Annotated in this window: 104 protein-coding genes, 2 tRNA genes, 1 other RNA gene, 2 pseudogenes and 1 riboswitch (1 of these 110 running past the window's edge); of the genes and pseudogenes, 61 read left to right on the top strand and 48 right to left on the bottom strand. The window is 46.5% G+C overall.

The annotated features are described in order from the left end of the window. Positions 1–298 carry the 5' portion of a tRNA (adenosine(37)-N6)-threonylcarbamoyltransferase complex ATPase subunit type 1 TsaE gene (gene tsaE / locus ICN37_RS06440; RefSeq protein ID WP_216155778.1) on the bottom strand. It extends 245 nt beyond the left edge of the window, so only the first 298 of its 543 coding nucleotides appear in the window; the start codon lies at positions 296–298; its stop codon lies off the left edge, out of view. Between the two features lie 43 nt (positions 299–341). Between tsaE and queG the strand changes: the two genes are divergently transcribed. Genes queG through ICN37_RS06425 form a run of 3 tightly spaced genes read left to right on the top strand, consistent with a single transcriptional unit; the run spans position 342 to position 2,608 of the window. Continuing rightward, positions 342–1,436: a tRNA epoxyqueuosine(34) reductase QueG gene (gene queG, locus ICN37_RS06435; RefSeq protein WP_216155777.1), complete on the top strand. Its 1,095-nt coding sequence runs from the start codon at positions 342–344 to the stop codon at positions 1,434–1,436. 27 nt (positions 1,437–1,463) lie between these two features. Next, positions 1,464–2,249, top strand: a complete 786-nt coding sequence (locus ICN37_RS06430) for an AzlC family ABC transporter permease (RefSeq protein WP_215320462.1) — start codon at positions 1,464–1,466, stop codon at positions 2,247–2,249. Between the two features lie 17 nt (positions 2,250–2,266). Then, complete coding sequence (locus ICN37_RS06425) at positions 2,267–2,608, top strand: AzlD domain-containing protein (protein ID WP_251368449.1); 342 nt, start codon at positions 2,267–2,269, stop codon at positions 2,606–2,608. Between the two features lie 33 nt (positions 2,609–2,641). On the opposite strand, the gene ICN37_RS06420 is transcribed toward ICN37_RS06425, so the two are convergent. Both ICN37_RS06420 and ICN37_RS06415 read right to left on the bottom strand, forming a co-directional pair. Further along, positions 2,642–5,719 carry an FAD-binding and (Fe-S)-binding domain-containing protein gene (locus tag ICN37_RS06420; protein ID WP_216155775.1) on the bottom strand — a complete coding sequence of 1,026 codons (3,078 nt, stop codon included), beginning with the start codon at positions 5,717–5,719 and terminating at the stop codon, positions 2,642–2,644. Continuing rightward, the gene (locus ICN37_RS06415) at positions 5,716–6,402 is read right to left on the bottom strand and encodes a GntR family transcriptional regulator (protein WP_216155774.1); all 687 of its coding nucleotides are present in this window, start codon (positions 6,400–6,402) and stop codon (positions 5,716–5,718) included. Before ICN37_RS06415 ends, ICN37_RS06420 begins: the two co-directional genes overlap by 4 nt. 216 nt (positions 6,403–6,618) lie before the next feature. Here ICN37_RS06415 and ICN37_RS06410 point away from each other — a divergent pair, with 216 nt between their 5' ends. From ICN37_RS06410 to ICN37_RS06400, 3 genes are all read left to right on the top strand, one after another. Next, entirely contained in the window at positions 6,619–7,803 is a 1,185-nt protein-coding gene (locus tag ICN37_RS06410) for an alanine--glyoxylate aminotransferase family protein (protein WP_216155772.1), read from the top strand. A 144-nt stretch (positions 7,804–7,947) separates the two neighbouring features. Continuing rightward, a complete protein-coding gene (locus ICN37_RS06405; RefSeq protein ID WP_215320454.1) occupies positions 7,948–8,355 on the top strand; it encodes a heme-binding protein in 408 nt (135 codons plus the stop codon). A 6-nt stretch (positions 8,356–8,361) separates the two neighbouring features. Next, positions 8,362–9,840: a DEAD/DEAH box helicase gene (locus ICN37_RS06400; RefSeq protein WP_216155770.1), complete on the top strand. Its 1,479-nt coding sequence runs from the start codon at positions 8,362–8,364 to the stop codon at positions 9,838–9,840. Here the strand turns inward: ICN37_RS06400 and gluQRS are convergent. Next, entirely contained in the window at positions 9,827–10,771 is a 945-nt protein-coding gene (gluQRS, locus tag ICN37_RS06395; protein WP_370623820.1) for a tRNA glutamyl-Q(34) synthetase GluQRS, read from the bottom strand. The genes ICN37_RS06400 and gluQRS overlap by 14 nt on opposite strands. A 15-nt stretch (positions 10,772–10,786) precedes the next feature. On the opposite strand from gluQRS, the gene dnaE reads away from it, so the two are divergent. Beyond that, entirely contained in the window at positions 10,787–14,404 is a 3,618-nt protein-coding gene (gene dnaE, locus ICN37_RS06390; RefSeq protein WP_215320449.1) for a DNA polymerase III subunit alpha, read from the top strand. Between the two features lie 14 nt (positions 14,405–14,418). Here dnaE and ICN37_RS06385 read toward each other — a convergent pair whose 3' ends face one another. Genes ICN37_RS06385 through ICN37_RS06375 form a run of 3 tightly spaced genes read right to left on the bottom strand, consistent with a single transcriptional unit; the run spans position 14,419 to position 17,128 of the window. Continuing rightward, the gene (locus tag ICN37_RS06385) at positions 14,419–15,588 is read right to left on the bottom strand and encodes a glycosyltransferase family 9 protein (protein ID WP_255538477.1); all 1,170 of its coding nucleotides are present in this window, start codon (positions 15,586–15,588) and stop codon (positions 14,419–14,421) included. Between the two features lie 2 nt (positions 15,589–15,590). Then, complete coding sequence (locus ICN37_RS06380; protein WP_216155764.1) at positions 15,591–16,370, bottom strand: glycosyltransferase family 2 protein; 780 nt, start codon at positions 16,368–16,370, stop codon at positions 15,591–15,593. Continuing rightward, positions 16,367–17,128 (bottom strand): glycosyltransferase family 2 protein, encoded by a 762-nt coding sequence (locus ICN37_RS06375; RefSeq protein WP_216155761.1) that lies wholly within the window; start codon positions 17,126–17,128, stop codon positions 16,367–16,369. The genes ICN37_RS06380 and ICN37_RS06375 overlap by 4 nt, the downstream gene beginning before the upstream one ends. Before the next feature lie 10 nt (positions 17,129–17,138). On the opposite strand from ICN37_RS06375, the gene msbA reads away from it, so the two are divergent. Continuing rightward, complete coding sequence (msbA, locus tag ICN37_RS06370; protein ID WP_215320443.1) at positions 17,139–18,902, top strand: lipid A export permease/ATP-binding protein MsbA; 1,764 nt, start codon at positions 17,139–17,141, stop codon at positions 18,900–18,902. 10 nt (positions 18,903–18,912) lie between these two features. Here the strand turns inward: msbA and rng are convergent, their stop codons facing one another. From rng to ICN37_RS06330, 8 genes and pseudogenes are all read right to left on the bottom strand, one after another. Next, positions 18,913–20,376 carry a ribonuclease G gene (gene rng, locus ICN37_RS06365; protein ID WP_215320441.1) on the bottom strand — a complete coding sequence of 488 codons (1,464 nt, stop codon included), beginning with the start codon at positions 20,374–20,376 and terminating at the stop codon, positions 18,913–18,915. Continuing rightward, the gene (locus ICN37_RS06360; protein ID WP_216155758.1) at positions 20,373–20,996 is read right to left on the bottom strand and encodes a nucleoside triphosphate pyrophosphatase; all 624 of its coding nucleotides are present in this window, start codon (positions 20,994–20,996) and stop codon (positions 20,373–20,375) included. The genes rng and ICN37_RS06360 overlap by 4 nt, the downstream gene beginning before the upstream one ends. A gap of 4 nt (positions 20,997–21,000) precedes the next feature. Further along, positions 21,001–21,444 (bottom strand): 23S rRNA (pseudouridine(1915)-N(3))-methyltransferase RlmH, encoded by a 444-nt coding sequence (gene rlmH / locus ICN37_RS06355; protein WP_216155755.1) that lies wholly within the window; start codon positions 21,442–21,444, stop codon positions 21,001–21,003. 23 nt (positions 21,445–21,467) lie between these two features. Continuing rightward, positions 21,468–21,854 (bottom strand): annotated as a pseudogene (rsfS, locus tag ICN37_RS06350) (ribosome silencing factor); the annotation flags it as partial. A 45-nt stretch (positions 21,855–21,899) separates the two neighbouring features. Beyond that, positions 21,900–22,589 (bottom strand): nicotinate (nicotinamide) nucleotide adenylyltransferase, encoded by a 690-nt coding sequence (nadD, locus tag ICN37_RS06345; protein WP_216155753.1) that lies wholly within the window; start codon positions 22,587–22,589, stop codon positions 21,900–21,902. After that, the gene (hemF, locus tag ICN37_RS06340) at positions 22,586–23,437 is read right to left on the bottom strand and encodes an oxygen-dependent coproporphyrinogen oxidase (protein ID WP_255538478.1); all 852 of its coding nucleotides are present in this window, start codon (positions 23,435–23,437) and stop codon (positions 22,586–22,588) included. The genes nadD and hemF overlap by 4 nt, the downstream gene beginning before the upstream one ends. A 102-nt stretch (positions 23,438–23,539) precedes the next feature. Further along, a complete protein-coding gene (gene purD, locus ICN37_RS06335; RefSeq protein ID WP_215320433.1) occupies positions 23,540–24,817 on the bottom strand; it encodes a phosphoribosylamine--glycine ligase in 1,278 nt (425 codons plus the stop codon). A gap of 64 nt (positions 24,818–24,881) precedes the next feature. Then, on the bottom strand, positions 24,882–25,601 hold the full coding sequence (locus ICN37_RS06330) for a YebC/PmpR family DNA-binding transcriptional regulator (protein WP_215320431.1): 720 nt from the start codon (positions 25,599–25,601) through the stop codon (positions 24,882–24,884). A gap of 152 nt (positions 25,602–25,753) precedes the next feature. On the opposite strand from ICN37_RS06330, the gene ICN37_RS06325 reads away from it, so the two are divergent. Further along, positions 25,754–25,838 (top strand) — tRNA-Leu (locus tag ICN37_RS06325). Between the two features lie 38 nt (positions 25,839–25,876). Here ICN37_RS06325 and ICN37_RS06320 read toward each other — a convergent pair. From ICN37_RS06320 to lptF, 3 genes are all read right to left on the bottom strand, one after another. Continuing rightward, positions 25,877–26,818 (bottom strand): CysB family HTH-type transcriptional regulator, encoded by a 942-nt coding sequence (locus ICN37_RS06320; RefSeq protein WP_215320429.1) that lies wholly within the window; start codon positions 26,816–26,818, stop codon positions 25,877–25,879. A gap of 62 nt (positions 26,819–26,880) precedes the next feature. Further along, the gene (lptG, locus tag ICN37_RS06315) at positions 26,881–28,035 is read right to left on the bottom strand and encodes an LPS export ABC transporter permease LptG (RefSeq protein ID WP_215320427.1); all 1,155 of its coding nucleotides are present in this window, start codon (positions 28,033–28,035) and stop codon (positions 26,881–26,883) included. Continuing rightward, a complete protein-coding gene (gene lptF / locus ICN37_RS06310; protein WP_216155750.1) occupies positions 28,032–29,147 on the bottom strand; it encodes an LPS export ABC transporter permease LptF in 1,116 nt (371 codons plus the stop codon). Before lptF ends, lptG begins: the two co-directional genes overlap by 4 nt. A gap of 164 nt (positions 29,148–29,311) precedes the next feature. Here lptF and ICN37_RS06305 point away from each other — a divergent pair, with 164 nt between their 5' ends. The 9 genes from ICN37_RS06305 to ICN37_RS06265 all read left to right on the top strand — a co-directional run bounded on the left by ICN37_RS06305 (position 29,312) and on the right by ICN37_RS06265 (position 39,158). After that, positions 29,312–30,916: a leucyl aminopeptidase gene (locus tag ICN37_RS06305; protein WP_370623821.1), complete on the top strand. Its 1,605-nt coding sequence runs from the start codon at positions 29,312–29,314 to the stop codon at positions 30,914–30,916. A 27-nt stretch (positions 30,917–30,943) separates the two neighbouring features. After that, the gene (locus ICN37_RS06300) at positions 30,944–31,408 is read left to right on the top strand and encodes a DNA polymerase III subunit chi (RefSeq protein WP_215320420.1); all 465 of its coding nucleotides are present in this window, start codon (positions 30,944–30,946) and stop codon (positions 31,406–31,408) included. A 5-nt stretch (positions 31,409–31,413) separates the two neighbouring features. Beyond that, positions 31,414–32,202 (top strand): prolipoprotein diacylglyceryl transferase, encoded by a 789-nt coding sequence (gene lgt, locus ICN37_RS06295; protein WP_215320418.1) that lies wholly within the window; start codon positions 31,414–31,416, stop codon positions 32,200–32,202. A 7-nt stretch (positions 32,203–32,209) separates the two neighbouring features. Beyond that, positions 32,210–33,118, top strand: coding sequence for a LysR substrate-binding domain-containing protein (locus tag ICN37_RS06290; protein WP_216155744.1), 909 nt, complete (start codon positions 32,210–32,212; stop codon positions 33,116–33,118). 138 nt (positions 33,119–33,256) lie between these two features. Then, positions 33,257–34,561: a malonyl-CoA decarboxylase domain-containing protein gene (locus tag ICN37_RS06285; RefSeq protein WP_216155741.1), complete on the top strand. Its 1,305-nt coding sequence runs from the start codon at positions 33,257–33,259 to the stop codon at positions 34,559–34,561. Between the two features lie 142 nt (positions 34,562–34,703). Further along, the gene (gene dctP, locus ICN37_RS06280; protein WP_215320412.1) at positions 34,704–35,738 is read left to right on the top strand and encodes a TRAP transporter substrate-binding protein DctP; all 1,035 of its coding nucleotides are present in this window, start codon (positions 34,704–34,706) and stop codon (positions 35,736–35,738) included. 1 nt (position 35,739) lies between these two features. Then, entirely contained in the window at positions 35,740–36,258 is a 519-nt protein-coding gene (locus ICN37_RS06275; protein ID WP_251368446.1) for a TRAP transporter small permease, read from the top strand. A 1-nt stretch (position 36,259) separates the two neighbouring features. Beyond that, entirely contained in the window at positions 36,260–37,615 is a 1,356-nt protein-coding gene (locus tag ICN37_RS06270) for a TRAP transporter large permease (RefSeq protein WP_215320410.1), read from the top strand. Between the two features lie 13 nt (positions 37,616–37,628). Beyond that, on the top strand, positions 37,629–39,158 hold the full coding sequence (locus ICN37_RS06265) for an AMP-binding protein (protein ID WP_216155788.1): 1,530 nt from the start codon (positions 37,629–37,631) through the stop codon (positions 39,156–39,158). Here the strand turns inward: ICN37_RS06265 and ICN37_RS06260 are convergent, their stop codons facing one another. From ICN37_RS06260 to ICN37_RS06240, 5 genes and pseudogenes are all read right to left on the bottom strand, one after another. Then, positions 39,159–39,977, bottom strand: coding sequence for a sulfite exporter TauE/SafE family protein (locus tag ICN37_RS06260; protein WP_216155738.1), 819 nt, complete (start codon positions 39,975–39,977; stop codon positions 39,159–39,161). Further along, positions 39,978–40,196, bottom strand: a non-coding RNA gene (ssrS, locus tag ICN37_RS06255) — 6S RNA. A 99-nt stretch (positions 40,197–40,295) separates the two neighbouring features. Continuing rightward, positions 40,296–40,511: pseudogene (locus tag ICN37_RS11685) on the bottom strand (cell division protein ZapA); the annotation flags it as partial. After that, the gene (locus ICN37_RS06245; RefSeq protein ID WP_215320406.1) at positions 40,492–40,779 is read right to left on the bottom strand and encodes a hypothetical protein; all 288 of its coding nucleotides are present in this window, start codon (positions 40,777–40,779) and stop codon (positions 40,492–40,494) included. The gene ICN37_RS06245 and the pseudogene ICN37_RS11685, both read right to left, overlap by 20 nt. Positions 40,780–40,873: 94 nt before the next feature. Next, on the bottom strand, positions 40,874–43,015 hold the full coding sequence (locus ICN37_RS06240) for a TonB-dependent receptor (protein ID WP_216155735.1): 2,142 nt from the start codon (positions 43,013–43,015) through the stop codon (positions 40,874–40,876). 143 nt (positions 43,016–43,158) lie between these two features. After that, a riboswitch (cobalamin riboswitch) is annotated at positions 43,159–43,375 on the bottom strand. Positions 43,376–43,457: 82 nt separating this feature from the next. Between ICN37_RS06240 and ICN37_RS06235 the strand changes: the two genes are divergently transcribed. The 13 genes from ICN37_RS06235 to ICN37_RS06175 all read left to right on the top strand — a co-directional run bounded on the left by ICN37_RS06235 (position 43,458) and on the right by ICN37_RS06175 (position 55,163). Beyond that, positions 43,458–44,075, top strand: coding sequence for a Crp/Fnr family transcriptional regulator (locus ICN37_RS06235; protein WP_072583791.1), 618 nt, complete (start codon positions 43,458–43,460; stop codon positions 44,073–44,075). A gap of 204 nt (positions 44,076–44,279) precedes the next feature. Further along, entirely contained in the window at positions 44,280–45,989 is a 1,710-nt protein-coding gene (gene oxc, locus ICN37_RS06230; protein WP_216155731.1) for an oxalyl-CoA decarboxylase, read from the top strand. Positions 45,990–46,069: 80 nt separating this feature from the next. Further along, on the top strand, positions 46,070–47,320 hold the full coding sequence (frc, locus tag ICN37_RS06225) for a formyl-CoA transferase (protein WP_215357501.1): 1,251 nt from the start codon (positions 46,070–46,072) through the stop codon (positions 47,318–47,320). A gap of 82 nt (positions 47,321–47,402) precedes the next feature. Further along, the gene (locus ICN37_RS06220) at positions 47,403–47,831 is read left to right on the top strand and encodes a PAS domain S-box protein (RefSeq protein ID WP_216155728.1); all 429 of its coding nucleotides are present in this window, start codon (positions 47,403–47,405) and stop codon (positions 47,829–47,831) included. A gap of 138 nt (positions 47,832–47,969) precedes the next feature. Next, complete coding sequence (gene frc, locus ICN37_RS06215) at positions 47,970–49,217, top strand: formyl-CoA transferase (protein ID WP_215320395.1); 1,248 nt, start codon at positions 47,970–47,972, stop codon at positions 49,215–49,217. A 1-nt stretch (position 49,218) separates the two neighbouring features. Next, positions 49,219–50,151 (top strand): methionyl-tRNA formyltransferase, encoded by a 933-nt coding sequence (locus ICN37_RS06210; RefSeq protein WP_216155725.1) that lies wholly within the window; start codon positions 49,219–49,221, stop codon positions 50,149–50,151. 209 nt (positions 50,152–50,360) lie between these two features. Continuing rightward, positions 50,361–51,113, top strand: coding sequence for a transporter substrate-binding domain-containing protein (locus tag ICN37_RS06205; RefSeq protein ID WP_215320391.1), 753 nt, complete (start codon positions 50,361–50,363; stop codon positions 51,111–51,113). 20 nt (positions 51,114–51,133) lie between these two features. Then, a complete protein-coding gene (locus ICN37_RS06200) occupies positions 51,134–51,793 on the top strand; it encodes an amino acid ABC transporter permease (RefSeq protein ID WP_215320389.1) in 660 nt (219 codons plus the stop codon). Beyond that, a complete protein-coding gene (locus ICN37_RS06195; protein ID WP_216155722.1) occupies positions 51,790–52,518 on the top strand; it encodes an amino acid ABC transporter ATP-binding protein in 729 nt (242 codons plus the stop codon). Before ICN37_RS06200 ends, ICN37_RS06195 begins: the two co-directional genes overlap by 4 nt. A gap of 2 nt (positions 52,519–52,520) precedes the next feature. Continuing rightward, positions 52,521–52,808, top strand: coding sequence for an ABC transporter permease subunit (locus ICN37_RS06190; protein WP_216155719.1), 288 nt, complete (start codon positions 52,521–52,523; stop codon positions 52,806–52,808). After that, on the top strand, positions 52,772–53,191 hold the full coding sequence (locus ICN37_RS06185; RefSeq protein WP_216155716.1) for an ABC transporter permease subunit: 420 nt from the start codon (positions 52,772–52,774) through the stop codon (positions 53,189–53,191). The genes ICN37_RS06190 and ICN37_RS06185 overlap by 37 nt, the downstream gene beginning before the upstream one ends. A gap of 37 nt (positions 53,192–53,228) precedes the next feature. Then, positions 53,229–54,668, top strand: coding sequence for an amino acid permease (locus tag ICN37_RS06180; protein WP_216155713.1), 1,440 nt, complete (start codon positions 53,229–53,231; stop codon positions 54,666–54,668). A gap of 6 nt (positions 54,669–54,674) precedes the next feature. After that, positions 54,675–55,163 (top strand): cupin domain-containing protein, encoded by a 489-nt coding sequence (locus ICN37_RS06175; protein ID WP_215320381.1) that lies wholly within the window; start codon positions 54,675–54,677, stop codon positions 55,161–55,163. Between the two features lie 25 nt (positions 55,164–55,188). On the opposite strand, the gene panC is transcribed toward ICN37_RS06175, so the two are convergent. From panC to metG, 4 genes are all read right to left on the bottom strand, one after another. Then, positions 55,189–56,040: a pantoate--beta-alanine ligase gene (gene panC, locus ICN37_RS06170; RefSeq protein ID WP_216155709.1), complete on the bottom strand. Its 852-nt coding sequence runs from the start codon at positions 56,038–56,040 to the stop codon at positions 55,189–55,191. Further along, positions 56,037–56,900 (bottom strand): ScpA family protein, encoded by an 864-nt coding sequence (locus ICN37_RS06165; protein ID WP_215320375.1) that lies wholly within the window; start codon positions 56,898–56,900, stop codon positions 56,037–56,039. The genes panC and ICN37_RS06165 overlap by 4 nt, the downstream gene beginning before the upstream one ends. Then, a complete protein-coding gene (locus ICN37_RS06160; protein ID WP_215320373.1) occupies positions 56,893–57,081 on the bottom strand; it encodes a DUF3460 family protein in 189 nt (62 codons plus the stop codon). Before ICN37_RS06160 ends, ICN37_RS06165 begins: the two co-directional genes overlap by 8 nt. A gap of 103 nt (positions 57,082–57,184) precedes the next feature. Then, the gene (metG, locus tag ICN37_RS06155) at positions 57,185–58,855 is read right to left on the bottom strand and encodes a methionine--tRNA ligase (RefSeq protein ID WP_216155706.1); all 1,671 of its coding nucleotides are present in this window, start codon (positions 58,853–58,855) and stop codon (positions 57,185–57,187) included. A 162-nt stretch (positions 58,856–59,017) separates the two neighbouring features. On the opposite strand from metG, the gene ICN37_RS06150 reads away from it, so the two are divergent. The 4 genes from ICN37_RS06150 to ICN37_RS06135 are packed head-to-tail and all read left to right on the top strand — an operon-like array spanning position 59,018 to position 63,658. Beyond that, on the top strand, positions 59,018–59,860 hold the full coding sequence (locus tag ICN37_RS06150; protein ID WP_216155704.1) for a formate dehydrogenase accessory sulfurtransferase FdhD: 843 nt from the start codon (positions 59,018–59,020) through the stop codon (positions 59,858–59,860). A gap of 40 nt (positions 59,861–59,900) precedes the next feature. After that, entirely contained in the window at positions 59,901–60,467 is a 567-nt protein-coding gene (gene dcd, locus ICN37_RS06145) for a dCTP deaminase (RefSeq protein WP_216155701.1), read from the top strand. Between the two features lie 12 nt (positions 60,468–60,479). Continuing rightward, complete coding sequence (locus ICN37_RS06140; RefSeq protein WP_216155698.1) at positions 60,480–61,394, top strand: ion channel; 915 nt, start codon at positions 60,480–60,482, stop codon at positions 61,392–61,394. Then, positions 61,391–63,658 carry an arginine/lysine/ornithine decarboxylase gene (locus ICN37_RS06135; protein WP_216155695.1) on the top strand — a complete coding sequence of 756 codons (2,268 nt, stop codon included), beginning with the start codon at positions 61,391–61,393 and terminating at the stop codon, positions 63,656–63,658. The genes ICN37_RS06140 and ICN37_RS06135 overlap by 4 nt, the downstream gene beginning before the upstream one ends. Before the next feature lie 45 nt (positions 63,659–63,703). Here the strand turns inward: ICN37_RS06135 and ICN37_RS06130 are convergent, their stop codons facing one another. The 3 genes from ICN37_RS06130 to argH are packed head-to-tail and all read right to left on the bottom strand — an operon-like array spanning position 63,704 to position 67,205. Continuing rightward, a complete protein-coding gene (locus ICN37_RS06130; RefSeq protein ID WP_216155692.1) occupies positions 63,704–65,233 on the bottom strand; it encodes a TRAP transporter large permease subunit in 1,530 nt (509 codons plus the stop codon). Beyond that, positions 65,230–65,781 carry a TRAP transporter small permease subunit gene (locus tag ICN37_RS06125; protein WP_215320358.1) on the bottom strand — a complete coding sequence of 184 codons (552 nt, stop codon included), beginning with the start codon at positions 65,779–65,781 and terminating at the stop codon, positions 65,230–65,232. The genes ICN37_RS06130 and ICN37_RS06125 overlap by 4 nt, the downstream gene beginning before the upstream one ends. A gap of 5 nt (positions 65,782–65,786) precedes the next feature. After that, on the bottom strand, positions 65,787–67,205 hold the full coding sequence (argH, locus tag ICN37_RS06120) for an argininosuccinate lyase (RefSeq protein ID WP_216155689.1): 1,419 nt from the start codon (positions 67,203–67,205) through the stop codon (positions 65,787–65,789). 43 nt (positions 67,206–67,248) lie between these two features. Between argH and hemC the strand changes: the two genes are divergently transcribed. After that, entirely contained in the window at positions 67,249–68,214 is a 966-nt protein-coding gene (hemC, locus tag ICN37_RS06115) for a hydroxymethylbilane synthase (RefSeq protein WP_216155686.1), read from the top strand. A gap of 34 nt (positions 68,215–68,248) precedes the next feature. Continuing rightward, entirely contained in the window at positions 68,249–69,073 is an 825-nt protein-coding gene (locus ICN37_RS06110) for a uroporphyrinogen-III synthase (protein WP_216155683.1), read from the top strand. A gap of 16 nt (positions 69,074–69,089) precedes the next feature. Here the strand turns inward: ICN37_RS06110 and ICN37_RS06105 are convergent, their stop codons facing one another. Next, positions 69,090–69,662 carry a chorismate lyase gene (locus tag ICN37_RS06105; RefSeq protein WP_216155680.1) on the bottom strand — a complete coding sequence of 191 codons (573 nt, stop codon included), beginning with the start codon at positions 69,660–69,662 and terminating at the stop codon, positions 69,090–69,092. A gap of 2 nt (positions 69,663–69,664) precedes the next feature. Continuing rightward, entirely contained in the window at positions 69,665–71,215 is a 1,551-nt protein-coding gene (locus ICN37_RS06100; RefSeq protein ID WP_216155677.1) for a DEAD/DEAH box helicase, read from the bottom strand. A gap of 64 nt (positions 71,216–71,279) precedes the next feature. Here ICN37_RS06100 and ICN37_RS06095 point away from each other — a divergent pair, with 64 nt between their 5' ends. Then, entirely contained in the window at positions 71,280–71,474 is a 195-nt protein-coding gene (locus ICN37_RS06095; protein WP_216155674.1) for a hypothetical protein, read from the top strand. A 36-nt stretch (positions 71,475–71,510) separates the two neighbouring features. Here the strand turns inward: ICN37_RS06095 and ICN37_RS06090 are convergent, their stop codons facing one another. Next, on the bottom strand, positions 71,511–72,908 hold the full coding sequence (locus tag ICN37_RS06090) for a coniferyl aldehyde dehydrogenase (protein WP_216155671.1): 1,398 nt from the start codon (positions 72,906–72,908) through the stop codon (positions 71,511–71,513). A gap of 49 nt (positions 72,909–72,957) precedes the next feature. Between ICN37_RS06090 and msrA the strand changes: the two genes are divergently transcribed. Continuing rightward, on the top strand, positions 72,958–73,530 hold the full coding sequence (gene msrA, locus ICN37_RS06085; protein WP_216155669.1) for a peptide-methionine (S)-S-oxide reductase MsrA: 573 nt from the start codon (positions 72,958–72,960) through the stop codon (positions 73,528–73,530). Positions 73,531–73,543: 13 nt separating this feature from the next. Here the strand turns inward: msrA and pdxH are convergent, their stop codons facing one another. Then, positions 73,544–74,179 carry a pyridoxamine 5'-phosphate oxidase gene (gene pdxH, locus ICN37_RS06080; protein ID WP_216155666.1) on the bottom strand — a complete coding sequence of 212 codons (636 nt, stop codon included), beginning with the start codon at positions 74,177–74,179 and terminating at the stop codon, positions 73,544–73,546. Positions 74,180–74,201: 22 nt separating this feature from the next. Here pdxH and ICN37_RS06075 point away from each other — a divergent pair, with 22 nt between their 5' ends. The 5 genes from ICN37_RS06075 to pepN all read left to right on the top strand — a co-directional run bounded on the left by ICN37_RS06075 (position 74,202) and on the right by pepN (position 81,027). Beyond that, positions 74,202–74,951, top strand: coding sequence for a ThiF family adenylyltransferase (locus ICN37_RS06075; RefSeq protein ID WP_215320332.1), 750 nt, complete (start codon positions 74,202–74,204; stop codon positions 74,949–74,951). A 302-nt stretch (positions 74,952–75,253) separates the two neighbouring features. Beyond that, positions 75,254–76,579: an amino acid permease gene (locus ICN37_RS06070; RefSeq protein ID WP_304609646.1), complete on the top strand. Its 1,326-nt coding sequence runs from the start codon at positions 75,254–75,256 to the stop codon at positions 76,577–76,579. Between the two features lie 12 nt (positions 76,580–76,591). Continuing rightward, positions 76,592–77,710, top strand: coding sequence for an alanine dehydrogenase (gene ald / locus ICN37_RS06065; RefSeq protein ID WP_215320327.1), 1,119 nt, complete (start codon positions 76,592–76,594; stop codon positions 77,708–77,710). 86 nt (positions 77,711–77,796) lie between these two features. After that, complete coding sequence (locus ICN37_RS06060; protein WP_216155660.1) at positions 77,797–78,372, top strand: TMEM165/GDT1 family protein; 576 nt, start codon at positions 77,797–77,799, stop codon at positions 78,370–78,372. A 45-nt stretch (positions 78,373–78,417) separates the two neighbouring features. After that, complete coding sequence (gene pepN, locus ICN37_RS06055; RefSeq protein ID WP_216155657.1) at positions 78,418–81,027, top strand: aminopeptidase N; 2,610 nt, start codon at positions 78,418–78,420, stop codon at positions 81,025–81,027. Positions 81,028–81,031: 4 nt separating this feature from the next. Here pepN and ICN37_RS06050 read toward each other — a convergent pair whose 3' ends face one another. Beyond that, positions 81,032–81,415: a type II toxin-antitoxin system VapC family toxin gene (locus tag ICN37_RS06050; RefSeq protein WP_216155655.1), complete on the bottom strand. Its 384-nt coding sequence runs from the start codon at positions 81,413–81,415 to the stop codon at positions 81,032–81,034. 2 nt (positions 81,416–81,417) lie between these two features. After that, positions 81,418–81,621 (bottom strand): DUF2191 domain-containing protein, encoded by a 204-nt coding sequence (locus ICN37_RS06045; protein ID WP_072583756.1) that lies wholly within the window; start codon positions 81,619–81,621, stop codon positions 81,418–81,420. A 169-nt stretch (positions 81,622–81,790) separates the two neighbouring features. Between ICN37_RS06045 and ICN37_RS06040 the strand changes: the two genes are divergently transcribed. Continuing rightward, entirely contained in the window at positions 81,791–82,789 is a 999-nt protein-coding gene (locus tag ICN37_RS06040; RefSeq protein ID WP_255538476.1) for a class 1 fructose-bisphosphatase, read from the top strand. Positions 82,790–82,860: 71 nt separating this feature from the next. On the opposite strand, the gene cphA (ICN37_RS06035) is transcribed toward ICN37_RS06040, so the two are convergent. Continuing rightward, positions 82,861–85,431 carry a cyanophycin synthetase gene (cphA, locus tag ICN37_RS06035; protein ID WP_216155651.1) on the bottom strand — a complete coding sequence of 857 codons (2,571 nt, stop codon included), beginning with the start codon at positions 85,429–85,431 and terminating at the stop codon, positions 82,861–82,863. Continuing rightward, the gene (cphA, locus tag ICN37_RS06030; RefSeq protein WP_216155648.1) at positions 85,432–87,624 is read right to left on the bottom strand and encodes a cyanophycin synthetase; all 2,193 of its coding nucleotides are present in this window, start codon (positions 87,622–87,624) and stop codon (positions 85,432–85,434) included. It lies immediately after the preceding gene. 204 nt (positions 87,625–87,828) lie between these two features. Here cphA (ICN37_RS06030) and ICN37_RS06025 point away from each other — a divergent pair, with 204 nt between their 5' ends. From ICN37_RS06025 to ICN37_RS05990, 8 genes are all read left to right on the top strand, one after another. After that, positions 87,829–90,162, top strand: a complete 2,334-nt coding sequence (locus ICN37_RS06025) for an ABC transporter ATP-binding protein (RefSeq protein ID WP_216155645.1) — start codon at positions 87,829–87,831, stop codon at positions 90,160–90,162. Then, entirely contained in the window at positions 90,159–90,626 is a 468-nt protein-coding gene (locus tag ICN37_RS06020) for a DUF1854 domain-containing protein (protein WP_216155642.1), read from the top strand. The genes ICN37_RS06025 and ICN37_RS06020 overlap by 4 nt, the downstream gene beginning before the upstream one ends. 585 nt (positions 90,627–91,211) lie before the next feature. Further along, complete coding sequence (gene oxlT / locus ICN37_RS06015; RefSeq protein WP_237767790.1) at positions 91,212–92,411, top strand: oxalate/formate MFS antiporter; 1,200 nt, start codon at positions 91,212–91,214, stop codon at positions 92,409–92,411. 114 nt (positions 92,412–92,525) lie between these two features. Next, positions 92,526–92,897 carry a DUF2946 domain-containing protein gene (locus tag ICN37_RS06010; RefSeq protein WP_216155635.1) on the top strand — a complete coding sequence of 124 codons (372 nt, stop codon included), beginning with the start codon at positions 92,526–92,528 and terminating at the stop codon, positions 92,895–92,897. Between the two features lie 79 nt (positions 92,898–92,976). Then, a complete protein-coding gene (locus ICN37_RS06005) occupies positions 92,977–95,169 on the top strand; it encodes a TonB-dependent receptor (protein WP_216155633.1) in 2,193 nt (730 codons plus the stop codon). Between the two features lie 2 nt (positions 95,170–95,171). Then, a complete protein-coding gene (locus ICN37_RS06000) occupies positions 95,172–96,419 on the top strand; it encodes a sialidase family protein (RefSeq protein WP_216155630.1) in 1,248 nt (415 codons plus the stop codon). Further along, a complete protein-coding gene (locus tag ICN37_RS05995; RefSeq protein WP_216155627.1) occupies positions 96,416–96,892 on the top strand; it encodes a TlpA disulfide reductase family protein in 477 nt (158 codons plus the stop codon). Before ICN37_RS06000 ends, ICN37_RS05995 begins: the two co-directional genes overlap by 4 nt. Positions 96,893–96,929: 37 nt before the next feature. Further along, a complete protein-coding gene (locus ICN37_RS05990) occupies positions 96,930–97,406 on the top strand; it encodes a copper chaperone PCu(A)C (RefSeq protein ID WP_216155624.1) in 477 nt (158 codons plus the stop codon). Positions 97,407–97,491: 85 nt separating this feature from the next. On the opposite strand, the gene ilvD is transcribed toward ICN37_RS05990, so the two are convergent. Further along, a complete protein-coding gene (ilvD, locus tag ICN37_RS05985) occupies positions 97,492–99,183 on the bottom strand; it encodes a dihydroxy-acid dehydratase (RefSeq protein WP_215320294.1) in 1,692 nt (563 codons plus the stop codon). 229 nt (positions 99,184–99,412) lie between these two features. Between ilvD and ICN37_RS05980 the strand changes: the two genes are divergently transcribed. Continuing rightward, positions 99,413–100,042 (top strand): response regulator transcription factor, encoded by a 630-nt coding sequence (locus tag ICN37_RS05980; RefSeq protein ID WP_216155621.1) that lies wholly within the window; start codon positions 99,413–99,415, stop codon positions 100,040–100,042. Between the two features lie 78 nt (positions 100,043–100,120). Further along, positions 100,121–101,158, top strand: a complete 1,038-nt coding sequence (locus tag ICN37_RS05975) for a helix-turn-helix domain-containing protein (protein WP_216155618.1) — start codon at positions 100,121–100,123, stop codon at positions 101,156–101,158. Between the two features lie 60 nt (positions 101,159–101,218). Here ICN37_RS05975 and ICN37_RS05970 read toward each other — a convergent pair whose 3' ends face one another. The 3 genes from ICN37_RS05970 to ppa form a co-directional block, all read right to left on the bottom strand. Continuing rightward, positions 101,219–101,557, bottom strand: coding sequence for a P-II family nitrogen regulator (locus tag ICN37_RS05970; RefSeq protein ID WP_216155615.1), 339 nt, complete (start codon positions 101,555–101,557; stop codon positions 101,219–101,221). Positions 101,558–101,627: 70 nt separating this feature from the next. Beyond that, positions 101,628–103,247 (bottom strand): NAD+ synthase, encoded by a 1,620-nt coding sequence (locus tag ICN37_RS05965; RefSeq protein ID WP_216155613.1) that lies wholly within the window; start codon positions 103,245–103,247, stop codon positions 101,628–101,630. Between the two features lie 34 nt (positions 103,248–103,281). After that, on the bottom strand, positions 103,282–103,818 hold the full coding sequence (ppa, locus tag ICN37_RS05960; protein ID WP_216155610.1) for an inorganic diphosphatase: 537 nt from the start codon (positions 103,816–103,818) through the stop codon (positions 103,282–103,284). A 182-nt stretch (positions 103,819–104,000) separates the two neighbouring features. On the opposite strand from ppa, the gene ICN37_RS05955 reads away from it, so the two are divergent. Then, on the top strand, positions 104,001–106,061 hold the full coding sequence (locus tag ICN37_RS05955) for a sodium-translocating pyrophosphatase (RefSeq protein ID WP_216155607.1): 2,061 nt from the start codon (positions 104,001–104,003) through the stop codon (positions 106,059–106,061). A 112-nt stretch (positions 106,062–106,173) separates the two neighbouring features. Here ICN37_RS05955 and trxB read toward each other — a convergent pair whose 3' ends face one another. After that, complete coding sequence (gene trxB / locus ICN37_RS05950; protein ID WP_216155604.1) at positions 106,174–107,130, bottom strand: thioredoxin-disulfide reductase; 957 nt, start codon at positions 107,128–107,130, stop codon at positions 106,174–106,176. Positions 107,131–107,169: 39 nt separating this feature from the next. On the opposite strand from trxB, the gene ICN37_RS05945 reads away from it, so the two are divergent. The 3 genes from ICN37_RS05945 to serS are packed head-to-tail and all read left to right on the top strand — an operon-like array spanning position 107,170 to position 111,532. After that, on the top strand, positions 107,170–109,482 hold the full coding sequence (locus tag ICN37_RS05945; protein WP_216155601.1) for a DNA translocase FtsK: 2,313 nt from the start codon (positions 107,170–107,172) through the stop codon (positions 109,480–109,482). Then, positions 109,442–110,173 (top strand): outer membrane lipoprotein carrier protein LolA, encoded by a 732-nt coding sequence (locus ICN37_RS05940; protein ID WP_255538475.1) that lies wholly within the window; start codon positions 109,442–109,444, stop codon positions 110,171–110,173. Before ICN37_RS05945 ends, ICN37_RS05940 begins: the two co-directional genes overlap by 41 nt. Positions 110,174–110,221: 48 nt before the next feature. Beyond that, complete coding sequence (gene serS, locus ICN37_RS05935) at positions 110,222–111,532, top strand: serine--tRNA ligase (RefSeq protein ID WP_216155598.1); 1,311 nt, start codon at positions 110,222–110,224, stop codon at positions 111,530–111,532. Here the strand turns inward: serS and ICN37_RS05930 are convergent. Both ICN37_RS05930 and ICN37_RS05925 read right to left on the bottom strand, forming a co-directional pair. After that, positions 111,529–111,951, bottom strand: coding sequence for a type II toxin-antitoxin system VapC family toxin (locus ICN37_RS05930; RefSeq protein ID WP_216155595.1), 423 nt, complete (start codon positions 111,949–111,951; stop codon positions 111,529–111,531). The genes serS and ICN37_RS05930 overlap by 4 nt on opposite strands. After that, entirely contained in the window at positions 111,951–112,196 is a 246-nt protein-coding gene (locus ICN37_RS05925) for an AbrB/MazE/SpoVT family DNA-binding domain-containing protein (protein WP_072583827.1), read from the bottom strand. The genes ICN37_RS05930 and ICN37_RS05925 overlap by 1 nt, the downstream gene beginning before the upstream one ends. Before the next feature lie 136 nt (positions 112,197–112,332). Here ICN37_RS05925 and ICN37_RS05920 point away from each other — a divergent pair. After that, a tRNA-Ser gene (locus tag ICN37_RS05920) sits at positions 112,333–112,422 on the top strand. 160 nt (positions 112,423–112,582) lie between these two features. Here the strand turns inward: ICN37_RS05920 and ICN37_RS05915 are convergent. From ICN37_RS05915 to ICN37_RS11550, 3 genes are read right to left on the bottom strand one after another with little or no spacing between them, the layout of a single operon-like run. Further along, positions 112,583–114,253 (bottom strand): recombinase family protein, encoded by a 1,671-nt coding sequence (locus ICN37_RS05915; protein ID WP_216155593.1) that lies wholly within the window; start codon positions 114,251–114,253, stop codon positions 112,583–112,585. Between the two features lie 9 nt (positions 114,254–114,262). Beyond that, a complete protein-coding gene (locus tag ICN37_RS05910; protein ID WP_216155590.1) occupies positions 114,263–114,697 on the bottom strand; it encodes a DUF2924 domain-containing protein in 435 nt (144 codons plus the stop codon). Further along, positions 114,663–114,830 carry a DUF3489 domain-containing protein gene (locus ICN37_RS11550; RefSeq protein ID WP_255538474.1) on the bottom strand — a complete coding sequence of 56 codons (168 nt, stop codon included), beginning with the start codon at positions 114,828–114,830 and terminating at the stop codon, positions 114,663–114,665. The genes ICN37_RS05910 and ICN37_RS11550 overlap by 35 nt, the downstream gene beginning before the upstream one ends. Between ICN37_RS11550 and ICN37_RS11545 the strand changes: the two genes are divergently transcribed. Continuing rightward, positions 114,751–115,056 (top strand): hypothetical protein, encoded by a 306-nt coding sequence (locus ICN37_RS11545; RefSeq protein ID WP_255538479.1) that lies wholly within the window; start codon positions 114,751–114,753, stop codon positions 115,054–115,056. The genes ICN37_RS11550 and ICN37_RS11545 overlap by 80 nt on opposite strands. Positions 115,057–115,343: the final 287 nt, after the last annotated feature.

Genomic DNA, 115,343 nt, shown 5'->3' with positions numbered 1-115,343 from the left:
GAACAGTGATTGCTTGCTCTTTTAATTGCAGCGGATAAGGCTCGCACAAAGTATAGGTAGGACTCTTTACTTTGCCCTCGTGACCTAGCGCCTGGATGAGGTATCTCGCAAAGGTCGTTTTGCCAGCACCAAGATCACCCTCTAGAGAGATGTTTAAATGGGAACCTGGCTGATTAGTCAGAAAGTGCTCAAAACTGGCAGCCAGATGCTTAGCAAGAGAGGCGGTATCGGCTTCCTGCCTACAATAGAGATCTATTGCAGTGAGCGGAATTGCTGTGGTTGCCTGTGTTTGAGCCATTCCCCTAGTTTATTCAATTATTGCGCTACATTCTGTATTCCATATGCCTTTATCTACTAGTCCTCAATCTTTAGATGAGTCCAATCTACGTGATTGGCTTGGGGAGCAGGCTGCATCCTTAGGATTTGATGGCTTACGCATTACCGACACTCATTTGGGGTCTGCAACAGAACGTTTGCAGGAATGGCTGGCTGAGGGTCGTCACGGTCATATGGAATACATGCAACGCCATGCTGAATTACGCTCCAATCCCGAGCTCTTAGTTCCCGGTACCGTGCGCGTCATCTGTGTGTCCATGAATTACCTTCCGCCCGAAACTGATTTCGATACTGAGTGGCAACGCTTGGAAGATCCCACTCAAGCAGTGGTCTCGATGTATGCCAGAGGGCGTGATTATCACAAGGTACTTCGTAATCGTTTGCAAGAATTTGCCCTACTCATTGAAGAGCGCATTGGTAAATTAGGTTATCGCGTGTTCACAGACTCGGCTCCGCTGATGGAAGTAGAGTTGGCACGTAAGGCGGGTTTAGGTTGGCGCGGCAAACACACGCTCTTACTGAATCGAGAATCTGGCTCGACATTCTTTTTGGGTGAGATCTTGGTGGATGTACCACTTCCATTAGATCAAGAGATTGAAGAGCATTGCGGTACCTGTACCTCTTGTATCGATATTTGCCCTACTCAAGCTATTACTGCGCCGTATCAATTAGACGCACGTAGATGTATCTCTTATCTCACTATTGAAAATCCTGAAGCCATACCAGTTGAATTTAGAAGTGCGATGGGTAATCGTGTGTATGGCTGTGATGATTGCCAACTGATTTGCCCATGGAATAAATTTGCTAAACGCACTGAGTTACCAGACTTTGCCAGACGCCATGGCTTGGGGCAGGCATCACTTTTGCACCTGTGGTCCTGGACTGAAGCGGAATTTGAGCGACGACATGAAGGCAGTGCCATTCGCAGAATTGGTTATAGCCGCTGGCGTCGTAATTTGGCTGTAGCAATAGGTAATGGGCTAGCAAGTAATCAGGTAGTCGAAGCTGATAAGTCAGCCATACGCGCAGCTTTAAGTGAGGCACTTGCCCAAGCTGATGCTCTAGTAGCTGAGCATATTAAATGGGCCCTGAAGGCTTAGAAGTCCTATAAAGCTTACAATTAAGTTATGTCATCCGCAGACCAGCCCTATATTGATCCCAGCGAAATCGCGCTAGAAGAGTCTGCGGCAGAGCGCTTTAAAAATTCACGCGATGCGTTTTGGTCTGGTATCCGGGATGCAGCGGGCGCTCCAGCAATGGTGCTCTTTGCTGGCATGGTGGGCTTCGGAGCAATGGGTAAAACCAACGGCTTTGATGTTTGGTTTACGACCTTTACTTCCTTCTTTATGTTTGCATTACCGGGGCAGGTGGTCTTGCTCGAGATGGCTACTACCGGCTCATCTGTTGTGGCTATCGCTTTGGCTGTCACGCTGACATCCACGCGCTTCATTACGATGACGGTGACACTCTTTCCTCAGTTCCACCAAAAAGATCGCAATCGCAGTCTATATGCTTCTGTTCATCTATTAGCGATGACAGCATGGGCTATCTCCATGCGCGAGTTTCATGCGATTGAAGTGAAGCATCGCCTTAGCTATTTTGTTGGCTTGGGATTGCTATGCTGGTTGATTTCTATTCCGGGAACCATTCTGGGTTTTTACCTGGCGGGTATGGTGCCCAAACCAGTCACCTTAGGATTGGTATTTATTAATCCCTTGTTTTTCTTACTGACATTTACTGAAGTAAAGCCTTGGATTAACCGTATTGCGATTTGCTTAGGTTGTATCTTTGGCCCCATCTTCTTCATAGTTGATCGCGATACCAGCCTATTAACCGCAGGATTAGTCTCCGGAACCATCGCCTACTTTATTGACCGTAAGTTCTTGCGCAAAAAATCTGGGGTGCTTGGATGATAGACACAATCAACACCATGACTAACGCCCTCTCTGGATGGGGTTTGTGGATTGCCTTAGTGGGCGCCTGTCTGGGCACCTACTTCTGTCGTGCGATCGGTGTATTGCTATCGCAAAGCATCAACCAAGATAGCGAGATCTTCCGCTGGCTGGCTGCTGTGACCTATGCGATGGTTGCTGCTTTAACTATTCGTTTGATTGTGATGCCGCTCGGCCTGATGGCAACCGTACCTTTGTGGATACGAGCGCTGATTTGTGCTTTAGCTATCGGCGTGATGATCTCTAAACCCACCAAGCGTTTGGTTCCTGCCTTGCTGACAGGAACTTTGCTAATGGTGGGTTATGGCGTCATTCGTTAAATAAAAATACGCCGCTCCGTTCCCTTTTTTCTCCTATAGATGCGCCGCCAAAATTCTAGCGATATGCACAGCCTCTCGTTGGGCGCCATCGGCAATTTGATGGCGACAACTAGTGCCATCGGCTACCACCCAACTGTCTGGTGATTTCCGAATACTAGGCAAAAGACTAGCTTCTGCCATTTGCTTAGACACTTCAATGTGCTCGGCTTCATAGCCAAAACTACCGGCCATACCGCAGCAAGAAGATTCAATCAATTTAGGCTCTGCATTAGGAATGAGCTTGAGTAATTCTATTGCAGGGGTCACTGCAGCAAATGACTTCTGATGGCAGTGACCATGAAAAAGCACTGACTTATCGGCCGCTTTGAGATTCAATTTGAGCTTGCCTGCTCGTACTTCGCTAGATAAAAACTCTTCGAGTAATTGCGCTTGCTTAGAAACACTTATTGCTTTGTCACCAAAACCCATCACCAAGGCTTCATCCTTCAAGGTAAATAAGCAGGAAGGCTCTAAACCAATGATTGGGATGTCCTTAGCTGCGTATGGCGCGAGGTGATCAACCAATTCACCGAGAGTGGCTTTTGCCTTATCGACCATGCCTGCAGCTAAATAGGTTCTGCCACAGCAAAATTCTTTAGAGCAGCCATTTTCATTGTTATTAGCTTGCTTTGTTTTATTTGTTTGACTCTTGTGCGGAATATGCACGCGATAGCCAGCAGCATTGAGTACTTTTAATGCCGCTTGGAGATTTTCATCTTCAAAGTAGGCGTTAAAGGTATCTGCCAACAGAACTATGCCTTTGCCATCAGAGTTGCTAGCAAACTGCTCTGGTATGTACTCATAAGAGTTTGCTGCTTTCTGATTCCAGAAGGTCTTGCTTTTCCAGCTCGGCAAGCTTCTTTGTGCAGAAATACCCATGACCCACTCTTGGAGTGTTGCAATAGGTTTAATGTGATTGCGCAAGTTGAGTAATGCTGGCAAGAATGGAATAGCGCTAATCGTATGGGCGTATTTAGGTAAATAGGCAACCGCTAAATCCCGTAACGAGTGTCCAACACGTTTCTTATAGGCGGAGAGGAACTCAATCTTCATCTTCGCCATGTCTACGCCAGTAGGGCATTCGCGACGACAAGCCTTACAGCTCACACATAGCTCCATCACCTCTTTAATCGCATCGCTACCGAGCGGTGAGGCCCCATCTTTGATGTCGAGTTGATTCGAAAGCGCTAGACGCAAGGTATTTGCTCTACCACGGGTGAGGTGTTTCTCATCACGCGTTACGCGATAGCTAGGGCACATCACTTCAGCATCAAACTTGCGGCAGTGGCCATTGTTATTACACATCTCCACTGCTTTAGCTAAGCCCATGGCTGGGTCACCGCCTGTGCCAGGAGCAGTAGTTGCTTCTGTAATAGCATCGTTTTGCACATTCCAAGCAGACCAATCTAATACAGGCTGTAGAGGAATGACTTTGTAACTTGGTGGAAATCTAAAGTTGCTCGCATCATCCATCTTAGGTGGATTAATGATCTTGCCTGGATTAAATAATCCCTTTGGATCAAAAGCGTGTTTGATTTGTGCGAGGGCTTCAGTGATCTTGGGGCCAAACTGCCAAGAGATCCATTCGCCACGACAGAGGCCATCGCCATGCTCACCGCTATAGGCGCCTTTGTACTTGCGTACCAAGGCGGAAGCTTCTTCAGCAACCGCACGCATTTTCTGGGCGCCATCTCTGCGCATATCCAAAATAGGGCGCACATGCAAGGTGCCAACAGAAGCATGGGCATACCAAGTACCACGTGATCCATATTTAGAAAACACATCTGTTAAGGCTTGGGTATATTCAGCCAAACTCTCTAGTGGAACAGCACAGTCTTCAATAAAGCTCACCGGCTTGCCGTCACCCTTGAGACTCATCATGATGTTGAGGCCCGCTTTGCGCACTTCCCATAAGTTCTTTTGCAAAGAAGCATCAGGCATGGGTACAACAGATCCTGGCAAACCTAAATCACTCATCAGTTCTTGTAAGGCTTTGAGCTTCTCAAGCAATGGTGCATGAGATTCACCGGAAAACTCAACCAACAAAATGGCTTCTGGAGTCTGGGCTGTGTGATCAATTAAGGCGGTTTCAATGGTTTTCTTAAAGCTGGGATTGCTACGCGCTAAATCAATCATGGTGCGATCAACCAGCTCAACAGCAGTTGGACCTAACTTCACAATATGCTGAGCACTATCCATAGCTTTATAAAAGCTAGCAAAGTTCACAATACCCAGCACCTTATGTTGTGGCAAAGGCGCGAGCTTGAGTTTGAGGGACTTAAAGTACCCAAGGGTGCCTTCGCTACCAACTAAAAGGTGCGCAAGGTTGACGCTGCCATCTTGGGTATAAGGTAATTCACTTTGAGGGTGGAAGATATCGAGGTTATATCCTGCAACACGGCGCAACACCTTAGGAAAGTGTGCTTCGATTTCTGGTTGGAGAGTGGTGGCTAGGTTTTTAACAAAACCACCCAACTGCTTTGCCGCACCAGTACTGCTTGCGTAATCGAAAAAGTTGGCAACTCTGCCGTCTGCTAACCAAGCATCAATACCTAAAACGTTATGCACCATATTGCCGTAAGCGATTGAGCGGCTACCACAAGAGTTATTTCCGGCCATACCGCCAATCGTCGCTTGTCCAGCAGTAGAAACGTCCACTGGATACCAAAGACCGTGTTGTTTGAGTGAGCCATTGAGATGGTCTAGGACAATGCCCGGTTCAACTTCAACATAACCGTGATCCAGATTGAGATCTAAAACATTTCTGAAGTATTTGGTGTTATCAATAACTAGTGCTGCGCCAGTAGTTTGACCGCACTGACTAGTACCGCCTCCACGCGGTAGAACGGGTACACCCATCTCCGCTGCAATCTGAATCGCGCTAGCAATATCTTGTGCAGTCTTCGGCACAAAGACTGCAACCGGCATGGCTTGATAGATTGAGGCATCGGTTGCATAGCGGCCACGACTGGCGCTATCAGTCATCACCTCACCTGAAGTCTCCTTGCGAAGACGTGCCGCTAAAGCCGCTTGATCAACCATGAGTTCTTTAAGATCTAAGGGTTTGTTCATGATTTGGCGGATTCTAACGGGGATTCTGATTGGAGTAATTGAGCAACCACATCGCGTTTATTTCTGACGTGCTGGATCATGATTTTGCGCATGCGGACACCATCTCTTGCCTTAAGGGCATCGAGCATTTCTTGATGTTCTTCCACAGCCTTTTCCCACTTAACGCCATCTTGATTGGAACGAAAGCGTAATGCTTCAATGCGCGCATTGACTTGCGTAAAGAGTTTGGAGAGAACAGGATTGTTTGCCGCCTGATTAATCAAGTGATGAATACGTAAATTGAGTTTGTAATAACTCGATAAATCTCGGCGCGCATAGGAGGCCATCATTTCATATTGGAGGGCTTCTAATTCAGAGAGGGTGGCATCGCTAATATTGTTGGCAGCCAATTCTCCAGAAAATCCCTCGAGGTCTGCAATGACATCAAACGTATTTAAAACATCTGCAAGGCTGAGTTGCACAGCAATCGCACCACGATTGGCGATCAGCTCTACCAAACCTTCGGCTGCTAGACGGCGAATCGCCTCCCGAATGGGGGTGCGGGAGACGTTGAGGCTCTCAGCCAGTTCACGTTCATTCAATTTGCTGCCAGGGGCAATCTTGCCCTCAACCAAGAGGGATCTCAGCTTCTCGAAAGTCGCTTCATGCAAATTTTGTGAATTTGGCTGTTCTATTGCGGTCATGGATCAACCCTTAGTTAAGCTATTGGCTTATTAATTTGTATACAAAATAAGAATAAACTATCTTAAGGTATAAATACAGCCCTTAAATGCTCAATTTAAGCTTTATTCTGATGATTATTTAAAATAATTTGTATACAAAATGGTTATTTACTAAAAATTGTCATACACTATCAACAGAAATTACTACCTATAAACACTTTAAAAGTGAGACAAAGCATGTTGAAACTTGATAACCACGCATCAGGACGCCATTTTTTACATATCCCTGGCCCAAGTCCTGTGCCCCCACGCGTACTGCGCGCCATTAGCTATCAAACTATCGATCATCGTGGTCCAGAATTTGGTGCGTTCGGCCTCAAGGTGTTGGATGGCATCAAAAAGATTTTTAAAACTGAGCAACCGGTCATTATTTATTCCGCATCCGGAACGGGTGCTTGGGAAGGTGCATTAGTCAACGTTCTCAATCCTGGTGACAAAGTGTTGTTCTATGAAACTGGTCAATTTGCAAACTTGTGGCGTGCACTTGGTAAGCGTCTTGGTTTAGACGTTGAAGTGGTTGTTAAAGCCGGACAAGATTCTTGGCGTTGGGGTGTAGATGCATCTCTGATTGAAGAGCGTTTGCGCAAAGATACTGGTCATGAGATCAAAGCAGTTTGTGTTGTGCATAACGAAACTTCAACTGGCGTTACCTCCAATATTGCAGCGGTTCGTAAAGCAATTGATTCCTTAAAGCATCCTGCCTTATTGCTCGTAGACAGCGTATCCGGCTTGGGTTCAGCCGATTACGAACATGACAAATGGGGCGCGGACGTAACTATCTCCGGCTCACAAAAAGGCTTGATGTTGCCACCTGGAATTGGCTTTAATGCTTTATCACCGCGTGCAATTGAAGTTAGTGAAAAAAACAAAATACATAAATCGTATTGGGCTTGGGACGAGATTCTCGAATCCAATAAATCGGGTTACTGGCCAACTACGCCAAGTACTAATCTCATGTACGGTTTACATGAAGCCATGGACATGATGATGGCCGAAGGATTGGATACGATCTTTGCACGTCACCAGCGTTTAGCTGCTGCTTGTCGTGAAGCGGTTAATGCATGGGGTCTAGAAATTCAGTGTCAAGATAAAGACTGCTATTCACCAGTGCTTACTTGTATCGCGACACCAGAAGGTATGGATGCTGACGTATTGCGTAAACATGCACTGGAGAAATTTAACCTCTCCTTGGGAACGGGTTTAGGCAAGATCAAAGGCAAGGCATTTCGCATTGGCCATTTAGGCGATTGCAATGAATTGAGCTTGATGGCCGCCCTCAGTGGGGTAGAGATGAGTCTGGGTTCTATGGGTTACAAACCGAAGGCCAGCGGAGTCGTTGCAGCCCAAGAGTTCCTTAAATAAGAAGTACTTAGGGCAACTTAGAGCAAATTAGGGTGGGTGGAGCTAGATTCCTCAGGTTCAATCTGGTTACACCCCTTATAATTCAAGTACTTATATAGAAGTGCATAAAATAAATACACCATATTCGAGATAGAAAGATTAAACATGACTGCGACTAAACCTTACCTCACTCAAGCTGATGCTCAAAAGATTTTGGACGCAGCAAATAATCATGCGGCTGCCAATAATTGGGCTGTAACGATTGCCGTTTGTGATGACGGCGGTCATATGTTGGGCTTGATTCGTCGTGATGGTTGTGCTCCGGTATCTGCATACATTGCACAAGAAAAAGCACGTACAGCTGCAATGGGTAAACGTGAGAGTCGCGTTTATGAAGAAATTATTAACAACGGCCGCACCTCTTTCTTATCTGCCCCACATATTTCGGGCATGTTGGAGGGTGGGGTCAATATCGATGTAAATGGGTTTACCATCGGCGCAGTCGGCGTTTCCGGCGTTAAATCGACCGAGGATGCTGAAACCGCTAAGGCTGGCATTGCGGCCATCCTGTAAGTTACCTTGACAAATACTGCTACTGAAATAAATTCTTCAGGGGTTAGCGACACCGCTACCCCTAGCGTTACTGATATTACTAGCGCTGCTGCTGCCCCTGCGGCAACAATCACTTTTGCTGACTTTGGTTTAGATCCGAAAGTTCAAAAAGCGGTTCTTGAGCAGGGTTACACCATTCCTACTCCGATTCAAGCGCAATCTATTCCGCATGTATTGGCGGGCAGTGACTTAATGGGTGCAGCACAAACTGGTACTGGTAAAACAGCAGCCTTTGTATTGCCGATTATTCAAAAGATATTGCGTCACGCCAGTAATAGCGCATCGCCAGCACGTCATCCAATCCGTGCATTGGTTCTCACTCCGACCCGTGAGCTGGCAGTGCAAGTAGCCGAGAATGCGGCAAGCTATTCCAAACACACTGATTTACGCGCTGCCGTTGTTTATGGTGGCGTGGATATGAAAGAACAAGTATCAATACTGCGTAATGGCGTAGAGATCTTGATCGCCACTCCAGGACGTTTGCTTGATCACATTGGCTCTAAAGTGGCCAACCTCTCCCAAGTGGAGATTTTGGTTTTAGATGAAGCCGATCGCATGCTTGATATGGGTTTCTTGCCTGACCTACAGCGCATCATTGATTTGATTCCTGCGCAAAGACAGACATTGTTGTTCTCTGCAACGTTCTCACCAGAAATTAAGAAACTGGCACAAAGTTATTTACGTACTCCGGTAACGGTTGAAGTGGCACGTCAAAATGCTGCGGCTGATACGGTGAAACAAGTAGTGCACATGGTTTCCTCTGCCGATAAGCAACGCGCGATTGTCAAAGTCCTTGAAGCACGTACTCGTGCTGGCTTATCACGCCAATGCATCATCTTTACCAATAGTCGTTTAGGCTGTGCAAAGTTATCTCGTGCCTTAGAGCGTGACGGTATTAAAGCGGGCGCGATTCATGGTGACAAGAGTCAGGGTGAGCGTACTTTAACTTTGGACGCATTTAAATCTGGCGCAATCGAAGCATTAGTAGCAACCGATGTGGCTGCTCGAGGTTTAGATATTCCCGATATGCCGTGCGTGATTAATCACGAGCTGCCTTACAACGCAGAAGATTTTATTCACCGCATTGGCCGTACGGGTCGTGCTGGTAGTAAAGGTGATGCGATTGCTTTGGTGGATGCCAGTGAAAAGCGTTTGCTTGACGATATCGAAAAGCTAATGAAGCGCAAGCTGGATGTGCAGCCTTTACCAGCAGGTGAACCTTCACAAAGCCGCCCTTCATCTAGTGGTTATGGCGGCTCCAGTGGATCTAGAAGTTCTTACAGTGCACCAGCCAAAATGTCTGACCCCTTTTTCTACAAGCCTTACGAGCCATCTGCAGCACCATCAGCTTCTGCAGATCCCGCTAAGCCAGAAGAGAAGAAGGCGGGCATTACCCCTGCTAAGCCCGCTGTTGGCGCTTTACTCGGCGGCTTTAAGAAAAAGTAGGCCATGCATGAGTGGCTGCAAGCAGCCACTCTGCAATAGTGACATTCTCGCCATCCGGCAAATTCTGCAATCCCAAATGTGTTGCCGCTTTACGTAGCTCTATCAGCGAGTGCTTTGCATCTTGCGTATTGATTTGGGTGGCTAAAGTTTGCTTGCTGAGTTTTTCACCGTGCTCATCCAGCACCAGTGGCAGGTGAAGATATTCTGGCCGCTTGTATCCCAATAGCTCTTGTAGATAAATTTGCCTTGCAGTATTACTCAGCAAATCTTTGCCACGAACGATGTGTGTAATGTTCTGCTCGGCATCGTCAACCACTACAGCTAGCTGATAAGTAAATAAGCCATCAGTTCTGCGTATTACAAAATCACCCACTTCTGTATTGAGGTTTTGGTTTTGAGAGCCTAGAGCTAAATCCCTAAATTCAATATGGCAATTTTGGGGAAGGGCAATCCGCCAAGCCCGCTGCAATTCCCCGAAAGATTCTGCGTGATTGCTAATTAAGGTAGCGGGGCGGCAGGTGCCGGGATAGACCATTTCTTGGTTTCGGGAAGTTTCTATTCCGAGCTTGGCCAGGGCATTGGCAATGGTTTGTCTTGAACAAGTGCAGGAATACAGGCATTGAAGCCCATTTAAGCGTTCTAAAGCCCTTTGATGAGCCTCTTGGCGCTGAGATTGCTGAACGACCTCCTCGTCCCAAGAAAGGCCGCAGGCGAGCAATTGAGCCTGAATTTGCCTGGTTGCCTCAGGGAGGCACCTTGGGGTGTCCAAATCCTCGATTCTGAGCAGCCATTTACCCCCGTTTTTTCGGGCATCTAGCCAGCTTCCCAGGGCAGCAACCAGGGATCCGGCATGTAGCGGACCAGTAGGCGAGGGGGCGAATCGCCCGCGATAGCCGCCGGTTGGGGGTGGAGGGTTTTTGAATGTCGACACAGCTAAAATCATCTCATGGCTTCACCCCGTTTTGTACATCTCCGCGTCCATTCCGAGTTTTCGATTACGGATGGAGTCGTGCGCATTGATGATGCGGTGGCTGCTGCCGTCAAAGATGAGATGGGTGCGTTAGCAATTACCGATTTAAGTAATTTATTTGGTTTGGTGCGGTTCTATACTGCCGCCCGTTCTGGCGGGATCAAGCCCATTGCTGGGGCGGATGTTTGGGTGAGCAATCCTCAGGATCCAGATCAGCCTCATCGCTTATTGCTCTTGGTACAAAATCATTCCGGTTACCTCAATTTATGTGAGTTGCTCAGTAGGGCATCTCTCGACAATCAATCCCGTGGTCGCGCTGAAGTCGATGCCGCTTGGTTTAGTGAGCCCGCTGCAAAAGCAGAGGATAAAGCTGCCAAGCGCACACTCTCTTATGGCTTGATTGCACTTTCTGGCGCACGTATGGGTGAAATCGGCATCGCGCTACTGGGTGGGCAAGAAGATCAAGCGAAGATTGTTGCTAGACGCTACGAAAAACTCTTTCCGAAGTCTTTCTATATCGAGGTCCAGCGCGGTGGTAATCCTCAAGATGAAAAACAACTCCAACTTGCCTGTCATCTGGCCAGCGAGTTAAATTTGCCAGTGGTGGCAACACACCCAGTGCAGTTCATGCAAAAGAGCGACTTTACTGCGCATGAGGCCCGGGTCTGTATTGCTGAAGGCGAGTTACTCGGCAATCCACGTCGAACCAAAAAGTTTAATGACGAGCAGTACTTCCTAACCCAAGAGGAAATGGAAAAACGTTTTGCAGATTTGCCAGCCGCATTGGCGAACTCGGTTGAAATTGCCAAGCGTTGCAATCTCTCATTGGTATTAGGTCAACCGCGTTTACCAGATTTCCCTACGCCTCCTGGTATTACGCTCGATGACTATCTTTTGCAGCAATCGGAAATTGGTTTGAAGCGCCACATGGAGCGCAATTTCCCGGATGTAGAAGAGCGCGAAAAAGAAATGGCGCGCTATCACGATCGTTTGGTATTTGAAGTCAAGACGATTTCTCAAATGGGTTTCCCAGGCTATTTCTTGATTGTGGCGGACTTCATTAACTGGGCTAAAAATAATGGCGTGCCTGTAGGCCCTGGTCGCGGATCGGGTGCTGGTTCTTTAGTGGCTTACTCACTCGGGATTACCGATTTGGATCCGCTCCGTTACAACCTACTCTTTGAGCGCTTTCTAAATCCAGAGCGGGTATCGATGCCCGACTTCGATATCGACTTCTGTCAGCATGGTCGTGACCGTGTGATTCAGTATGTAAAAGATAAATACGGCAAAGATGCGGTAAGTCAGATTGCTACCTTTGGCACGATGGCTGCGAGAGCGGCGATTCGTGACGTAGGGCGCGTATTAGAGCAGGGTTATAACTTCGTAGACGGTATCGCTAAACTCATTCCGAATAAGCCAGGTCAGTACATGACCATTGAGATGGCTAAGAAGGAAGAGAAGCAATTAGCCGAGCGCGAAAAGAATGAAGATGAAGTGCGTCAACTACTTTCCTTGGCGCAACAGCTAGAGGGTATGACCCGTAACGTCGGTATGCATGCGGGTGGCGTATTAATTGCTCCAGGGCGTCTCACCGATTTTTGTCCGCTCTATACGCAAGAAAGTAAAGATCAAGACAGTAGCTCCGTTATTAGCCAGTTCGATAAGGATGACGTAGAAGCGATTGGCTTGGTGAAGTTCGACTTCCTGGGTCTGACTACGCTTACTATTTTGGCAGCAGCAGAGCGTTGGATTAAAGCATTACACGCTGATCGCAGAGACTGGAATATCGGTGAGATTGCGCTCGATGATGAAAAAGCATTTGATGTTCTCAAGCGCGCCAATACCGTTGCCGTGTTCCAGCTAGAAAGCCGCGGTATGCAAGGCATGCTACGTGAAGCCAAGCCTGACCGCTTTGAGGACATTATTGCTTTGGTAGCGTTGTATCGTCCAGGCCCAATGGATTTGATCCCAGACTTTATTGAACGTAAGCATGGTCGTCAAAAAGTGGAGTATCCAGATCCCCGAATTGAGCCTGTTCTTCGTGAGACCTACGGCATTATGGTCTACCAAGAGCAGGTGATGCAAATGGCGCAGATGATTGGTGGCTACTCACTAGGTGGTGCCGACATGTTACGTCGTGCGATGGGTAAGAAAAAGCCTGAAGAGATGGCTCAACATCGCAAAATCTTTAGTGATGGTGCAAAAGCGGGCGGCATTACCGAGTCAAAGGCAAATGAGATCTATGACTTGATGGAGCGTTTTGCTGGCTACGGATTTAATAAGTCCCATGCTGCTGCATACGCACTCTTGGCATATCAAACTGCTTGGCTCAAAGCGTATTACCCAGCTGAATTTATGGCGGCCAACTTATCACTCGCAATGGATGACACCGATAAGGTGAAAATTCTGTATGACGATTGCTTAGTCAATAACATTCGGGTGTTCTCTCCTGATATCAATACTGGTGTTTATGAGTTCACGCCATTGCGCGCACCCGATGCAGCTCCAGATTCATCCATCAGCCACATTCGTTATGGCTTAGGTGCTGTGCGTGGTACTGGTGAGGCAGCAATTGAATCCATCGTGAAGGCGCGTGAAAGTGGCGGGCCATTTAAAGATTTGTTTGATTTCTGTGCAAGAGTGGATCGTAGACAAGTCAATCGCCGCGCTATTGAAGCGCTGATGCGTGCTGGTGCGTTTGATAGCTTGTATCGTGACTCTCTTCCTGCGGGCGGAAATTTGTATGACATTCGCTCTACCTTGCTTGCCTCTTTAGCTAGAGCGATTGAGGCTGCTGAGCAAGCGGAGGCATCGATTCACCAGGTGAGCTTGTTTGAGGCAGCTGGCGAAGAGGATCGCCATCTTCCAGAGTTAGTGCGCGAGCCTATCTGGTCTGAGAAGAAGCGTTTGCAAGAAGAGAAGAATGCCTTAGGTCTTTGCCTAACGGGGCACATGTTTGACGCCTATCGCGATGAGACTTCTCACTTTATCCGGCAGCCTTTAGCTAAGGTAACAGAGGGTAAAGATCAACTCATTGCCGGCATTATCACTTCAGCACGAATGCTGACTGGGCAACGCGGTCGCATGATGATTGCAACTATCGATGATGGCTCCGCTGCCCTCGAAGTCACTTTGTATAGCGAAGTCTACGAGCCTAATCGCTCTTGGCTAAAAGAAGATGAGCTCTTGGTTGCCAAGGTCAATGTGACGCCTGATAAGTTCTCAGGCGGTATGCGCATTGTGTCTGAGGCAGTGATGGATATCACGGGTGCGCGTATGCGTTTTGCTCGCAATGTTCATGTCTGCATTGATAACGCAATTGATATCAAGATGCTCCGTAGCCAAATTAATCCCTACCTTATGGCTAATCGTGTGCGTGATCCTAAGCTTGGTGCATCTGCCCCTGCTGCGCCGGGATCGAATGATGGTATGAAAGGCTTAATGCTGACGGCTGCCGTTACTACCAGTGGGGGCGCATGCTTGATGCAGTTCCCAGAAGAGTTGCGTATTTATCCAGACGATGCTTGCTTGCACGGACTAAATCAAATCCTAGCTTCTAAGCAAAAAGATCCTGTACAGATTCAGTATCACTGATCGTATTGGTTGATCTAGTTCGGTAATGCTTTCTGAATCGCCTCGATGACTTGCTTGGGCTTTAGTAAGTCCAAGCACTCACTATAACTATCGGCCTTATCTAAGCATCCTGCTTTACGGCAAGGCACGCATTCACCAGGGCCTTGCAGGATGGTGACACTGCCAACGGTTTGGGTGCGAGCACGCAATTGATATGGCTGTTCACCAATAAAACCATTGGGCCATGGCCCAAAGTTCGTTGGTGGGGTGGCGCCAAAGAGGGCGATGGTTGGTGTGTTGCATGCTGCTGCTAGATGGGTGATTGAAGTATCAACTCCGATATACAAAGCAGCACCACGAATCAAGGTGCCCGCTTGCGGAATGGATAATTTACCAGCAGCATTAACCACTTTTTTCTTAGTTTCTTCATTTAGCAGAGAAATGATGTCGTGATTGAGTTGTACATCTTGCTTGGCGGGTGAAGCACTGAGGATTACCTGGAAGTTCTGCTTTACGAGCCAGGTGATGAGCTCTTGCCAATACGCAAGGGGCCAGCGCTTATAGGCCGTTAAGGGTCCTGGGTGTACAACAACATAAGGTTGCTTAAGTTCGTTTGTAATGACCGGCGTTAAGGGCTCTCCTGTAGGCGGAGTAACTGTGATCGGTTTGGAAAATAATTCAGCTCGGTTTTTAAAAAAGACCTCTAGCAGGCGCAGTTTTTCGGTAATGACATGCTGCTGAAAGTAGTCAATATCCACTGTGTGCATACAGATGAATTTCTTCCAGGTATTTTGCTTCTCACTCTTACTTCGCTTTTGTTGATCTTGCGCATCTTTGCCTTGAGGATGACCACCTAGAACACCGACTCTTCTAAAAGCCGCCACTAAGCCATAAAGGTAAGCGCGATCACTGGGTTGCGTAACAAAAGCTAAGTCATAGCGTTGAAATAGGCGATTAAAGAGCGAGAGATATTCCCCAAAACCCGGTCTATCCGAAGTTTCAATCACCTCAGCAATATCAGGATTGCCATGAAGCATCTCTAACTTGCCGCGATACCCCAAAAAATGAAACTCCGCATCAGGCCAAAGCTCTCTAGCCTTGCTAATTAAGGGTGTTGTTACTAATACGTCTCCAATTTGCCTCGTGGCAATAAATAAAACCTTTTTAGGTTTAAGTGTGGAGTACGCAGTCATGGCAGTGCGCATGCTCAAAGGGCCTTAGCCAAGATCTTCTCACGAACCCGTCGAGCATTCTCAGCGGCGTTACTCTGATCATGGATTTGATGAAAGAGATGGAGGACTTCAGTAGACCATGAGCCTGACTTGCGATGAATGCGATGGTGTTGCAGGCGGAAGATAAAATCCGCATCCTCATGGCCCCAGCCGGTCATAGTTTCATCAAAGCCGTTAATAGCTTCAGCATCGGCCTTCCAGCAAGCCATATTGCAACCCTTGATGCGACGCCAAACAAATTTTTTATAGTCGCGCCAAGAGCCATTGCCTAGCTTTACTTTGAGAGGCCAATATTTATTGATGCCGCCAGTCAAGCGCTTGCTAATGAGGTTTGAAAAAAAGCGCTCAAAACTCCACTGGGGCCAAGTGAGCAATTCGGTGGTGAGGCTTTCATTTAGCAGGACTCTGCTGCCAGTAACTAAGTACCCCTTTTGTGCCAGCGCACGATGCTTTGCTACAAAGTCTGGCTGGACAATGCAATCGCCATCCAAGAAAATCAGGTAGTCGCCATGGGCTGCAGCGATTGCTTTATTAAGAATCTTGGTTTTCTGAAAGCCTTGGTCTTCTTGCCAAAGATGAGTAATAGAGGCCGGGTGTAAGGCTTTAATGGATTCAATGAGGTGTTTTGTGCTCTCAGTAGAGCCATCATCAGCAATGATGATTTCAAAGTTCTGATCAGTTTGAGTGGCTAGAGATTCTAGGCAAAGCTTGAGTGCTTGTGGCCAGTTATAGGTAGCCAGCAAAATCGAAATCATTTACTGGTTTCCTGATTCAGGTGCCACAACTTAATATAGCGGTAATAGGTTCCCTGACCATTGGATACTGCCAATGCAAATCCTTGGGGGCCGTCTAAGAATCCCGCACGCAAAACATAGGTACGGAAAAATGCCCAAGCGCCATGCAGGGCTGCCTTGAGGGGGCTACTGGTTTTACCTCTGGCAAATGCTTGCTCTGCGGAAGCGGTGGAGTAGCGATCTAGCTTTTGAAGGACTTGAGAGTAGTTCATGAAGCTGTAATGCAACATGGGGTTCTCTAGCTTGGCGACTTGGCCATTCGGTATCAGGCGCTCATGAACTAAATCATCCGAGAAGCGGGCGGTACCGCGTTTAAATAAACGATCGACATAATCCGGGCTCCAGCCAGAGTGGCGGATAAAGCGTCCGCAATACCAAGAAAGTCTGGGGATGGCAAAGCAATCTACATGGGCACTATGGTGAATCGCTGTCAGAATTTCCGATTTGAGAGCCGGAGTCAGTCTTTCATCGGCATCCAGCGATAGAACCCATTCGCTGGTAGCTAAATCCAGGGCGCGGTTCTTCTGGGGTCCAAACCCGGGCCAATCCGCAGGCTGAGAAATGCTTGCCCCATGCTTTTTGGCTATTTCTAGGGTGCAGTCAGAGCTGTTGGTATCGACAACCACGATCTGCTGGGCGATCCCCTCCAGAGAGGCCAGACAATCGTCCAAATTGGCCTCTTCATTGCGGGTGATGAGTATGACTGATAAGGTGGGCATAATTCATTATATGAATGCTCAAGACCGCACCGCCCTAAATCGCTTAATTACCTACCTCAAGCCCCATTACAGCTTGATTATTGGATCACTTTTAGCCATGGCTTTGGTGGCTGGCGCCGAAACCTCCATTCCGGCTCTGATGAAACCTTTGTTGGACCGCGGGTTCACTGGTCAGCTCAATAGCAAGCTCTGGCAAGTCCCTGTTTTTTTGGTCGGCTTGGCCTTGGTTCGTAGTTTGGCTCAATTTTTATCCAACTATCTATTAACTCGCGTAATTAATGCGGTGTTATTAAAATTGCGTGAGCAAATGTTTCAAACACTGTTGCATGCAAGGACCACTTTTTTTCAACAGAACTCCGCATCAAATCTGATTAATGCCGTTGTCTTTGAGGTAAATAATGTTCTTTCCATCATGGGTGGAATGTTAATTAGCTTAGTTCGTGATTCACTCACTGTAATTGGTTTAATGGGTTATCTCATCTACCTAAACTGGCAATTGACATTGGTTGTTCTGTTTATTTTTCCCGTGATTGCATTCATCATGAGCAAAATTAATCGTCGCCTAAGATCGCTCAATAGAGAACAGCAAACACTCACCAGTGAGCTTGCTTATATTGTGGAAGAGGCAGCTGCGGGATACAAGATAGTTAAAGTTCATGGTGCTCAAGAGTACGAAGCGAATCGTTTTAAGCAAAAGGCTGAACGTGCACGTCAGTTTGCTTTGAAGTCTGCTGTGGCGGGCGGGCTAAATCAGCCAATTACTCAGCTGATTGCCTCTATGGCCTTATCCGTAGTGCTAGTAATCGCGTTGATGCAATCTGCCACCGAAGGCACGACTGTCGGCGGGTTTGCAGCCTTTATTACCGCCATGATGTTGGTGATTTCACCACTTAAGCACTTGGCTGATATTAATCAGCCACTACAACGTGGCCTTACTGCTGCGGAAATGATTTTTGGATTGATGGATCAACCTTTTGAAGAAGATGAAGAGCGTAAGCAAAACATGAAGTCGCTCAATAAGGCAAAAGGCGCTATTCGTTTTGATGATGTTGGCTTTTCATATCAACAAGATGTAGGGCGAAAAGATGCTTTACGCAATATCAATCTCAACATTAAACCGGGTGAGGTTGTAGCTTTCGTTGGTCCTTCAGGTGGCGGTAAATCTACGCTCGTTAATTTATTGCCACGCTTCTATAAGCCGACCAGCGGCCACATTTTCTTAGATGACATTCCTATTGAAGATATTGTGTTGGCTGATGTGCGACGCCAGATTGCCTTTGTAAGTCAGGATGTCATTCTCTTTAACGATACGATTGCTGCCAACGTCGCCTATGGCGCTAACGATCATGATGGCATTGATCGCGGACGTGTCATGGAGGCTTTGGAGGCTGCCAATCTGAGCGCGCTGATCAAAGAGTTGCCTGAGGGCGTTGATTCGATGGTGGGGGATAACGGTAATCGCTTATCTGGCGGACAGCGCCAGCGTATGGCTATTGCCCGAGCAATATATAAGAATGCGCCAATTTTGATTTTGGATGAAGCAACTTCAGCATTGGATTCTGAATCTGAGCGTCAGGTTCAGGAAGCGCTCGAGCGCTTAATGGTGAATAGAACTACCTTAGTGATTGCGCATCGTTTATCTACTATTGAACATGCCGATAGAATTGTGGTTCTGGAGCATGGCAAGATTGTCGAGAATGGCTCTCACGAGGATCTCATTAAGCATGATGGCTTGTATGCGAACTTACATCGCATCCAATTCTCTAACGCTTAATTCAGAAAACTTAACTCAGAACAATATCGTATTGCTCTTGGCGGAAGCTACCCTCCGCTTGCAGGGTAATTGGCTTGCCAATGAAATCCCCTAACTGCGCCAAGAATTGATTCTCTTCCTCTAGGAATAAATCAATTACATCTGGCGCAGCCACAATTCGAAATTCTCGCGGATTAAACTGGCGATGCTCTCGCACAATTTCACGCAAAATCTCATAACAAATCGTTTGGGCGGTTTTAATCTCACCTTTGCCCAGGCAAGTGGCACAGGGCTCACAGGTGATGTGGGCCAATGACTCCCGTGTCCGCTTGCGGGTCATTTCCACTAAGCCCAATGCGGAAAAGTCGCTCACTGAGGTGCGCGCATGATCGCGCTCAAGATTGCGTTTGAGTTCATGCAATACTGATTCTTGATGGTCTTTGCCCAGCATGTCGATGAAATCAATAATGATGATTCCGCCTAGATTGCGCAAACGGAGTTGGCGTGCAATCGCTTGGGCCGCTTCTAGATTGGTTTTAAAGACGGTGTCATCGAGATTGCGTGCGCCGACGTAACTACCCGTGTTTACATCAATCGTAGTCATGGACTCAGTTTGATCAATCATGAGATAGCCGCCAGACTTGAGATCGACTCGGCGACCTAGTGCTTTATTAATCTCGGCATCAACATCAAATAAGTCAAACAGGGCGCGCTCGCCACGATGTAGAGTCAGTTTGCCCAGAAGGTTGGGCATATAAGCGTTTGTAAAAGCTTTGAGCTTCTCGAAATTCTCAGCCGAATCCACGCGGATCTGAGTCGTGTCTTCTCCGGCAACATCGCGTAATACCCGCTCAGCTAGGCTAAGGTCCTGATAGAGTAGGGTTGGTGCTGGATTGTGTTTCATGGCAGCATGAATGTTTTCCCAGGTGGTGCGTAGGTAAAGCATGTCATGCTGAAGTTCCGTATCGGATGCATCCTGAGCGCTGGTACGGACGATGATGCCGCCTTTTTCGTCTTCAGCCATTAGGCCTGCAAGACGTACCTTAATGGCATCACGCTCTTCAGGTTGATCAATCCGCTGAGAAACACCAATATATTTTTCAGTAGCAGTATCGCTACCTGCTGGAGGTAGATAAACTAAATTGCGTCCAGCAATACTCAACTGAGTTGTTAAGCGCGCGCCTTTAGTTCCTAAAGGATCTTTTAAGACTTGCACTAATAGCGTTTGACCTTCAAACAATAATTTTTCAATTTGTGCTTGAGGATTATTTTGTGTGATGTCAGCGACATGCATAAATGCTGTGCGCTCAAGACCAATTTCGATAAATGCCGATTGCATGCCTGGTAGTACACGAACCACTTTGGCTAAATAGATATTCCCCACAATACCGCGTTGACGAGTGCGCTCAATCTGTAGCTCTTGAACTGCTCCTTGCTGAATTAAAGCAACGCGCGTTTCTTGCGGGGTGATATTAATTAGTATTTCTTCATTCATAAGCTGCTAACTTGGGCACGATCTAGTAAAAGCTTCGTTTCATAAATAGGTAGACCCATGATACCGCTATAGCTACCCTGAATTGAGGGAATAAAAGATCCGCCCAAGCCCTGTATGCCATAGGCGCCAGCCTTACCAAAGGGTTCGGCGCTGGCGATGTAGGCGTCAATCTGCTCTATCAACAAATCAGCAAACTGAACTTGAGAAATCTGTACAAGCTGTATGGGTTTTTCATTGGGGCTGACGGTCACTGCTACTGAGCTAAGAACTTCATGCATTTTGCCGCTGAGCATAGTCAGAATTCGGGTGGCATCTGCTACGTCAACTGGCTTACCCAGAATTTCACCATTGGGATGATTGGGTAGGCTTACAGTGGTATCGGCGCAGAGTATCGGCGCCCAAGGTAAGCCGCTTTTTTCCCATCGACTGAGTGCTGCAGCACTTTTTGCCAAGGTAACGCGCTCTACGTAGGTGCGTGCTTTTTCTTGTGGGAGAGGTGTTTCGATGCTCTCATTATCTTCACCGGGACTTGGCAGTAGCATTTCAAAGCGAACACCCATTTGCCTTAAGATCTCTTGGCGGCGAGGACTTTGCGAAGCGAGATAAATAAAAGAGTGCAACGGATTACTCGCGATGATAGGGGTGGCCTTGCAGGATAGTCCATGCTCGATAAAGCTGCTCTACTAACATGACTCTAGCCATGGCATGAGGCAAGGTAAGACTGGAGAGTCGCCACATAGCTTGCGCACTTGCTTTTAAGCTAGCATCCAAGCCATCTGCACCACCAATTAAAAAGGTAATGTCAAAGCCTTCTTGGCGCCAGCTAGCCAGTTGAGTGGCAAGATTCTGAGTGGTTTGGTCTTTGCCTCGCTCATCCAAAGCGATCACTCTGGATCCCTTGGGAATGGCTGCTGCAATTTTGACGGCTTCTTTTGCGGGTGTGAGATCAGGCTTGATCTCTTTGATTTCAATGCTGCAATCCGCAGGCATTCGTTTGATGTAGTCATGAGTTGCCGTGGCAACCCAATCAGGCATCTTATGACCAACAGAAACGATGGTGAGCCGCATTGTCGCAAGTGACGACGAGACTACTCGTCGTCTTCGGATTCGCTGGCCTTAACAAGACCTTTATCACCAGCTAATTTCACGCGTACAGGTTTAGCACCCCACATGCCTTCAAGCTGATAGTAAGAGCGCAGCATCGGTTGCAAAATATGCACGACGATATCGCCACAATCAACCAATACCCATTCGCCGGTTTCTAAGCCTTCGATAGAAATGACTTCTCCACCTTTAGCATTCACCTCTTCTTTAACCGACATAGCTAAAGAGCGGGTTTGACGATTACTAGAACCAGTGGCAATAACAACTCGATCAAATAACTCGCTTAATTTAGTGGTGTCATACACGCGGATATCTTGTGCTTTAACATCTTCTAGGGCATCAATCACGACGCGTTGTAATTTACGTAAGTCCATATTTTCTCGAGAATAATTTTTCTATTTAGGGTGATCTTAGCTTGATTACTGGTACAAGCCCAGATTTGTAATGATTTCTAGGGTGTGGGTTGGAATTTGCTCGGATGCAATAGAGCTCCGTGAGCTGGATTTGAGGCATTCTCGTAATGCGGTTGAGGATAGATCAATATTCAAGCTTTCATCGATGTATATGAGGCCTGCAGCGCTATTTTCAAGGGCATCGGGGTCTGATGTTTGATGGGTCTCCAAAAATTGACCTACTTCAGAGCTTATTTCTAGCTTTAAATCATGGTGTGGCCTAGTCGCCACCGCAAAATTCACATACTGGCTCAGTTTTTCCCAGGAGTTCCAGCTAGGCAGAGTAACAAGAGAGTCTGCTCCCATCAGCCAAGTTAGGTTAGCGCTTGTTCCAAAGCGCTCACGTAGGGCTTTAACGGTATCAATCGCATAACTTGGCCCAGCGCGGTCAATCTCCATACGATCAATGCCTAATTGAGTGGGAATCTTGAGATATAAAAATGCGCGCGCTAAATCAATGCCCGCAGCTTCAGTCAACTTCAGGCGTATTTCTGCGGGAGTAATGCCGGTTCCCTTTTGCCATGGCTCACCACTCGGAATAAGCAGTAGTGCATCTAAGTGAAGTAGCTTTGCAAAATGTGTAGCCAATTTCAAATGACCCACATGCGGAGGATCAAATGTACCTCCAAGAATGCCAATTTTCTTTATAGCGCTCAAGCTAGCCAATCTCGTGGCTTGAGGTAATAGTCGTACAACTTAGCCTCAGGACTGCCAGGCTTGGGTTGCCAGTTGTACCACCACTGAACTACTGGCGGCATCGACATCAAAATAGATTCAGTGCGACCACCGGAGTGCAAACCAAAGATAGTCCCACGATCAAAGATCAGGTTGTACTCTACATAGCGACCGCGGCGATATTCTTGGAAGGACTTTTCTTCAGCAGTAAAAGTATCTTGATATCGACGCTGCACGATTGGGAGGTACGCATTGATGAATGCATCGCCTACTGCGCGAGTCATCGCAAAGCTCTTCTCAAAGTCGAGTTCATTAAAGTCATCAAAGAAAACGCCGCCAATACCACGCGGTTCTTCGCGATGCTTGAGGTAGAAATATTCATCACACCATTTTTTAAAGCGAGGGTAAAGTTCTTCGCCAAACGGGTCTAAGGCATCTTTAGCGGTTTGATGAAAGTGTTTGCAGTCTTCATCAACGCCATAGTAGGGTGTGAGGTCAAAGCCGCCCCCAAACCACCATACCGGCTCTTTACCGGGCGCTTGCGCAATAAAGCAGCGCACATTCATATGTGTGGTGGGTACTTTAGGATTGTTTGGGTGGAATACCAAAGACACGCCCATTGCCTCAAAGCTACGACCTGCTACCTCTGGACGATGATGAGATGCGGAAGGAGGCATTTGATCACCACGGACATGGGAGAAGCCCACACCCCCTTTTTCCAGAATATTGCCGCCATCCAAAATGCAGGTGCGACCATAGCCTTTGAGTTTGCTGTCTTCGGGCTTATGCCATTCATCTGCAACAAAGACCTTACCATCCAAAGCGCTCATGGCGTTTGTGATGCGATCTTGCAGACCTAAAAAATATTCTTTTAAGGTAGTGATATCGATGTGGGTCTGTTGATCTGACAAGGGCGTTCTAACTTGATGGATTTACTTAATTGCGCGGTAGCCGATATCTTTACGATATTGCATGCCGTCAAACTGTATATGGTTGATGGCTTCATATGCTTTTTGTTGGGCGCCACGTACGGTATCGGCAAGTCCAACAACGCACATCACCCGTCCACCGGAGGTCACTACTGTGCCATCTTGCAATTTTGTACCAGCATGGAATGTAATTTGATCTGCCGTGTCAGCCGGAATGCCGGTAATTACATCCCCAGCACGCGGGGTGTCGGGATAATTGTGGGCCGCAAGCACAACGCCTAGGGCAGTGCGGCGATCCCATTCCAGCTCAACTTCATTGAGCGTGCCGTCAACTGCATGATCTAGTGCATTGACAAGGTCGCTGCGCAGGCGAGCCATGATCGGTTGTGTTTCTGGGTCGCCCATGCGGCAGTTAAATTCTAAAGTCTTAATCTTGCCATCAGGCGTGATCATGAGGCCCGCATATAAGAAGCCTGTATACGGAATGCCATCTGCTTGCATGCCCTTCACTGTTGGCATGATCACTTCACGCAATGCACGTGCATGAATTTCTGGGGTAACAACTGGTGCGGGGGAGTAAGCACCCATGCCACCAGTATTCGGCCCTTGGTCAGCATCGAGTAAACGCTTGTGATCTTGGCTAGTGGCTAATGCAAGAACATTCTTGCCATCCACGAGAACAATGAAGCTAGCTTCTTCACCGGTTAGGAACTCTTCAATCACAACGCGGGCGCCTGCATTGCCTAATTTGTTATCAGCCAACATCATGTCAACTGCGGCATGAGCCTCTTCAAGGCTCATTGCAACTACAACACCTTTACCTGCCGCAAGGCCATCGGCCTTAATCACAATCGGCGCACCCTTAGCATCAATATAAGCATGCGCTTCAAGTGCACTAGAGAATGTTTGGTAATCGGCTGTTGGAATGCCATGACGCTTCATAAAGGCTTTAGAAAAGTCTTTAGAAGACTCCAATTGAGCTGCCAATTGAGTTGGGCCAAAAATACGCAAGCCATTATTGCGGAATACATCCACGATGCCAGCAGCAAGTGGCGCTTCTGGTCCAACAACGGTTAAGTGAATCTTCTCGCGCTTGGCAAAATCAGCCAGCTCCTGTAATCCAGTGATCGGTAAGTTCTCAATGCCTGCAGCAGTTTGTTTAGCAGTAGCTGTACCGCCATTACCAGGAGCAACATAAACCGTTTGGACTTGTGGGGATTGAGCCAGTTTCCAGGCTAAAGCATGTTCGCGTCCGCCGGATCCAATTAGGAGAATTTTCATAACGATAGTTTGTCAGTATTAATGAAGTAAAAATGCAGTAAATTTTTTATATATGCAAAGTCAATTAAAGGGCAGCGTTCGTAAACACTTCTTGAACGTCATCCAAATTCTCAAGCGCATCTAACAATTTCTGCATGCTCTCAGCCTGATCACCTTCCAAAGTAATCTCGGTTTCAGGGCGCATTGCAACGGTTGCCAGCTCAGGCTTGAGGCCCGCTTTACTAATGGCATCTTGTACGTTTGAAAAATCAGGAACAGGAGACAACACTTCTAAAGAGCCGTCGTCATGAGTAATTACATCCTCGGCGCCAGCGTCTAAAGCTACTTCCATGAGTTGATCTTCGCTAGTGCCTGGAGCAAATAACATCTGCCCACAATGCTTGAATAAAAATGCAACAGAACCTTCGGTGCCCATATTGCCGCCATTCTTATTAAAAGCATGACGAACTTCAGCGACGGTGCGAGTGCGGTTATCGGTTAAGCAATCCACAATAATGGCGGCGCCATTCATGCCGTAACCCTCATAACGAATTTCTTCGTAGTTCACGCCTTCAAGAGATCCAGTGCCGCGTTGAATCGCTCTTTGCACGTTATCGTTCGGCATATTGGAGTCTTTGGCCTTATCAATAGCCAGACGTAAACGTGGGTTGGTAGCGATATCACCGCCACCTAATTTGGCGGCTACGGTAATTTCTTTAATGAGTTTGGTCCAAATCTTGCCGCGTTTTTCGTCCTGACGACCTTTGCGGTGCTGAATATTGGCCCATTTCGAATGGCCGGCCATACGGGTAAGTCCTTTTAATAATTTGGCTAGAAGACCTCATTTTAAGGGGTTCTAGACCCAAGGTAGGGGGTAACTAACCATTTTTTGTTACACTCTCATGTCTTAGCAGTAACAAAGTAGCAAAGTAAGCAGAATTTCCACTGCAAACACCTGCCTCGGTGATGGAATTGGTAGACGTGCCGGACTCAAAATCCGGTGCCGCAAGGCGTGGCGGTTCGAGTCCGCCCCGAGGCACCACTCAAAGACTGTTCAGTCCTTGAGCATTCCCAGATTATTTAAATTTCGTAAGTCTCGGATTCGTTATTCATCGCCTGCTCAACAATTTTCTTGGTGAGCGTTGGTGAGAAGAGTTCAATGAAGGTGTAAACAAATGAGCGCAAGTAAGCACCCTGTTTGACGCCAAGATGGGTGACATTGTTGCCAAATAGATGTCCTGCAGGAATCACTTTAAGATTGCGATCTCGATCCGGGTCATAAGCATGACCCGCAACAATACCAATGCCCATACCCGTTTCTACATAAGTCTTAATGACGTCGGCATCAATCGCTTCCAAAATAATATCGGGCGCAATGTTTCTTTGCGCAAAGGCTGCATCAACCTTGCTGCGACCAGCAAATGCTTTGTCATAGGTGATGATTGGGTACTTAGCAATCTCTTCTAGAGTAAGTGTTGCCTGGTTGAGAAGGGGGTGGCTTAGCGGCACCATGAGTACGTGCTGCCATTGATAGCCGGGTAAAGCCAGTACACCCGGAGTATTCGCAATCCCTTCAGTAGCGATGGCAATATCCGCACGATCATGTGTGAGTAGCTCTGCAATTTGACCTGGGTTACCTTGCTGAATACTCACCTTTACCTTTGGAAAGCGTTTAGTAAATTCAGTCAGCACTTTAGGAAGTGCGTAGCGCGCTTGTGTATGGGTAGTGGCAATAACGAGGCTGCCTTGATCTTGACTAGCAAAATCCTTACCCACTCTCTTCAGTGTTTCCACTTCATCAAGGATGCGTTCAACCGAGCTCAAAATGCGTTTACCTGGTTCCGTCAAGGAGCGAATCCGCTTGCCATGGCGACGAAAGATCTCCACGCCTAACTCATCCTCCAATTCAATAATTGCTTTAGAAACCCCTGGTTGAGAGGTGAATAAGGCTTTAGCAGCAGTGGTTAAGTTGAAGTTTTGCCTAACGGCTTCACGCACAAAGCGAAATTGGTGGAGATTCATGAGGATTCCTGTCTATATATCAGCAATGATATAGGAATCAAATTCTAAATGATTTATGAGTATTAAGCCTTGGAAACCCAGCGCAACCCGAATAGCGCCAAAAGGAAGTAGAGCAAAGGCGGGGTAAGTGCTGTTAGAAGCGCTGGCCAAGAGCCCAAAAGCCCTACGTTAGAGAAGAGGGAATTAAATAGCTGGAAACTCATGCCCAGCATGATTCCGCCAAACACCTTAATACCCACGCTACCTGCTCGAACCTTAAGATATGCAAAGGGAAGTGCTAGCGCGAGCATCACAAAAATAGTGAAGGGATAAACCACTTTCTTCCAGAAGGCGATGGAATGTCTCTGCGCATCTTGTTTGTTTTCACGAAGGTGGGAGATAAAGCGACCCAAGCTCATGATCGACATTTTTTCAGGACTAATTAAAAGAACATTCAAAATTTGGGGTGTGACCTCCGATTCCAAAGTGAGAATCGGGTGCGTAAAAGTTTGCGCAGAAAAAACGGGGTTCAGTGGGTCGGACTGCTTTGATTCTTTAAAGCGAGTTTCGGTGACATCATTTAGAACCCAAATGCCAGTCTCATCAAACTGTCCGGAGGCTGCGCTACGGATTGAGAGAAGATGATAGGTATCATCAAACTCATACATACGGATGTTTTGAATCTCATTATCTTTGTCAACTTTGCCCACGTTGACATAGCGCACTCCTGGGCGCACGGGTCCGCTGCCATCCTCATCGCGTAGCCGATCTTTTACCCAAACACCCGTTTTAAATTGTGACGTATAGGCTGAGCCCATAGCCTTCATGCGAATCTGGTCAGACTTTGCTTCGGAATAAGGGCCAACCCATTCACTCATGATGAGTGTGAGCGCTATTAATGGAAGTGAAATTTTTGTGAGAGTAATGAGCCCACGTTTAACGTCTAATCCAGCGATACGCAAAATGGTGAACTCAGACTGGCTAGCCAGCATTGCAAATACATAGATACTGCCAATCAAGCCTGCAATGGGGATGATTTCTGAAATGCGGCTTGGGGCTTTCAGAAGTACATGAAGTAGCGCTAGAGGAAGCGTGTAGCCCCCCTGCACGGACCCTAACTCGCTCAAGATATCGAAGAACAAAAACAAAGCTACCAAGGCGAACAAGATAAAGCCAAAAGCAGCATAAATCTGCTTGGCTAAATAGCGTTCGTAAATAAAAGGAAAGAGCAATTTCATTTGGCGGCCATAGAGGCAGGCAATTGACGGCGCCACCACTTTAGAGAAGGATTAATGCGATTGCGAATTAAAGCTATCGCAATTAATAGGGCGAGCAAATGAATAGGCCAAATAGCAACAAATACACTGACCTTGCCTTGTGAGACAAAATTTTGCGTCAGGTTCAGTAAGTTGCTATAGATTAAATAAATTAAGACCGCATAAAACATCGCAGTGTAATTGCCCAAGCGAGGGTTTACATAAGCAAGCGGAATTGCAATCAGTACCAAACCCAATGCCATTAATGGCAAGCCAATACGCCAAAGTAACTCAGCACGATTGGGGCTGGTAGAGTTTGGATTGGGGTCATCTAAAAGCTCAGTGATCGTCTTCTCGCGATCGCGTGGTGGGGGCGCCAATGATTCTTTACTCCGTATCTTGGTGCTGTATTCGTTAAATTCCAGAATTCTGAAATCAGGCTGAGTGGGTTGCCCTTCATAGCGTCTACCGCTATGAAGCACAACGGATTTCTCGCCACCAGCAGAGTTTTGAATAAAACCAGTTTGGGAAACTGCAATGCTCAGCCGACCATTCTTGGAATCAGCCACGAAGATATTCTTGACTTCGCTTTTATCAACATCGAGCTCTTCAATAAAAAATACACGCTCTGCTTTTGCGGACTCTTTGAATTGTCCGGCGCTCACCATGGATACGTCATCACGTTGTTGAAAGCGTTGGCTAATTAAAGTGGATTCTCGGTTAGCCCAGGGCCACACAAAAAGAGCCAGGAGCGCGATCACAATGATGAGCGGCGTGGCAAATTGCATGATAGGGCGAATAAGATTGGTAATGCTTAGGCCGCTAGCAAACCACACAATCATTTCTGAGTCTTTGTACCAGCGCACCAGAACAATTAAGGTTGCGACAAATAGGGAGACTGTTAAAAGAACAGCAAGATAACCCAGGGTAGCCAAGGCAATCAACACCAGGGCATCTTTTGGATTGACCGCCCCGTTAGCGGCATAACCCAAAATTCGGATCACCAAGGTGGTCACCATAATGGTGACTAAGACCAAAAAGACCCCGCCAGTCGTAAAACTGAGTTCGCGGCGAAGGGCCTGGTTAAAAATCATGAGAATTTATAGGTCTGGATATGAAGGGTTATTGGGCTTGTAAATGGCTTATATTGCTGCAGGTAAGGGAAGTTATTCTCATGTCGGAGGATAATGGATAAACGTCCCAAATTAGCAGATTACCCCCTTTTGAATCGACCAAAACACTGTAATAGATTATGACAATTCAATTCAGCACCAAGATTTTCCCTCAAGCAGACCTTCAGAGTCTAAAACTCCAGAAATCTAGCCTCAAATCCTTGCTTAGCTACAATACCGACTGCTTGGTTTTGGCGTATTCCAAGGCGGATTTTGATAGTTTCTCAGGCGCTAAAGACGCAAAGGCAAAAGTAGGATTTTTGCCAGGGCTAGACCTTTTGCTCGGAGGCTCAGTCAATCATGCCAATCTGGTTGGGGATTTAGATTCCACGCAAGCTTCCGTATGCATGCTACGCGCAGAAAAATCTTGGTCCACCAATGGGGTTAAGGCAAAACGAGTATTACTCGTGGCTTTGGGCGATGTGCATCTTGCTAGCGAACGGAGTTTGACTACTTATTCCAAAGTTGCTCGCGCAGCTTTGAAGGTTTTAAGTGGCGGATCAGTTGAAAGTGCGCTTTGGTTTACACCAAGCTTTGCGCTTGCACACAAAGCTGACTTCATTGCCGAAGAGGTTCGCCTAACTGTTCAATACGCTGGCGACCAAGCTTATCGTTTTGGCGTGCGTCAACCAGCAATGAAATTCAAAGTAAAAGATAAAGCAGACACATTTAAGCATCTCGTCTTTGCAGGTAACGATGCGTGTGCTAAAGAGCTGAAGCCTGCAGTAGAGCAAGGCGTCGCGATGGTAGAGGGGATGAACCTGGCGAAGGATTTGGGTAATCTTCCTCCAAACATCTGTACGCCAACTTACCTCGGTAAGGCTGCGCAGGGCTTAAGTAAAAAGACCGCTCTAAAAGTGGATGTACTTGGGCTCAAACAAATTGAGGCCTTGGGAATGGGTTCATTCTTATCTGTGGCTAAGGGCTCTGATACCCCGCCACAATTTATTGTGATGAAGCATCAAGGCGGTAAAGCAGGAGAGGCCCCGATTGTTCTTGTTGGCAAAGGAATCACTTTTGATACTGGCGGAATTTCATTAAAGCCAGGCGAAGCTATGGATGAAATGAAGTACGACATGTGTGGCGCAGCTTCAGTGATCGGTACGATGTACTCCGTTGCTTTGATGAAATTAAAGAAGAATGTGATTGGCGTCATTCCTACTTGTGAAAATATGCCATCAGGCCAAGCAACTCGTCCTGGCGATATTGTGAAGAGTATGTCTGGGCAGACTATTGAGGTCCTCAACACCGATGCAGAAGGCCGCTTAATTCTTTGTGATGCGCTGACTTATGTAGAGCGCTTTAAGCCGGCGGCAGTGATCGACGTTGCCACCTTAACTGGCGCTTGCGTGATTGCATTGGGTCATGTACATAGCGGATTGTTTTCTGAAGACGAGAACTTGGTAAGTGAATTGACTAAAGCAGGCCATGCTTCTTTGGATACGGTTTGGCGTTTGCCCTTGGATGCTGCTTACCATGAACAGCTCAAATCCAATTTTGCAGATGTGGCTAATATTGGTGGTCGTCCCGCTGGTAGCGTGACAGCGGCATGCTTCTTGTCTCGCTTCACCGAGAAATATAAATGGGCTCATTTGGATATCGCTGGCACCGCATGGAAAAGCGGTGCCGCCAAAGGCTCTACCGGTCGTCCTGTGCCGCTCTTGGTGAATTTCTTGCTCGAGCACAAGTAAGCACCTTAGATCTCGGATAAATATTGAATGGCTCGAATTGATTTTCATAGCAATGTGAGTGATAAGTTGGAATACGCTTGTCGCCTTACGCGTAAGATTTGGAGTGCTACGCCTGAAGGTGAGCCAGTCCGCAATATTGTGATGGTGGGTGAGAAAGCAGATCTGAAAAAGTTGAACGACCTTCTTTGGGCGTTTAGCAGTACCGATTTCTTGCCGCACTGTTTTATTGAGGATGAGGCCGCAGTAGAAACGCCCATTGTCTTAACTGATGACTTTGCATCTTCATCCCTGAATAACATTCCTCATGCTGATGTCATGATTCATTTAGGAATGCGTATGCCTGCTGATGTACCGGCCTTGGTTGCGCGCTTTCCCAGAATTGTTGAGGTGGTCACGGTGAATGAAGCAGAGCGTTTGGCAGGGCGCGAGCGCTTTAAAGCCTACCGAGAGTTAGGCCATGAGTTACATAACTTTGACCAATCCAAAAGCTAAGAACTATGTTGATTCATCCACAGTTTGACCCTGCAGCAATTCGTATTGGATCTTTTGCAATTCATTGGTATGGCTTGATGTATCTGATGGCCTTTGTTCAATTTTTGCTTTTGGGTCGCTTACGCATTAAATCACCTCGTTATCAAGCCCTGGGTTGGACCTATAAAGATCTTGAGGATCTTCTGTTTGCCGGCGTTCTTGGCGTAGTGTTAGGTGGTCGTTTGGGCTACACCTTGTTTTATATGCCAGGCTTCTATCTAACTCACCCTTTGAGTATTTTTAAAATATGGGAAGGTGGCATGTCTTTTCATGGTGGTTTATTAGGGGTGCTAGTTGCACTTTTCTGGTTTGCTAAAAAGCATAAGACCACTTTTTTTGTGGTGAGTGATTTGGTCGCTCCACTAGTTCCCTTTGGCTTGGCTTTTGGTCGTCTGGGTAACTTTATTAATGGCGAGTTATGGGGTAGACCTACTGATCTTCCATGGGCAATGATTTTTCCTTTAGTGGATTCTGTGCCACGCCATCCATCACAGATTTATCAACTGCTTGGTGAGGGTGTGCTCCTGGGTATTGCGCTTTGGATTTATGCGGGTAAGCCAAGACGTGTTGGCCAGATATCTGGATTTTTCATGTTGGGTTACGGTATTTGCCGCTTCTTGGCTGAGTATGCGCGTGAGCCCGATTCCTTCTTGGGCCTTCTAGGCTTAGGTTTATCGATGGGTCAGTGGTTGTGTGTGCCTATGATGTTCTTTGGTCTCTATCTCATGGCTGCATTTAAGTCAAAGAGTCAATAATTAGCTCATGCTGAATGAAGAGCTAACACTTCGAAAATTAGAGGTGCTGTGCTCGTTTATTCGGACCGGTAGTCTTTCAAAAACAGCAGAAGAGTTGCGTTTAAGTTCAGTCAGTATTCATAAGGCGCTGCATTCTCTGGAGTCCGGAATAGGGTGCGCTCTATTTGTAAAAGATGGACGTCAGTTAAAGGCCTTGCCAGCAGCTATTTATTTGGCTGAAGCAAGTGCCGATTTATTGGCTGACGTAGACCGTGTATTAAAAAAGACGAGAGCCAAAGCCGGTGTCGAGAGTGGGCAAATTCGTCTGGGGTCAATGTACTCTTTGACGGCCAATATTATTCCTAGAGTTATCATGGGTACCAAAATTCGTAGACCCGACTTAGATATTGATTTATATCTAGGATCTAACGAGGATTTGATGAAAAGGCTCAGCGAGGGAAATGTAGATGCAGTAGTCATGGCAGTTCCCACAAGAGATCTTCCGGAGGGTGTCCAGGTAGTCCCCCTTTTTGAGGACCAGTTGTTTTTGGCTTCCTCAAAAAACAATAAGCCAACCGAAGCTAATATTGATTTATCTGAGTACCAAAATGAGAAATTTTTAACCCTTCAAGATGGTTTTGCCACCACCTCAGGGTTTTATGAGGCTTTCCAGTTGGCTGGATTTGCCCCCAATGTAGTCATGAAGGTGGGCGATATCTTTTCTCTCATGAATATGGTCTCAGGGGACCTGGGAAGATCTTTGTTGCCCGGCAGGGTGAAGGCATTAATGGGTGATGCGATTGAATTTACCCCATTATTGCCAAAATATCAGGTGACGCAGCATATCGGCCTAATGTACCTCCAGGCTAATGAATCAAACCCCAACATCCTTGCTCTAGCGGCTGAAACCCGCATGTTGCATCGCAATAATCCCTGAATCCGTCTAAACACTTTTTCTAATTCATTAACTTAAAGTTAATGAATATACACTTTCATTAATTGATTCAGGTATGGCTCAGCTATACATTAGTAATCAACCCGCTACCCTTTGGGTTGAATTCTTTGAGAGATACACATGCTTGAAAAGCTAGCAAAAGCCCGTTACTTTTCCCGCGTTACAGGCGCGGTCAATCGACTCATTTCTGAGCGCGGTGAATCGAATGCTGTCAGCATGGCCGATGATGTCATCCATAACTATCGCAAGCTCTCCAAAGATCAGCATTCTAAATTTTTCAATTTTCTATTTGAAAAGCTAAATCCCGATGCCGCTGCGGTCATGGCTGCCGCGCAAAATTTTTCAGCAGAGGCGAGTGCTCGCAATTACATTAAATTACAGCGTGTGACTGAGCCACCGAGGCAAGAATTGTTTCGTCGACTTAACCGTGCAACCAATGGAACTGCTGCGCTCGTAGGTATGCGTCGTGACCTGTTGCAATTACTTGAAAAGCAGCCAGAGTTAACAGCAGTTGATTTTGACTTACGTCACCTCTTATCTTCTTGGTTTAACCCAGGATTTTTAAAGATGCATCGGGTGGATTGGAAGTCGCCCGCCGAAGTTCTTGAAAAGCTCATTCAGCATGAGGCTGTACACGCAATTGATGGTTGGGATGACCTGCGCCGCCGCTTGCAGCCTGATCGCAGATGTTTTGCGTTCTTTCATCCGCAGCTTCCAAATGAACCTTTGATTTTCGTTGAAGTAGCGCTATTGCCAGAAATCCCCGCTGTGATTACGCCTTTGGTAGATAAAAAGGCAGAGACCGTTCATCAAACTTCACAATACAAAGTGGCTGCTTTTTATTCCATTAGTAACTGCGAGCCAGGCTTGCGTGGTGTTTCAATGGGTAACTTCTTGATTAAGCGGGTTGCAGAGCAATTGCATGCAGAGTTCCCAAGTCTTAAAACATTTGTAACCCTTTCACCAATCCCGGGTTTCATTGACTGGGTCTCTGCTGGCGCAGATGTTGGCGGTGAAAAGACTGGCACCCAACTTAAGCCGGCAGTTCGCACAGCTCGTGAGCAATCCTTGGAAGTTCTTGGGCTTTCTAATCGCTCTTGGTCTGAGCGTTTAAGTACTGGTTGGCATCCAGACAATGCTACTGAAAAAGAAAAATCCGCTTTACTGTGCCTCGCAAGTATTTACTTGGGTTTAGGTTCTGCTGGCCGTAACGGTAACCCGGTTGCCAAATTTCACTTGGGCAACGGCGCCAAGCTTCATCAAATTAACTGGGCTGGAGACCTCTCTCGCAAGGGTTTGCGACAGTCCGCGGCACTTATGGTTAATTATTTATATGATCTTTCGGCTGTTGAGGAGAATCATGAGCGATTTACCCGGGGTGAAATTGATTATTCCCGTGCGGTTGGTCGTTTAATGCAGCCCTAAGCAAGAAATTTAGTAGAGGAGGCTCTAAAGCAGAATTCACAGAGTATTCGCTTTAGAATGGAACATAAAGAAGCCAGCGGCTACAAAACTGGCAGTACCCACAGTTGTAAGTAGAAAAATAATAGTCATTTAGGAGATGAGCATGACAGATTCAAAAGAAATTTCTCAATTGCGTCGCACATTGTTGCTGGGTGCGGCTGGAGCATCCGTTGCTGGTTACGATCTGAGCGCGTTTGCTCAATCAGGCGCTAAAAGTTTAAAGATTTCTCACCAATTTCCGAGTGGCACAGACTTCCGTGATCGTTTATGCAAGAAGTTCGGTGAAGAGGTCACTAAAAAAACAAACGGCGAATTGAAGTTTGACGTTTATCCGCAATCCTCATTAATGAAAACAAATGCTCAATTTAGCGCTCTCCGCAAAGGCGCTCTTGACTTTAGTTTCTACCCAATGCCTTATGCGGGTGGAGAGGTTGTTGAGGCTAACATTGGTCTAATGCCAGCGCTAGTTACTAGTTATGAACAGGGCGCTAAATGGAAAAATGCTGAAGTTGGTAAGATCTTGAATAAGGTCATGGAGTCCAAGGGTATTGTGATTGTTAGTTGGGTGTGGCAGGCTGGTGGCGTTGCTACACGTTCTGGTCCTATCGTGGTTCCGGACGACGTTAAGGGCGTTAAGGTGAGGGGTGGCAGTCGTGAATTTGATGCCATGCTTAAGGCAGCCGGTGCATCCGTAATGACCTCGATTCCTTCGAATGAGATTTATCAGGCCGTGCAAACCGGCTCACTAGAGGCAGCCTACACATCATCAGCAAGCTTAATGTCATTCAAGCTTGCGGAGTTAACTAAAAACTTTACCTCCGCCAAAAATAAATCCTATTGGTATATGTTAGAGCCACTCATGATGTCAAAAACGGTGTTTGATTCTTTAACACCAAAACAACGCGACGTCATTATGGCGGTCGGGGTGGATATGGAAAAATTTGGTACCGAACAGGCCAAGTTGGATGATATTGATGCATCCATTGCATTTGCTAAAGCCGGCAACAAGGTTTTTGAAATGGATACGTCGGTAGTTGATAAATGGAAGGCAGTGGCTAAGAATTCTGCTTGGAAAGAATTCTCGGAGCGTAATGAAACTTGTGCTGCAATGATGCGCTCGGCAGAAAAGCTTTCATAAAATGATGTTGATTCTAGAAGCTGCCGACAGGGTGATGTCGGCAGTGAATAAATTCTTGGTGTTACTGGGCTCACTCGCCCTGATGGCTGCGGCCCTCATTCTGAGTTACAGCGTTATGTCTCGTGGTTTATTTCATACGGCTAACGACTGGCAAGATGAGGCCGCTCTATTTTGCTTGGTGGGCGTAACTTTTCTCTGCAGTTCATATGTGCAAGAGAGACGTGGCCATATAGGAATTTCCGCAATTGAGGGCCTGTTGCCTCACCCAGTTAATAAAGTACGCGGAATTGTTATTGATGTGATTTCCTGCCTATTTTTTGCCTTTTTTTCTACGAAAACTTGGGATTTGCTTCAGGAAGCATGGGTAGATGGTCAAGTAACCAACTCCACTTGGGCTCCTCCTTTGTGGATTCCCTATTCTATGATGTTTGCTGGCATGGCATTACTCACATTTCAACTATTTCTACAAATTTTCATCAGAAAAACGATCACTACTGATGTTGTGAGTGGGGGTCACTAATATGTCTATTCTTACCATTGGTCTTTTATTTGCTTTTGTAACCCTTGTGATTATGTTTTCAGGGATTTCAATTGCTTTTGCTTTAGGTATTGTTGCAATTATTTTTATGTATTTCTTCATGCCTGCTTCATCATTAGATACGGTTGCGCAGAACGTGTATGAGGAAATGTCCAGCATTACTTTGATGTCCATACCATTGTTTATCTTGAAAGGCGCCGCTATTGGCCGTTCACGCGCGGGCAAGGATTTGTATGATGCTCTTCATGTATGGATGGGTAAGATACCTGGCGGCTTAGGAGTTGCGAACGTATTTGCTTGTGCGCTGTTTGCTGCTATGGCCGGATCTAGCCCTGCAACTTGTTCTGCGATTGGTAGCGCAGGAATTCCTGAGATGCGTAAGCGCGGCTACTCTCCAGGTTTTGCAGCAGGCATTATTGCTGCTGGTGGCACCTTGGGAATTTTATTGCCACCTTCAATCACCATGATCTTATATTCTGTGGCAGCAGAGCAATCATTGGGGCGCTTATTCTTGGCGGCCATTGGCCCTGGCGTCATGCTGGTCATATTCTTTTCCGCATACACCGTCTATCGCTTCCGTAAAGAGTACACCAGCGCTTACGAAGCTTATGCTGTCACTAAGGTTTCTACGCCCATATTGGAGCGTCAAACCTACACCATTCAGCAAAAAATGAGCTCATTGCCTAGAGTGCTGCCTTTCTTAGTTTTATTGATTGGTGTAATGGTAGCCTTGTACGGAGGATATGCAACGCCTGCTGAAACAGCGGGCTTGGGCGCAGTCTTTGCATTTTTATTAATTGCAGTGATTTATAAGATGTGGCGTTTTAAGGATTTATATCCCTTGTTAGATGTCACGATCCGCGAATCCGCGATGTTGATGTTCATCATTGGGATGTCCCTCTTATTTGCAAATGTGATGAGTTACTTGCATTTAAGTCAGTCTGCTGCACAGGCAATTGTTGATCTAAATACTTCTAGATGGGTGTTATTGGGGGCCATTCTACTGATGGTGATCGTTCTAGGATTCTTCTTGCCACCCGTCTCAATTATTTTGATGACTTCGCCAATTTTCTTGCCACCTCTGCGTGCCGCTGGCTTTGATTTAATCTGGTTTGGCGTGGTGATGACTATTGTGATGGAAACGGGCTTAATTCATCCACCAGTTGGTCTGAATATTTTCGTTATTAAGAATATTGCCCCTGATATCACCTTGCGTGAAATCATCTACGGCGTGATGCCATTTGTATTCATCATGCTTTTTTCTGTTGTATTGCTTTGCGTATTCCCAGAAATCGCCACTGGATTATCTAATTGGGTAATGGGTGCGCCTCTAGTTTAAGAAATCAAGGAATATTTTCATGAATTTGTATTCAGTATTGGAAAAAGGTTTTCCAAAGGATAAAAAAGCGTGCGCTCTCGAGACGCACGACGGTCTTTATTACTCTTGGGATGACCTTGAGTCAGCAACCGCCAAGCTTGCCAATTTACTTGCTAGCCTGAAGCTTCCAAAAGGAGCCAGGGTTGCAGTGCAGGTTGAGAAGTCTCCTGAAGCACTTTTTCTTTATCTAGCAACGATTCGTGCGGGCTATGTGTATTTGCCGCTGAATACCGCTTATCAGTCAGCTGAAATCCAGTACTTCCTAGAGAATGCTGAGCCCGCAGTGGTTGTGTGCAGCAGCAAGAATCTCTCTTGGGTTTCTAAGGTGGCTTCCAAGGCTGGCACTAAGCATGTATTTACGCTGGATGAGAATCGTACGGGTACCTTATTAGAGCGTGCACGAAATCTGAGCGACAAATTCAAGACTATTCCAGCAAAAGATGATGATCTTGCAGCGATTCTGTATACCTCTGGTACAACAGGACGCAGTAAAGGCGCAATGCTTACTCATAAGAATCTTGGCAGCAATGCACAAGTGTTGCAAAAGTTCTGGGGCTGGAAAAAAGGCGATGTATTGCTACATGCTTTACCTATCTTCCACGTTCATGGATTGTTTGTGGCGGCGCATGGCGCATTGATTAATGGCAGCAAGATGATTTGGTTGCCACGTTTAGATACGGCACAGCTGATTAAGCAAATGCCACAGTCCACAGTGATGATGGGTGTACCTACATTCTATGTACGTCTATTGGCTGACAAAGGATTTACTAAAAAAGTAGCAAGCAATATGCGCCTATTTGTTTCCGGCTCAGCTCCTTTGCTGACAGAAACATTTAATACCTTCAAAGAAGTGATTGGCCAGCCTATTCTTGAGCGTTATGGCATGAGTGAGACGGTGATGTTGGTTTCCAATCCTTACAAAGGCAAGCGCGTAGGTGGTTCGGTTGGTCTGCCATTGCCTGGCGTTAAGGTGCGTGTAGTTGATGAAGATAATAAGCCATGCAAAGTAAACGAGATCGGCAGTATTCAAGTGAAGGGTCCGAATATATTTGCTGGCTACTGGCGTATGCCTGAGAAGACTGCTGAAGAATTTACCAAAGACGGCTGGTTTAAAACTGGCGACGTCGGTCGTTGGGGTGGCGATGCCAATGGTGGTAAAGCTCCAAATGATTACTTGTGCATTGTTGGCCGCAGCAAGGATTTGATTATTTCTGGTGGCTACAACGTTTACCCGAAAGAAATCGAAAGTTTCATTGATGACATGACTGGTGTTGATGAAAGTGCTGTGATTGGTATTCCGCACCCTGATTTTGGTGAGGCAGTGATGGCAGTAGTAGTGCCTAAGGCCGGAGCAAAACTCAATGCAGAAGCAATGATTGCTACTTTGAAAACACAAATTGCAAACTTTAAGATTCCAAAGCGCGTAGAGATTGTTGCTGATTTACCTCGTAATGCTATGGGTAAGGTGCAAAAGAATATTTTGCGTCAGCAGTACACGGCGTAATTAGAAGCCGAATGCCTTGCGGCTTTCATTAAACATGAAGGCTGCAAGGAAAAAAAGCATGATGCCAAAAACTCGTTTGAGCTGAGCAATATCGAGTTTTCTGGCCATCTTTGCACCCAAGGGTGCAGTAAAGATACTGACCGTCACAATGCACGCAACCGCCGGTAAATAAACAAAGCCCAGAGAGCCTGCCGGAAGATTAGGATTGCCCCAGCTTCCATACATATAGCCAATAGTTGCTGCTGCTGCAATTGGAAAACCCAAGCCAGATGAAGTAGCCATCGCTGTATGCGGTTTGACATTGCACCAAAGCATAAATGGCACAGTAATAAATGCCCCGCCTGCGCCTACTAAGCTTGCAAGAGCTCCAGCAAAGGTACCAAAAGAAAATAAACCAAGCGTCCCAGGCAAATCTCTACCTGCTTTAGGCTTCTTATTGAGCAGCATTTGGATTGAGGTGTAAACAATAAAGACGGCAAAGAAGAGTGAGAGCCATGAGGTCTTGAGTGCTTCGAATAATTCACTGCCACCAACCAATCCACCAAAAATCATTCCGGGACTTAAATAAGAAACTAATTTCCAATCAATCGAGCCATGTTTGTGATGCGCCCAAATTGCGGAGGTGGTTGTAAACAGTATGGTGGCCATGCCTGTTGCAATGGCCATGTGCACAATCACTTCTTGGCTAAATCCTAGATGATTAAAAACCAAGATCATGAAGGGCACCAGGATCATACCGCCACCAATACCCAGCAGTCCAGCCAGGTAGCCAGAGATGGCACCACACAACATCAACATCAAGATGTCGCTTAGTAACATGAATTCCCCGCCTTAGCCGCTAGGCCGTCATCCTGAACCCTAAGGTTCAAGGTGGAACGGCTACTCTGTTTCGGGTGCATTAAGAGGCTCAGGGAGTAACCAAGTCTAAGTTGGCACTGTGAGCTTGCAAAACGCTCGCGCCCACAAGGTAAAGATCGTTCCGGATGCTTGCGCATCGGTTCAAGGAACTATTGGCCTTGGCGAACCAGGCAGGGAAAGGGTTTGCATCAAAGCATCTACCTGGTCTTCAAGTGCACGAATCTCACCCTGTAGGCGAGTAACTTCATCTGTGCTGACATTGGAAGAACTGCTTTGCTGTGATGGATTTTTTTGTAAGGTAATAAGATCGCCAGCAATTTTGAGTGCGGCCATCATGCTCGCTCTTTCAATACTGCGGTTACCACCATTAATAGCCAGTTGAATTTGTTCATCTACCAAGACGCACGCTGCACGGAGTAATGGCTCATGCTCGGCACTAGTTGCCAGAGTAATTTTCTGACCGGCAAGACTTACCTCAATGCGTTGTTGGCTCATTGTCATCCTCAGGGTTATTTGGTGGGATAGCTTCGCCAAGTAGATTGAGTTGGCGACCGTCGCTTTGTTCTGGCAGGCGACTCAAGATGCGTTGAACACGCTTTTGTGCCTCATCAATCTTACCCTCAAGCTGCACTCGATTTTGATTAATGCTTTGCACAGCTTCAGCAATAACCTGAATTTTTCCAGCCACTCGATTGATGGATGCGCATAGCGCATCCATACCTAAGGCTAGGTCGCCAGTGGAAAGAGGGGGGGTCTCGCTCATACTGGCATTGTATCCTCTGGCTTGACTCGGATGTGGGGTTGATGGTTTAGGCCCTAAAAGATCGGCTAAACCAGGCTGGCTGGCAGGAAATTTCTTAGTTAAGGCTATATTTGAGGGTTAGGAAAACTGACCTAGGTTCACTGGGATAGTAAAAGTGATTGCCACTAAATGAGCTTACTCCACCGTAGCTTGAGTACTGCGCATTCCCTACGTTTTTGACTGTGAGTCTAGCCTCGACCGCTTGAAATTTATAAGAGGTAAAAATATCTCCCACAACGTAAGCCGGCATGACGGGGGCCTCGCTGTAATTATTTGGTCCAGCATCGTAATGTTGGTTGCTGATATAGTTAACAACTCCGCCAACTGTCCAGCCGCTGGTGATTAAATAATTTGCTCTTGCATTGAGTAGGGTATCTGGCACGATGGGTATTGCGTTTCCTGCATAGGGGCCATTTGCGTAATATGACTTCTGATATTTACCACCTAACCCGATATTGAATGACTGAGTAATGTTGGAGGCAACATCAAACAAAATACCGCCTCGATTGGTCTGGTATATAGAGTTGTAGTTATAACCTGTACTCGGGTTATAACTAATCTCATTTTGAGTCATGGATTTAAAGATTGAGGAGGTAATTCTTGAATTCCAGATTGACCAGTTGCCACCTATTTCGTAGGTTTGTGTAGTTTGCGGTTGCAGGATGCCGTTGAAGACTGTGGTTCCAACCCCATTGGCATCATATGCAAACCCCCAATATTCATCGATGTTTGGAAATCTAAAGGATTGGTTCCACTTTGCATATATTCGTTGCCCAGGTAGGTAATTAGCATTCAATGCAATGTCTCCTGCATTGGCGGCATATTGTTGAGTATTGCTAGCGGTGCCATTAGCTGCGGTGATGGAGGTATTGGTAGTTGATGCTTGTTGTACTTGACGTCGAAATCCTCCGCTGGCCTCAACAATTTTCCCAAGTGGAACTTTTTGCATTGCATAAAGAGAATTATTAATTTGAGTTGCGTTTTGAGAGTTGTGGGTTAGGTTGTTGTAATACGATCCGAAAGGGTTATTGTTAACGTCATTCTGATTGGTGAGAATGATTCCTTGTGAGAGTGGGCTATAGCTATCGCTACCAGCTTGATTTGCTTTTGAAAAGTCGTATCCAAATATGGTGGTTCCGACTCCATCAAAGTTTGCTTTGAGCCTGGGAGAGACAGATAGTTGCCAGCCTTGCAATTTTGAATTCATTGCACTTCCTGCATAGCCATAGTTAGGGCTATTGAAATCTAAAGAGGTGAAGTAATCAGCTTGAGGTGTATAAAAGAACGAGGTCTTATTGTTATAGGATGTATCAAGTTCAACCACATAGGCTTCGCTCAAAGTTTTGGTTAGACCTTGTCGGAATCCAGAATTATTGGTAGTAGCATTATTACCAGCATTTTGTGGGTTCACTGACAATGGATTTCCAGACCCAACGAGACCCACTACAGGGCTGGCAATCTGCGAGTTTGTATAACCATAGTATGCATCAACATAAATGCGATCACTGCCGCCTAAATCTTGAGAAATTTTGGCATCTACTGAATAAGCATTTGCTGCAGTATTGGGTCTCCAACCATTGGTGTTGGAAGTATTTGCGCTGATTTGATAGGTTGTTTTGTCAGCCGTGTTTTTAAAAATGGCATTGTTAATTAAGGTTCCCCAGGTACCATATGTGGAGGATGCTTGATTGATATTTTTCTTGCCGCCATTGGTAATGATATTGATGACGCCACCAACAGCCCCGTTGCCGTATTGAACGCTGGCCCCACCCTGCAGTATTTCAATGCGCTCAATTGAATCTATTGGAATAGATTCCCAGTCTACACTTCCAGAATCAATAGGGTTTATTCGAATACCATCAACGAGAATCACGGTTGTGCTATTGCCAGTTGGTCCGTAGCCACCCATATCAACGGACGCATCTAAATTTAGCGCACTAGAATTTAATCCAGTAACTCGAAGGCCGCCAATTTGGGATAAGACCTGAGGGATGGTATTGGAGCTGGAATTTTCAATTTCATCTCGCGTGACCACTTTGACGTTAGCTGGAACCTCATTTAGGTTTTCCTCAAAGCGTGAGCCTGTCACAATTACCGTCGACGGATTGCTTTGCGCGAATGCATAGGGTGTGAGGTTAAGGCTTATAAGGGAGCCGCAAAGTAGAGCAATTTTTTTCTTACTAAACTGCTGTTTCATGAAAAGCTTTCTGTTACAGATTGCCTAGCTAACTTCCCCGTTAACTGGGTCGAACAGAATTTCCCGTGCAGGAGTTCAGGCGTCAATGTGGCTTCGGATCGCGGGATCATAAGCATTCATCGGCGCGCGAAGATCCCCGTCCGCAAAATTCCACCTGTCTTGGCCGGTATCCGGGCTAGTAAATATCAGAATCTGGCCTTCCCATGCGATTGACGCGCACAGTGGCTTTGTTAGATTCCTGACGCCCCAAATAAACCAAAAAGGGCGCATTTACCTACCGTTGCGGGGGCAGCACACGTTTAGTGTTTCCCGTTTAACTTTATTGCACTGCAATAAAGCACCACGACTCCGCCATTCTAGCGGATTTGAAGTGCGCCAAGTGGGGGTTCAAGGCTTTGAGGGGTAAAAAAGCCTACAATAGAGGGTCTTGGAGCAAGGATTCATGACCGTATTAGATAAGCATCCCGAAAAAAACCTGATTCGCCTACAGTTGAGTCAAAACTCGGTCTTAAAAAGCTTGGATCCCTCGGCAATGGCTGATTTAGAGCGCCATTTAGAAATTGCAGACCTCAAAAAATCAGAAATCTTGCTGCATCAAGGTGATCACCAGATGGAGCAGTACTTCGTTTTGGATGGCATTCTGAAACGGATTGTTTCGAGCGCGGATGCCAAAGAGATGATTTTGCGTTTTGCTATCGAAAAAGATATTGAAACCAGCTATGCCGCATGGCGCTTAAAAACCGCTGCCCCATACAGTATTGCGTGTGTCACTAAGGCGCGTGTAGCTCGGATGCCCATGAAGAAGTGGGCTGAATTCCTGGAGGAGCACAAACCTCTCAAAGAGAGCTTTGAGTTTGAGGTGATGCGCCTGATGAGTGAAATCATGGCACACACCATTACCTTGCATATGCTCGATGCTCCAGGCCGGGTAGAGCGTTTCTTGCGTAAATATGAGGATTTATTCGAGCTTCTTCCAAAGAAGGAGTTAGCGGCTTACCTCAATCTCTCTCCTGAGACCCTAAGTCGCCTTAAAACGAAGCATAAAGAGCTCTTTGTTTAAGGGGCAAAACCGCCCGTAATTACAGGATTTAGGGGGAAATTGACCGAAGTCAATGATGAACCTCTTCCCCAAGCCTAATATTCATCTCAGCCTAAGCGGGACACAAAACCCGTTATGCGATTTATAACTACATTGGAGACGTTAGCGAAAGCTAAATTGCATTGGCTCTAGAAGAGCAAACCCGCAATTTCTATATAAATTTCTATGACAACTGATAATCAAAACACACAATTAACCGATGGCTTTCACCTCGTCATTGACGCCCTGAAAGCAAACGACCTCGATACTATTTTCGGTCTCGTTGGTATTCCAATTACTGACTTATGCCGTTTAGCGCAAGCAGAAGGTTTGCGTTTTATCGGCTTCCGTCATGAACAACACGCAGGTAATGCTGCTGCTATTGCTGGTTATATGACGCAAAAGCCGGGTATCTGTATGACTGTTTCTGCTCCTGGTTTCTTGAACGGTTTGACAGCACTTGCTAATGCAACTGTGAACTGCTTCCCAATGATTTTGATCTCTGGTTCAAGCGAACGTGAAATCGTTGACTTGCAACAGGGCGACTACGAAGAGATGGATCAGCTCAACGCAGCGAAGCCATATTGCAAAGCTGCATATCGTATTAATCACATTGAAGATATCGGCATTGGTTTTGCTCGCGCAATCCGTGCTGCTGTTTCTGGTCGTCCAGGTGGCGTTTATTTAGACTTGCCAGCTCAGTTGCTTGCACAAACTATGCCTGCTGATGAAGCAAAGAAATCCATTTTCAAAGTAATTGATCCAGTTCCACGTCAAATCCCAGCAGCTGATGCAGTTGCTCGTGCATTAAATGTGTTGAAGGGCGCTAAGCGTCCATTGATTCTCTTGGGTAAGGGCGCTGCTTATGCTCAAGCCGATAAAGAGATTCGTGACTTAGTTGAAAAATCAGGTATCCCTTACTTGCCGATGTCGATGGCTAAAGGTTTGTTGCCAGACAATCACCCACAATCTGCTTCTGCGGCGCGTTCATTTGTATTGGCTGAAGCTGATGCAGTGTTATTGGTTGGCGCACGTTTGAACTGGTTGCTGGCACACGGTAAAGGTAAAACTTGGGGCAAAGAGCCTAAGAAATTTATCCAAATTGATATTCAAGCAAACGAAGTGGATAGCAACGTTCAAATTGCTGCTCCATTGATTGGTGATATCGGTTCATGCGTTGGTGAACTCTTGAAGGGCATCTCTGCTGTTCCTAAGCCAAGTGCTGAGTGGATTGCTGCGATCACTGAGAAGAAGGATAAGAACTTAGCCAAGATGGCAGAGACATTGGCTAAAGAAGCAAATCCAATGAACTTCCATGGCGCATTACGTGTGATTCGTGATGTGATCAAGAAGAACCCAGATGTGAACTTGGTAAACGAAGGTGCAAATACACTCGACTATTGCCGTGCAATCGTTGATATGTACAAGCCACGTAAGCGTTTTGACTCTGGTACTTGGGGCATTATGGGTATCGGTATGGGTTATGCAATTGGCGCGGCCGTTACTAGCGGCTCGCCAACAGTTGCAGTTGAAGGCGATAGCGCATTTGGCTTTAGCGGTATGGAATTGGAAACAGTTTGCCGTTACAACTTGCCAATCACGACTGTTGTATTCAACAACAACGGCGTATACCGCGGTACTGACGTTAACCCAACAGGCGGCGCTGATGTTGCACCAACTGTGTTCGTTAAAGATGCTCGTTACGACAAAATGATTGAAGCATTTGGTGGTGTTGGTTACTACGTAACTACCCCAGCAGAATTAGAAGCAGCGTTAACAGAAGCGATTGCTGCCGGTAAACCAGCCCTCATCAATGCTGTTATTGATGAAACTGCAGGTACTGAGAGTGGACGTTTAACGAACTTAAACCCATCCACCGCAGCTGCTAAGAAATAAGATATTAAAAACGGTAATAAAAAGTTAATATTTTTGAGCTAAATTTGAAGTAAACAAGAAAGACTTAAGGAGAAACACACATGACTAAACCATTAGACGGTATTCGCATTATTGACTTCACACACGTACAGGCAGGCCCTGCATGTACTCAGTTGTTGGCTTGGTACGGCGCTGACGTAATCAAGGTTGAGCGTCCAGGTTCTGGCGACGTAACTCGTAGCCAATTGCGCGACATTCCAGGCGCAGATGCTTTGTACTTCACAATGTTGAACGGTAACAAGCGTTCATTGACTTTGGATACTAAGACTCAAGAAGGTAAAGAAGTTTTAGAGAAGATGATCAAAACTTCTGACGTCATGGTTGAGAACTTTGGTCCGGGCGCTTTGGATCGTATGGGATTCTCTTGGAAGCGTATCCAAGAATTGAACCCAAAAATGATCATGGCTTCTGTTAAAGGCTTTAGTGATGGCCACTCATACGAAGACTTAAAAGTGTATGAGAACGTTGCTCAGTGCGCTGGCGGTGCTGCTTCTACAACTGGCTTCTGGGATGGTCCTCCTACAGTTTCTGCTGCTGCTTTGGGTGACTCAAATACTGGTATGCACTTGGCAATCGGTATCTTGACAGCTTTGATGCAACGTCAAAAAACTGGCAAAGGTCAAAAAGTTTCTTGCTCAATGCAAGACGCTGTATTGAACTTGTGCCGCGTGAAGTTGCGCGACCAACAACGTTTGGACAAAATTGGTTACTTGGAAGAGTACCCACAGTACCCACACGGTTCATTTACTGACGTAGTTCCACGTGGCGGTAACGCTGGTGGTGGCGGTCAGCCAGGTTGGGTGTTGAAGTGTAAGGGTTGGGAAACAGATCCAAACGCATACATCTACTTCACTATTCAAGGTCACGCTTGGGAGCCAATTACTCGTGCGATTGGTAAGCCAGAGTGGGCAACTGATCCAGCGTACATGACTGCTGAAGCGCGTCAAGACAAGATTTTTGACATCTTCGCAACTATTGAAGACTGGCTCAAAGACAAGACTAAATACGAAGCTGTAGACATTCTCCGCAAGTTTGATATTCCATGTGCCCCAGTTCTCTCCATGAAAGAATTGGCTAACTCACCTGACTTGCGTAAGAGCGGTTCTATTGTTGAAGTGGACCACAAAGTACGTGGTAAGTATTTGACTATCGGTAGCCCAATCAAGTTCTCTGATTTGGAAATCGAAGTTGGTCCATCACCAGTATTGGGTGAGCACACTGACGAAGTATTGGCTGACCTTGGCTATAGCGCTGATGACATCGCTAAGTTGCACACAGCTAAAGCAGTTTAATAACAAGTAACATTGGCATTAATTTGAAGGCGCTCCTAGTGAGCGCCTTTTTTATTTCTTAAAAACTCTATAGACTGATCACATGAACACCAATATTGATTTACACCAGTTAGTAGAGTGCGTAGGCGATGCGATTGTGGTTGCCGATGCTGATGAAAAGATCGTGCTGTGGAATCCTGCGGCCACACGTATCTTTGGATACTCAGAGCAAGAAGCCCTTGGAAATACTTTAGATCTCATTGTTCCTGAGCGTCAGCGCCAGAAACACAATGAGGGATATAGCCATTCTATGAAGACTGGTACAACCCGCTATGGCGCTTCGCTATTAAAAGTTCCAGCCAAACATAAGGATGGTAGAACCCTTTCGATCGCTTTTACTGTAGGCATGCTCTTTGACGCCTCGGGGAAGGCTAACGGAGTGGTTGCCGTCATTCGGGATGAGTCAGAGCGTTTTGCCGAAGAAAGGGCCCTTAAAAAGCGCCTTTCTGATCTTGAAAATCCCCAGACTTAGCCGTACATAGACCCTAACAAGAGTAAATGCAGGTTTAGACGGAATCCATGCCCAAAAAACGGGCACGCCTCAATTTCTCCCATTTCCCACTGGTAAAATTGCTTTAATTCAATATTCATTCTTATTAGGACTTAAATCATGGCAAAAGCACTAGAAGGGGTCAAAATCCTCGACTTTACGCACGTTCAATCAGGCCCAACCTGCACTCAGTTGCTGGCTTGGTTTGGTGCAGACGTCATCAAAGTAGAAAAATCCGGTGAAGGCGATGCAACACGCGGTCAATTGCGTGACATTCCTGATGCAGATAGTTTGTATTTCACGATGCTGAACCATAACAAGCGCTCCATTACCGTGAATACCAAAACCCAAAAGGGTAAAGAAATTCTAGAGCGCCTCATTAAAGAGTGCGACGTACTGGTTGAGAACTTTGCACCAGGCGCACTCGACCGCATGGGATTTTCTTGGGAGCGCATTCAGGAACTCAATCCGATGATGATCATGGCTTCCGTAAAAGGCTTTGGCCCTGGTCCATACGAAGATTGCAAGGTGTATGAGAACGTAGCGCAGTGCGCTGGTGGTTCTGCATCAACTACTGGTTTTGATGACGGTCCTCCAATGGTAACCGGTGCACAAATTGGTGATAGCGGAACAGGCTTGCATTTAGCGCTCGGTATTGTTACAGCTCTATACCAACGCACTCACTCTGGGCGTGGTCAGAAAGTATTAGCGGCGATGCAAGATGCCGTATTGAATTTGTGCCGCGTGAAGTTGCGTGATCAACAACGTTTAGAGCGCGTTGGTCTGATGCAAGAATATCCACAGTTCCCGAATGGTGAGTTTGGTGACGCCGTACCCCGCGCCGGCAATGCTTCTGGTGGCGGTCAGCCTGGTTGGATCGTTAAGTGTAAGGGCTGGGAAACAGATCCAAATGCCTATATGTATGTGATCGTACAAGCCCCAGTTTGGGAAGCTGTTTGTAAAGTAATCGGTCGTGAAGATTGGATTACCGATGTGCGTTTTGCATCGCCAATGGCACGCTTGCCGCACTTGATGGAAATCTTCGGTGAGATCGAAAAGTGGACTATGACGATGACGAAGTTTGAAGTCATGGATGTTCTTAATAAATATGACATCCCATGCGGTCCAATTCTGTCCATGAAAGAGATTGCTGAAGAGCCTGCATTACGCGCGACTGGGACAGTGGTTGAGGTGGATCATCCAATTCGTGGCAAGTACCTTACTGTTGGCAACCCAATTAAGTTGTCCGATAGTCCAACTGACGTAGAGCGTTCACCCTTACTTGGAGAGCATACTGATGAGATTCTCAGTGAGCTCGGTTACTCAACCGATGAATTGATCGCATTACGTCACGAGAAGGTGATCTAAGATGCGTGTTGCTTTGATTGGGAGTGCGGATTTTGGTAAGGCGGCGTTAGAAGCCTTTTTAGATCACGGCGACGAAGTGGTTGCTGTTTTCTGCCCACCCGATAATCCCAAATCAAGCAAACCCGAAGTCTTAAAAGAAGCTGCGTTAGCAAGGGGCTTAACCCCCTTGCAGTTTGCTTCACTGAAGGGTCCAGAGGCTGCCCAAGCCATGATTGACGCCAATGCCGATATCTGTGTAATGGCTTATGTGCTTCAGTTTGTGCCGCAAGAGCTTTGTAAGATTCCAAAGCATGGCACCATCCAATATCACCCATCCTTGCTACCTAAATATCGCGGTCCAAGCGCTATCAATTGGGCAATCGCATTAGGTGAAGAGAAAACAGGTTTAACTATCTTCCGCCCATCCGATGGCTTGGATGAAGGTGAAGTCATTTTGCAAAAAGAAGTAGCCATTGGACCCAATGACACCTTAGGCAAGATCTACTTTGATCATTTATTCCCGATCGGTGTACAAGCCCTCCTAGAGGCTGCTGATCTTGTAGTTGCAGGTAAGCATCAAGAAGTTGTTCAAGATGAATCACAGGCCAACTATGAAGGCTGGTTTGATGTGAATGCTGCACAGATTCATTGGGCGACTCATATTAGTCAAATCTATAACCTGATTCGCGCATGTAATCCAGCGCCAGGTGCTTGGACAAGGTTTGGCGAGCAAAAAGTGCAGATCTTCGATTGCCACAAACACGTAGCTGCTACATTTGGTGCCGTTAAAGGTAAGCCTGGTGAAGTAACCCAAATCACGCTAGATTCTTTCTTCGTAACCTGCCACGGTGGACAGATTGAAGTCCTGAAGGCTAAAGGTGCTGCGGGCAAAGTCACTGGTGCTGAATTGGCTAAAGAGCTGAATCTAGAAGTAGGGCGGTTCTTTATTCTTTAGATCGGTTGGCAAACAACCCAATGACGGCATGAATTGTGATGTTCTGCAATTCCTGCCAAAGAATCATCATTTGCAAACAGCCTTTCTGCCAATATCTTTTGATGAAATACTTTTCATTGTGCCGCTTCTGATCTTGGTGCATTATTGGTCAGATTTACGGAATGTTTTTAAGCTTAATTGCCCCGATTTTTACTACAAGGATTTTGTCTATGAAACGCCGATTTTTGCTATTACTGATTTGTGCCCTAAGCCTAGGAATGGTTGCCTGCTCTAAGGGGACGAATTCAAGTGAAATTAAGGTAGCCGTATCGCCTGCGTCACCACCAATGCTATTTGATCAAAATGGTCAGATTGTTGGCGTCGATATGGATATTTTCCAGGGCTATTGCAAATCCCGTGGCTGCACTTTAAAAGTAACTCCTTATGATTGGCAGGGAATGCTTGGTGCTGTTTCAAGCGGTCAAGCCGATGTTGCCTTTTCTGGCATCTCAATCACGGATAAGCGCAAAGAGGCGATGGATTTTTCTCAGCCTTATTACGATAACTCTTGGCATCTCGTAAGTCTTAAAAGTAAGAACATTAAGATTACGGACTTAAATCAACTCAAGAAATATTCGATTGGCTACCCGCGTGGTATGGCCTATGATGACTTAATCAGAAATGAGCTGGAACCTAAGGGTTACTACTCTTTGAGTAAGGTAAAGCTTTATCCCTCATATGCTGAGGTGGTAACTGATCTGCAGAATGGCAATATTGATTTAGCATTTATTGAAGAGCCCGTGTTCTTAAATTACGAAAACAAGCTAAAGCTTCCATTGGAAAGTGCCTATGTATTCAAGGGTTACGATAAGTTGGGATTTGCTTTTGCCAAGGGCTCCAAGTTACGTGATGACTTTGATAAGTACTTAACGGAGTTAGGGCCAGAAAAAATTCAAGCGATCTTAGATAAGTGGATGAAGTAATCCTCTAGTAAAAGTTCGTCATGAGTCTTTTAGGTATTCTGCTAGAACTCTGTAAGGGTGTTGTCTACACCGTTATCGTGACATTGGTTTGTAGTATGACCGGCCTTGTTGTCGGTCTACTCCTTTCTAGCCTACATAGACTCTCTATCAGAAGCGTTTCTTTTCTAATTGATATCTATACCTACATCTTTCGTGGTGTTCCAGTACTCGTTCTCCTATTCATGGTGTACTTTGGTCTTCCTGGGATAGGTATTAAGCCGCCACCCTTAATGGCGATGGCGCTTAGTCTGGGTTTGGTAGGCGGCGCCTACTTAACGGAAGTCTTTCGTGGGGCATTTAATTCTGTCGATCCAGCTGAAATAGTTGCTGCACGGGCAATGGGCATGAGTCGTATCCAGGTGCTTCGATATATTGAAATTCCACAGATGCTCCGTTTCTCCATTCCCGGCATGGTCAATGAATTTACTTCCGTGCTGAAATATTCTCCTTTTGCTTATACCGTAGGTATTCCAGAAATCACTAAGGAAGCCATGACATTAACAGCTAACACCCTAAAGGGAATTGATGTTTATCTGATGGTTGGAGTTCTTTATTTTGTGATTTATCGGATCTTATTATTCGGCGTTCAGTTGATTCAAAAACATTATGAGATTCCAGGCATGAAAGAAGTTGCTGTATGACGGTGATTTCCATTCGAGACCTCACTAAGGAATTTGAGGGTCATTTAGTTCTCTCTGGGATTAACCTAGACTTGCAGCAAGGTGAGGTGAAGGTCCTGATGGGCTCTTCTGGAAGCGGAAAATCAACCCTCTTGAGGTGCTTAAATCGCTTAGTAGAGCCTACCTCCGGATCAATTCAGTTCAAGGGTAATGAGATCTTGGGCCCGAATGTAGATGTGCGGCAATTACGCGAGCAAATTGGCTTTGTGTTTCAGCAATTTGCTTTGTATAGCCATCTCACTGCCTTAGAAAATGTCACATTAGCATTGCGTAAATTAGAGGGTATGGGGCTTAAAGAAGCCAATGAGAAGGCTTTACATGAGTTGTCTCGATTTGAGATGACGCCCCATCAAAGTAAGTACCCATCTCAATTATCCGGTGGACAGAAGCAGCGCGTTGCTATTGCACGAGCTTTAGCGATGGACCCAGCCGTATTGCTGTTGGATGAGCCAACCTCAGCACTCGATCCCATCATGTCTCGCGATGTTGGAGATCTCATAAATCGCCTGCATCGCAATGGAATCACCATGATTTGTGTAACTCATGACTTGGGTTTGGCAAGCGCCATTTCAGATCGGGTGCTATTTTTGGATAGGGGTGTTATTCGTGCAGATGAGCGTATTGATGTTCTTGCGAATAATCATTCCGACCCAGAGCTACGAGCTTTTTTTGGTAAGAGAGAGTAGTCATGGCAGGATCTTGGAGCGGTTTTGAGCGTGACCTTCTTGAGCAGATGCCGCTCATATTGGCTGGACTTTCTAATACCCTCCAATTAGCAGTTGTTATTAGTGTTACGGGATTTTTATTAGGTGTTTTTGTCTTCTATCTGACGCTCAGTAAAAATGTCCTTATCCGCAATGCCATTAATAGCTACATTTCCTTTTTTATTGGCATGCCCTTAATCGTGCTTTTGTTCTTAATGTATTACGGACTCCCTCAATGGGGGTCCGACTCAATCCATTTACAGTGGCAGTGATCGGATTTACCTTAAATGTGGCTGCTTACAATGCTGCATATCTAACAACGGCATTTAATGGCCTAGATAAGACCCAGTTGGAAGCTGCTAGAGCACAAGGCTTTGAGCCGTCACAGGTATTTCGTTTAATTACTCTGCCGCAAGTGTTGCGTACTTCAGTGCCAGCACTAACCAACCAGGTAATAGGCAACCTTAAAGACAGCTCGATTACGTTTTTGATTCAGTACACCGAGTTTTTTGCTCGAATGCAGGAGTTAGCCTCCACTAATTTTCAGTTTTTCAAAGCCTACTTACTCACCGCTTTAGTATATTTACTCTTAGTTTCCATTATTGTCTTGGTTGCCAGAATGATTGAGCGACGGGTGCTAATACCGATTAACTGAATTCAGCTAAATTTGTTTCACCAGAAATTGGATTTGTATGGAAAGTCATCATAAATTAGAGCGCGGTTTAGGTCAGCGACAAATCGAAATGATCGCTATCGGTGGCTGTATTGGCACCGGCTTATTTATGGGCTCTGGAAAGACCATATCGATTGCTGGCCCCAGCATCATTTTGATTTATGCCATCATTGGCTGCATCTTATATTTTGTGATGCGAGCTATGGGAGAGTTGCTCCTATCGAACCTCAATTACAAATCCTTTGTTGATTTTTCTGAAGACTTACTGGGGCCGTCAGCAGGATTTTTTATGGGCTGGACGTATTGGTTTGCTTGGATCGTTGCTGCGATTGCTGAGATTATTGCGATTACTGGCTATATTGCTTTCTGGTGGCCCAACTTACCCCCTTGGATATCCGCTCTTTCCATTGTGCTTTTATTGCTGACTCTGAATATTCTTAGTGTTAAGGCATTTGGGGAGCTAGAGTTTTGGTTAGCCATTATCAAAGTGGTCGCCATTATTAGTCTGATTGCTCTCGGGATTTATTTATGTATTACCGGCTTTGTTTCTCCGAGTGGCGTTACCGCTCATATCAGTAATCTATGGTCTTACGGAGGACTATTTCCCAATGGGGTCTCGGGCTTACTGGGAGGTCTGCAGACCGCAATCTTCGCATTTGCTGGTATGGAAATCATTGGCACCATGATGGCAGAAACAAAGGATCCAGAGCGAATGCTGCCGGATGCGATTCATAAAATTCCCTTCCGCATCATGATTTTCTATATTGGCACTGTCATGGTTTTAATGATGGTGACTCCTTGGGTGGATATCTCTCCTGACGAAAGTCCTTTTGTGGGTATGTTTTCGCTGGTGGGAATGGTAAGTGCCGCATCCTTGATCAACGGAGTGGTGATTAGTTCGGCTACTTCATCGAGCAATAGCGGCATCTACGCCACATCGCGCATGGTATATGGCCTGGCAAAGAATCATCATGCGCCATCCATCTTTGGAAAGTTATCTTCCCATAAGATTCCTACTGGAGGCATCTTTTTTGGAACGGGGCTTGTGCTATCGGCATCCCTCATACTGACAACCACACAGTCCATGATGAGCGCATTTGAATTGGTTGGTAGCGTAACAGCTATTCTCTTTATTTATATTTGGTCGATGATTTTGTTTGCCTATCTTGCGTATCGCAAGCGTTTACCCCAAGTTCATGATGAGTCGAAGTTTAAGACTCCTCTGGGTAAAACGATGGTTTATGTTGCATTTATATTTTTTGCTATTGTCATCTACGCTCTAGGCCTCAATGAGAACACACGCATTGCGCTGTACTTCTTGCCATTATGGTTTGTGCTGCTTGGTTTCTTCTACTGGTTTAAGACTCGTAGAAGCCTGAATCAGAAAGCGTTGATAGCAGCCTTTAAGAAAAAAGTCATCGAGCAAAATGCTGCTGCAAAAATATATAGAGCTCGATAGAGACATATGCAAACAGTGAATGCCTTAGTTGAGACTCTCAAGCTTCTGCGGCACCCTGAGGGTGGCTTTTATCGAGAAATGTATCGATCGCCAACCCTTGTTAGTGCTGATGGCGCGGGACATAAGAGCGCCTATACCAGTATTTATTATCTTCTGGCGGGTGAAGACTTTTCATCATGGCATCGCATTAAATCGGATGAGACTTGGTACTTTCATAGCGGCTGCGATGTCATCATCCACTTTTTTGATGAAAACAAAGAACTTCAAACCATTCAACTGGGGCTAGATTCGAAATGCTTGCAGGCCACTATTCCGGCCAATACTTGGTTTGCTGCCAAACCTATACATCAAGACTCGTTTTGCTTAGTTAGCTGTGCTGTAGCACCCGGATTTGAATTTGCAGATTTTGAAATTGGTCAGCGTGACAGCTTGTTAAGAGGGTTTGGTCACTCTGCACATAACATCAAAGCTATTGAGATCCTTACAAGGGCTTGATCAATATCTCGACCGACCCCAAGACTTAGATTTCGAGGTTATCAATCAAACGCGTTTTACCCAGCTTAGCTGCTGTCAGAATGACGAGGGGCTCATCAGCTTGCAGTTGCTCATTGCTTGCAGGTGCTAAGTCGCTTTGTTGACGAATGGCGATATAGTCCGGTTGCCAACCGCGTTTAGCTAAAGAGGCAACCGCTGTTTTTTCAATCTCAGAGATGGATTGACTGTTGCGATTGTTGAGTTGCAGCACGCGTTCACGAACTTCTTTTAAAGCTTTCATGAGTTCTGGAGCCTCTGCGCGCTCTTCAACTGAGAGGTAGCCATTGCGAGAGGAGAGGGCAAGGCCATCTTCTGCACGAATGGTTTCACCAGGAATAATGTCGACTGGTAGGGCAAACTGCTTAGCCATCTGACGAATGATCATCAGTTGTTGATAATCTTTTTTACCAAATATGGCAACCTTGGGCTGCACGCAAGAAAAGAGCTTTAATACAACAGTACAAACCCCCTTGAAGAAGCCTGGACGGAACTCGCCCTCAAGGATGTCGCCCAACTGCTGCGGTGGATCGACTCGATATTCTTGTGGCTGCGGATAAAGATCGCGCTCGGTAGGCGCAAATAAGATGTACACACCTTCTTTTTCAAGCTTATCAATATCCGCCTGCATAGTACGGGGGTAGCTATCGAAATCTTCGTTAGGACCAAACTGCAGGCGGTTCACAAAGATACTGGCTACTACAGGGTCACCATGTTGTCTTGCTAGGCGCATCAGCGAGAGGTGGCCTTCGTGAAGGTTACCCATCGTTGGAACAAACGAGGCACGGTTTTGACCTCTTAGATGGTCACGTAACTCTTGAATGTCACTGATGATTTTCATGCAACAGGTGTGTAGGCGAGACGCACATAAATTGGGGCATACGGCTCAGCTTGAGTAATTTCTACCAAAGCTTCACGTGAGAGTTCAAGCATTGCAATAAAGTTGACGATGACCACAGGAACACCTTTACCAGACTTGATAGCGTCTTCAAACAATTCACCAAACTCTACAAATTTAGTGCTTTGTAGGCGGCGCAAAATGCGCGTCATAAAGTCACGAACGGATAATTCTTCACGAGTAATCGTATGATGCTGAGTGAGTTTGGCGCGATGTAAAACGTCACGCCAAGCCATTTGCAAGTCTTCTACATTGACATCTGGCCACGCAATGGCGACGGTGGTATCCACGTAACCGTGTGCTACTTGGAAATCACGCCCTTGCTGTGGAATCTGATCGAGCTCTTGCGCTGCTAACTTCATACGCTCGTACTCTAAGAGGCGACGCACTAATTCTGCGCGCGGATCTTCTACTTCTTCTTCGCTATCTGCCTTCTTCATTGGCAGGAGCATGCGGGACTTAATTTCAATCAACATGGCGGCCATGAGTAGATACTCGGCAGCCAGTTCAAGGTTGTGATGGCGGATTTGATCAACATAGCTCAGGTACTGCTGAGTAACCTGTGCCATCGGAATATCGAGAACATTGAAGTTCTGTTTGCGAATCAAGTACAGCAATAGATCTAATGGACCTTCAAATGCCTCTAGAAAAACCTCTAAAGCATCTGGTGGAATATAAAGATCGGTAGGGAGCTTGAAAAGCGGTTCGCCATAGAGCTTGGCGAAAGCAGCCGACATTCCATCGGTAACTGATGGAGTGCTATCTAGTAAATCCGACATCGGCTGTGCGCTAGGCTCAGTCATTCGAATACACGTAGGCGCGTTGCTTGAGTTTTGCAGCTTTTGCGCGGCGCTGGTCTTCAACGCTTAATGGCTCTTTATCCCAAAGCAGGGCGCGACCAGCTTGCTGTTCGGCTTCGAGGTTTGGATGCTCTGTTTTGAGTTCAGTTAAGAACTGGGTGATTTCAGATTGATATCTTGCCATGGCATTTCCTAAAATACTCAATAAATTCAATAACTTATGAAATTAATCCGAAAAGTTATCTAAGGACTACAACCGCCATTATAGGTGCTTTTTAGGGGGCTTTTTACAAGTTTGCAGCCAGCAAAGCCTCAATTTGAGGGGCTTCAACCCGGGTCATGAGGTGCTTATAGGGCTTGATAGGGTTCTTACTGGAAAGCGGGGTATTAATGTCTGACCAGGAAAGGGGTGGCAAGGAGAAGAATTCTTCAACTCCAGCTGCTACATGAGGAATCACTGGCTTAAGGTACAGACTCATCATCCGGAATGCCTCCAGGGTAATACTGCAAACTCGCTGTAAATCTGCTTCACGTTCTGGATCTTTAGCGATTTCCCACGGCTTGTTCTCATCTACAAAGCCGTTAACTTTGTCAGCCAACTCCATCACGGTACGCAATGCTTTTGCATATTCGCGTCCCTCATAGAGTTCAGCAATTTTTTCGCTAGCACCAGCAATCTCTTTGAGTAGTGGATTACTCATCGCTTCATCAGAAACTACGCCATCAAATCGCTTCACTAAGAAGCCTGCGCTACGACTTGCAATGTTGATGTACTTACCGAGTAAGTCACTATTCACTCGTGCAACAAAGTCTTGAAGATTTAAATCTAAATCTTCCATGCTGTCATTGAGCTTAGTTGCGAAGTAGTAGCGGAACCACTCAGGATTAAAGCCGCACTCAATCACGCTATTGGCAGATATTAAAGTGCCGCGTGACTTACTCATCTTCTCGCCATCAACCGTTAAGAAGCCATGAGCAAATACATTGGTTGGCGTGCGATAACCGGCAAACTTCAAAGTAGCAGGCCAGAATAAGGTGTGGAAATACAGAATATCTTTGCCGATGAAATGGTATTGCTCGGTAGTAGTATCTGGCTTAACCCACTCATCAAAATTAAGGCCTTTAGCTTGGCAGTAATTGAGGAAGCTAGCATAATAGCCAATCGGGGCATCAAGCCACACATAAAAGTACTTACCTGGTGCATCCGGGATCTCAAACCCGAAATACGGGGCATCGCGGGAGATATCCCAGTCGCCCAGCTTGCTTTCGCCAGGCTGGCCAACCCATTCTTTCATCTTATTGCGAGCTTCTGGCTGCAGCGGTGTTTTAACTTGCGTCCAGTCGCGTAAAAACTCTTCGCAACGTGGATCAGACAACTTAAAGAAGTAGTGATCCGAAATCTTTTTAATAGGTGTTGCACCGCTTACTACTGAGAAAGGATTCTTCAGGTCTGTAGGTGAGTACGTTGCACCACACTTTTCGCAGTTATCGCCGTATTGATCTTTGGCGCCGCACTTAGGACATTCACCTTTGATGAAACGATCCGGTAAGAACATTTCTTTAACAGGATCGTAAGCTTGCTCAATCGCACGCTTTTCAATCAAGCCAGCATCACGCAGCTTGAGATAAATACTTTGCGCTAACTTCTCATTCTCGGGACTATCTGTAGTGTAGTAGTTATCAAATGAGATGAGGAAGTTATCAAAATCGCGCTTATGTTCTTTCCAAACATTAGCAATCAGTTCTTTAGGGGTAATGCCCTCTTTTTCAGCGCGCAACATGATGGGGGTGCCATGTGTGTCATCAGCGCCAACATAGTGAACCTCATGACCACGCATTCTTTGAAAGCGCACCCAAATATCAGTCTGAACGTATTCCACCAAATGACCGATATGGATCTGACCATTGGCATACGGCAGGGCGGAGGTAACAAGAAGGCGGCGTTGAGAACTGCTCATGTAATACAGACTTAAATAAGAAGGTAAGGGGGGTTATTTGGGGTACAGCACTCAATTATGCTGGCTAATGCACTGATTTTAGTCTGCGGTTAAAGTAAGACTCCTCGGAGTGTTCCTAAACCCCGATAAAATTGAGTTCAGCCCGACCTTAGAGAGTATTTTATGGCAGCAAAACCAACCATTCAGATGTCTTGTGCTTCCGTGCCCTTGGTGCACGAGGTCGAGGTCTTGGATGAGCTGGGACGCCTTAAAACTACCCATATTCCTGGGGAGCGCCCTTTAACCATATATTTGGATAAGCGTGAAGTGGTGACGCTGATGACTTTGGGGAGTGCCCCAGAAGCATTGGTCTTAGGTTACCTGCGTAATCAGCGCCTTGTGGAGTCTTCTGATGACATTGAAAGTATTCAGGTTGATTGGGAGACCGATTCAGCCGCTGTTAAAACCCGGCGGAGTACGGTAGATATTGATGCCCTGACGAGCAAGCGGGTAGTAACGACAGGTTGCGGTCAGGGAACCATGTTTGGTGGTTTGATTGAGGAGATGGATACGATTCAGCTTCCCGAAGGTCCGGCGCTATCCCAGGAGGCAATAGTTGCCTTGATTGACTCCATTCGGATTCACGACTCGATTTATAAGAAGTCCGGCTCGGTTCATGCCTGTGCAGTTTTTGAGCGAGACGGCAATGAAGGTGTACGCCTCCTCCACTTCATTGAGGATGTGGGTCGGCATAATGCGGTTGACTCGATTTCTGGTTTGATGTGGTTGGCCAATAAACCTGGCAAGGATTTGATTTTCTTTACTACTGGGCGCCTGACCTCGGAGATGGTGATCAAGGGGGCTCAGATGGGTATTCCTTTCCTCCTGACCCGCTCGGGCGTGACCTTGATGGGTCTGGAGCTGGCGCGTAAAACCAATCTCACCATCCTCTCTCGCTGCTCTGGCAAACACTTTGAGATCTATAACGCCCCGGAGAGGGTCGTTTTTAGCCAAAAACCCCTATAAATTCGTCGGTAGGTGAGGGCGAAGGTTTTACAATTCGGTCATGACTATTAAATCAGACCACTGGATCCGCCGCATGGGCGAGCAAGGCATGATCAGCCCATTTGAGCCTGGACAAGTTCGCCAAGACGCCGCCGGCAACAAAATTGTTAGTTATGGCACTTCAAGTTATGGCTATGACATTCGTTGTGCAGACGAATTCAAAATCTTTACGAATATCAATAGCACCATTGTTGATCCGAAGAATTTCGATGAACAATCCTTCGTCGACTTCAAGGGTGATGTTTGCATCATTCCACCAAATTCTTTTGCATTGGCAAGAACGGTTGAGTACTTCAGGATTCCGCGCAGCGTATTAACCGTTTGCGTTGGTAAGAGTACTTATGCTCGCTGCGGCATTATTGTGAACGTCACTCCATTTGAACCTGAGTGGGAAGGCTATGTCACTTTAGAGTTTTCAAACACCACACCATTGCCTGCCAAAATTTATGCGGGTGAAGGTTGTGCACAAGTACTCTTCTTTGAGAGTGACGAAGTCTGTGGCACATCATATAAAGATCGCGGTGGTAAGTATCAAGGTCAGCGGGGCGTTACCCTGCCTAAGACCTAAGCCATTACGGCAGTGCGTAAATTTCTATTTAATCGCCGTCCATCGCGGATTAATCTAGAAGAATATCGCGCTTCGCTCTCGCGCTCAGAAATGGCGCGACCAGAGAATAATTTCTACCATTGGCTGCTAGGTACTACCTGGACTAGCTTTATGTTACTAGTTGTCTTTGTATATCTCGGCACAAACCTTTTATTTGCTTTTGCATATATCGCATGTGGGGATGGCGCGATTACTAATTCACGATCAGACTCTCTGTTAGACGTCTTTTTCTTTAGTGTGCAAACCATGGCAACTATCGGCTATGGCCGAATGACTCCGGTTGGTAGTTGGCCTAATGCGATTGTGACGTTTGAAGCATTTTTTGGGATTGTGTACTCCGCATTAACTACGGGCCTGGCCTTTGCGCGCTTTACCAGGCCTACTGCAGGTATACGTTTCTCTAAAGTAGCCGTGGTTGGTAATCATGACGGCATCAAGACATTGAAGTTCCGAGTAGCCAATGATCGCAGCTCCCATATTGTGGAGGCGCAGTTACGCTTATGGCTCATTGCAGAAAGTATGACAACCGAGGGTGAGCGCTATCGTCGATCCGTTGAATTGCAGCTCCATCGCTCCGAGAGTCCAGTCTTTTCCTTGACCTGGACGGCGATGCATAGCGTAGATGAGGCAAGTCCACTAAAAGATTTCTTGGGTAAAGCGGAATTAAATGGCCATTGGCACCTTTTGATTACCTTTACGGGGTATCACGAGAGCTTAGCCAATCAAGTCTATGCCCGCCATGTTTACTTACCAAGAGATGTGCAGCAAAATGCGACTTTTGTCGATATAGTCACGGTTTCGCCAGACGGCGGCCGGATAATAGATTTAGCCAACTTTGAGAAGTGGGTTCCGAATGTCTCGGATAAATTAGCAGGGGAGTTTTTATGAAATTTCGTTTTCCAATCATCATTATTGATGAAGACTTCCGCTCCGAAAATATTTCGGGCTCGGGAATTCGTGACCTCGCTGAGGCGATTGAGAATGAAGGCATGGAAGTTATTGGTTTAACTAGCTATGGTGACCTAACTTCATTTGCTCAGCAAGCTTCTCGTGCATCATCATTCATCGTCTCTATTGATGATGAGGAGTTTGATGCTGACTCTGAAGATAATGATCTTCCAGCATTAAATAACTTGCGCGCTTTTATTACTGAAGTGCGTAAACGTAATGAAGATATCCCTATCTTCTTGTATGGCGAGACACGTACCTCACGTCATATGCCCAATGACATCTTGCGCGAGTTGCACGGTTTCATTCATATGAATGAAGACACTCCAGAATTCGTGGCACGTCATATTATTCGTGAAGCCAAGGTGTATTTGGATTCTCTGGCTCCTCCATTTTTCCGTGCGTTAACTAACTATGCCTCTGAAGGGTCTTATTCTTGGCATTGCCCAGGTCACTCTGGTGGTGTTGCTTTCTTAAAGAGCCCGGTAGGACGAATGTTCCATCAGTTCTTTGGTGAGAATATGTTGCGCGCTGACGTCTGTAACGCCGTGGAAGAGCTGGGTCAACTTCTGGACCATACGGGCCCAGTGCTGCAGAGCGAGCGCAATGCGGCACGCATCTTCAATGCCGATCATTTGTTCTTCGTTACCAATGGCACATCGACATCAAACAAGATTGTTTGGCACTCTACGGTTGCTCCTGGCGACGTGGTCCTAGTTGACCGTAATTGTCATAAGTCTGTGATTCATTCCATCACCATGATGGGCGCGATTCCTATCTTCTTGATGCCTACTCGTAATCACTTGGGCATTATTGGCCCAATCCCGAAAGAAGAGTTTGAGTGGAAAAACATCAAGAAGAAAATTGATGCAAATCCGTTCATCAAGGACAAGAATGTCGTGCCACGTGTTATGACGCTCACACAAAGTACTTATGACGGCATTGTTTATAACGTTGAGATGATTAAAGAGATGCTGGACGGCAAGGTAGACTCCTTGCATTTCGATGAGGCATGGTTGCCGCATGCCGCCTTCCATCCTTTCTATAAAGACATGCATGCCATTGGTTCGGATCGTAAGCGTACAAAGAAGAGTTTGATGTTCGCAACCCAGTCCACCCACAAGTTACTGGCTGGTTTATCCCAGGCATCACAGGTGTTGGTACAGGATGCTGAAGATACTAAGTTGGATCGTGATTGCTTCAATGAAGCCTACTTAATGCATACCTCTACCAGTCCTCAGTACGCCATCATTGCTTCATGCGACGTTTCTGCGGCCATGATGGAGTCTCCTGGCGGCACGACGCTAGTTGAAGAGTCTATTGCTGAAGCAATGGACTTCCGCCGCGCGATGCGCGAGGTGGATGATAAGTTTGGCGCTGACTGGTGGTTCAAGGTCTGGGGCCCGGATCACTTAGCGGAGGAGGGGATTGGCGAGCGCTCTGATTGGATCTTGGAGCCATCTGCTGCTTGGCATGACTTTGGCAAATTAGCCAAAGACTTCAACATGCTTGATCCTATTAAGGCTACAGTGGTTACGCCTGGTTTGGATATCGAAGGTAACTTTGGCTCTATGGGCATTCCTGCAAGTATTGTGACTAAGTATCTTGCTGAGCATGGCGTAATCGTAGAGAAGTGCGGTCTCTACTCCTTCTTCATCATGTTCACGATCGGCATTACTAAAGGCCGTTGGAACACGCTTGTAACCGAGCTACAGCAATTCAAGGATCACTTTGATAAAAATGCACCCTTGTGGAAGGTATTGCCTGAGTTTGTCACCAAACACCCACGCTACGAGCGCGTTGGCTTAAAAGATATTTGCCAGCAAATTCATGAGTTCTATAAGGGTCGTGATGTGGCACGCATGACTACTGAGATGTATACCTCAGATATGGTTCCTGCCATGATGCCTTCAGAGGCATGGGCAAAGATGGCACACAAAGAAGTAGATCGTGTGCCGCTGGATCAATTGGAGGGGCGTGTAACTGCCATGTTGGTTACTCCTTATCCTCCGGGCATTCCGCTTCTGATTCCGGGGGAGCGCTTTAACAAACGCATCATTGACTACCTCTACTTCGCTAGAGACTTCAATGAGAAGTTCCCTGGATTTGAGACGGATATCCATGGACTCGTTAAAGCTAGCATCGATGGTAAGAGCGAGTACTACGTGGATTGCGTAAGGCAAGAGCGCGACATTACTCTGTAATCAACTCATATTTTGTATTAAAACGCCTCGTACTTGCGGGGCGTTTTATTTTGCCGGCTTATCCAGCTGAAACGTCACCGGAGCATCCTCATCTACCTTGGTTGTGGATGTATCAGGCTTGCTTTCTTCCCCGGTGAAATTAAAGTCTTGGCTTTGAACTACAGCAGCAGGCTTATCTAGGAGAGTTGTAACTAAGGCCGGGAATACCATCACCAGCACAACCATTACTAACTGTAGACCTACCCAAGGCAGGGCACCCCAATAGATATCACTACTCTTCACTTCTTTCGGTGCTACACCTCTGAGGTAGAAAAGGGTAAAACCAAACGGCGGATGCATAAAAGAAGTCTGCATATTCACACAGAGCATGACCCCAAACCACACTAGTGCTGCACTGGCTGCTGCTTGAGGATTGCCATTCATGGAATCGAGCAATACCGGTGAAAGTAATTTCACTGCTACTGGTGCCAACATCGGCACCACGATGAAGGCGATTTCAAAGAAGTCTAAGAAGAAAGCTAGGAAGAAAACAAATAAATTAACTACGATCAGAAAGCCAATCCAACCACCAGGAAGATTGGAGAAAAGCTCTTCTACCCAGAAGCCACCATCTATTCCTTGAAAGACGACAGAGAAGCAAGTAGATCCAATTAGAATAAAAACCACCATGGCAGTAATACGCATGGTGTTTTGATAAGCCTCTTGTACCAATCCTTTGAGATTAGGAATGCTTGCACGGCGTAGCCAAGCGAGAAGAAGTGCACCCATTGCACCCATAGCACCCGATTCTGTAGGGGTGGCAATACCAGTCATGATGGTGCCCAGAACCAGGAAGATCAGGACCGCTGATGGGATGATTCCTAGGAGGCATTTTTTCCAAAGGGCCCAGCCTTTAAGTGTGAGATCGCTTTCAGGTACAGGCGGCAGATAGTCGGGGCGAACACGACTCAGGAAGAATGTATATAGAGCAAAGAGGGCGATCTGCAAAAGCGATGGACCCCATGCGCCGAGATACATGCTGCCCACATCTGCACTGCCGCTTTGTGTTTTAAGTTGGTCCGCCAACACAATCAATACCAATGATGGGGGCACCAGCTGCGTAATCGTTCCAGAGGCCGCTAAAACGCCTGTAGCGTAGCGCATGTTGTAGCCGTAACGCATCATCACCGGCAAAGAAATCATTGCCATAGCGATCACCTGAGCAGCGACAGTGCCAGTGATGGCACCCAAGATAAAGCCAACGATGATGATGGAGTAACCAAGGCCGCCACGAACGCGCCCAAACAGTTGGCCCATCGAGTCGAGCATTTCTTCTGCGAGGCCGCAGCGCTCTAAAATAGCGCCCATGAAAGTGAAGAAGGGAATGGCTAGCAGTAGATCATTGGCGAGCACGCTACCAAAGATGCGTTGCGGAATAGCTTGCAAAAATGGGAGGCCAAAGAAGCCTTCGCCAATCGCAATGGCTGAGAAAAATAATCCCGCAGCCATTAAAGAGAATGCAACCGGGAAGCCGATTAACATAAAGACAATCAGCCCACCAAACATCAAGGGTGGCATCCACTCTAATGGAATCATTGCATCGGCTTTTCGTAATGGAGATCTTCGGCGGGGAGGGTTGTTTTACCCTGTAACGCGCTGATACGCTTAATGATTTCTGACACACCTTGCAGGCTCAGCATCAAAAACCCAAAGGGTACTACAAACTTAATGGGGTAACGTGCTAAGCCACCAGAGTTCAGTGAATGCTCCGTTACCAGCCATGATGGGTAAAAGAGTGTTGTCCAGGAGAGCCAAGCAAATAAGAGGCAGGCTGGCATTAAAAAGAATGCCAAGCCAAAAAGATCAACCCACAAGCGCCCGCGATCAGAAAGTTGTGAGTAAATTAAATCTACCCTGACATGTTCATTGCGTTTAAGTGTGTAAGACGTGCCGAGCATAACTGCAGCAGCGAAGAGATACCATTGAAGTTCTAATGGCCAGTTGTTGCTGACATCGAATCCATAGCGCAGCAGGGCATTGAGTGCTGACACGACACAAGACAGCAAAATCATGATACTGGCTGCCTTGCCCAGAAGCTGGTTTACGTAGTCAATCCCCGCAGAGAGTTTGGACCAAAACCCCATGCACTTTAAAGGTCTGCGCGACCCCGTTTAATAGCAGCGAGAACCTGCTCCGGGGCGGTACCACCAGCATGTTGGCGTGATTGCACTGAGCCATCAACGGTGAGTAATGCAAACACATCATCGCTAATCAGTTCAGGGCGGTTATCTAAACCACATGCAAAACGCAACTCAGAAAGACTGAGGTCGGTAAGCATACAGTTTCTGCCAACACAGGCCTTAACGGCATGGGCCACTGCTTCATGGGCATCGCGGAAAGCCAAACCTTTTTTAACCAAATAGTCAGCCAAGTCGGTTGCTGTTGCAAAACCTTCTTCAGCAGCCTTCTTCATTACTTCTGCTTTCACTTCAATATGCGGAACCATGTCAGCAAAAATACGCAAGGTATCTTGCACAGTATCTACTGCATCAAACAGAGGTTCTTTATCTTCTTGGTTATCTTTGTTGTAGGCCAGTGGTTGACCCTTCATAAGGGTCAACAAAGAAATCAGATCGCCATATACACGGCCAGTCTTACCACGGGCTAATTCTGGAACATCCGGATTTTTCTTTTGCGGCATGATCGAGCTGCCAGTGCAGAAGCGATCTGGTAGATCGATGAAACCAAAGCGTGGGCTCAGCCATAAGATCAACTCTTCAGACAGGCGCGATACGTGCATCATCAAAATTGATGAGAAGGCGCAGAACTCAATCGCAAAGTCACGATCAGAGACAGCGTCTAATGAGTTATTGCAGATACCATCAAAGCCTAAGGTCTTAGCCACTTGTTCACGATCGATCGGATAGGTGGTGCCAGCTAATGCTGCTGCACCTAAAGGCAGGCGATTGAAACGAGCACGCAAATCTACTAAGCGACTGGCATCACGACTAAACATTTCATAGTAGGCCATCAAGTGATGACCAAAAGTAATCGGTTGCGCAACTTGCAAATGCGTATGACCTGGCATGATCGTGGAAGCATGCTTTTCAGCTAAATCCAATAGTGCAAGACGGAGAGATTTAAGGGTGACAGCAATATCATCAACATTGCTACGCAACCATAGGCGCAAGTCAGTCGCTACTTGGTCATTACGTGAACGACCGGTATGCAAACGCTTGCCAGCATCGCCTACCAATGCTGTTAAGCGCGCTTCGATGTTCAGGTGCACATCTTCTAGTGCTAATTGCCAATTAAACTGCCCTGATTCGATTTCACTCTTAATTTGAGCCATGCCCCTTTGAATATCGGCCAAATCTTGGCTGCTAATAATCTTTTGGGTAGCCAGCATTTCAGCATGGGCTAAGGAGCCGGCAATATCAACCATTGCAAAGCGTTGATCAAAGCCAATAGAGGCGGTATAACGCTGAACGAGTTCGTCGACAGGTTCTGCAAAACGGGCCGACCAAGCTTGGGCTTTGTTGGCTAAGGAATTATTTGATGAGCTCATAAACACAGTATATTGGTGTAGGTCTTTAATTATTTTAAATGTTATGTCCCCAACCCTGAATTCCTCCCCATCTGACGCTCCAAAGCGCCTCGTAATTGCCTCCCGCGAAAGTCGCCTGGCCATGTGGCAGGCTGAGCATGTCCGGGATTGCCTTAAAAAGCTCTATCCAGACTGCGATGTCCAGATTTTGGGGATGACCACCCGTGGGGATCAGATTTTGGACCGAGCCCTCTCTAAAGTGGGTGGTAAGGGCCTTTTTGTAAAAGAGCTGGAAACAGCACTTGAGGTTGGACGAGCCGATTTAGCGGTGCATTCTTTAAAAGATGTCCCAATGGTGATGCCCGAGGGATTCGACCTTTCTTGTGTCATGGCCAGGGAAGATGCGCGCGATGCCTTTGTTTCCAATGACTATGCAATCTTTGAGGATTTACCACACGGTGCGATTGTGGGTACCTCAAGCCTCAGACGTGAATCAGTGCTGCGCGCAAAATTTCCGCATTTGGTCATACAGCCATTACGCGGTAACTTAGATACCCGTATGAGCAAGTTAGATCGCGGTGAATATCAGGCCATTATTTTGGCGGCTGCAGGCTTAAAGCGTTTAGGTTTGGAGTCCCGCATCCGTGCATTTTTGCCATACGATCCTTACACACCTGCTGCAGGTCAGGGCGCCTTAGGTATCGAAACTTTAAGCAAGCATCCCAATATCAAACAGTGGCTTGCTCCACTAAATGATTTACCAACTTTATTGGCTGTTTCTGCTGAACGTATGGTGTCTCGTCAACTCGGCGGCTCATGTGAGGTACCGTTAGCTGCCCATGCCATATGGGATCAGAACCAAATGAATATTCGCTCTTTTGTAGCGAGTGTTGATGGCAAGGCTATTTGCTTAGCCAATGGCAGCGCTCAGGTGACATCAGTTGAAGACGCAGAGGCGCTAGGACTAGCAGTGGCAAAGGACTTGCTGGCGCAGGGCGCAGCCGACTTAATTCCTAAAATTTCTAAGTAATACATAGAAAATAGAGAAAAAGTAGCTATTGAGCATGAGTACTAAAACGATCATTGTCACGAGACCTAGTGGTCAGGCTCGTCAATTGATTGAAGTGCTCACCAAAGCAATCGAGGCAAGTGGAGTAGGAAAGCGTAGTCTTCCAGAAATACTCTCTCTGCCTTTGCTAACGATTGTTCCAAAGTCGGATGGGCATTTAGCTGACCATATCGCTAGCACCCTGAGCGACGCAGATCTTGCCATCTTTGTAAGTCCTAATGCCATCGAGAGTGTGATGCGTTTATTGGAGCGAGATTGGCAAGATTTTTCTAAGAAGATTATTCCGATTGGTGTGATGGGTGGCAGCAGTCATCTTGCCCTGAGAAATCATGGCGTCGGATCGGAAGACAATCCCACTCCCATCATCATTCCAGGAAATAACGAAAACTGGGACTCTGAAGGTTTGTGGAAAGAGCTTCAATCCCTGAAATGGAATTGGCAGGGTAAAAAAGTAGTGATCTTTAAAGGTGAGGGTGGCCGTGATTGGCTGGCAGATACGCTAAAAAAGGCAGGCGCCACTGTGGAGGCTATTTCAACCTACACGCGCGTACCTTTGGATATTGATAACCCTGCTTGGCAACTGGTGCGAGAAATGGATTTGAGTAAATCACTTTGGTTGCTCACTTCCTCTGAGGCTGTTCGCTATCTTGGCGAAGTCATGAAAGACCAATTTACGCAAAGCCTCAATGTCGCCAGTGCACTATGCCCACATCATAATATTGCGGATGCGGCGGAAATGATTGGGTTTGGTGAAGTCTTTACAAGTGAGCCGGGTGATGAGGCTTTGATCAAGTCAACTTTAGCTTGGCTGACAATCTAAAAGTAAAGGCGAATAATCAACGCTTTGCAGTCTGTAACAAGGCAGGCAAAAAAATCTCATTTACCAAAATAGGATGACCTTTTAAGCGATAGAGGGTACGTCGTGCCCATAATGGCGAGCTCAAGCCGGCAGAGTACTTAGAGCACTTTTTCCATAATTCACTCCTTTTATCAAGGCGCGCAATATCGCGCGGCGGCTTTGCCTTAGATTGTTTACGAGTTTTACTAAATAAGACCGCACCCAATGGCTTAGTGCCTAATCGCAAGACCTGATGATTACTGCCGCTGGAGCTGAGTGTTGGAATGACGCTGTGTGCCATAACCAAGGCAATGCCATTTGAGCAGAGTAGTACTTCACGTACTCTGCAGCGTCTGAGCTTGAAATGAAAATAGCGACTTTCGTCGCTATTGAGTGATTGAGGGCAATCACGCAAAACCTGAATTTCTAGCTTTTGCCCAATTGCATTCTCAATTTTTTGGGTGAGAGACCCGGTATCGCTTAGCCAAGGTTGCCACTCGCGTGGCGCCCGATAGATTTCACCGGAACCGACTCGATTCCATGCAGAACGGAGACGATTGCGGTGAATCATTTTTAGCTACCGCTAAAGCTGCGACGTTGACCGCCGGCCTTTGGTTTAGCAAAACGTGGTCCGCCTGCTGGACGTGAGTCACCAGAGCGTGCCGGACGTGAGTCAGCCGAACGCGCAGGACGTGAATCAGCAGAGCGTGCTGGGCGTGAATCGTCTGAGCGACCACCAGCATTGCCGCCGCCTGAACCGCCACCACCAAAGCGAGATTCTGAACGAGCGCCTGAGCCGTAACGACCGCCACCACCTCCAGAGCGATTGCCACCACCAAAGCCACCACCAGAGCGACCACCGCCACCACCAGAACGACCGCCACCAGAACGGCCACCGCCGCCACCAAAGCTTGGCTTGGCTTGTGGCTCAAGACCGGCGATGACTGAAGCAACGATATCTTGCTGTGTGAAGCGTTCGATATTGCGGATCTTCGCGCGATCACGATGTTCAACCAAAGTGATAGCAACACCATTGCGACCTGCACGACCTGTACGACCGATGCGATGCGTATAGTCTTCTGGTTTCATTGGCAGGCCAAAGTTAATCACGTGACTAATACGTGGCACATCGATACCACGAGCCGCTACGTCAGTCGCAACCAAAATCTTGGTGTGACCTTTACGTAAAGACTCGAGACGGCGCATACGCACAGCTTGAGGCATTGCGCCGTGTAGGGCAGTTGCTTCATAGCCATTGGCACGCAATGTGTCAGCAATTTTTTCGCTCTCAATCTGAGTACTTGCAAACACAACCGCTTGATCCAAATCGGCATCAGCCAAAATGTGCTCGAGCAATTTATGCTTGTGTGACATGCTGTCAGCCCAATGTAATTTCTGTTCAATGTTGGCGTGCTTTTCACCTGCGTGAGCAAGTTCAATACGCTTAGCATCTGTAGTCAACTCGTTTGCTAAAGACATGATCTTTGGCGCAAAAGTTGCAGAGAACATCAAAGTTTGGTTACGGCCTGCGCAACGCTTATCAATTGCCTCGAGGTCGTCAGCAAATCCCATGTCAAGCATGCGGTCTGCTTCATCGATAACGAGTTGCTTAACATCGTCTAAGCGAATTGCTTTACTATCGCACAAGTCGAGCAAACGACCTGGAGTTGCAACAACTAACAATGCACCTTTTAATGCCTGGATCTGCTTGCCGTATGGCATGCCACCCATCACAGTTGCGATACGGATACCTTTCATGCCACGAACTAAGTTCACTGCATCAGCAGATACCTGTTGAGCCAATTCACGAGTAGGGCAGAGCACTAACACTTTAGGTTGTGCGCGACCTGGTACCGGTGAGTTGTTCGGGTTGTCTTCGATGAGTTGATTAATCAAAGGCAATAAAAAGGCTGCGGTTTTACCGCTACCGGTTTGGCTGCTGACCAATAAGTCACCACCAGCTAAAGCCGCAGGAATAACCTGAGCTTGCACGGAAGTGGCTTGGGTATAACCCAGTTCAGCAACGTTTTTAAGGAGTGAAGCCGCTAGGGCAAAATTCTGGAACTCAGTTCCAGTGCTCTTTGAGTCTTTCGACTCATGATTAGTTTCTTTAGAAAAAGTCATGCTATTACACATCCCCTTTAAAGGATGTCTCCGTATGTTGCACCCATGGTTTTTATAGGGTGCGATGGTCAAAGGCATCGACCATCAGACAAGCGGCAGCGTTGTTGTGTTTATGACTTCTAAACTAATCGCTGAAATAGAGCTGGGGGGCGATGAATCAAATTGCTTTAAAAAGCCTCCTATTATGGCATTTTCAGCACTCGATTACAAGGGTTTTCCCGACTTAATTAGCAAATGGAGAGATAAAGCCCTCATCTAATGAGCTTAGTCATTCAAGTATTACTTGTTTGATTCTTTATTTGAGGTAACGCAAAAGCCACTCAGTCACTTTTCCATATGGAGGACGCGCTGTTTTAGTTCCCTTGAAAAGGTTTAAACCAAAAAAGCCGCGTACTTCCAGAATCGACTTTTGATGGCTGAAGGCATCAAAGCCTGCTTTGCCGTGGTAACTCCCCATACCACTCGCTCCCACTCCACCAAAAGGAAGGTCTTCAATGGTGATGTGTAGGAGTGTGTCATTAATAGTGACGCCACCAGAACACGTTTCATGTAAAACGCGCTTCATATTCTTTTTGTCTTTGCCAAACCAATATAGAGCCAAGGGATTGGGTTTGTTGTTTACATAAGCAATCGCTGCCGAGGTATCTGCAACAGTCACGATCGGCAGTATGGGCCCAAAGATTTCTTCATGAAGAATGCGGGCTTCTGGCGGAACATTGATCAATGCGATAGGTTCAAACGGTCTTGCACCAGCACCAGGGTTATTGAGTAAAGAAATCACTTTTGCACCACGGTCAAGCGCATCGCTGACTAGGTGTTGCCAGTATTCCAATTGGCGCCCATCAATCGGGCCTGTTAGTTCTTCTGGTTTGCTAAATTGAACTTGAGCTGCAGTTTGTAATTCTTGAATAAATTCTGCTTGAATGCCTTGCTCTAGCAAAACATAGTCTGGGGCAATACAAGTTTGACCGCCGTTCAGTAATTTGCCGTAAGCAATGGATGCAGCAGCATCTTTGAGTTTGGCGCTCTTATCAATGATAACGGGCGTTGTACCGCCAAGCTCCAGAGTGACTGGTGTCAGATTTTCTGCGGCAGCACGCATCACTTTTTTGCCAATAGCTCCCGAGCCAGTGAAGAAAAGATGATTAAAAGGCAGTGCTGCAAATTGCTCAGCTACTTCTGGGCCACCAGTAGTGACGCAGAACTCACTAGGGTGAAAATATTCTTGAATTAAGCTGGCAATAAATCCAGAGGTGCGTGAGCTTCGTTCAGAAGGCTTTAACCAAACACGGTTACCAGCAGCAAAAGCGGCGATTGCTGGAATGAGCGCTAATTGAACCGGATAGTTCCAGGGACTCAGAATGCCAACTATGCCAAGCGATTGACTTTCAACCCAGGCTTGTGAAGCGCCCATATGGGATGGAACTTCTCTTTGCTCTGGCTTCATCCACTCTTTGAGATGCTTGCGGGTGTACTTGCATGCCTGATAGATCATCTGGCATTCAGCAAGCCTTGTCTCCACTGGATGGCGTACTCCGAAGTCAGCCTCGAGCGCTTTACAGATTTTTTCTTCATTTGCCTCAATCATTTTTTCAATGCGGGCAATTCGATCCAGTCTCACTTCGAGAGTAGGGTTTGGTTCTGCAGCATAAGCTGCTTTCATTTCATCGAGCTGGATAGTGAAGCGATTCATAGTCTATTAATAGTTGGCAGGTATTGGAATAAGGCATTAGGATAAAGCCATGGAAACAAATTTAGATAAAAAAGAACCCCTTTTAGAGCGTGCAACCTTGGGTGGGGGCTGTTTTTGGTGTTTGGAAGCGGTTTACCAGCAAATTTCAGGAGTTCGGTCTGTGGTTTCTGGCTACGCCGGTGGCGCTAGACCCAATCCGACTTATGAGGCTGTTTGCACGGGTGTGTCAGGCCATGCCGAGATTGTCGATATCTTGTTTGATCCGCAAATCGTTTCATTTAGGGATTTATTGGAAATCCTTTTCGTGATTCATGACCCAACTACCTTGAACTATCAAGGCAACGATCATGGTACGCAATATCGTTCAGTCATTTTTACTCATAGCGAAGAACAGTCCCAGATTGCGCATGAAGTAGTGAAAGAACTTGAAGATTCAAAAATCTACGTCAACCCAGTGGTCACTCAGATCGATGCTGCGCCAACTATTTATCCTGCAGAAGACTATCACCAGAATTATTTTCAGCAGCATCCTAATCAAGGATATTGCATGGCAGTAGTTGCACCTAAGCTAGCTAAATTTAGAGCGAAATTTAAATCACTCATAGCGCCGCAGTATTCCTGAGGATTAAAGGTCTCTAGGGCGCTAGGCGATTCACTCGCCAGTTGGCACCTGCTAGTTTGTAGTGCATGCGGTCATGCAATCTAGATGGGCGACCTTGCCAGAATTCAATTTCATTGGGGCGCAGGCGGTAACCACCCCAATGTTCTGGACGTGGAGGGGTATTGCCAAACTCTGTCTTAAAACGTTTTTCCGCTTCTTCTAAGAATTCACGGTTTGGGATGGCGGCGCTCTGAGGCGAGGCCCAGGCACCAATTCTGGAAGCGGCTGGGCGAGAATGGAAGTACTCATCACTTTCAGCTGCGCTAACTCGCTCAACAACACCCTGAATACGTACCTGGCGCTCTAATTCATGCCAATGGAAGAGCAGGGCTGCCTGAGGACGGATAGCCAAGTCTTTGCCTTTTTGACTCTCATAGTTGGTAAAAAAGGTGAAGCCGTTTTGGTCTGCGCCTTTTAGTAAGACAATACGGGCTGATGGATTGCCGGCTTCGTTAGCTGTTGCCAAGGTCATCGAGTTGGGTTCAGGACACTCTGCTTTCACCGCTTGATCAAACCAAAGCTTGAAAAGCTGAAGCGGGTCTTGGGGAACCTCGGTCTCTGAGAGCTGACCAAAGGTATAGTTTTTGCGAAGTTGTGCAATGGGGTCCATTTATTCAGTATAAAGAGAAGCTATGGCAGAAGACAAGGTAGAAGGCAGCTTAGAAAATCGTCGTTTTGGCGGGGTCTCACGACTCTATGGGCCAGAACTGCGCGAGCGCTTTCTGAATGCAACGGTTGTTGTGGCTGGTCTAGGTGGAGTTGGGTCCTGGGCCGCAGAGGCCTTAGCCCGAACTGGTATTGGACACCTTGTCATTATTGATTTTGATCATATCTCCGAAAGCAATACCAATCGACAGCTGCACGCCATAGAAGGGCAGTTCGGTAAAGCAAAAGTCGAGGCGATGAAGGAGCGCATTCTGCAAATTAACCCAGAGATCAAGTTGACTGCTTACGATGAATTCTTGGAGCCAGAAAACTTAGATCGACTCATTCCAGCAAATGCATTGGTATTGGATGCGACTGATTCAGTACAAACCAAAATTGCTTTATCAGTGTGGGCCGTGAAAAATAATCGTGCTTTAGTCATGTGTGGCGCCGCTGGTGGCAAGTCAGACCCCACATCAGTACGCTGCGAAGATCTTTCTCGTACCGAACAAGATGCTTTATTGGCTAAGGTTCGCCAAGGGTTAAGACAGGATCATGGTTTCTCTAGAAATCTCAAGAAAAAAATGGGCATTCGCGCGATCTACTCGTATGAACCACGAGCGGGGGCTTCCAGCGGAGGCCTCGCCTGCACGGGTTATGGCTCTACCGTGATGGTAACGGCTGCTTGTGGGCTTGCAGCTGCAGCAGAAATTCTGAATCTCATCTCTGCGCAGTAAATTTTTCTCAAAAATTGCCGTAAATCCTTAAGGGGATTCCCTATAGGAAATTACTGATTCTTTTGCAATCAGAAATAATTTATTTCAAACTCTGCGTTGATTTCAAAGACATTTCAATATTTTCCTAAATAGATTTACTTAATTTATCACTTTAGTAATTTTCCTCCTCTAGTACTGATCACCAGTCCTCCCTAGACTTTGCTCCGTTGGCAAGTTGCCAATGACAAATCGAAAGGAGGTCTCCCTTGCAGACTGAACAATCTGGCTTAAAACGTCACCTCAAAGTACGGCATATTCGTTTGATGGCCTTAGGCTCAACGATCGGCGTTGGATTATTTCTGGGGTCAGCTAGCGCAATTCAAATAGCAGGTCCGTCTATTCTTCTGGGTTATTTGCTGGCAGGCATTGTTGCCTTCATTGTTCTGCGGACACTTGGTGAAATGGCGGTGCATGAACCTGTAGCCGGTTCTTTCGCAGCCTACGCCAATACGTATGTGGGTCCACTAGCGGGGTATATGGTGGGTTGGGGATATTGGACTTATTGGATTGTGGTTGGAATTGCTGAAGTTACAGCGGTTGGCATCTATATGGGCATTTGGTTTCCTGAGACCCCGCAGTGGATTTGGGCACTTTCTTCTATCGTGATGATGGGTTTAATCAACCTGATTGCAGTAAAGGTATTTGGAGAGTTTGAGTTTTGGTTTGCCCTTATTAAAGTAGTTGCGATTGTCGCGATGATTGCGCTTGGAGGTTCAGTCATCTTGTTTGGCTTTACGAATGATTGGCAGCCCATTGGCCTGAATAATTTATGGCAACACGGCGGCTTCTTTCCAAATGGTATCGGCGGAATGTTGTTGTCATTGCAAATGGTCTTGTTTGCTTATGTTGGTATAGAAATGATTGGTCTTTCTGCGGGCGAGGCAGAGAGCCCACAAAAAACCATTCCGATGGCCATTGATTCTTTAGCTTGGCGTATTCTCATTTTCTATATGGGTGCCATCTTGGTTATTTTGACTATCTTTCCCTGGAATCAAGTTGGGCAGCAAGGCAGTCCATTTGTAGTAATGTTTGAGAGGCTGGGTTTGCGAGAAGCAGCAGGCTTAATTAACTTTGTCGTGATCACTGCAGCGCTCTCTTCTTGTAATGCCGGCATTTTTAGCGGTGGACGCTTGTTGTACTCCTTATCGTCTAACGGCTACGCTCCCAGATCCTTCTCAAAGCTTTCTAGGTACGGCGTTCCTCATCGTGCGGTGATGACCACAGTCGGAGTCTGCATGTCAGGTGTAGTACTGAACTACTTTGTACCTGACAAAGCCTTTCAATACATGATGGCTGCAGTGACCTTTATTGGCTTAATGGTTTGGATCGCGATCTTGATTACACAGATCAAATTCCGTCGCTCGCTGTCCAAATCCCAAGTGGCAGAATTAGGGTATCGCGCTCCTTGGTGGCCGTATTCCTCATGGTTTGCTCTGGCATTTATCGGATTGGTGGTGGTGTTGATGGGCTTTCATGAGGATGCACGGATCGCACTCATCGTGGGGCCGTGTTTATTGGGCGTGTATCTCGCAATGTTTTATGTCGTGGGCCTACATCGCAAAACAGCAAACCAACGTGACTTTAAATAATAGGAGAAGGCAATGATTATTGGCGTACCTCAAGAGGTTAAAAATAATGAGTTCCGGGTTGGATTAACCCCCGGTAATGTCAGTGGACTTTGTAAGCAGGGGCATTCTGTTCTGATTCAGAGAGGTGCTGGCGAGCAAATTGGCTTAACGGATGAGTCTTATCGGCTTGCCGGTGCCGGCCTCGTGAATAGTGCAGCAGAAGTGTTTCAAAGGGCGGAGATGATTGTAAAAGTCAAAGAGCCTCAGGCGCAAGAATGTGCCATGTTGCGCGAGGATCAAATTCTGTTTACCTATTTACACTTAGCACCAGATCCAAGGCAGACAAAAGCTTTGTTGCAATCAGGCGCTACCTGTATTGCCTATGAAACAGTGACTGCTATGAATGGCGCCCTCCCTCTATTGGCGCCCATGAGTGAAGTAGCTGGCCGCATGTCTATTCAGGCAGCTGCATCCCATTTAGAAAAGACCAATGGTGGCTTAGGTGTGTTGATGGCAGGTGTTCCTGGTGTATCGCCAGCAAAGATTGTCATTCTGGGTGGTGGAGTGGTGGGCCGTAATGCTTTGCAAATAGCGGTTGGCATGGGGGCTGATGTTTGCATCTTTGATCGTGATATTGATCGCTTACGCCAGATCGATATGTTCTATGGCAATCGAGTGAGAACTTTTTATTCTGACAGTTTACTGATTGAACAAGAGGTATGTGAAGCTGATGTCGTGATTGGAGCGGTTTTGCTACCTGGTGCAGCAGCTCCCAAGTTGGTTACGCATGACATGATTAAAACAATGAAGCCTGGTTCGGTTGTGGTGGATGTTGCCATTGATCAAGGTGGCTGTTTTGAAACATCCAAGCCTACTACGCATGCGGACCCAACCTTCGTGGTGGACGGTGTAATTCATTATTGCGTTGCCAATATGCCCGGAGCAGTTGCAAGAACATCTACCTTTGCTTTAACCAACGCGACTTATCCGTTTGTTGAGGCTTTGGCAAACCGGGGAGTTATGAAAGCGCTCTCAATTGATCATCACTTGCGCAATGGTTTGAGTGTGCACAAAGGGATGCTGACATCTAAACCTGTTGCGATGGCTCAAGGTTTGGACTATGCAATAGCCGAGGAGCTTTTAGTGGCGTAGCCATACATATCCAAATTGAGTGGGTCTAGTGAGGGCTAGGATTTAAACTAGCCCTAATACGCAAAACCTACTGGACCTAGTCATTTATGGATTTTTCAGCCTTAACCCTCTCTGCTGGGGTGGTTGCCCTAGCGGAGATGGGCGATAAAACCCAATTACTTTCATTGATGCTAGCGGCTCGCTATCCCAAGCAGGCGTTAGCGATCATTGCGGGCATCTTAATTGCCACGATTGCTAATCATGCTTGTGCTGCCTTATTGGGTCATTGGCTTACCACCCTAGTGTCACCGGATGTGATGCGTTGGATTTTGGGTTTGAGCTTTTTAGGAATCGGCTTATGGTTACTAGTACCAGATCATATTGATGATGCGGCTGGTTCTAAGGTAGCCGATAGGGCTCTCCAAGTATTTTTACTCACGGTAGGCTTATTCTTTTTGGCTGAGATGGGTGATAAGACGCAAATTGCGACCATTGCCTTAGGCGCCCGTTATGAGGACGTATTCTCCGTAACGGTTGGCACCACATTGGGGATGATGCTGGCAAATGCCCCTGCCGTCTGGATTGGTCAGAAATTCACGAAACGCATGCCCATTAAGTGGGTGCATGCAGTGGCAGCCGTCACCTTTATTGCAATTGGCTTGGCTACCCTGGTATGGGCCTGAGATAGCGAACCAACCCAGCTGCCAGCCAAGACTTAAAATAGGCTCATGAAAACCGATCTCCCCCTGAGCTTTCGTAGGCTCGAATACCTCCCGCCTGCATACACCTTCGATCATGTTGAACTCGATATCGCTCTAGATCCAGCGCGAACCATTGTGAAGAGTCGCATTGAGGTTTTGCCGGGCAAAAGTTTTAAGGCAGGCACCCCCTTGGTTTTGGTAGGACAAGAGCTCGAGTTTGTTAGTTTGCGCATCAATGGTGAAGCCCATCGTCATTTTGAATTAAAACCAGAAACACTGACGATTCATTCGCTGCCAAATGAAGGTAAAGAAAAGTTTGTCGTAGAAATTATTTGCGTTTGCGTCCCCGAGAAAAATACTACTCTGATGGGCTTGTATGTTTCCAACGGGACCTTTTTTACTCAATGTGAAGCAGAGGGTTTTAGAAAGATTACTTACTTCTTGGATCGCCCGGATGTGATGGCGCGTTATCGCGTGACATTGCGTGCGCGCGAAGCAGAGTGTCCGGTGCTGTTATCCAACGGCAACTTACTGACTACAGAAAAACTACCTAATGGGTGGCATAGTGCTACTTGGGAAGATCCGTTTCCTAAGCCATCCTATTTGTTTGCCTTGGTTGCTGGTAAGTTGGAATGCATTGAAGAAACTATTACCACTAGTAGCGGTGCTAAGAAGTTACTGCAGATCTGGGTTGAGCCGCATGACCTCAAGAAGACTCGACATGCAATGGACTCCCTGATTGCCTCTATTCATTGGGATGAAAAGCGTTTTGGATTGGAGTTGGATTTAGAGCGTTTTATGATTGTGGCCGTAAGTGACTTCAATATGGGGGCAATGGAAAACAAGGGTTTGAATATTTTCAATACCAAGTTTGTTCTTGCCCAGCCAGAAACTGCGACAGATGCAGACTTTGCCAATATTGAGAGTGTCGTTGCTCATGAGTACTTCCATAACTGGACAGGTAACCGCGTTACTTGCCAGGATTGGTTTCAGTTATCCCTGAAAGAGGGTTTGACTGTATTTAGAGATCAAGAGTTTTCTGCTGATCAAATGGGTAGTGAATCCGGCAGGGCAGTAAAGCGGATTGAAGATGTTCGCTTGCTTCGTCAATTGCAATTTCCTGAGGATGCAGGCCCAATGGCGCATCCGATTCGCCCGGATGAGTATCAAGAAATCAATAACTTCTATACCGTTACTGTTTATGAGAAGGGTTCAGAAGTTGTTAGGATGTATCAAACTCTTTTGGGTAAAGACGGCTTCCGCAAAGGAATGGATCTCTACTTTAAGCGCCATGATGGTCAGGCGGTTACCTGCGATGATTTCTTGGCTGCGATGGCAGACGCCAATGGCAAGGACCTGACTCAGTTTAAGAATTGGTATAGCCAGGCAGGCACCCCAAGGGTTAAGGTGCAAGAGCACTATGACGCCGCCAAAAAACAGTACCAACTGACGCTGACACAAAGCTGTGCGCCTAGTCCAGGTCAGCCGGAGAAGAAGCCCTTTCATATTCCATTGAAGATGCGCTTAATTACAAAGGCGAATGACCAAGCAGAGCAGTTATTGGAATTAACACAAGAAACTCAAACTTGGACTTTTGACAATATCGAAGAACGTCCAGTTCTCTCGATTAATCGCAACTTCTCAGCGCCAATTAATTTAGATTTTGAGCAATCCGAGGCAGATCAATTAACACTTTTCTCAAGCGATGATGATGCATTTAATCGTTGGGAGGCTGGTCAGAAGTTGGCGATGCAAATGATTTTAAATAATCGTTTGCCTGATGAAAAACTGATTGAGGCGTATCGCAATATCTTGCTAGACCCTAATTTGGATCCCGCCTTTAAGGATCTGGCTTTAACGCTGCCTGCAGAGTCTTATTTGTATGAGCAATGCACGAGCGTAGATCCTCAGAAGATATTTACTGCGCGACGCGCTTTCCGTAAAGAAATTGCGAAACAGTTACAACTTGAGTGGGCTGCCTTGTATCAGCAGATGCAAACACCTGGACCATTTAAGTCTGATGGGGTAGATGCTGGTAAGCGTGCCCTGAAAAATCTAGCATTGAGTATGTTGCTGGAGGCGGCACCAGCAGTATGGGCGCCAATGGCAGCCAATCAATATCAAATTGATGACAATATGACTGACCGTTATGCAGCCTTAGCCGCATTAGTGGTGCACGGCGCAAAACAAGCTAAAGATTGCTTAATTGATTTTTACAATCGATTTGCCAATGACGCCTTGGTAATCGATAAGTGGTTTGGCTTGCAATCCAGTCGTCCCCCAGTTGACGGTCTTAATTCCACCCTCACTGAGGTGAAGAAGCTCCGCGAGCATCCTGCATTCAAATTGAACAATCCAAACCGAGTTCGCAGCGTGATTCATTCATTCTGCGCCAACAATCCTGCTAGCTTTCATCAGGCGGATGGCAGTGGTTATGAGTTCTGGGCCGATAGCGTATTAGCTCTAGATCCTATTAATCCTCAAGTAGCGGCTCGTCTTGCAAGAGCGCTGGACCGCTGGCGTTTATTTGCCCAGCCCTATCAAGATCATATGAAAGCGGCTCTAGAGCGTGTTTCTGCATGCCCAACACTTTCTCCCGATGTAAGGGAAGTGATTGGAAAGGCGCTGGGTAACTAAGAAGTTAATGGAGCTTATTGCCGTACGAAATACCCAATCGAATTGCAAGCTTTTCTAGGCTCTTATCCAGAGTCCAAAGCTGGGCATTTTCTGAAAGCAGAGTTGATGTAAGGAGTGACACATCAATTGCCCCACATCCAGATTCTTGAAGTTGATGCTTTTCAATAAACTCCAATATTTCATAAGGGGTGGCTATAGTTGCTTGTCGTAATTTTTTAATATAGCCCAAGGTTTTAGAGCGTGGCGATGGGGGTGATCCGCAGGCTAATTCTATTTGGATTAGGGGATGACACAGTATTTGGTCATTTAGTAGTAGAGCTTCGAAAGATACATTTGACTTTCTAAAGTGAGCTACCCAGACTGATGTGTCAACTAAAACCATGGTCATGATTACTGGCCATCCTTCGGTTTGCGGCGAGGAATAGTCTTCATCTGAGGTGATTTACCACCCAATGCTACCAACCTCTTAGCAACTTGAACTCTTATGAATACGTTAATGGCCTCCCTAAAGAGATCAGCTTTATCCATATCAGGGTCAGCAAGATCCAAACCTCTTTGATATAGATCGTCGTCAATCGTGACAGTAGTTCTCATATATATCTCTCATCATTATTGATGCATTATAACATCTAAAAGAACATCAAAATTAGAGTGGTTTATTGCCCAAATGATCATTTAGATGGGAAATATCAATATTTTGAGGTTGGCATTCGGAACAAGGCAAAATAGACCTTAATTTCAATAGAGCTTTGGAGAAATACCTTTGTCCTCAAGTACCCATATCAATTTCAAGCAATATTTGACCTCCACGAAGCCAGCTGGCGTTGCTATCCCGGCTGGATTGCAAGATTTGCTGATCGCGGTTGTTAATACCTGCTCAACTCTCAGTCATGAAGTAGCGCAGGGCGCCTTGATTGGCTTGTTGGGTTCTGCTGGCACCGGCAACGTACAGGGTGAAGTTCAGCAAAAGCTCGACATCATTGCTAACGATCTATTAATTGATGGCGTTAAAGGTTGTAAATCGCTCGCAGGTTTAGCTTCAGAAGAAATGGAGCTCCCAGTTCCAGTCCAGGGCACAGGTGACTACTTGCTACTGTTTGATCCACTGGATGGCTCATCTAATATTGATGTGAACGTGTCGATTGGAACTATTTTTTCTGTTCTCAAGAAACAAGACCCGAATGCACCGTTACAGACCTCTGACTTTTTATTGTCAGGGCGTCATCAAGTTGCTGCGGGTTATGTAGTGTATGGACCTCAAACCACGATGGCCTTGACCTTGGGTGATGGTGTGGTGATGTTTACCTTGAATAAAGTGACTGGTGAGTTTCTGCTCATCAAGGATGCGGTAAAGATTTCTCATTCAACCAAAGAGTTTGCAATCAATATGTCCAATATGCGCCACTGGGCTGACCCAGTACGTCGTTATGTTGAGGAGTGCTTAGCTGGCGTCAGTGGCACCCGTGACAAGGATTTCAATATGCGTTGGATCGCTTCGATGGTGGCGGATGTGCATCGTGTTTTATCTCGTGGCGGGGTATTTATGTACCCATGGGATCAGCGTGAACCGCACAAGCCAGGTAAGTTGCGCCTGATGTACGAAGCCAATCCAATGAGTTTCCTGGTAGAGCAGGCGGGTGGTGCATCTACTAATGGAACGGATCTCATTATGGATTTGCAGCCAACAGACTTGCATGAGCGAGTTTCTGTAATGCTCGGCTCTAAAGAAGAGATTGATCGTATTCAGAGCTACCACTCATAAGTGCATTAGTAATTCACTAATAAAAAACCCAATCAAGCGATTGGGTTTTTTTAATGACCATACAGTTGTGATTAAGGTCTCACCTGTTGTTTAAGGTAAGCAAGAGACTCTTCCACTTGGTCAATCAGAATCAAGCAAATATCGCCTGCAGCAAGATCATTTAGAGCTGTATCAATAGCCTTAAATTCACCATGAATCTCTTTGACTTGTTTGGCCTTAGTGGCGCCAACTAAGCCTTCTTGCAATAGCTTTAATACTTCGCCATCTTCACGGCCACGTTGGCAGGCATCTTGATAAAGAATGACGTTGTCAAATGAGTTGCCCAAGATACGGGTTAGATCACGGATATCTTCGTCACGACGATCGCCTGCACCGCTAATAACCACGTGGCTCTTCTTGGGTTTCATGGCCTCAACGGCGCTAGTAAGGGCGCGCATAGCATCGGGGTTGTGACCATAATCAGCAATGACGGTGGCGCCATTATGTTGAAATTGATTAAAGCGTCCCGGTACGGAATTCGGATCGCTTTCAAAGCTATGTAAACCGCGAGCAATCTTTTCGGCATCAAGACCAAGAGCCCAGGCTGCGCCAATCGCAGCCATGGCATTTTCAATTTGGAAGCCTAGTACGCCATTTTGGGTCAGGGGAATTTCGCTAACGGGGAAGCGATACATCACACGCGATCCCTTGGAGGCAACAATGTAGGTGCCATCAAAATAAATGACTTTTTTATTCTTAGCGCGATGAGCGGCAATGACTGGGTGATGTTGATTTTGGGCAAAGAAAATCACTCGACCAGAACACTTGTCACCCATCTTCACAACCATTGGGTCTGCCGCATTGAGTACTGCGGCACCGGTTGGGGCAACGTTTTGCACAATCACGCGCTTGAGAATGGCTAAATCTTCAACGCTAGTAATGTAATTAAGGCCTAAGTGATCACCTTCGCCAATATTGGTTACCACCGCAACTTCGCAGCGATCAAAGCCAAGACCTTCGCGGAGCATTCCACCGCGAGCAGTTTCAAGTACGGCAGCATCTACATCGGGATGCATTAATACATTGCGAGCACTTTTAGGACCACTGCAATCGCCGGTATCGATGAGGCGATGATTGATGTAAACGCCATCAGTTCCTGTCATGCCAACGCGTAGGCCAGTTTCATTTAACAGGTGAGCAATAAGGCGCACCGTAGTAGTTTTACCGTTCGTGCCGGTAACCGCTACCACTGGAATGCGGCCATCTTCACCTAGTGGGAACATCATATTGATGATGTCTTCGCCAACGGGACGTCCTTTGCCATACGAAGGCTTGAGATGCATACGTAAACCAGGCGCAGCATTGACTTCAACAATACCGCCACCTTGTTGTTCCAATGGCTTGTAGATATTTTCGCAAAGGATGTCTACACCAGCAATATCAAGTCCAATCATCTGGGCGGCCGCGACTGCGCTCGCTGCTACATCCGGGTGTACATCATCGGTAACATCAGTAGCGGTTCCGCCTGTACTGAGATTGGCATTATTGCGGAGCAGAACGCGTTCGCCAGTCTTGGGCACGTATTGTGGGGTAAGACCAGAGCTTGCAAGATGCGCCATGGCAATGTCATCAAAGCGAATTTTGGTTAATGCTGTTGCATGACCATCACCACGCAATGGATTTTTATTCTCGATTTCAACAAGTTCGGCAACGGTGTGACTGCCATCACCAACTACTTGTGCTGGCTCACGCCGAGCAGCGGCCGAGAGGCGGTTGCCAACGACGAGTAGGCGATAGTCTGCACCAGGAAGATAGCGCTCAACAATCGTTTCACGGCCAAAGGCTTGAGTGACAACAAAGCCAGCGCGCACTTCTTCTTCAGTTTGAATGTTGGCAACAACGCCTTTGCCTTGATTGCCATCTTTCGGCTTTAAAACAATCGGACCGCCAATTTTTTGAGCGGCACGCCAAGCATCATCAGCGGTGGTAACTACTTCGCCAATAGGAACTGACACGCCAGCAGCGGCAAGTAAGTTCTTGGTGAGTTCTTTATCTTGGGCAATCGCTTCAGCAATTGCGCTGGTATCGCTAGTCTCTGCAGCTTGAATACGTTTTTGTTTGCTGCCCCAACCAAATTGCACCATGCTGCCTTCAGTCATGCGGCGGTAGGGGATGTTACGTTGTACTGCGGCATCAACAATGGATCCAGTACTTGGTCCAAGGCGAACGTCTTCGTAAAGAGCTTCTAACTCTGAGAGGGCGGCAGCGAGATCAAATGGCGCATCGTTGAGTGTTGCTTGAATCAAAGCAAAACCAAAGTCGAAAGCCATGCGACCCACGACTTCTTCGGTGTATTCCACTACCACTTGATAAACACCAACATCGACTGTTTGCACTGTGCGACTAAAGGTAACGGGGCAACCCGCTTGAGCTTGAAGACCAAGCGCTGCATGCTCAAGAGCATGGGCTAAAGAAAGCACTTCATTGTGGCCACCGCGACGCATGCTCCCTAGCTGAGGAAAGCGCTCGCGAATCTTGGTTTCAAATTGAGGGATAGAGTCGATTGAGCGTTCAGACTCATCACAAGAAACAATCGCTTCTAAGGCGGTGTGGCGGCTCCATAAATTTGGGCCGCGCAACATGCGAATACGGGTAATTTCCAATTAAGCCCCTGTAGCAGTAGTGGCGTCAGGCACGAATGTTTCTGCGCCTGCTTCGATAACGTTAAATGGAATTTCCAGAGCCCAGGCTGCTGCTATAGCTGCACCTAAATTCATGGTTTTCCAAGGAGTAGAGTGGTTGGCTTCTGAGTGATGCGGCACAGGAATAGATTTCTGATCCAGCATTCCAGACTTCAAGGTAATTTGCTGTTTACCAATGACAACGGCACGACCGCCGTTTGTTAAGTGGGCTTTGACAATCTCAGAGTCCGAATTCTCGCTAAAGAAGATCACCTGACCATCACAAAGCTCGGCCATTTGTACGCACATTGGATCATCAGCATTGAGTACGGCAACACCGGTTGGAAGAACGACATCAACCTGGGTGCGTACAACGCTGAAGACTTGGTCTTCATCGTAAATAGCGTACTGCGGGAAGTTGGCTGTTGGATCGACATTGAGAACTACGCCAACTTGGCAACGATCGTAAGCTAAGCCTTCAATCAACATTGACAAATGATTGTTCTCAATCACCACCGCTTCTACTGCACGATTCAGAAGAGTGCGTCGGGCATTTTCCCAATTCGATGCATTGGAATTGGGAATGGCGCGGTTGCCGAAAAACAATCCTTTACTGCAAGACAGTCCAACATACACATTAGTTAAGCGTAAGAAATGGGCAATCATTTCGGCGACAGGGGTTTTGCCTCGTTCACCACAGACGCCAACTACTGGAATGCGGAAATCCACTCCAGGCGGGAAGAGGTGATTTGCTATCTCCTTGCCAACGGGTTGTGGTTTGCCGCTGGCAGGCTTTAGATGCATCAGCAGGCCAGGACCAGCATTGACTTCAACAATGGCAGCGTTTTGATCTGCCAATGGTTTGCTAATGTCCTGAGCCACTAAATCAACGCCAGCAATTTCAAGACCAACGACACGAGCAGCTAAGGCTACTTGACTGGCAACATCAGGATGAATTGAATCAGTGACGTCAAATGCCACGTTGCCGTTGCTCTGAATGAGTACTTTGTGATCTATTGCAGGAACACTATCACCCTTTAATTGTTGACGTGCCAGCTCGAGCTCTACTGCAGAATCTATGCGCACAGGATTAAGAGGATGTTCTTCCGCAGTGCCGCGACGGGGATCAGAATTAATCTGTATTTGAATGAGCTCATGAACGGTATGTTTGCCATCACCAGTGACCCATACGGTTTCACCTTTTGCGGCAGCAACTACTTTGTTGCCTACAACTAGTAAGCGATGCTCATCACCAACAATATGACGCTCAACTAATACTTCGCTACCTTCATCAATCGCAACAGCGTAAGCGGCTTCAATTTCTTGTTGGGTATAGAGATTGATAAATACACCGCGGCCATGATTCCCATCAATTGGCTTCACTACTACCGGTAAGCCAATATCTTGTGCAGCTTCCCAGGCATCATCAGGGCTGGTAACGGTTCTACCCTCGGGTGTTGGAACTCCAGCGCTACGTAGCAAGCTCTTAGTTAAATCTTTATCGCGAGAAATGGTTTCAGCTATTGCGCTCGTTTGATCGGTCTCTGCTGTCCAGATGCGGCGTTGTTTGGCGCCATAGCCTAGTTGAACCAGGTTGCCTTCAGACAAACGAATCGATGGAATGCCGCGCTCTTCCGCTGCATTCACAATGCATGCCGTACTTGGCCCAAGCAATAGATCATCACCAAGGTCACGTAAATTTTCGATGATGGTTTGCACAAGAGAAACACAATCAGCATTATCTTGCGCTAAAGCTAAATAAAGGTCACGCGCATATTTGAGGGCGGTAAGTGTGACCTCTTCATTGATGGCGCTAACCATGACTTTATAAACGCCGCGCCTATCACCGTCACGTGCTTTACCAAATCCGCCAGGAATGCCGGCTAAATTTTGTAGTTCAAGCGTGAGGTGCTCCATGATGTGTGCAGGCCATGTGCCTTCTTCAACGCGCTTAAGGAAGCCGCCGGTTTCACCATAACTACAGCGATGTTCAACGAGACTTGGGAGGGCTTTTACTAAGCGGTCATAAAAGCCAGGAATCAGATTAGAGGGATAGTCCTCTAAATCGCCAATATCGAGCCAAACCTCAATCACGGGATGGTAAGTCCACATATTGGGACCACGGAGATGCTTAACGCTCAGAATCTCGATGGATTTATCTAGTAATTGGGGCATATGCAGTATTGCGATGGTCAGCGCCAGCTTTTGGCGTTGACGCGTCAGACAGTCTCTCTGTTTCTAATAGTTATTTGAAAAACTCACAAAATTGGCAAAAATACATAAAAGGGCCTACTTAGACAATTTAACGGCTTTTGACCCTCTAAAGTTGACAGGAGCAATAAATCTAAAAAATTCAGCTCCACTATACTTTTAAGGTCAATGAAGCCACAAATCCTACCTTTTGCCCCTGTGCTACCTAGCTATTGGCTGGCTATTTTGGAGGCTGAAACTTCCCCGATAAAGAGCCCCGAAGCCCTGCTAGCGTGGGTTGAGCTCGATTTAGGCGCCGATTTACGCTTTGAAAAAAGCCTGCTTTTGCTCAACGAACAAGGTCTATTTTGGATGGACGGCAAGGTATTTCACTCCTGGAAGTTGGAGAAAAACACCCATTTAATCCACGGTGATCATGCTGGAGTAGGGCATCTACGCCTAGAAACCCCCGATAAATTGCTGAGTTCCTGGAATTTCACCTTGGCGGTTAATCCCCAAGTGCTTCGCTTCCAGTCCAGTTTTAAGCAATTAACTCGTGGTGAAGAAGTTAGCAATGGTGAGGTCAGCGAGTATGACAAGCAAGTTTGCCCAGTTTGCTTAAGTCCTAAGCCCGCGAATTCGGATTCTTGTCCGACTTGTGATCCTGAGGACGATGCACCGCCATCTACTTGGACGCTATTTAAACTCTGGCGTTTTGCACGGCCCTACAAGAAACAATTGTTGCTGGGATTTGTATTGACCCTGCTATCTACGGGTGCGACTTTAATTCCGCCTTACCTCACTATGCCATTAATGGATCATGTGTTGATTCCATATGAGCGCGGCAATCCTATTGATTTTCATTTGGCCAGCATGTATCTGTTGGCATTGTTTGGCGCTGCAATTGTTGCTTGGGGTCTGGGTTGGTGGAAGACCTATTTACTTGCATTGGTGAGTGAGCGCATTGGTGCTGATTTACGCAATACTACTTTCGAGCACCTACTCAAACTTTCGCTGGAATACTTTGGCGGCAAGAGAACTGGTGACTTGATTGCCCGCATTGGCGCTGAGACCGATCGTATTTGCGTTTTCCTCTCCTTATACGCGCTGGACTTTGCTACCGATGTGTTGATGATCACTATGACCGCGGCCATCCTGGTATCCATTGATCCTTTGCTGGCCTTAGTTACCTTGGCACCATTGCCATTCATTGTTTGGATGATTCATATAGTGCGCGATCGTTTGCGTTTTGGTTTTGAAAAGATTGATCGCATCTGGTCTGAAGTAACTAATATTTTGGCGGACACTATTCCAGGCATTCGGGTAGTCAAAGCCTTTGCCCAAGAGGATCGCGAACTGAAGCGCTTCGTGGATTCTAATAAACATAATCTACAAATCAATGATCGCGTGAATCGCGTATGGGGATTATTTTCTCCTACGGTAACCTTGCTAACTGAAACCGGTCTACTAGTGGTGTGGGGTTTTGGTATCTGGCAAGTTGCGCACCAGAAAATTTCTGTTGGTGTTTTGATTGCTTTCTTGGCCTATATCGGACGTTTTTATATTCGTTTAGATTCTATGAGTCGGATTGTTTCGCATACACAAAAAGCCGCTGCTGGCGCTAAACGTATTTTTGATATTTTGGATCACGTCTCTAGCGTTCCTGAGCCTATCAATCCAGCGCCTTTGGGTGAAGTCAAAGGCCGCATCTCCCTGCGTGGCGTAGGCTTCCGTTACGGTAATCGTGCTGTTTCTAAAGGCGTTGACTTGGATATTGCTCCCGGAGAAATGATTGGCCTAGTAGGTCATAGTGGTTCCGGTAAGAGCACTTTGGTGAACCTGATCTGCCGCTTCTATGACGTGAGTGCAGGATCGATTTCCTTGGATGGTCGTGATATTCGCAGTATCAGAATTGCTGACTATCGCAAGCGTATTGGTTTGGTATTGCAAGAACCATTTTTATTCTTTGGCACGATTGCAGAGAATATTGCTTACGGTAAACCAGATGCAACTCGCGAAGAAATTATTGAGGCAGCACGCGCCGCTCATGCCCATGAATTTATTCTTCGCCTTCCTTTAGGTTATGACTCCTTGGTAGGGGAGCGCGGTCAATCACTTTCTGGTGGCGAACGTCAGCGCATATCCATTGCTCGTGCATTGCTGATTAATCCAAGTATTTTGATCCTAGATGAAGCAACATCCTCGGTTGATACCACTACTGAAAAAGAAATTCAGCGTGCTTTGGATAACCTGGTTAAGGGCCGCACTACGATTGCAATCGCCCATCGCCTCTCCACCTTAAGAAAAGCAGATCGCTTAGTGGTTCTAGATAAAGGTGAGATTGTGGAAATAGGCTCTCACGATCAGCTGATGGAAGCCCGGGGCGCGTATTACACCCTGTATCAAGCCCAGCTGCGTCATGCTGCAGAGCTCGTTGAAGGCGGTGCTATTGGTGAAAGTCTGGAAGAAGAGCAAGAAGAAAAACTGGAAGAAGTAGCTAAGCACGTTGGGGGTGGAGTATGAGTCAGACTCATCAGTTAGAGCGTGATGCGCTAGGCCGTCTAGTCTTTATCGACAACAAAGGTGAGCGACACATTGGCGTTCATCCTGTCAGAGCTTTTCCAATTACCGCGCCTGCTGCGGGTATTGGCATCATGAATCAATCTGGAAAAGAGCTTTGTTGGTTCCCGGATGTCACCGCTATTTCTGAAGCAGAACTTGGATTGATCGAGGAAGAACTGGCTGAGCGCGAGTTCATGCCAGTCATTGAGAAGATCACTAAGGTTTCTACGTTCGCCACTCCTAGTATTTGGGATATCGAAACGGATCGAGGTCCAACACGAATTCGCCTCAAGGGTGAGGAAGATATTCGTCGAATTGCTGGCAATACATTGCTTATTGCCGATTCCAACGGACTACAATTTATCATCAAAGACTCTACGCAATTGGATAAAGTCAGCAAAAAACTGCTAGATCGGTTCCGCTAAAAAAGATTTACCCTGCCAATCCCAGTTCGGCAGGCGCCACCAGGGCACCCCCCCAATTGAGTGAATTCTCTGTCAAAACAGAGGGTTACGACTTGCGCATCCGTGTTTTAGGCCTGCTGCACTGCATTAGTATTAGGGTTATAATCTAGGTACTAACCCTTAAGGAGATTCAAATGACTGTTTTATTGAATATGATCAACCAGCTTTTTTCTGAAAGCAAGCCAAGCCAAGACAAGCCAGCTCGTCACTATGATTTTGACGGCGCTTACCGCGGCATGTAATTTAAAAATTACAGCAATTCAAAAGCCACCTTCGGGTGGCTTTTTTTATGACCAAGGGGAATTGGGAATGCTGGCAACTAAGTGGAAGTGCCTTGCAATTCAATTACTTGGCTTAGGGGTAATCACTAGTGCGCAAATAAAATTATCTTGATTCCAATCAAGATAATAAAGAGGATGATGTTTGAGAATGATTGAGCCCCTAAAGAGGGCGTGAAATTTATAAGAGAAATAATTAAAAGGAGCACGGACAGTGATTAAGCCATGGCATAACCGTTGGGCGCAGTTGGTATTTGGGATTATTTGCATGGGATTGGTTGCCAATCTTCAATATGCATGGACTTTGTTTGTTAACCCCATTCAAATCAAAACCGGTTGGGCCTTATCTGCAATTCAATTGTCTTTTTCTATCTTCATCGTAGTTGAAACATGGTTAGTCCCTGTTGAAGGTTGGATGGTGGATAAATTTGGTCCAAGAATTGTTATTCTGATTGGTTCAATCTTTGCTGCTGCCGGATGGGTGATGGATAGCTATGCCAACTCAATCGAAATGTTGTATGCGGCAGCTGTCGTAGCGGGTATTGGTGCTGGCTGCGTGTATGGAACTTGCGTTGGAAATGCGCTCAAATGGTTTCCGGATAAGCGCGGTCTTGCCGCGGGCTTAACTGCTGCTGGCTTCGGTGCTGGTGCAGCAATTACCGTAATTCCAATCGGCAACATGATTCTTTCTGATGGATATGAACATGCTTTCTTGTTCTTTGGCCTTGCACAAGGCGCATTGATTTTTTGTTTAGCATTGCTCATGACTAAGCCAACCCCACCAAAGGGGGTGCAGGCTGCGCCTCGCATTGTTACAACTAAAGTGGATTACACCTCCGGACAAATGATCAGAAAACCTTTGTTCTGGCTAATCTATGTCATCTTCGTGGTTGTAGCTGCTGGTGGATTAATGGTAACTGCGCAAATTGGCCCGATTGCTAAAGATTGGGGTCTCGCGAAATTGCCAATGGTGTTATTCGGCACTACTTTGCCGCTACTCACAATGACTTTATCAATTGATAACCTGTGCAATGGCTTTACTCGCCCTCTGTGTGGATTTATTTCGGATCGTTTTGGGCGGGAGAACACAATGTTCTTCGTTTTCCTTGGTGAAGGTTTATCAATGCTCGGTTTGATGCATTTTGGTAAAGACCCATATGCATTTATGACTTTTGCTGCATTGATCTTCTTGTTTTGGGGTGAAATTTTCTCGATCTTTCCAGCGATCTGTGCGGATACATTTGGTGTGAAAAATGCGGCTGGTAATGCCGGCACTTTATACACAGCAAAAGGAACTGCTTCTTTGTTGGTGCCTTTGGCATCCATTCTTTCCTCAACCGGGGATTGGAATACGGTTTTCATTGCGGGCGCAATCGTGACAATTACTGCGGCCTTTGCGGCAAAGTTCATTTTGGCGCCGGCTCGTAAGCGCTTTATTGATGATGCCAACAAGAATGCTGGTCATTAAAGTAGCAGTCTAAGTTTGTCAAAAGGGGTCTTCGGACTCCTTTTTTATTGCCTGCACCAATACGAGGGCAAATCCAAGATGAGGTTGGGGAAAATCAGATAAAATCACTCCATCATGAATTCCTCCAAAAACCGCTTCGTTCACTGGATTGCTGCCTTGGCAATTGCAATGAGTGCGCTGGCGCCGGCTGCATCTCAAGCAGTTTCAGTCGCTAAGCATGGCGAAGGTTTTGCAATGGAGATTTGTTCTGTCGATGGCAGCAAGATGCAAATCGATGTTCAAGATGACGGGAAAGACGTTGCCAATCAAATGAAGCCTTGCCCGTATTGTGTAGCGCAGAGCGTTATCACTCCGGCATTCAACACTAATCTCAGATTTGAAGCTCCGCAGACTTTCGCTTTGCTGCCTCAACTTTTCTACCAATCACCCAAACCACTTGCTGTTTGGATAACCCCGCCTTCAGCAGCTCCACCAGTACAAGCCTAATCAAATTAGGGCATAGCCTAGCTATGTAGTTGGCAACGATTTAATCAATACGTTGTCGTATTGTTCAGTGGAGCGGTAAATGTTATTTCAGCAAAAGAAAATCAGCGTATGCGTGGGTGTGCTATTTGGGTCTGTACTAATCAACGCGCAAGCACAAATTGCGCAGCCACCCGACTACGGTCAAAAAATAGGTGATGTGGTTGTTAGTGCCACTCGCTCTGGTACCGAGCTAAAGGACATGACTCAAAACACTTCTATTTTGACGAATGAAGATATTCAAAACGCCCCGGAAATGACGGTTGACCAGGTCTTAAAGAATCAAGCAAGTGTGTTTTTAAATGATCAACCGTATTATGAAAAGGACCCCACCGGTCAGAGTTTGAATGTCCGTGGTCTTGGTGCTGCGCGGACTCTGGCATTGATTGATGGACTGCCTGCAAACGACGCTATGTATGGAACTATTCAATGGAATCTGGTCCCGCTCTCAGCAGTGCAGGATGTAGAGCTGGTTCGCGGTGGCGTCTCCAATCTTTATGGCAACTATGGCATGGGTGGTTTAATCAACATCACTACCAAGCCCATTAACGATAACAAAGGCGAAGTGTCTGCCAGTTATGGTTCATACAATACAAGCAATGTGGCTGCTTCAAAAGAAGTGGCAGTAAATGACGTATTAAAGCTGCGAGTATCTGCGGACTACTTTAATACGGATGGTTATATTAACCAGCCCACTATTTCTCCGGCAACAGTCTACCCAGTAAAGAATAAAGCAGGGCAGTCTGCACCACTATTGCCTGGGATGGGTCCTGAAAGTGCTAACAGTGCAAATTACCGACTTCAAGGAGCCTTGAAATTAAGTTCTGATACGGATGCATTTTTTAATCTTGGTTCCCACGATATGCAAAATCTTCCAACTGGTGGATATAACTTTGCTACCAAGACAACTCAAGAAACTACTTTTTCTGGAGGAGCAACTACGCGTTTGAGTGCAGCGCAAAAGGTTCAGGTGAATGCGTTTTATGAAAACACCACTCTTTGGCAGCAAAATGTCAGCAATAGCGGTGCAACACCAGCTTATATTAGTGCCAACTATAACGATCCTTATTCAACACTGGGGGCATCTGCGCAATATACCCATGACTTAAAGGATCAAACCATTAATCAGGTAGTAGTAAGTGTTGATGGAAGACAGGTAGCTGCACAGAATTTAACGAATTCCTTTAGTTCTGCTGCTGGATATGCAAATGGAGTGGTTACCTCTTCTGATTTCGCAAAAGGTCAGCAACAGTTTTATGGTGTGATGGCGCAAATGAAGGCTAAAACAGATGCCATCCCATTGCAAGCTACTCTCTCACTTCGAGAGGATCAATGGCAAAGCCAGACCCCAACCTATTGGATCGCAGGTGCAAATGGTGTTCAAAATTACACCAATGTCCCTAATCAAACTGCATATAAGTTCAGCCCTAATCTGGGCTTGTTATTACAGGCTACTAAGGAGTGGGACTTTAGGGGGGCGGCCTATCAGGGTTTCCATGCGCCTGGTTTGAACAACACGCTTCGTACTTATGGAAATTCAACGAGCGTTAGCCTGGCCAATCCATTGCTGAGCCCCGAGAACATGACTGGCTATGAACTAGGGACTGACTATCGTTGGAATGCGGGCTTTGTGCAGATCACGGGCTTTAATGCGAATGTAAAAAACGCAGTTTATGCACCCAATGTTTCTCAGGCACAAGCTGCTGCTGCAGGTTGTCCAATCTCAGTTTGTACCGGAGCTAATGGCCAAACATTTAGCTTGTACGGCAATAATCAGAATCTTCAAAGTCGTGGGCTTGAGGTACAGGCACATCATGATCTCAATACTCAGTGGGCTGTTGATGGTACATATACCCATACGAACACCATTCTTACTTGGATTGGCTCGGGGGTTAGTGCATCCTTAAATCCAATTGGATCTCAGGTTGGCGGTGTGCCACAAAACATGGGTTATGCAGGAGTGACCTATATGCCGCTTCCAAAGACCAGTCTGACAGCCAATGTTCGTTATATTGGTAATTCTTGGTTGGATGGCGCACACACCTTACCAGTTCCTTCCTATGCAGTTGTTGGTTTAAAGGTGAACCATCAATTAACGCCAGAAGCCTCAGTATTTGCCAGTGTGATCAATATGTTCAATCGAAGCTACATCACTTACGGTACGGGAACTAGTCAAGGGAGTTATATCGCTGGGCAACCACAGAGCATTACTGTCGGTGCACGTATCATCTTCTAATCATGAATCCGACCCCATACTCTTTTAATCGATTCTTATTGCTCGGAGCGCTTCTGTTGGAAGTGCTGAGCCTTCCTGCGCAGGCACAAATGCAAATGGATCATTCTTCTATGGTTAGTGCAAAGCCTGGCAATGCCTGTCAGGGAGCTGGTTTGGAGTGCGCCAATGCTGCAACCCCATTTTTTACGCAGGATGGAAAACTCTTGTTAGCATGGACGGCAAGTGGGGTAGTTGCTGTTGCGCAGTCTTCTGATTTGGGAAAAACATTTTCACCAGCAGTCAAAATTGCTGAGCACGGTAAATCATTAGATGCTGGCGCTGATGCACGTCCGCAAATTGTTGCTGATAAACAAGGCAATATCTTTTTGGCGTATGCTTTTTTCAAAGATACTAGTTGGAATGCGCAAATTAATACTGCTAGATCGACAGATGGGGCTAAGACATTCACTAAACCAGAGCCCTTGGTCAGTGACAGATCCAGTCAGCGTTTTCCATCGGTTCTGATAAAGCCAGATGGCGATATTTTTATCTCTTGGATCGATAAGCGTTTAGTTTCTGCTGCCAAGCAGGGTGGACAAAATCGTCTTGGCGGCTCAATTGCTTATTCTTTTTCTCAGGATGGTGGCAAAAGCTTTCAGGCAGAACGCTTTGCAAATGAGAGTAGTTGTGAGTGCTGTCGCATCGGTGGTAGCCTTGATCCGAAAGATAATCCTGTGCTAGCGTACAGGGCAATATTTCCCGGAGGTGTTCGGGATCAAGCTAGCCAAGTGATTTTAGCTTCAGGTGCTGGACCAATCCGTAAGGTGGCTGATGACAACTGGAAAACTGATGCTTGCCCACATCATGGACCGTCCATAGCAGTATCAAACGCCGGCACATACCATGTAGCTTGGTATACCCAAGGCAGCAAGCGCTCTGGAGTGTTTTATGCCAATTCCACCAACCAAGGTGCCACCTATTCCAAGCCTACTCGCATAGGCGCTGAAACTGCCAATGTATCCAGGCCATATCTATTGGCATTGGGCCAGCAAGTTTGGTTGGTATGGAAGGAGTTTGATGGCGTGCAATCATCCGTATATTTAAAAGAATCTAGCGATGATGGAAAAACTTGGGCAATTCCTAAAATACTATCTAGTACAGCAGGGTACAGTGACCATCCCTTGTTGCTAGCTCAAGGGAATCAAGTATTTTTATCCTGGCTTACGCGTAATGATGGATACCAACTCATCAATATTGGACAAAAGCAATGAAAAAATATTGGCTTATTTTTATTCTCACTCTCTCAATGACTGGGTTTGCCTTCGCTGATCCAGTTTCTTTGAAGCCTTATCAGGTGGGAGATTGGAAATCCATCATCAAAGCCGCAAATGGTGGACCTCTGGCTATTAATTTTTGGGGGGTGACTTGCCCATCCTGCGTTAAAGAGATGCCGCAGTGGGGTCTTTTTATCAAAAACAATCCAAGCGCTAAAGTAGTTTTTATTCAGGTTGATGATGTCTCAATTGAGTCGATAAAAAAAATGTTGAGCAAAGCAAATCTGGATAAGGCTAATAACTATTATGTCGCAGCGCCTTTTGATGAGCGCCTGCGCTATGAAATCGATCCTAAATGGCATGGCGAAACACCTACAACCATAGTGATTGATAAAAATGGTAAAGCTTCCAGAAAAACGGGCTTAGTAGATTTTCAGCAATTACAAAAAGCTTTGATAGTTAAACCATAATTAAATGTATCGCTTATCAATTACCGGGAGAATGTAAATGAAGACAAAACTATTAGTAACACTTTGTGCCGTTGCGGGGATGGCTTTCGTAGGGACGACACGGGCGCAAAACGTTTCCAAAACCGTCACTACTAACGCTATCAAAATTGAAGATGCTTATACCCGTGCTACAGTTCCCGGTCAGCAGGTAGCCGGTGGCTTTATGAAGATTGAAAATAAAGGCGCTACTGATCAATTGATCTCTGCCAGCTCAACTGTTGCAGGTGAAGTGCAGCTCCACGAGATGGCAATGGAGGGCAATGTTATGAAGATGCGTCAGGTAAAAGATATTACTGTGCCAGCAGGTGGCGCTGTTGAATTAAAGCCCGGCGGCTTGCATCTGATGTTTATGAACATTAAAGCCCCATTAGCTGCAGGTGAAACCGTTCCCGTGAAGCTGAAGTTTGCTAAGGCAGGTGATGTTGAGGTCAAGATGCCAGTTAATGCAATGGGCGCTGGAGCTATGAAGCACTAAGTCAATTGATTGGGTGGTACACGCAATAAAAAAGCCCCTAGTTTTACCTGGGGGCTTTTTCTTTTAAGGCTTTTACTTAATGAACTTAGTCACCCAAGTTCAAGTCAGTTACCGCACCTTTACTTGCAGTGCTTGCAAGGCGAGCGTATTTTGCTAATAAGCCACGAGTGTAGCGAGGCTTAGGTTGCACCCAAGCTGCGCGACGCTTGGCAATTTCTGCTTCATCAACGTTCAATTGAATCAGTAGTTGATGGGCATCAATCGTTACCGAGTCACCTTCATGAATGAGGGCAATTGTGCCGCCTACGTAGGCTTCAGGAGCTACGTGACCCACAACCATACCCCAGGTGCCACCAGAGAAGCGGCCATCAGTGATGAGGCCTACAGACTCGCCTAAACCTTGGCCAACGAGAGCGGAGGTTGGGGCAAGCATTTCACGCATACCAGGACCGCCTTTAGGGCCTTCATAACGAATCACCACGATGTCACCATCCTTAATCTTCTGCGCCATGATGGCTGCCATGGCATCGTCTTCAGAATCAAATACTCGGGCTGGACCAGTAATCGATGGGTTCTTGAGACCAGTAATCTTGGCGACGCAACCTTCTGGAGAGATATTACCCTTCAAAATTGCCAAGTGACCTTGTTTGTACAAAGGATTGTCTAAGGTGCGAATCACTTTTTGATCAGCGCGCGGTACTGACGGAACATCTTTTAGCACTTCGGCGATTGTTTTGCCGGTAATGGTCATGCAGTCACCGTGGAGTAATCCGCCATCTAGCAAGATCTTCATGACTTGTGGAATGCCACCAGCTTGATGCAAATCGGTTGCAAGGTAAGTGCCAGATGGTTTCATATCCACGATCACGGGAACGCGCTTACGAATGCGCTCAAAGTCATCAATAGTCCAATCGATTTCAGCTGCGCTGGTGATAGCCAAGAAATGCAATACGGCATTTGTGGATCCACCAACTGCCATGATCACACTGACAGCGTTCTCAATGGATTTCTTGGTGATGATGTCGCGTGGACGTAGGTTATTTTTAACTGCTTCAACAAGTACTCTTGCTGATTCGGCAGCGCTTGCCACTTTTTCAGCATCAACGTTCGCCATCGTCGAGGAGTAGGGCAAGCTCATACCCAAAGCTTCAAACGAAGAGCTCATGGTGTTCGCTGTGTACATGCCACCGCAAGAGCCGCTACCTGGACAGGCATGCTGTTCCACGCCTTTTAAATCTTCCTCACTCAATCGACCGGAAGTAAATTCGCCAACCGCTTCAAATGCAGAAACAATATTGAGTTCTTTGCCCTTGTAATGACCCGGTTTAATCGTGCCACCATAGACATAGATGCCGGGCACATTGGTGCGGGCTAAAGCCATCATGCCGCCTGGCATATTTTTATCACAGCCACCAATAACAACGACGCCATCTTGCCAAAGACCATTTACGCAAACTTCAATGCTGTCAGCAATCACTTCACGTGAAACGAGCGAATACTTCATGCCCTCAGTACCCATACCAATGCCATCGGAAACGGTTGGTGTGCCAAAAACTTGTGCTTTTGCGCCGGCCGCTTCTAGAGCTTCAACAGCAGCATCAGCTAATTTTTGTAAACCACTATTACATGGGGTAATAGTGGAGTGGCCATTCGCAACGCCAACCATCGGCTTTACGAAATCCTTTTCCTCGTAACCCATTGCGTAATACATCGAACGATTAGGTGCGCGAGCGACCCCTTCGGTGACCATGCGCGAGCGTTCATTAAGGCGTTTCATGCTTATTACTCCAGAAAAGGTTTGTGTCGAAAGGCTCTATTGTGCCGTGAGATGGGTTAAGGGTGGTCTGGATCGATGGGTTCATCATAATTACTTTAAATGTTGCACTGCAGTATGAAAATGTCAATGAAATCATTGATTTAGATCTAAATATTAGCTAAGGAGCTAATAGCTTAGTAAAAGAGGGTGCAGTACATTAAGTTATCAATCACTTTTTCCTTTGAATTCAATGACTAAAGTCGGCCACGTATACCTAATTGATGATGACGAGTCAATTCGCATCTCTCTATCCAGAATGCTGCATGAATTAGGCTATCTCGTCGATGACTATGCGTCTGCAACCGTTTTCTTAGAAAAATCAGTTCCAGTATCTCCGGCTGTCATTCTCTTAGATATGCAGATGCCAGACATGACTGGCCTTGATTTACAAGAAAAATTGCAAAAGTTAGGTCGTAAAACGCCCATCGTATTTGTGAGTGGTCAAAGCCATCCGCACCAAATTGTTCAAGGTCTTAAGCGGGGTGCGGTAGATTTCTTATTTAAGCCATTTAATCTCGAAGAGCTCTTAAAAGCCGTTGCGGACGCAATCGACTTTGATACCCGCCAGCTAAAGAGGGTTTCTTTGGATGTTGAAGCTAAGAAAGATTATGAAAGCCTCACTCCTAGGGAGCGTGAAGTATGTGGATGGCTTGTTAAGGGCCTTCTAAACAAGGATATTGCCGTAAAACTAGGAACCACCGATGCCACGATTAAGGTCCATAAGGCTAGGGTGATGGACAAAATGCATGCGGATTCTCTACAAGTGCTGGTGAAGAGGTATCTTGAGTCCAATCTTGAGAACCATCCATTAAATACCTAGCTTTGTGGCTAATTACTCTTGTCACGGTTTGGTATTACTATCAATCTTATTGATTCCGTATGAAATGGTTACCGCGTAGTGAATAAACCAGTCAAACTCCCTGAGATTCGTAAAGAGGTATTTACTAAGGCCAGAGAAAATCTTGGCCTCAGCACAAAAGATCTTTCGGGTATGACTTGCCTTTCTGTTCGCCAAATTGAGCAGATAGAAAATGGCGAAAGCAGCTCTTTTTACGGCGATCAAGTTAAATTCACAGCAGCAAAAAAGGTAGCTGGTTTACTCAATCTCACACCTGAAGAGGCATTTGATTTTTCTGGTGTCGCGCAGCCTGTTAAAGCGACTGATGTTGAAGAGAAATTTCAGGAGGAGACAAAAGCCTCTGTGGTAGAGAAAAAGATAAAGACCGAAAAAGTAAAAGAGGTAAAGTACGTTACACCAGCAGCAAAGGTTACAGAGCAACAAGCTCAAAAGAGTAATGCCAATAAAATTACCGACAATGTTATTGACTATCGCGTGAAGTCAACCTCTTCAGAAAATCCTCAAAAGAAACTTTTTTTACTCTTGGCAATTGGCGCAGCATTAATTTTCTCTGTTGTGAACTTGCGCCCCCTATTTTTTCCTGAGCCAGTTAAAGAAGAAGTGGTGATGATTCAAGAAGTGGCACAAGAGCCTGCTCCTGTAGAGTCTGCACCAGATGCGAAGCCAGCTCCAGCGGTAATGCCGGAGCCAGCCCCAGCGGTAATGCCGGAGCCAGCCCCAGTGGCGCTTTCAGCTGAATGCCCACCTGCAGATGCATCCGCACTCAATTACAAGCCCGAAGCCCCTAAAAAAGCGGGAGACATGGTTTATCTGCAATCAAAGACTGCTCAAACAGTATGTGTGGTGGATGCTACCGGTAAGACCCAGAACAAAATGCTAGAGCCAGGAGTTGGTGCGAGTATTTATGGCAAGCCGCCATTGAAGGTGCTTACTGGCGGTTTAAATCAAGTGGATTTGTATTACCAGGGCGCGAAGGTTCGCATTGGTAATACTAGTAGTAAGACAATTATTTTGGAGCCGGCTGAAATTATTCAGCCTGCAGCTCCATCAGTCTCTACAGACTCTCAACTGCGTTAATCCAAATAAAAACAGCGGCTTGTTAAGCCGCTGGATTAGTACGTTACGTTAATTCTATTTTCATACCGCTGCGTTATCGGTTTCACCGGTACGAATACGGATCACTTGCTCTACTGCAGTCACGAAAATCTTACCATCACCAATCTTGCCAGTACGCGCAGCTTTAGTAATGGCTTCGATAGCAGCTTCAACGCGGTCATCAGAAACCACAGCTTCCACTTTTACTTTAGGTAAAAAATCAACTACATACTCAGCGCCACGATAGAGTTCGGTATGGCCTTTTTGGCGGCCAAAGCCCTTAACTTCAGTAACGGTCAGACCTGTAACCCCGACTTCCGCCAATGACTCGCGAACCTCATCGAGTTTGAACGGCTTAATGATGGCTGTAATTAGTTTCATTTGCTCCCCCTAATGCAGTAATCATACCTAGATCTGTTCTGAGATACCAAAAACCGACCTACTGAGCGTTCTACGCTCTAAATTGTGAGGTGATGGGGTAGCGCCAATCGCGGCCAAAGGCGCGAGTGGTTACGCGGACTCCCGGTGGGGCTTGGCGACGCTTATATTCATTAAGCTTGATCAAGCGGGTTACTTTTTCTACGCTCTCAGCATCAAAGCCTGCAGCAATGATTTGGGCAATCGATTGGTTTTGCTCCATATAGCGCTCCACAATGCCATCCAGCACTTCATAAGAGGGTAGGCTGTCTTGATCTTTTTGATCAGGGCGTAATTCTGCTGAAGGTGCGCGGGTCAAAATCCGCTCCGGAATAACCAGCTCAAGACTATTGCGATAGGCGCATAAGCGATACACCAAAGTCTTGGCGATATCTTTAATGACTGCAAAGCCACCAGCCATATCGCCATAGAGCGTACAGTAACCAACAGCCATTTCACTCTTGTTGCCTGTAGTCAAAACGAGTCGACCTGTTTTATTGGATAGGGCCATCAGCAGAGTGCCACGCACGCGTGCCTGAATATTCTCTTCGGTAGCGTCTACTGTTAAACCTTTGAATTGCTCCGCCAGAGATGCTTCTAAAGCATCTACTGGCCCACTAATCGGAATCTCGTCGTATTGCACGCCTAAGTTCTTGGCCATCTCCCTTGCATCGATCCAAGAGATATCGGCTGTATAGCGAGAGGCCATCATGACGGTGCGTACCTTATCTGCACCTAAGGCATCCACGGCAATTGCTAATACCAGGGCTGAATCTACGCCACCAGATAGGCCAATAATCACGCCAGGGAAGCGATTTTTAGTGACATAGTCACGTACACCCAAGACCAGCGCTTGATAAGCCTGCGCCTCAACAGATTGGGGTGGGGTGATCAGACCTTTTTCTAGCTCGCCAGATGCTGTCACTGTAACAAGGCCTAGGCCGGTTTCAAACTGAGGCATTGCCATCACGACTTTGCCATCACTATTTAATGCAAATGAGCCGCCATCAAAAACCAATTCATCTTGACCGCCAACAGCATTGACGTAAACCAGCGGCATTTTAGTTTGTGCAATATGCCCACGGAGCACTTCAATACGTAAGGCTTCTTTTTGCAGGTGGTAAGGAGAGGCGTTGGGGACTAACAATACTTGTGCGCCAGCGGTATGCGCTTGTTTGGCGGGACCTGCATGCCAGGCATCTTCACACAAGATCAATCCATAGCGAATGCCTTCACATTCAAAAACACAAGCTTGATTGCCGGGCACGAAGTAACGAACCTCATCAAATACTTCATGGTTAGGCAATTCTTGTTTGGCGTAGCCCGCAATGACTTTGCCGTTTCGTAAAACAGATGCGTAGTTTTGCAAACCTGCGGATGTTTGCTTGGGATGACCGACGATAACAGTCAGATCAGCATGCTGAGCTAGCTCTTTCATCAAGAGCTCGAGCTGTAATAGTGCTGCCTCAATAAAAGCAGGGCGGAGCAGTAAGTCTTCTGGGGGATAGCCGGTGAGCGAGAGCTCCGGGGTGACTACGAGTTTGACGCCTTGGGAGTGGGCATCTAGAGCGGCTTTGTGAATAAGTTGCGCGTTGCCAGCCAAATCACCCAGTAATGGGTTGATTTGGGCTAAGGCAACTTTCTGCGCGCTCACTCCGAATCACAAAGCCTTTTCAATAAACAAAAAATTACTTGTTCTCTTTGTTATAGCGCTCAATGCCTTCAAGAATTTCTTTATGAGCATCAGCAACACCACCCCAGCCACTTACTTTTACCCACTTACCTGGCTCGAGATCTTTGTAGTGCTCGAAGAAGTGTTGGATTTGGTTTAGACGCAATGGATTGATGTCTTCTGGTTTTTGCCAGTGTGTGTAGATGGGCAAAATTTTGTCTTCTGGAACAGCCAATAATTTAGCGTCTTGACCACCTTCATCCTCCATTTGCAAAACACCAATTGCGCGGCAGCTCACTACAACACCAGGAATGAGCGGGAATGGAGTAATCACGAGAACATCAACGGGGTCGCCATCACCAGCAATCGTTTTATTGATGTATCCGTAGTTACATGGATAGTGCATTGCAGTACCCATAAAACGGTCAACGAAAATTGCGCCACTCTCTTTATCTACTTCATACTTGATTGGATCAGCGTTCATTGGAATTTCAATAATGACGTTGAAACTTTCAGGGATCTTTTTACCTGGCTTGACTTTGTCGAGACTCATAAATACTCCGAATAATGATTAGTAAATACCCTGATCCTATCAAGGGGTGGCAGGGGTGATTCTGTTACATACTGGTACAGCTTAAAGACCATAGTTTAAAGCTTTCGCAAACCAGGTCTACCTAAGTGGAGTTATGCAAAACAATAAAGATTAACAAATGATTAACTTTAGGGAGTTCAAGCATGAGTAATGTCACTTTAGGCTTGTATTTTGCCTTAGCGTGCGGTGTTCTCGCCGTGATTTATGGTTTTGTGATGCGCGGCTGGATTTTGAGGCAGAGTACGGGCAACGCCAAAATGCAAGAAATTGCCGAGGCGATTCAGCAGGGTGCGGCAGCGTATTTGTCACGCCAATATAAAACGATTGCCGTGGTTGGGGTGGTTCTGACCATTCTCATGGCGCTCTTCCTTGATTTTGCGACCGCGATTGGCTTTGTCATTGGCGCCGTGCTTTCTGGTGCTTGTGGCTTTATTGGTATGAATGTCTCAGTGCGCGCAAACGTGCGGACAGCGGAAGCGGCCACCAAGGGTATGAACGAAGCGCTCAATGTGGCATTCAAAGGCGGCGCAATTACCGGCATGTTGGTAGTTGGACTGGGTCTCTTGGGTGTTGGCCTCTTCTTTATGTTCCTTGTATCGATTGGTGCTGGACAAGATCTCTCTTCTGTATTGCATCCCCTGATTGGTTTGGCGTTCGGCTCTTCCTTGATTTCGATCTTTGCGCGTTTAGGTGGCGGCATCTTTACTAAGGGTGCAGACGTTGGCGCTGACCTGGTCGGTAAGGTTGAGGCTGGGATTCCGGAAGATGATCCACGTAATCCTGCGGTGATTGCTGATAACGTTGGCGACAACGTTGGTGACTGCGCAGGTATGGCGGCGGACTTATTCGAAACTTACGCGGTTACGCTGATTGCAACCATGGTGCTGGGATCCTTAATGGTTTCTAGCGCACCAGTTGCTGCAATTATTTATCCATTAGTGCTGGGTGGCGTTTCTATCATCGCCTCCATCATTGGTTGCTCGTTTGTAAAAGCAACACCTGGCATGAAAAATGTGATGCCTGCTTTGTACAAGGGGTTGATCATTGCTGGTGGTCTGTCGCTGATTGCCTTCTACTTCGTAACCAATTTCATCATGCCGGACGACGCATTAGGTATTCCTGGTAGCCAATGGCGTTTGTTTGGTTCAACTGTAGTGGGCTTGTTGCTTACAGCAGGTTTGGTATGGATTACCGAGTACTACACCGGTACCCAGTTCAAGCCAGTGCAGCATATTGCTGAAGCTTCAACCAAAGGTCACGGTACTAACATTATTGCTGGCTTAGGTATTTCGATGAAGTCAACTGCTTACCCAGTGCTCTTTGTTTGTGCAGCGATTTTTGCAGCGTATTGGTTGGCTGGTTTATATGGCATTGCAATTGCAGCAACAGCCATGTTGTCCATGGCAGGTATTGTGGTTGCGCTTGATGCATATGGCCCAATTACAGATAATGCTGGTGGTATTGCAGAGATGGCAGGCTTGCCACAATCTGTTCGCGATATTACCGATCCATTGGATGCGGTTGGCAACACTACTAAAGCAGTTACTAAAGGCTATGCAATTGGTTCAGCTGGTTTGGCATCGCTCGTGCTCTTTGCTGACTACACCCATGCTTTAGAGGGTATGGGCCAACAGGTGTCTTTTGACTTGTCCAATCACATGGTCATCATTGGCCTCTTTATCGGCGGCATGATTCCTTACTTGTTTGGTGCGATGGCGATGGAAGCAGTAGGTCGTTGTGCTGGTGCGGTGGTAGAAGAGGTGCGCCGTCAGTTCCGTTATATCCCTGGAATCATGGAAGGCACTGCAAAGCCAGAGTACGGCAAAGCTGTCGATATGCTGACTTCTGCAGCTATTAAAGAGATGATCGTTCCTTCCCTCTTGCCAGTAGTAGCCCCAGTTGTAGTTGGTCTCTTGTTAGGACCTGCAGCATTGGGTGGTTTGCTCATGGGAACTATTGTGACTGGCTTATTCGTAGCGATCTCGATGTGTACCGGTGGTGGTGCTTGGGATAACGCCAAGAAATATATCGAAGAAGGTCACTTCGGCGGCAAAGGTTCTGAAGCTCACAAAGCGGCAGTGACTGGCGATACCGTTGGCGACCCTTACAAAGATACTGCGGGCCCTGCCGTTAACCCACTCATTAAGATCATCAATATCGTGGCATTACTCATCGTGCCACTCTTGCCAATGGCCTCTCGTTAAGTAATGAGTAGTCATTAAATGCAGTAGCAATCAGACTGCAGCAAACAAAACGCCTAGCAATGCTAGGCGTTTTTTTATTTCATACTTATTTAAAGTTCTAGGCAAAAAAAACTTACTCCAATGTTTCCAAGTAACGCTGCGCATCCAATGCGGCCATACAGCCTGTGCCAGCACTGGTAATCGCTTGACGGTAGATATGGTCTTGCACATCGCCAGCAGCAAACACGCCAGGGATATTAGTAGCAGTGGCATTGCCTTCAAGGCCTGAATGGGTCTTGAGGTAGCCATTGTTCATGTCGAGCTGACCAACAAAGAGTTCGGTATTTGGCTTGTGACCAATAGCAATAAAGGCACCGGTTACAGCAAGGTCTTCAGTGCTGCCGTCTTGTTTCTTGATGCGTACGCCAGTAACGCCTTTTTCATCGCCCAGAACTTCTTCGAGAGTAGAGTTCAGTTTCAGCTCCACTTTGCCTTCGGCAACTTTTGCCATGAGGCGATCATTCAAGATTGGTTCAGCACGGAACTTATCGCGACGATGAATCACGGTAACTTTTTTAGCAATGCCGGTGAGGTATAGCGCTTCTTCAACAGCAGTATTACCACCACCGACTACACAAACATCTTGATTGCGGTAGAAGAAGCCATCGCAAGTTGCACAACCAGAAACGCCGCGACCCATAAAGGCTTCCTCACTGGGTAAGCCAATATATTGAGCAGAAGCGCCAGTGGAAATAATCAAGGCATCGCAGGTATAGGTTCCAGAGTCGCCAACTAAGCGAATTGGTTTTTCTTTCAGAGCTGCCGTATGAATATGGTCAAAAATGATTTCAGTATTAAAGCGTTCGGCATGCTTTAAAAAACGCTCCATTAGTTCTGGGCCTTGAACACCATCGGCATCTGCAGGCCAGTTTTCGACGTCAGTAGTGGTCATTAATTGACCGCCCTGAGCTAGGCCAGTGATGAGGGTGGGGTTTAGATTAGCTCGGGCTGCGTAGACGGCTGCTGTATAGCCAGCAGGGCCAGATCCGAGGATCAGAACTTTGGAGTGTTTTGGGGTATTTGTAGTCATATTCAAATTATAGATTTGCTTGATTACAATCGGTAGAACATGGCAAGAACCGCATACCCGAAGTCTAAGGCCCCAATAAGCCCCCAGCCCCCAGATAATGGCCAGCAGGGCAGGATGCCCCGCCTATTATTGGAGGCTCGCTGGTTCATCTCTCTAGGCTTGTGCCTGGGCTTATTTGCCATTTTGCTGACCTATTCCAAGGCTGATCCAGCCTGGTCCCATGCCAGTTTTGAGGCTCCCAAGAATCTGGGGGGTCGTTTTGGGGCCTATTTAGCCGATTTAATGCTGTATATCTTTGGTATTTCTGCCTTTTGGTGGGTTGCTCTCTTTGGGCGCCGCGTCTTAAATGGCTGGCGCGAGCTTTGGAGCATACCTTTGCCACCAGATCCAGATGCTAAGCCAGACTCTCTACTAATGCGTTGGTTAGGCTTTGGACTGACTCTCGTCTGCAGTATGGGTTTGGAGTCCATCCGTATGCATTCGCTGTCCTGGGAGCTCCCTAGACCTCCTGGCGGTATTTTGGGTGAGCTGATTGGTGATCCATTGCAAATGTCTCTTGGATTTACCGGTTCCACTCTGGTGCTCCTATTTGGCCTTTGTGCTGGCCTGTCTTTGTTCTTGCATTTCTCCTGGCTGGATGTGGCTGAAAAAGTAGGGCGTTTCTTGGAGGTGACTTATCACCGCATTCGTGAACGTCGCGACAGCGAAGAAGACCGTAAGTTAGGTGAAGTTGCTGCTGAAGAGCGTGAAGAGTTTGTAGAAGAGTTCCGCGGACGCGTTGAGGTTGCAGCGCCAGTGCAAATCGTTCGTGCTCCAATTGAAATTCCGAAGAGTGCTCGTGTAGAGCGCGAGAAACAGCAGCCATTGTTTGTGGATATTCCTGATTCAGAATTACCACCGCTCGCATTGCTTGATCCAGTACCCGAAGCAAAAGAAACTATCTCTGCTGACGTGTTGGAATTTACTTCGCGCTTAATTGAACGCAAGTTAGCCGAGTTTAATGTTCAAGTAAAAGTGATTGCCGCCTATCCTGGCCCAGTAGTGACTCGCTACGAGATTGATCCAGCTATTGGTGTGAAGGGCAGTCAGATCGTGAATCTCTCACGTGACTTAGCACGCTCACTAGGTGTTGTCAGTATGCGTGTTGTAGAAACCATCCCTGGCAAAACTTGTATGGCTTTGGAGTTACCAAACCCAACACGCCAGTCGGTTTACTTGTCAGAGATTCTGACTTCGCAGGTTTATAACGACAACCATTCTTTACTGACTTTAGCTTTAGGTAAAGACATCTCTGGCAGCCCAATGGTGGCTGATTTAGCGAAGATGCCTCACTGCTTGGTTGCGGGTACTACCGGCGCTGGTAAGTCCGTGGGTATCAATGCCATGATTCTGTCGCTACTCTTTAAGGCTAAGCCTGATGAAGTGCGTTTGATCATGATTGATCCGAAGATGCTCGAGATGGCCATCTACGACAAGATCCCGCATTTGTTGTGCCCAGTTGTAACGGATATGAAGCAGGCATACAACGCACTTAACTGGGCGGTAAATGAGATGGAGCGCCGTTACAAACTGATGAGTAAGTTTGGCGTACGTAACCTAGCTGGCTTTAATAAAAAAATTCTGGAAGCCGAAGAGAAAGGTGAGAAGCTCACCAATCCATTTAGCTTAACTCCAGATGATCCAGAGCCAATCTATAAAGCACCGGTCATCGTCATCGTGATTGATGAGTTGGCTGACTTGATGATGGTATCGGGCAAGAAGATTGAAGAGTTGATTGCCCGTATTGCGCAAAAGGCTCGTGCTGCAGGTATTCATTTGGTATTAGCAACACAACGCCCAAGCGTTGACGTCATTACTGGTTTAATTAAAGCCAACGTACCAACCCGTATCTCATTCCAAGTCAGCAGCAAGATTGATAGTCGTACGATTTTGGATCAGCAGGGCGCGGAAGCATTGCTCGGTATGGGTGACATGCTCTATATGGCGCCAGGTACCGGTTTGCCAGTTCGTGTTCATGGCGCATTCGTATCGGATGATGAAGTGCACCGCGTAGTGGAGTGGCTCAAGGAGAAGGGCGAAGCCAACTATATTGATGGCGTCCTTGAAGGTGCTGACGAATCCAATGTGGATGCATTGACTGGCGAGGGTGGTGGTGAGGCGGATCCTCTTTATGACCAAGCCGTTGCTATTGTTCTAGAAAATAAACGCCCATCGATCTCATTAGTCCAGCGTCACCTGCGCATTGGTTACAACCGTGCTGCACGCCTACTCGAGGATATGGAAAAAGCAGGACTTGTATCTAAGATGGGTAATGGCGGTAATCGCGAGATTCTTCATCGCCCTTCAGAGTAAGGCAGCCATTTTGCAAAGATTCTTATCTGCAGTATTGCTTGGAACAGCCATTCTGTTTTCAGGCGTCACTCATTCGCAAAGTGAAAGTGGCTCAGAGCAGTTGCGTCAATTTGTACGGAACTCTAAAACTGCTGAAGGGGATTTTATGCAGCAGCAGTTACGTGCACCTAAAGCCAATGAATCACAAGACAAGGGCTTGAAAGTCCTCCGTCAAACCCAAGGTCATTTTGTATTTCAGCGTCCAGGAAGATTTATCTGGGATACCCAAAAGCCTTACGAGCAAAAGTTAATTGCTGATGGCAAGCAACTAATCTTATGGGATAAAGATTTAAACCAGGCGACTTTTCGTCCAGCGGGTCAGGCCTTAGCTTCGACGCCGGCGGCTATTCTGTTTGGTGAGACTTCACTAGAACAGCATTTTGACTTGGTTGAAGGCGAAGAGCGTTTAGGAATGAAGTGGGTAGCTTTGATTCCTAAGAAAGATCCCAATGCCAAGAATAAAAATGACCTGCCTTATACAAAGATCTCGATTGGCATGGCTAATGGCTTACCGAAAGCTTTGGAGTTAACCGATGGGCTTGGAAGCGTGGTCCTGGTGACTTTGGATAAGATCCAACTCAATGTTAATTTGCCCGCCAATCGCTTTACTTTCACTCCGCCAGCCGGAGCCGAAGTCTTGCGCTTAAACTAGAGCCCGTATAAAACTAAAACCTAGAACTCCTAATCTACAGAGCATCACATGATTGATCCGCAATTACTCCGTAAAGATATCACCGCAGTTGCTGCACGTTTAGCGACTCGCAAATTCCAACTCGACGTTGAGAAATTCAATGCCTTGGAATCTGAGCGTAAATCTTTGCAAACCCGTACTGAAGTATTGCAAGCCAAGCGCAATCAGCTATCTAAAGCCATTGGTATGAAAAAAGGTAAGGGTGAGGATGCCTCTGCCGAGATGGCTGAAGTTGCAGGCGTTAATGCTGATATGGAATCTGGTGCAGCCAGATTGGGCACCTTGCAAGCAGAGATTGCTGATTTCTTGATGGGTATTCCGAATCTGCCAGATGAGTCTGTGCCTGCTGGAAAAGATGAAACAGAAAACAAAGAAGTAAAGCGTTGGGGTGAAGAGCCGATTTTTGATTTTGAGATTAAAGATCACGTTGATTTGGGTGGCCCCCTGGGCCTGGACTTTGAAGTAGCAGCCAAAATTAGCGGCTCACGCTTTGTGGTTCTCAAGGGGCCGATTGCTAGATTGCACCGCGCTTTGGCGCAATTCATGATTGATACTCATGCTACAGATCACCATTATCAAGAGGTGTATGCGCCTTACATGGTGAATGCTGCTTCTATGCGCGGTACTGGTCAGTTGCCGAAGTTTGAAGAGGATCTATTTAAGGTTCCCCGTCAAATGGGCGGTGAAGACGAGGGCGGTGAAGCTAAGACTGAAAACTTTTACCTTATCCCAACTGCAGAAGTGCCTGTAACGAATTTAGTCCGAGACGAAATCGTTAACGCAGATAGCTTACCAATGAAGTTTGTGGCTCATACACCATGTTTCCGTTCAGAAGCTGGTAGCTATGGTCGCGATGTCCGAGGCATGATTCGTCAGCATCAGTTTGACAAAGTTGAGTTAGTACAAATTACTAAGCCAGAAGATTCCATGCAAGCCTTGGAAGAGCTCACGGGCCACGCTGAGCGTATTCTGGAATTGCTTGAGTTACCTTACAGAAAAGTATTACTCTGCACCGGTGATATGGGTTTTGGTAGTACCAAGACTTATGACTTAGAGGTTTGGGTCCCTTCACAAAAAGCCTACAGAGAAATTAGCTCATGCTCCAGCATGGGTGATTTCCAGGCAAGACGGATGCAAGCCAGATTTAAAGCGGGTCAAGGCAAGCCAGAATTGGTGCATACCTTAAATGGTTCAGGTCTTGCAGTTGGTAGGGCGTTGGTTGCATTACTTGAGAACAAGCAACAAGTAGATGGCAGTATTGCTATTCCGAAGGCACTACAACCTTACTTAGGTGGCTTAGAGATATTAAAGCCGAATTAAATTAAAACGGCTTTAATTTTTACTCTAGCAACATTTTTTGCTAAAACTTTATCAAGAGTTGCCAAAGATTTAGATTTGAATTGCTTTGCGGCGGCAAGATGAAGTGCGTCGCCAGCCCTGAGATTTGATTTGCTATCAACAACTAAAATCCCAGCAGAGTAATACGTTTTGCTCTCAATGGGCATTAGTTCAATATCGTTTTGGCAAAGACTGTCAAATTTTTTCCAAGCTTCACGACTCTGTTTTTCAGTTATTTGATTGGTTCTGACCTTTAGACTAAGTGCGCTAGAGAATTCTGTAAATGCCCAAGTAGATGAAATCATTTTTGTGGAGCTGTTTTCATGCCACGTGTCAACAGCGGCACTCTTTTCTTCTGTTGTGCATAAAGCCACTAAGATACTGGTATCAACATAAATCATTAGTAGCGCGCCCCTGAGCGAACTTCATCCATCACTGATTTACCCATCTTTAAAGTAGCTCTAAATGCTCTAAGATCTGCTGCAATCGCTTTGCGATCTAATTTTTGCGGCCTAATAATTAGTGAACCATCCTTCGATAGGGTTGCTTCAACCTTATCCCCATCCTTTAGTTGGATTTCTTTAATGAATGCAGCGGGAATCCGAAGCGCTAGGCTATTACCCCACTTTGAAATTTGAATATTCATGTTTTAACCTCTTTAATATAGATATACATATATGTATATCTATATTAAAGAGACTGAGCTCTTTTGGCTAGCCATTTTTAAGTCAATATTGCCTATATGGCTTTATGTATCGCTGGCTATAATGATTTCTCGGTTCGGAGAGGTGGCAGAGTGGTCGAATGTACTTGACTCGAAATCAAGCGTAGGGTCAAACCTACCGTGGGTTCGAATCCCACCCTCTCCGCCATTTATTCTATAAGTTATTGATTTATATAGGTATTTTGCTAATAGCCCCGCCAAACGCGGGGCTTTTTGGTTTTTTATATTCTCTGCGGTTGGCTTGCTGCATGTTTTTAGCCTCTATTGGGTACTTCTCTCAGCGAGCATGAAAGACGGTTGGCTTTGCCCTAGTTAAAGCCCAGTAACTGACGTTGTTCTTCCCAATCTAGAGGAAGTGGCAAGACTCTCTTGAGTAAATCTGAAGTGAGTGTAGCGGGCTGCGTGCCATTCATAATCATTCGCACAATATCGGGCGCTAAAAAAGCGCGGTTGATGATGTTAGTCACATGGGTAGTAGTGACACCTTCCGCTTTTGCAATGGCTCCAAGCGAAGTAGTTTTACCGGACGTTAATTGCCCTAACCAATCTTGCGCTTTACGGATCGAAGCGATCAATCGCTGATCAGGCGCTTGCCCAACTGTTTGATTGCCATCAATGATCAGGCGCATCGCAAAGCCACAGCGATTAATTTGTATGGGAACTTGAAGGCAAATGGTTTGCACTTCATTTGCATGGAATGAGATATCTAATTGAAGCGGAGTAGGATTCATTTCTAATGTGATGGACTTGCTACTCACAATCACTTTGGTAATCAGTTGCTGAATCCATTGATAGCGCTCAGTATTGGCAACTTGAAGTTGATCAGCAATTCTTAGAGTGTGCTCGGCAAAGCTTTGCATATCCTGTGGATCAATTGAGAGGCTATCAACCAAGGGATTGGTATCTCGCAGCCAATGACACAGTTCATCAATCACTACTTTTTCTAAGTCATCTGCGGGTATGCGCAGGCCCTTAGGAGCATCACCTCTACTTTGGGTCACCAAGGGCTTAGACAGATAGTAGCGGTAGCGCTTAGAGTGTTTTTGACTGTGTGAAGGAACCAAGCGATGACCCGCATCATCAAACACGAGTCCCGTGAGTAAACTATCGGAAGGAGCGCTTTGCCTGAGTTTGTGGCCTTGCAAGTTGCTGCTTAATTTAGCTTGCACCCGATCCCAAAGATTCTGGTCAATGATTGCCGGATGCTGGCCTGGGAAGATTTGCTCCTTATGAACGATTTTCCCCAAGTAAATGGGGTTCGATAGCAGCCGATAGAGCTGACCACGACCTAGGTAGACCCCGCCATAGCATCTGCCGGCAATCGAGGTACTCACGGGGCTACGGATGCCTTGTCGATCCAGATAGAGCTTTAAGCGTCGCACATCCCCAATGGCCAAATACTGCTCATAAATGAGTTTGATTAATGCAGCGCCTTGGGGCTCAATCTCTAGAGTGCGCTCTTTTGGAATGTAACCCATAGGAGGGGTTCCACCCATCCACATCCCCTTAGCTTTTGAAGCGGCAATCTTGTCCCGAATACGTTCACCAGTCACCTCCCGCTCAAACTGAGCAAAAGACAAAAGAACATTGAGGGTCAATCGCCCCATAGATGATGTCGTATTAAATTGCTGAGTCACCGAGACAAAGGAGATGCCCTTGGCATCAAACTGCTCCACAATCTTGGCAAAGTCTGCTAGTGATCTGGTTAAACGATCAACTTTATAAACGACTACGACATTAATCTTTTTCTGGTCGATATCACTCAGCAATTGCTTGAGAGCGGGGCGCTCCATATTGCCACCGGAATACCCGCCATCATCGTAAAAGGTGGGAACGAGTTTCCAGCCCTCATGCTGCTGGGATAATACAAAGGCCTCACAGGCCTCCCTTTGAGCGTCTAAAGAATTAAAGCCTTGCTCCAAACCTTCCTCGGAAGATTTGCGGGTGTAGATGGCGCAGCGTAAGTTGAGCTTAGTCATAGCGGCTTCTCACTTACCTGTCTTCTTGAGTCCAAAGAACACCGGTCCAGACCAAGGGGTGCCGGTGATATGTTTTGCTATTGCAGATAGACTCTTCCAGATTTGGTTCTCATATTGGTAACCACTCTCCAGAACTGTGACCTGATGGGTTTTGCCTTGCCACACTCGAATCAGGCGTGAGCCGATACTTGCTGTCGTATTTTGATTGCTTGAGCCTGATTGGATCTGACGCTTCTCCAGCAAACTCAGGCCACCCAATGCATTAGTTTGAAGATGCCAACTAATCGCTTGTCGCATCAGTGGCGTGCGACAAAGATGGGGTGCTGGTACCCCAAAGCAGATTTGCCAGCGGTTTGCTAATTGCTCTCGATTAAGTGTCTTGAGCTCTTCAAGTTGCGCTTGCATAAACTTAGGCTCCTTCAATGCGATAGCAATGATTGCCATCTAACTTCTCGCTAATCACAGTCAGCCCTAGACGCTTTTTAATCACTCCGCTAATGACGCCTCGTATCGAATGCGCTTGCCATCCAGTAGCTAGCATCAACTCATTGATGGTTGCGCCGTTGGGACTTCTCAACAGGGCAATGAGTTGGGATTGTTTGGTCTTGGGTGACGTTGGTATTACTAGAGCCGAGCTAGTCAACGGGGTGGTTAACTTAAGCTCTTTTGGTTTTGAGTTTGTTGTTATTGCTTTTTTAACAATTGTCTTATTGGGTGCTAATTTGACTGATTTGGTTATTACTTTTTTGTTTGTTGCATTGCGCATGATTGCTCCTGGTGTTGTTATCCCACTATTGGGATAACAACACTAGTAACGCTCTGAAGGGCTGACACATCAAGTCAATTATTGGAGAGTGGCTCTAATCTGACTGTTTTCTGGATATAAAGGGGAAAGTCCGCTTTAGATCCAATAAGGGCCGCTCAAAATCAGCGATATTGACAGTTCAGAGGGCAGAGAACGGCCGAGGCTGTGTAAAAACCCAAAATACTTCCATTGATTTAGATTTAAAGCGTGTACACGGGTTTTGGCCTTCAATCAAACGCTTCTGGCTGAGCCAGCAATTCTGTTTTGGTAATTTGTGATTTTTTA

This window comes from Polynucleobacter sp. P1-05-14 (assembly GCF_018881675.1).
GTDB lineage: Bacteria > Pseudomonadota > Gammaproteobacteria > Burkholderiales > Burkholderiaceae > Polynucleobacter.
Note: the sequence above shows the minus strand (reverse complement) of the source record. Positions and strands in the feature narration are given on the sequence as shown.

What these genes read in the sequence shown, in the direction of transcription:
- queG (WP_216155777.1), top strand. Translation starts at nt 342, where the DNA reads ATGCCTTTATCTACTAGTCCTCAATCTTTAGATGAGTCCAATCTACGT.
- ICN37_RS06430 (WP_215320462.1), top strand. Translation starts at nt 1,464, where the DNA reads ATGTCATCCGCAGACCAGCCCTATATTGATCCCAGCGAAATCGCGCTA.
- ICN37_RS06425 (WP_251368449.1), top strand. Translation starts at nt 2,267, where the DNA reads ATGACTAACGCCCTCTCTGGATGGGGTTTGTGGATTGCCTTAGTGGGC.
- ICN37_RS06420 (WP_216155775.1), bottom strand. Translation starts at nt 5,719, where the DNA reads ATGAACAAACCCTTAGATCTTAAAGAACTCATGGTTGATCAAGCGGCT.
- ICN37_RS06415 (WP_216155774.1), bottom strand. Translation starts at nt 6,402, where the DNA reads ATGACCGCAATAGAACAGCCAAATTCACAAAATTTGCATGAAGCGACT.
- ICN37_RS06410 (WP_216155772.1), top strand. Translation starts at nt 6,619, where the DNA reads ATGTTGAAACTTGATAACCACGCATCAGGACGCCATTTTTTACATATC.
- ICN37_RS06405 (WP_215320454.1), top strand. Translation starts at nt 7,948, where the DNA reads ATGACTGCGACTAAACCTTACCTCACTCAAGCTGATGCTCAAAAGATT.
- dnaE (WP_215320449.1), top strand. Translation starts at nt 10,787, where the DNA reads ATGGCTTCACCCCGTTTTGTACATCTCCGCGTCCATTCCGAGTTTTCG.
- ICN37_RS06385 (WP_255538477.1), bottom strand. Translation starts at nt 15,588, where the DNA reads ATGCGCACTGCCATGACTGCGTACTCCACACTTAAACCTAAAAAGGTT.
- ICN37_RS06380 (WP_216155764.1), bottom strand. Translation starts at nt 16,370, where the DNA reads ATGATTTCGATTTTGCTGGCTACCTATAACTGGCCACAAGCACTCAAG.
- ICN37_RS06375 (WP_216155761.1), bottom strand. Translation starts at nt 17,128, where the DNA reads ATGCCCACCTTATCAGTCATACTCATCACCCGCAATGAAGAGGCCAAT.
- msbA (WP_215320443.1), top strand. Translation starts at nt 17,139, where the DNA reads ATGAATGCTCAAGACCGCACCGCCCTAAATCGCTTAATTACCTACCTC.
- rng (WP_215320441.1), bottom strand. Translation starts at nt 20,376, where the DNA reads ATGAATGAAGAAATACTAATTAATATCACCCCGCAAGAAACGCGCGTT.
- rlmH (WP_216155755.1), bottom strand. Translation starts at nt 21,444, where the DNA reads ATGCGGCTCACCATCGTTTCTGTTGGTCATAAGATGCCTGATTGGGTT.
- hemF (WP_255538478.1), bottom strand. Translation starts at nt 23,437, where the DNA reads ATGAGCGCTTTGGATGGTAAGGTCTTTGTTGCAGATGAATGGCATAAG.
- purD (WP_215320433.1), bottom strand. Translation starts at nt 24,817, where the DNA reads ATGAAAATTCTCCTAATTGGATCCGGCGGACGCGAACATGCTTTAGCC.
- ICN37_RS06330 (WP_215320431.1), bottom strand. Translation starts at nt 25,601, where the DNA reads ATGGCCGGCCATTCGAAATGGGCCAATATTCAGCACCGCAAAGGTCGT.
- ICN37_RS06320 (WP_215320429.1), bottom strand. Translation starts at nt 26,818, where the DNA reads ATGAATCTCCACCAATTTCGCTTTGTGCGTGAAGCCGTTAGGCAAAAC.
- lptG (WP_215320427.1), bottom strand. Translation starts at nt 28,035, where the DNA reads ATGAAATTGCTCTTTCCTTTTATTTACGAACGCTATTTAGCCAAGCAG.
- lptF (WP_216155750.1), bottom strand. Translation starts at nt 29,147, where the DNA reads ATGATTTTTAACCAGGCCCTTCGCCGCGAACTCAGTTTTACGACTGGC.
- ICN37_RS06300 (WP_215320420.1), top strand. Translation starts at nt 30,944, where the DNA reads ATGGCTCGAATTGATTTTCATAGCAATGTGAGTGATAAGTTGGAATAC.
- lgt (WP_215320418.1), top strand. Translation starts at nt 31,414, where the DNA reads ATGTTGATTCATCCACAGTTTGACCCTGCAGCAATTCGTATTGGATCT.
- ICN37_RS06290 (WP_216155744.1), top strand. Translation starts at nt 32,210, where the DNA reads ATGCTGAATGAAGAGCTAACACTTCGAAAATTAGAGGTGCTGTGCTCG.
- ICN37_RS06285 (WP_216155741.1), top strand. Translation starts at nt 33,257, where the DNA reads ATGCTTGAAAAGCTAGCAAAAGCCCGTTACTTTTCCCGCGTTACAGGC.
- dctP (WP_215320412.1), top strand. Translation starts at nt 34,704, where the DNA reads ATGACAGATTCAAAAGAAATTTCTCAATTGCGTCGCACATTGTTGCTG.
- ICN37_RS06275 (WP_251368446.1), top strand. Translation starts at nt 35,740, where the DNA reads ATGATGTTGATTCTAGAAGCTGCCGACAGGGTGATGTCGGCAGTGAAT.
- ICN37_RS06270 (WP_215320410.1), top strand. Translation starts at nt 36,260, where the DNA reads ATGTCTATTCTTACCATTGGTCTTTTATTTGCTTTTGTAACCCTTGTG.
- ICN37_RS06260 (WP_216155738.1), bottom strand. Translation starts at nt 39,977, where the DNA reads ATGTTACTAAGCGACATCTTGATGTTGATGTTGTGTGGTGCCATCTCT.
- ICN37_RS06245 (WP_215320406.1), bottom strand. Translation starts at nt 40,779, where the DNA reads ATGAGCGAGACCCCCCCTCTTTCCACTGGCGACCTAGCCTTAGGTATG.
- ICN37_RS06240 (WP_216155735.1), bottom strand. Translation starts at nt 43,015, where the DNA reads ATGAAACAGCAGTTTAGTAAGAAAAAAATTGCTCTACTTTGCGGCTCC.
- ICN37_RS06235 (WP_072583791.1), top strand. Translation starts at nt 43,458, where the DNA reads ATGACCGTATTAGATAAGCATCCCGAAAAAAACCTGATTCGCCTACAG.
- oxc (WP_216155731.1), top strand. Translation starts at nt 44,280, where the DNA reads ATGACAACTGATAATCAAAACACACAATTAACCGATGGCTTTCACCTC.
- frc (WP_215357501.1), top strand. Translation starts at nt 46,070, where the DNA reads ATGACTAAACCATTAGACGGTATTCGCATTATTGACTTCACACACGTA.
- ICN37_RS06220 (WP_216155728.1), top strand. Translation starts at nt 47,403, where the DNA reads ATGAACACCAATATTGATTTACACCAGTTAGTAGAGTGCGTAGGCGAT.
- frc (WP_215320395.1), top strand. Translation starts at nt 47,970, where the DNA reads ATGGCAAAAGCACTAGAAGGGGTCAAAATCCTCGACTTTACGCACGTT.
- ICN37_RS06210 (WP_216155725.1), top strand. Translation starts at nt 49,219, where the DNA reads ATGCGTGTTGCTTTGATTGGGAGTGCGGATTTTGGTAAGGCGGCGTTA.
- ICN37_RS06205 (WP_215320391.1), top strand. Translation starts at nt 50,361, where the DNA reads ATGAAACGCCGATTTTTGCTATTACTGATTTGTGCCCTAAGCCTAGGA.
- ICN37_RS06200 (WP_215320389.1), top strand. Translation starts at nt 51,134, where the DNA reads ATGAGTCTTTTAGGTATTCTGCTAGAACTCTGTAAGGGTGTTGTCTAC.
- ICN37_RS06195 (WP_216155722.1), top strand. Translation starts at nt 51,790, where the DNA reads ATGACGGTGATTTCCATTCGAGACCTCACTAAGGAATTTGAGGGTCAT.
- ICN37_RS06190 (WP_216155719.1), top strand. Translation starts at nt 52,521, where the DNA reads ATGGCAGGATCTTGGAGCGGTTTTGAGCGTGACCTTCTTGAGCAGATG.
- ICN37_RS06185 (WP_216155716.1), top strand. Translation starts at nt 52,772, where the DNA reads ATGGGGGTCCGACTCAATCCATTTACAGTGGCAGTGATCGGATTTACC.
- ICN37_RS06180 (WP_216155713.1), top strand. Translation starts at nt 53,229, where the DNA reads ATGGAAAGTCATCATAAATTAGAGCGCGGTTTAGGTCAGCGACAAATC.
- ICN37_RS06175 (WP_215320381.1), top strand. Translation starts at nt 54,675, where the DNA reads ATGCAAACAGTGAATGCCTTAGTTGAGACTCTCAAGCTTCTGCGGCAC.
- panC (WP_216155709.1), bottom strand. Translation starts at nt 56,040, where the DNA reads ATGAAAATCATCAGTGACATTCAAGAGTTACGTGACCATCTAAGAGGT.
- ICN37_RS06165 (WP_215320375.1), bottom strand. Translation starts at nt 56,900, where the DNA reads ATGACTGAGCCTAGCGCACAGCCGATGTCGGATTTACTAGATAGCACT.
- ICN37_RS06160 (WP_215320373.1), bottom strand. Translation starts at nt 57,081, where the DNA reads ATGGCAAGATATCAATCTGAAATCACCCAGTTCTTAACTGAACTCAAA.
- metG (WP_216155706.1), bottom strand. Translation starts at nt 58,855, where the DNA reads ATGAGCAGTTCTCAACGCCGCCTTCTTGTTACCTCCGCCCTGCCGTAT.
- ICN37_RS06150 (WP_216155704.1), top strand. Translation starts at nt 59,018, where the DNA reads ATGGCAGCAAAACCAACCATTCAGATGTCTTGTGCTTCCGTGCCCTTG.
- dcd (WP_216155701.1), top strand. Translation starts at nt 59,901, where the DNA reads ATGACTATTAAATCAGACCACTGGATCCGCCGCATGGGCGAGCAAGGC.
- ICN37_RS06135 (WP_216155695.1), top strand. Translation starts at nt 61,391, where the DNA reads ATGAAATTTCGTTTTCCAATCATCATTATTGATGAAGACTTCCGCTCC.
- ICN37_RS06130 (WP_216155692.1), bottom strand. Translation starts at nt 65,233, where the DNA reads ATGATTCCATTAGAGTGGATGCCACCCTTGATGTTTGGTGGGCTGATT.
- ICN37_RS06125 (WP_215320358.1), bottom strand. Translation starts at nt 65,781, where the DNA reads ATGGGGTTTTGGTCCAAACTCTCTGCGGGGATTGACTACGTAAACCAG.
- argH (WP_216155689.1), bottom strand. Translation starts at nt 67,205, where the DNA reads ATGAGCTCATCAAATAATTCCTTAGCCAACAAAGCCCAAGCTTGGTCG.
- hemC (WP_216155686.1), top strand. Translation starts at nt 67,249, where the DNA reads ATGTCCCCAACCCTGAATTCCTCCCCATCTGACGCTCCAAAGCGCCTC.
- ICN37_RS06110 (WP_216155683.1), top strand. Translation starts at nt 68,249, where the DNA reads ATGAGTACTAAAACGATCATTGTCACGAGACCTAGTGGTCAGGCTCGT.
- ICN37_RS06105 (WP_216155680.1), bottom strand. Translation starts at nt 69,662, where the DNA reads ATGATTCACCGCAATCGTCTCCGTTCTGCATGGAATCGAGTCGGTTCC.
- ICN37_RS06100 (WP_216155677.1), bottom strand. Translation starts at nt 71,215, where the DNA reads ATGACTTTTTCTAAAGAAACTAATCATGAGTCGAAAGACTCAAAGAGC.
- ICN37_RS06095 (WP_216155674.1), top strand. Translation starts at nt 71,280, where the DNA reads ATGGTCAAAGGCATCGACCATCAGACAAGCGGCAGCGTTGTTGTGTTT.
- ICN37_RS06090 (WP_216155671.1), bottom strand. Translation starts at nt 72,908, where the DNA reads ATGAATCGCTTCACTATCCAGCTCGATGAAATGAAAGCAGCTTATGCT.
- msrA (WP_216155669.1), top strand. Translation starts at nt 72,958, where the DNA reads ATGGAAACAAATTTAGATAAAAAAGAACCCCTTTTAGAGCGTGCAACC.
- pdxH (WP_216155666.1), bottom strand. Translation starts at nt 74,179, where the DNA reads ATGGACCCCATTGCACAACTTCGCAAAAACTATACCTTTGGTCAGCTC.
- ICN37_RS06075 (WP_215320332.1), top strand. Translation starts at nt 74,202, where the DNA reads ATGGCAGAAGACAAGGTAGAAGGCAGCTTAGAAAATCGTCGTTTTGGC.
- ICN37_RS06070 (WP_304609646.1), top strand. Translation starts at nt 75,254, where the DNA reads ATGGCCTTAGGCTCAACGATCGGCGTTGGATTATTTCTGGGGTCAGCT.
- ald (WP_215320327.1), top strand. Translation starts at nt 76,592, where the DNA reads ATGATTATTGGCGTACCTCAAGAGGTTAAAAATAATGAGTTCCGGGTT.
- ICN37_RS06060 (WP_216155660.1), top strand. Translation starts at nt 77,797, where the DNA reads ATGGATTTTTCAGCCTTAACCCTCTCTGCTGGGGTGGTTGCCCTAGCG.
- pepN (WP_216155657.1), top strand. Translation starts at nt 78,418, where the DNA reads ATGAAAACCGATCTCCCCCTGAGCTTTCGTAGGCTCGAATACCTCCCG.
- ICN37_RS06050 (WP_216155655.1), bottom strand. Translation starts at nt 81,415, where the DNA reads ATGACCATGGTTTTAGTTGACACATCAGTCTGGGTAGCTCACTTTAGA.
- ICN37_RS06045 (WP_072583756.1), bottom strand. Translation starts at nt 81,621, where the DNA reads ATGAGAACTACTGTCACGATTGACGACGATCTATATCAAAGAGGTTTG.
- cphA (WP_216155648.1), bottom strand. Translation starts at nt 87,624, where the DNA reads ATGCCCCAATTACTAGATAAATCCATCGAGATTCTGAGCGTTAAGCAT.
- ICN37_RS06025 (WP_216155645.1), top strand. Translation starts at nt 87,829, where the DNA reads ATGAAGCCACAAATCCTACCTTTTGCCCCTGTGCTACCTAGCTATTGG.
- ICN37_RS06020 (WP_216155642.1), top strand. Translation starts at nt 90,159, where the DNA reads ATGAGTCAGACTCATCAGTTAGAGCGTGATGCGCTAGGCCGTCTAGTC.
- oxlT (WP_237767790.1), top strand. Translation starts at nt 91,212, where the DNA reads ATGGGATTGGTTGCCAATCTTCAATATGCATGGACTTTGTTTGTTAAC.
- ICN37_RS06010 (WP_216155635.1), top strand. Translation starts at nt 92,526, where the DNA reads ATGAATTCCTCCAAAAACCGCTTCGTTCACTGGATTGCTGCCTTGGCA.
- ICN37_RS06005 (WP_216155633.1), top strand. Translation starts at nt 92,977, where the DNA reads ATGTTATTTCAGCAAAAGAAAATCAGCGTATGCGTGGGTGTGCTATTT.
- ICN37_RS06000 (WP_216155630.1), top strand. Translation starts at nt 95,172, where the DNA reads ATGAATCCGACCCCATACTCTTTTAATCGATTCTTATTGCTCGGAGCG.
- ICN37_RS05995 (WP_216155627.1), top strand. Translation starts at nt 96,416, where the DNA reads ATGAAAAAATATTGGCTTATTTTTATTCTCACTCTCTCAATGACTGGG.
- ICN37_RS05990 (WP_216155624.1), top strand. Translation starts at nt 96,930, where the DNA reads ATGAAGACAAAACTATTAGTAACACTTTGTGCCGTTGCGGGGATGGCT.
- ilvD (WP_215320294.1), bottom strand. Translation starts at nt 99,183, where the DNA reads ATGAAACGCCTTAATGAACGCTCGCGCATGGTCACCGAAGGGGTCGCT.
- ICN37_RS05980 (WP_216155621.1), top strand. Translation starts at nt 99,413, where the DNA reads ATGACTAAAGTCGGCCACGTATACCTAATTGATGATGACGAGTCAATT.
- ICN37_RS05970 (WP_216155615.1), bottom strand. Translation starts at nt 101,557, where the DNA reads ATGAAACTAATTACAGCCATCATTAAGCCGTTCAAACTCGATGAGGTT.
- ppa (WP_216155610.1), bottom strand. Translation starts at nt 103,818, where the DNA reads ATGAGTCTCGACAAAGTCAAGCCAGGTAAAAAGATCCCTGAAAGTTTC.
- ICN37_RS05955 (WP_216155607.1), top strand. Translation starts at nt 104,001, where the DNA reads ATGAGTAATGTCACTTTAGGCTTGTATTTTGCCTTAGCGTGCGGTGTT.
- trxB (WP_216155604.1), bottom strand. Translation starts at nt 107,130, where the DNA reads ATGACTACAAATACCCCAAAACACTCCAAAGTTCTGATCCTCGGATCT.
- ICN37_RS05945 (WP_216155601.1), top strand. Translation starts at nt 107,170, where the DNA reads ATGGCAAGAACCGCATACCCGAAGTCTAAGGCCCCAATAAGCCCCCAG.
- ICN37_RS05940 (WP_255538475.1), top strand. Translation starts at nt 109,442, where the DNA reads ATGGCGGTAATCGCGAGATTCTTCATCGCCCTTCAGAGTAAGGCAGCC.
- serS (WP_216155598.1), top strand. Translation starts at nt 110,222, where the DNA reads ATGATTGATCCGCAATTACTCCGTAAAGATATCACCGCAGTTGCTGCA.
- ICN37_RS05930 (WP_216155595.1), bottom strand. Translation starts at nt 111,951, where the DNA reads ATGATTTATGTTGATACCAGTATCTTAGTGGCTTTATGCACAACAGAA.
- ICN37_RS05925 (WP_072583827.1), bottom strand. Translation starts at nt 112,196, where the DNA reads ATGAATATTCAAATTTCAAAGTGGGGTAATAGCCTAGCGCTTCGGATT.
- ICN37_RS05915 (WP_216155593.1), bottom strand. Translation starts at nt 114,253, where the DNA reads ATGACTAAGCTCAACTTACGCTGCGCCATCTACACCCGCAAATCTTCC.
- ICN37_RS05910 (WP_216155590.1), bottom strand. Translation starts at nt 114,697, where the DNA reads ATGGCAATCATTGCTATCGCATTGAAGGAGCCTAAGTTTATGCAAGCG.
- ICN37_RS11545 (WP_255538479.1), top strand. Translation starts at nt 114,751, where the DNA reads ATGACGCCTCGTATCGAATGCGCTTGCCATCCAGTAGCTAGCATCAAC.